General features: G+C 59.7%; 105 protein-coding genes and 1 pseudogene (2 of these 106 only partly in view). 54 read left to right on the forward strand and 52 right to left on the reverse strand.

The genetic code is table 11. The annotated features are described in order from the left end of the window. A protein-coding gene (locus QQF73_RS01075; RefSeq protein WP_219867260.1) for a HAMP domain-containing sensor histidine kinase crosses the window boundary here: on the forward strand, window positions 1-649 show its 3' portion. 833 nt of this gene lie to the left of the window's left edge; 649 of the gene's 1,482 nt are visible here — the last part of the coding sequence; the start codon falls outside the window, past its left edge; its stop codon occupies window positions 647-649. A gap of 2 nt (window positions 650-651) precedes the next feature. Here the strand turns inward: QQF73_RS01075 and QQF73_RS01080 are convergent, their stop codons facing one another. Continuing rightward, a complete protein-coding gene (locus QQF73_RS01080) occupies window positions 652-933 on the reverse strand; it encodes a hypothetical protein (RefSeq protein WP_219867259.1) in 282 nt (93 codons plus the stop codon). Between the two features lie 257 nt (window positions 934-1,190). After that, window positions 1,191-1,670, reverse strand: coding sequence for a transcription elongation factor GreB (gene greB, locus QQF73_RS01085; protein ID WP_219867258.1), 480 nt, complete (start codon window positions 1,668-1,670; stop codon window positions 1,191-1,193). A 314-nt stretch (window positions 1,671-1,984) separates the two neighbouring features. On the opposite strand from greB, the gene QQF73_RS01090 reads away from it, so the two are divergent. From QQF73_RS01090 to QQF73_RS01120, 7 genes are read left to right on the forward strand one after another with little or no spacing between them, the layout of a single operon-like run. After that, the gene (locus tag QQF73_RS01090; RefSeq protein WP_285366944.1) at window positions 1,985-2,497 is read left to right on the forward strand and encodes a YfiR family protein; all 513 of its coding nucleotides are present in this window, start codon (window positions 1,985-1,987) and stop codon (window positions 2,495-2,497) included. After that, the gene (locus tag QQF73_RS01095; RefSeq protein ID WP_219867256.1) at window positions 2,494-3,951 is read left to right on the forward strand and encodes an ATP-binding protein; all 1,458 of its coding nucleotides are present in this window, start codon (window positions 2,494-2,496) and stop codon (window positions 3,949-3,951) included. Before QQF73_RS01090 ends, QQF73_RS01095 begins: the two co-directional genes overlap by 4 nt. 56 nt (window positions 3,952-4,007) lie before the next feature. Further along, on the forward strand, window positions 4,008-4,484 hold the full coding sequence (locus tag QQF73_RS01100) for a response regulator (RefSeq protein ID WP_219867255.1): 477 nt from the start codon (window positions 4,008-4,010) through the stop codon (window positions 4,482-4,484). Then, window positions 4,477-6,171 (forward strand): putative bifunctional diguanylate cyclase/phosphodiesterase, encoded by a 1,695-nt coding sequence (locus tag QQF73_RS01105; protein ID WP_285366947.1) that lies wholly within the window; start codon window positions 4,477-4,479, stop codon window positions 6,169-6,171. Before QQF73_RS01100 ends, QQF73_RS01105 begins: the two co-directional genes overlap by 8 nt. A gap of 54 nt (window positions 6,172-6,225) precedes the next feature. Then, window positions 6,226-7,950: a thiamine pyrophosphate-binding protein gene (locus tag QQF73_RS01110; protein WP_285366949.1), complete on the forward strand. Its 1,725-nt coding sequence runs from the start codon at window positions 6,226-6,228 to the stop codon at window positions 7,948-7,950. 13 nt (window positions 7,951-7,963) lie between these two features. Continuing rightward, a complete protein-coding gene (locus QQF73_RS01115) occupies window positions 7,964-8,791 on the forward strand; it encodes a citryl-CoA lyase (protein ID WP_285366951.1) in 828 nt (275 codons plus the stop codon). Beyond that, window positions 8,788-9,585, forward strand: coding sequence for a citrate synthase family protein (locus QQF73_RS01120; RefSeq protein WP_219867252.1), 798 nt, complete (start codon window positions 8,788-8,790; stop codon window positions 9,583-9,585). Before QQF73_RS01115 ends, QQF73_RS01120 begins: the two co-directional genes overlap by 4 nt. Here the strand turns inward: QQF73_RS01120 and QQF73_RS01125 are convergent. Continuing rightward, on the reverse strand, window positions 9,582-11,681 hold the full coding sequence (locus QQF73_RS01125; RefSeq protein WP_228743353.1) for a TonB-dependent receptor plug domain-containing protein: 2,100 nt from the start codon (window positions 11,679-11,681) through the stop codon (window positions 9,582-9,584). The genes QQF73_RS01120 and QQF73_RS01125 overlap by 4 nt on opposite strands. 260 nt (window positions 11,682-11,941) lie before the next feature. Here QQF73_RS01125 and QQF73_RS01130 point away from each other — a divergent pair, with 260 nt between their 5' ends. Then, window positions 11,942-12,433 carry a hypothetical protein gene (locus QQF73_RS01130; protein WP_228743352.1) on the forward strand — a complete coding sequence of 164 codons (492 nt, stop codon included), beginning with the start codon at window positions 11,942-11,944 and terminating at the stop codon, window positions 12,431-12,433. Between the two features lie 16 nt (window positions 12,434-12,449). Here the strand turns inward: QQF73_RS01130 and QQF73_RS01135 are convergent, their stop codons facing one another. Then, complete coding sequence (locus QQF73_RS01135; protein WP_219867250.1) at window positions 12,450-12,761, reverse strand: site-specific integrase; 312 nt, start codon at window positions 12,759-12,761, stop codon at window positions 12,450-12,452. Window positions 12,762-12,891: 130 nt separating this feature from the next. After that, window positions 12,892-13,152 carry an acyl-CoA-binding protein gene (locus QQF73_RS01140; RefSeq protein ID WP_219867249.1) on the reverse strand — a complete coding sequence of 87 codons (261 nt, stop codon included), beginning with the start codon at window positions 13,150-13,152 and terminating at the stop codon, window positions 12,892-12,894. A gap of 152 nt (window positions 13,153-13,304) precedes the next feature. Between QQF73_RS01140 and QQF73_RS01145 the strand changes: the two genes are divergently transcribed. Then, entirely contained in the window at window positions 13,305-13,796 is a 492-nt protein-coding gene (locus tag QQF73_RS01145; protein WP_219867248.1) for a DUF4442 domain-containing protein, read from the forward strand. A gap of 105 nt (window positions 13,797-13,901) precedes the next feature. Here QQF73_RS01145 and QQF73_RS01150 read toward each other — a convergent pair whose 3' ends face one another. The 9 genes from QQF73_RS01150 to QQF73_RS01190 all read right to left on the reverse strand — a co-directional run bounded on the left by QQF73_RS01150 (window position 13,902) and on the right by QQF73_RS01190 (window position 21,229). Next, window positions 13,902-14,156 carry a sulfurtransferase TusA family protein gene (locus QQF73_RS01150; RefSeq protein WP_285366953.1) on the reverse strand — a complete coding sequence of 85 codons (255 nt, stop codon included), beginning with the start codon at window positions 14,154-14,156 and terminating at the stop codon, window positions 13,902-13,904. Continuing rightward, entirely contained in the window at window positions 14,134-14,259 is a 126-nt protein-coding gene (locus QQF73_RS01155; RefSeq protein ID WP_267460728.1) for a hypothetical protein, read from the reverse strand. The genes QQF73_RS01150 and QQF73_RS01155 overlap by 23 nt, the downstream gene beginning before the upstream one ends. Continuing rightward, window positions 14,256-15,428 (reverse strand): formate dehydrogenase subunit gamma, encoded by a 1,173-nt coding sequence (locus QQF73_RS01160; RefSeq protein WP_219867246.1) that lies wholly within the window; start codon window positions 15,426-15,428, stop codon window positions 14,256-14,258. Before QQF73_RS01160 ends, QQF73_RS01155 begins: the two co-directional genes overlap by 4 nt. Window positions 15,429-15,514: 86 nt before the next feature. Further along, window positions 15,515-16,123 carry a formate dehydrogenase FDH3 subunit beta gene (fdh3B, locus tag QQF73_RS01165; RefSeq protein WP_219867245.1) on the reverse strand — a complete coding sequence of 203 codons (609 nt, stop codon included), beginning with the start codon at window positions 16,121-16,123 and terminating at the stop codon, window positions 15,515-15,517. Between the two features lie 15 nt (window positions 16,124-16,138). Then, a complete protein-coding gene (locus QQF73_RS01170) occupies window positions 16,139-19,024 on the reverse strand; it encodes a formate dehydrogenase subunit alpha (RefSeq protein WP_285366956.1) in 2,886 nt (961 codons plus the stop codon). 86 nt (window positions 19,025-19,110) lie between these two features. Beyond that, window positions 19,111-19,299, reverse strand: coding sequence for a twin-arginine translocation signal domain-containing protein (locus QQF73_RS01175; RefSeq protein ID WP_219867244.1), 189 nt, complete (start codon window positions 19,297-19,299; stop codon window positions 19,111-19,113). A 41-nt stretch (window positions 19,300-19,340) separates the two neighbouring features. Continuing rightward, window positions 19,341-19,952 (reverse strand): TorD/DmsD family molecular chaperone, encoded by a 612-nt coding sequence (locus QQF73_RS01180; protein WP_219867243.1) that lies wholly within the window; start codon window positions 19,950-19,952, stop codon window positions 19,341-19,343. 84 nt (window positions 19,953-20,036) lie between these two features. Beyond that, complete coding sequence (locus tag QQF73_RS01185) at window positions 20,037-20,651, reverse strand: DUF3306 domain-containing protein (RefSeq protein ID WP_219867242.1); 615 nt, start codon at window positions 20,649-20,651, stop codon at window positions 20,037-20,039. After that, window positions 20,651-21,229, reverse strand: a complete 579-nt coding sequence (locus QQF73_RS01190; RefSeq protein WP_285366958.1) for a DUF3305 domain-containing protein — start codon at window positions 21,227-21,229, stop codon at window positions 20,651-20,653. The genes QQF73_RS01185 and QQF73_RS01190 overlap by 1 nt, the downstream gene beginning before the upstream one ends. A 137-nt stretch (window positions 21,230-21,366) precedes the next feature. On the opposite strand from QQF73_RS01190, the gene QQF73_RS01195 reads away from it, so the two are divergent. The 4 genes from QQF73_RS01195 to QQF73_RS01210 are packed head-to-tail and all read left to right on the forward strand — an operon-like array spanning window position 21,367 to window position 25,385. Then, the gene (locus tag QQF73_RS01195; protein WP_285366959.1) at window positions 21,367-23,346 is read left to right on the forward strand and encodes a 4Fe-4S binding protein; all 1,980 of its coding nucleotides are present in this window, start codon (window positions 21,367-21,369) and stop codon (window positions 23,344-23,346) included. A gap of 19 nt (window positions 23,347-23,365) precedes the next feature. Further along, a complete protein-coding gene (locus QQF73_RS01200; protein WP_219867239.1) occupies window positions 23,366-24,211 on the forward strand; it encodes an Mrp/NBP35 family ATP-binding protein in 846 nt (281 codons plus the stop codon). Continuing rightward, window positions 24,208-24,912 carry a biotin/lipoate--protein ligase family protein gene (locus QQF73_RS01205; protein ID WP_219867238.1) on the forward strand — a complete coding sequence of 235 codons (705 nt, stop codon included), beginning with the start codon at window positions 24,208-24,210 and terminating at the stop codon, window positions 24,910-24,912. The genes QQF73_RS01200 and QQF73_RS01205 overlap by 4 nt, the downstream gene beginning before the upstream one ends. After that, complete coding sequence (locus QQF73_RS01210; RefSeq protein WP_219867237.1) at window positions 24,909-25,385, forward strand: DUF6505 family protein; 477 nt, start codon at window positions 24,909-24,911, stop codon at window positions 25,383-25,385. The genes QQF73_RS01205 and QQF73_RS01210 overlap by 4 nt, the downstream gene beginning before the upstream one ends. Here the strand turns inward: QQF73_RS01210 and QQF73_RS01215 are convergent, their stop codons facing one another. From QQF73_RS01215 to QQF73_RS01245, 7 genes are all read right to left on the reverse strand, one after another. Then, window positions 25,386-26,633 (reverse strand): molybdopterin-binding protein, encoded by a 1,248-nt coding sequence (locus QQF73_RS01215; RefSeq protein ID WP_285366960.1) that lies wholly within the window; start codon window positions 26,631-26,633, stop codon window positions 25,386-25,388. Window positions 26,634-26,644: 11 nt separating this feature from the next. After that, window positions 26,645-27,136 carry a molybdopterin-guanine dinucleotide biosynthesis protein B gene (mobB, locus tag QQF73_RS01220; RefSeq protein ID WP_219867235.1) on the reverse strand — a complete coding sequence of 164 codons (492 nt, stop codon included), beginning with the start codon at window positions 27,134-27,136 and terminating at the stop codon, window positions 26,645-26,647. Then, the gene (gene mobA / locus QQF73_RS01225) at window positions 27,133-27,720 is read right to left on the reverse strand and encodes a molybdenum cofactor guanylyltransferase MobA (RefSeq protein ID WP_219867234.1); all 588 of its coding nucleotides are present in this window, start codon (window positions 27,718-27,720) and stop codon (window positions 27,133-27,135) included. The genes mobB and mobA overlap by 4 nt, the downstream gene beginning before the upstream one ends. A 12-nt stretch (window positions 27,721-27,732) precedes the next feature. Continuing rightward, entirely contained in the window at window positions 27,733-28,605 is an 873-nt protein-coding gene (locus QQF73_RS01230; RefSeq protein WP_228743350.1) for a formate dehydrogenase accessory sulfurtransferase FdhD, read from the reverse strand. An 82-nt stretch (window positions 28,606-28,687) separates the two neighbouring features. Then, complete coding sequence (locus QQF73_RS01235; protein ID WP_219867233.1) at window positions 28,688-29,485, reverse strand: ABC transporter substrate-binding protein; 798 nt, start codon at window positions 29,483-29,485, stop codon at window positions 28,688-28,690. Window positions 29,486-29,494: 9 nt separating this feature from the next. Then, window positions 29,495-30,229 carry an ATP-binding cassette domain-containing protein gene (locus tag QQF73_RS01240; protein WP_285366963.1) on the reverse strand — a complete coding sequence of 245 codons (735 nt, stop codon included), beginning with the start codon at window positions 30,227-30,229 and terminating at the stop codon, window positions 29,495-29,497. Beyond that, on the reverse strand, window positions 30,198-30,893 hold the full coding sequence (locus tag QQF73_RS01245; RefSeq protein WP_219867231.1) for an ABC transporter permease: 696 nt from the start codon (window positions 30,891-30,893) through the stop codon (window positions 30,198-30,200). The genes QQF73_RS01240 and QQF73_RS01245 overlap by 32 nt, the downstream gene beginning before the upstream one ends. A gap of 458 nt (window positions 30,894-31,351) precedes the next feature. Here QQF73_RS01245 and QQF73_RS01250 point away from each other — a divergent pair, with 458 nt between their 5' ends. The 4 genes from QQF73_RS01250 to QQF73_RS01265 all read left to right on the forward strand — a co-directional run bounded on the left by QQF73_RS01250 (window position 31,352) and on the right by QQF73_RS01265 (window position 34,289). After that, window positions 31,352-32,263 carry an esterase/lipase family protein gene (locus QQF73_RS01250; RefSeq protein ID WP_219867230.1) on the forward strand — a complete coding sequence of 304 codons (912 nt, stop codon included), beginning with the start codon at window positions 31,352-31,354 and terminating at the stop codon, window positions 32,261-32,263. Continuing rightward, window positions 32,260-32,574, forward strand: a complete 315-nt coding sequence (locus QQF73_RS01255) for a hypothetical protein (RefSeq protein ID WP_219867229.1) — start codon at window positions 32,260-32,262, stop codon at window positions 32,572-32,574. Before QQF73_RS01250 ends, QQF73_RS01255 begins: the two co-directional genes overlap by 4 nt. Before the next feature lie 61 nt (window positions 32,575-32,635). Beyond that, window positions 32,636-32,893, forward strand: a complete 258-nt coding sequence (locus tag QQF73_RS01260; RefSeq protein ID WP_219867228.1) for an HP1242/YdcH family protein — start codon at window positions 32,636-32,638, stop codon at window positions 32,891-32,893. A 100-nt stretch (window positions 32,894-32,993) separates the two neighbouring features. Continuing rightward, window positions 32,994-34,289, forward strand: coding sequence for a glycerophosphodiester phosphodiesterase family protein (locus QQF73_RS01265; RefSeq protein WP_285366965.1), 1,296 nt, complete (start codon window positions 32,994-32,996; stop codon window positions 34,287-34,289). A 102-nt stretch (window positions 34,290-34,391) separates the two neighbouring features. Here QQF73_RS01265 and cysK read toward each other — a convergent pair whose 3' ends face one another. The 4 genes from cysK to QQF73_RS01285 form a co-directional block, all read right to left on the reverse strand. Then, complete coding sequence (gene cysK, locus QQF73_RS01270) at window positions 34,392-35,363, reverse strand: cysteine synthase A (protein ID WP_285366967.1); 972 nt, start codon at window positions 35,361-35,363, stop codon at window positions 34,392-34,394. Window positions 35,364-35,402: 39 nt separating this feature from the next. Continuing rightward, a complete protein-coding gene (locus tag QQF73_RS01275) occupies window positions 35,403-38,327 on the reverse strand; it encodes a transporter substrate-binding domain-containing diguanylate cyclase (RefSeq protein ID WP_219867225.1) in 2,925 nt (974 codons plus the stop codon). 79 nt (window positions 38,328-38,406) lie between these two features. Next, entirely contained in the window at window positions 38,407-38,844 is a 438-nt protein-coding gene (trxC, locus tag QQF73_RS01280) for a thioredoxin TrxC (RefSeq protein ID WP_285366968.1), read from the reverse strand. 77 nt (window positions 38,845-38,921) lie between these two features. After that, window positions 38,922-39,365 (reverse strand): methylglyoxal synthase, encoded by a 444-nt coding sequence (locus QQF73_RS01285; RefSeq protein ID WP_219867223.1) that lies wholly within the window; start codon window positions 39,363-39,365, stop codon window positions 38,922-38,924. Window positions 39,366-39,450: 85 nt separating this feature from the next. Here QQF73_RS01285 and QQF73_RS01290 point away from each other — a divergent pair, with 85 nt between their 5' ends. Then, on the forward strand, window positions 39,451-40,239 hold the full coding sequence (locus tag QQF73_RS01290; RefSeq protein WP_285366969.1) for an ATP-binding protein: 789 nt from the start codon (window positions 39,451-39,453) through the stop codon (window positions 40,237-40,239). Window positions 40,240-40,241: 2 nt separating this feature from the next. Here QQF73_RS01290 and QQF73_RS01295 read toward each other — a convergent pair whose 3' ends face one another. The 3 genes from QQF73_RS01295 to pdsR are packed head-to-tail and all read right to left on the reverse strand — an operon-like array spanning window position 40,242 to window position 44,315. After that, window positions 40,242-41,549 carry a DUF3422 family protein gene (locus tag QQF73_RS01295; RefSeq protein WP_219867221.1) on the reverse strand — a complete coding sequence of 436 codons (1,308 nt, stop codon included), beginning with the start codon at window positions 41,547-41,549 and terminating at the stop codon, window positions 40,242-40,244. Between the two features lie 15 nt (window positions 41,550-41,564). Then, on the reverse strand, window positions 41,565-43,610 hold the full coding sequence (locus QQF73_RS01300) for an ATP-binding protein (protein WP_219867220.1): 2,046 nt from the start codon (window positions 43,608-43,610) through the stop codon (window positions 41,565-41,567). Between the two features lie 3 nt (window positions 43,611-43,613). Then, window positions 43,614-44,315 carry a proteobacterial dedicated sortase system response regulator gene (gene pdsR, locus QQF73_RS01305; RefSeq protein WP_219867219.1) on the reverse strand — a complete coding sequence of 234 codons (702 nt, stop codon included), beginning with the start codon at window positions 44,313-44,315 and terminating at the stop codon, window positions 43,614-43,616. Between the two features lie 191 nt (window positions 44,316-44,506). Between pdsR and QQF73_RS01310 the strand changes: the two genes are divergently transcribed. The 5 genes from QQF73_RS01310 (at window position 44,507) to QQF73_RS01330 (ending at window position 48,734) form a co-directional block, all read left to right on the forward strand. After that, window positions 44,507-46,633: a marine proteobacterial sortase target protein gene (locus QQF73_RS01310; protein WP_219867218.1), complete on the forward strand. Its 2,127-nt coding sequence runs from the start codon at window positions 44,507-44,509 to the stop codon at window positions 46,631-46,633. After that, window positions 46,630-47,232 carry a class GN sortase gene (locus QQF73_RS01315; RefSeq protein WP_219867217.1) on the forward strand — a complete coding sequence of 201 codons (603 nt, stop codon included), beginning with the start codon at window positions 46,630-46,632 and terminating at the stop codon, window positions 47,230-47,232. Before QQF73_RS01310 ends, QQF73_RS01315 begins: the two co-directional genes overlap by 4 nt. A gap of 48 nt (window positions 47,233-47,280) precedes the next feature. Further along, window positions 47,281-47,979 (forward strand): lysophospholipid acyltransferase family protein, encoded by a 699-nt coding sequence (locus QQF73_RS01320; RefSeq protein WP_219867216.1) that lies wholly within the window; start codon window positions 47,281-47,283, stop codon window positions 47,977-47,979. 105 nt (window positions 47,980-48,084) lie between these two features. Beyond that, window positions 48,085-48,327 (forward strand): GlsB/YeaQ/YmgE family stress response membrane protein, encoded by a 243-nt coding sequence (locus QQF73_RS01325; RefSeq protein ID WP_219867215.1) that lies wholly within the window; start codon window positions 48,085-48,087, stop codon window positions 48,325-48,327. 2 nt (window positions 48,328-48,329) lie between these two features. Next, window positions 48,330-48,734, forward strand: coding sequence for an MAPEG family protein (locus QQF73_RS01330; RefSeq protein WP_219867214.1), 405 nt, complete (start codon window positions 48,330-48,332; stop codon window positions 48,732-48,734). Between the two features lie 55 nt (window positions 48,735-48,789). Here the strand turns inward: QQF73_RS01330 and QQF73_RS01335 are convergent, their stop codons facing one another. Further along, a complete protein-coding gene (locus QQF73_RS01335) occupies window positions 48,790-49,236 on the reverse strand; it encodes an OmpA family protein (protein ID WP_219867213.1) in 447 nt (148 codons plus the stop codon). Window positions 49,237-49,539: 303 nt separating this feature from the next. On the opposite strand from QQF73_RS01335, the gene QQF73_RS01340 reads away from it, so the two are divergent. Further along, window positions 49,540-50,985, forward strand: coding sequence for a rhomboid family intramembrane serine protease (locus tag QQF73_RS01340; protein WP_285366975.1), 1,446 nt, complete (start codon window positions 49,540-49,542; stop codon window positions 50,983-50,985). On the opposite strand, the gene QQF73_RS01345 is transcribed toward QQF73_RS01340, so the two are convergent. Next, window positions 50,982-52,436 carry a hypothetical protein gene (locus QQF73_RS01345; protein WP_219867211.1) on the reverse strand — a complete coding sequence of 485 codons (1,455 nt, stop codon included), beginning with the start codon at window positions 52,434-52,436 and terminating at the stop codon, window positions 50,982-50,984. The two genes, QQF73_RS01340 and QQF73_RS01345, sit on opposite strands and share 4 nt — an antisense overlap. A gap of 176 nt (window positions 52,437-52,612) precedes the next feature. On the opposite strand from QQF73_RS01345, the gene QQF73_RS01350 reads away from it, so the two are divergent. Together QQF73_RS01350 and acnA are read left to right on the forward strand one after the other, a co-directional pair. After that, window positions 52,613-54,406 (forward strand): ABC transporter ATP-binding protein, encoded by a 1,794-nt coding sequence (locus QQF73_RS01350; protein ID WP_416383208.1) that lies wholly within the window; start codon window positions 52,613-52,615, stop codon window positions 54,404-54,406. Window positions 54,407-54,671: 265 nt separating this feature from the next. Further along, the gene (gene acnA / locus QQF73_RS01355; protein ID WP_219867210.1) at window positions 54,672-57,431 is read left to right on the forward strand and encodes an aconitate hydratase AcnA; all 2,760 of its coding nucleotides are present in this window, start codon (window positions 54,672-54,674) and stop codon (window positions 57,429-57,431) included. 44 nt (window positions 57,432-57,475) lie between these two features. Here the strand turns inward: acnA and QQF73_RS01360 are convergent, their stop codons facing one another. The 3 genes from QQF73_RS01360 to QQF73_RS01370 are packed head-to-tail and all read right to left on the reverse strand — an operon-like array spanning window position 57,476 to window position 64,051. Continuing rightward, window positions 57,476-59,419: a sensor histidine kinase gene (locus QQF73_RS01360; protein WP_285366978.1), complete on the reverse strand. Its 1,944-nt coding sequence runs from the start codon at window positions 59,417-59,419 to the stop codon at window positions 57,476-57,478. Window positions 59,420-59,439: 20 nt separating this feature from the next. Continuing rightward, the gene (locus QQF73_RS01365) at window positions 59,440-62,268 is read right to left on the reverse strand and encodes a PAS domain-containing protein (protein WP_219867208.1); all 2,829 of its coding nucleotides are present in this window, start codon (window positions 62,266-62,268) and stop codon (window positions 59,440-59,442) included. Between the two features lie 7 nt (window positions 62,269-62,275). After that, the gene (locus QQF73_RS01370; protein WP_219867207.1) at window positions 62,276-64,051 is read right to left on the reverse strand and encodes a sensor histidine kinase; all 1,776 of its coding nucleotides are present in this window, start codon (window positions 64,049-64,051) and stop codon (window positions 62,276-62,278) included. A gap of 95 nt (window positions 64,052-64,146) precedes the next feature. Here QQF73_RS01370 and QQF73_RS01375 point away from each other — a divergent pair, with 95 nt between their 5' ends. The 8 genes from QQF73_RS01375 to QQF73_RS01410 all read left to right on the forward strand — a co-directional run bounded on the left by QQF73_RS01375 (window position 64,147) and on the right by QQF73_RS01410 (window position 71,490). Beyond that, complete coding sequence (locus QQF73_RS01375) at window positions 64,147-65,835, forward strand: diguanylate cyclase (RefSeq protein WP_219867206.1); 1,689 nt, start codon at window positions 64,147-64,149, stop codon at window positions 65,833-65,835. A 3-nt stretch (window positions 65,836-65,838) separates the two neighbouring features. Then, a complete protein-coding gene (locus QQF73_RS01380) occupies window positions 65,839-66,006 on the forward strand; it encodes a hypothetical protein (RefSeq protein ID WP_219867205.1) in 168 nt (55 codons plus the stop codon). After that, window positions 65,993-66,421, forward strand: coding sequence for a response regulator (locus QQF73_RS01385; RefSeq protein WP_228743349.1), 429 nt, complete (start codon window positions 65,993-65,995; stop codon window positions 66,419-66,421). Before QQF73_RS01380 ends, QQF73_RS01385 begins: the two co-directional genes overlap by 14 nt. Window positions 66,422-66,508: 87 nt before the next feature. Next, window positions 66,509-66,829, forward strand: coding sequence for a DUF2288 domain-containing protein (locus QQF73_RS01390; protein ID WP_285366984.1), 321 nt, complete (start codon window positions 66,509-66,511; stop codon window positions 66,827-66,829). Between the two features lie 18 nt (window positions 66,830-66,847). After that, window positions 66,848-67,219: a PA4575 family protein gene (locus QQF73_RS01395; protein ID WP_219867203.1), complete on the forward strand. Its 372-nt coding sequence runs from the start codon at window positions 66,848-66,850 to the stop codon at window positions 67,217-67,219. 35 nt (window positions 67,220-67,254) lie between these two features. Beyond that, window positions 67,255-68,163 carry a LysO family transporter gene (locus QQF73_RS01400; protein WP_219867202.1) on the forward strand — a complete coding sequence of 303 codons (909 nt, stop codon included), beginning with the start codon at window positions 67,255-67,257 and terminating at the stop codon, window positions 68,161-68,163. A 91-nt stretch (window positions 68,164-68,254) separates the two neighbouring features. After that, complete coding sequence (locus tag QQF73_RS01405) at window positions 68,255-69,214, forward strand: ABC transporter substrate-binding protein (protein WP_219867201.1); 960 nt, start codon at window positions 68,255-68,257, stop codon at window positions 69,212-69,214. Between the two features lie 26 nt (window positions 69,215-69,240). Continuing rightward, window positions 69,241-71,490 (forward strand): diguanylate cyclase domain-containing protein, encoded by a 2,250-nt coding sequence (locus QQF73_RS01410; protein ID WP_219867200.1) that lies wholly within the window; start codon window positions 69,241-69,243, stop codon window positions 71,488-71,490. On the opposite strand, the gene QQF73_RS01415 is transcribed toward QQF73_RS01410, so the two are convergent. The 3 genes from QQF73_RS01415 to QQF73_RS01425 all read right to left on the reverse strand — a co-directional run bounded on the left by QQF73_RS01415 (window position 71,460) and on the right by QQF73_RS01425 (window position 75,159). After that, entirely contained in the window at window positions 71,460-73,076 is a 1,617-nt protein-coding gene (locus tag QQF73_RS01415) for a Na/Pi cotransporter family protein (RefSeq protein ID WP_285366986.1), read from the reverse strand. The genes QQF73_RS01410 and QQF73_RS01415 overlap by 31 nt on opposite strands. A gap of 68 nt (window positions 73,077-73,144) precedes the next feature. Beyond that, window positions 73,145-74,353 (reverse strand): cyclic di-GMP phosphodiesterase, encoded by a 1,209-nt coding sequence (locus tag QQF73_RS01420; RefSeq protein WP_219867198.1) that lies wholly within the window; start codon window positions 74,351-74,353, stop codon window positions 73,145-73,147. Beyond that, the gene (locus QQF73_RS01425; protein ID WP_219867197.1) at window positions 74,353-75,159 is read right to left on the reverse strand and encodes a TatD family hydrolase; all 807 of its coding nucleotides are present in this window, start codon (window positions 75,157-75,159) and stop codon (window positions 74,353-74,355) included. The genes QQF73_RS01420 and QQF73_RS01425 overlap by 1 nt, the downstream gene beginning before the upstream one ends. 120 nt (window positions 75,160-75,279) lie before the next feature. Between QQF73_RS01425 and QQF73_RS01430 the strand changes: the two genes are divergently transcribed. Both QQF73_RS01430 and QQF73_RS01435 read left to right on the forward strand, forming a co-directional pair. After that, the gene (locus QQF73_RS01430; RefSeq protein WP_285366987.1) at window positions 75,280-76,110 is read left to right on the forward strand and encodes a polyphosphate kinase 2 family protein; all 831 of its coding nucleotides are present in this window, start codon (window positions 75,280-75,282) and stop codon (window positions 76,108-76,110) included. A 17-nt stretch (window positions 76,111-76,127) separates the two neighbouring features. Continuing rightward, window positions 76,128-77,402 (forward strand): annotated as a pseudogene (locus QQF73_RS01435) (D-amino acid dehydrogenase); the annotation flags it as partial. A gap of 12 nt (window positions 77,403-77,414) precedes the next feature. Here the strand turns inward: QQF73_RS01435 and QQF73_RS01440 are convergent. After that, entirely contained in the window at window positions 77,415-78,101 is a 687-nt protein-coding gene (locus QQF73_RS01440; RefSeq protein WP_285366991.1) for a tRNA/rRNA methyltransferase, read from the reverse strand. On the opposite strand from QQF73_RS01440, the gene QQF73_RS01445 reads away from it, so the two are divergent. After that, window positions 78,100-79,374 (forward strand): methyltransferase, encoded by a 1,275-nt coding sequence (locus tag QQF73_RS01445; protein WP_285366992.1) that lies wholly within the window; start codon window positions 78,100-78,102, stop codon window positions 79,372-79,374. The two genes, QQF73_RS01440 and QQF73_RS01445, sit on opposite strands and share 2 nt — an antisense overlap. Here the strand turns inward: QQF73_RS01445 and QQF73_RS01450 are convergent. From QQF73_RS01450 to QQF73_RS01460, 3 genes are all read right to left on the reverse strand, one after another. Further along, entirely contained in the window at window positions 79,331-79,822 is a 492-nt protein-coding gene (locus QQF73_RS01450; RefSeq protein ID WP_219867192.1) for a hypothetical protein, read from the reverse strand. The genes QQF73_RS01445 and QQF73_RS01450 overlap by 44 nt on opposite strands. 68 nt (window positions 79,823-79,890) lie before the next feature. Further along, entirely contained in the window at window positions 79,891-81,081 is a 1,191-nt protein-coding gene (locus tag QQF73_RS01455) for an OmpA family protein (RefSeq protein WP_285366993.1), read from the reverse strand. Window positions 81,082-81,232: 151 nt separating this feature from the next. Then, complete coding sequence (locus QQF73_RS01460) at window positions 81,233-83,563, reverse strand: ATP-dependent helicase (protein WP_285368271.1); 2,331 nt, start codon at window positions 83,561-83,563, stop codon at window positions 81,233-81,235. Window positions 83,564-83,636: 73 nt separating this feature from the next. Here QQF73_RS01460 and QQF73_RS01465 point away from each other — a divergent pair, with 73 nt between their 5' ends. From QQF73_RS01465 to QQF73_RS01475, 3 genes are all read left to right on the forward strand, one after another. Beyond that, window positions 83,637-84,014 (forward strand): DUF2237 family protein, encoded by a 378-nt coding sequence (locus tag QQF73_RS01465; RefSeq protein ID WP_219867190.1) that lies wholly within the window; start codon window positions 83,637-83,639, stop codon window positions 84,012-84,014. Then, window positions 84,014-86,167, forward strand: coding sequence for a tRNA(Met) cytidine acetyltransferase TmcA (locus tag QQF73_RS01470; RefSeq protein ID WP_285366995.1), 2,154 nt, complete (start codon window positions 84,014-84,016; stop codon window positions 86,165-86,167). The genes QQF73_RS01465 and QQF73_RS01470 overlap by 1 nt, the downstream gene beginning before the upstream one ends. A gap of 71 nt (window positions 86,168-86,238) precedes the next feature. Then, window positions 86,239-86,934, forward strand: coding sequence for an ankyrin repeat domain-containing protein (locus QQF73_RS01475; RefSeq protein ID WP_285366996.1), 696 nt, complete (start codon window positions 86,239-86,241; stop codon window positions 86,932-86,934). A gap of 3 nt (window positions 86,935-86,937) precedes the next feature. Here QQF73_RS01475 and QQF73_RS01480 read toward each other — a convergent pair whose 3' ends face one another. Further along, window positions 86,938-88,041: an enoyl-CoA hydratase/isomerase family protein gene (locus QQF73_RS01480; protein ID WP_285366997.1), complete on the reverse strand. Its 1,104-nt coding sequence runs from the start codon at window positions 88,039-88,041 to the stop codon at window positions 86,938-86,940. Window positions 88,042-88,261: 220 nt separating this feature from the next. Here QQF73_RS01480 and QQF73_RS01485 point away from each other — a divergent pair, with 220 nt between their 5' ends. Beyond that, complete coding sequence (locus tag QQF73_RS01485) at window positions 88,262-88,597, forward strand: c-type cytochrome (protein WP_285366998.1); 336 nt, start codon at window positions 88,262-88,264, stop codon at window positions 88,595-88,597. Between the two features lie 31 nt (window positions 88,598-88,628). On the opposite strand, the gene ppnN is transcribed toward QQF73_RS01485, so the two are convergent. Beyond that, on the reverse strand, window positions 88,629-90,011 hold the full coding sequence (gene ppnN, locus QQF73_RS01490; protein WP_228743348.1) for a nucleotide 5'-monophosphate nucleosidase PpnN: 1,383 nt from the start codon (window positions 90,009-90,011) through the stop codon (window positions 88,629-88,631). A gap of 149 nt (window positions 90,012-90,160) precedes the next feature. Here ppnN and thiI point away from each other — a divergent pair, with 149 nt between their 5' ends. Further along, entirely contained in the window at window positions 90,161-91,615 is a 1,455-nt protein-coding gene (gene thiI, locus QQF73_RS01495) for a tRNA uracil 4-sulfurtransferase ThiI (protein ID WP_285366999.1), read from the forward strand. 4 nt (window positions 91,616-91,619) lie between these two features. Here the strand turns inward: thiI and QQF73_RS01500 are convergent, their stop codons facing one another. Further along, window positions 91,620-92,633 carry a histone deacetylase family protein gene (locus QQF73_RS01500; RefSeq protein WP_219867184.1) on the reverse strand — a complete coding sequence of 338 codons (1,014 nt, stop codon included), beginning with the start codon at window positions 92,631-92,633 and terminating at the stop codon, window positions 91,620-91,622. Window positions 92,634-92,808: 175 nt separating this feature from the next. On the opposite strand from QQF73_RS01500, the gene QQF73_RS01505 reads away from it, so the two are divergent. Continuing rightward, window positions 92,809-94,260: an NAD-dependent succinate-semialdehyde dehydrogenase gene (locus QQF73_RS01505; protein ID WP_285367000.1), complete on the forward strand. Its 1,452-nt coding sequence runs from the start codon at window positions 92,809-92,811 to the stop codon at window positions 94,258-94,260. A gap of 239 nt (window positions 94,261-94,499) precedes the next feature. Continuing rightward, window positions 94,500-96,665 (forward strand): DNA helicase II, encoded by a 2,166-nt coding sequence (gene uvrD / locus QQF73_RS01510; RefSeq protein WP_285367001.1) that lies wholly within the window; start codon window positions 94,500-94,502, stop codon window positions 96,663-96,665. A gap of 32 nt (window positions 96,666-96,697) precedes the next feature. Here the strand turns inward: uvrD and QQF73_RS01515 are convergent, their stop codons facing one another. Together QQF73_RS01515 and QQF73_RS01520 are read right to left on the reverse strand one after the other, a co-directional pair. Further along, window positions 96,698-97,495, reverse strand: a complete 798-nt coding sequence (locus QQF73_RS01515) for an undecaprenyl-diphosphate phosphatase (RefSeq protein WP_219867181.1) — start codon at window positions 97,493-97,495, stop codon at window positions 96,698-96,700. A 112-nt stretch (window positions 97,496-97,607) separates the two neighbouring features. Continuing rightward, on the reverse strand, window positions 97,608-98,234 hold the full coding sequence (locus tag QQF73_RS01520) for a porin family protein (RefSeq protein WP_219867180.1): 627 nt from the start codon (window positions 98,232-98,234) through the stop codon (window positions 97,608-97,610). Between the two features lie 177 nt (window positions 98,235-98,411). On the opposite strand from QQF73_RS01520, the gene QQF73_RS01525 reads away from it, so the two are divergent. Then, window positions 98,412-99,596 carry an MFS transporter gene (locus QQF73_RS01525; RefSeq protein ID WP_285367002.1) on the forward strand — a complete coding sequence of 395 codons (1,185 nt, stop codon included), beginning with the start codon at window positions 98,412-98,414 and terminating at the stop codon, window positions 99,594-99,596. Between the two features lie 39 nt (window positions 99,597-99,635). On the opposite strand, the gene QQF73_RS01530 is transcribed toward QQF73_RS01525, so the two are convergent. Then, a complete protein-coding gene (locus QQF73_RS01530; protein WP_219867178.1) occupies window positions 99,636-100,040 on the reverse strand; it encodes an acyl-CoA thioesterase in 405 nt (134 codons plus the stop codon). Window positions 100,041-100,234: 194 nt separating this feature from the next. On the opposite strand from QQF73_RS01530, the gene QQF73_RS01535 reads away from it, so the two are divergent. The 5 genes from QQF73_RS01535 (at window position 100,235) to phoU (ending at window position 105,730) form a co-directional block, all read left to right on the forward strand. Then, entirely contained in the window at window positions 100,235-101,278 is a 1,044-nt protein-coding gene (locus QQF73_RS01535; RefSeq protein WP_219867177.1) for a substrate-binding domain-containing protein, read from the forward strand. A gap of 141 nt (window positions 101,279-101,419) precedes the next feature. Further along, window positions 101,420-102,808: a phosphate ABC transporter permease subunit PstC gene (pstC, locus tag QQF73_RS01540; RefSeq protein WP_219867176.1), complete on the forward strand. Its 1,389-nt coding sequence runs from the start codon at window positions 101,420-101,422 to the stop codon at window positions 102,806-102,808. After that, on the forward strand, window positions 102,801-104,075 hold the full coding sequence (gene pstA, locus QQF73_RS01545) for a phosphate ABC transporter permease PstA (protein WP_219867175.1): 1,275 nt from the start codon (window positions 102,801-102,803) through the stop codon (window positions 104,073-104,075). Before pstC ends, pstA begins: the two co-directional genes overlap by 8 nt. Window positions 104,076-104,086: 11 nt before the next feature. Continuing rightward, entirely contained in the window at window positions 104,087-104,974 is an 888-nt protein-coding gene (gene pstB, locus QQF73_RS01550) for a phosphate ABC transporter ATP-binding protein PstB (RefSeq protein WP_219867174.1), read from the forward strand. A 33-nt stretch (window positions 104,975-105,007) separates the two neighbouring features. Then, entirely contained in the window at window positions 105,008-105,730 is a 723-nt protein-coding gene (phoU, locus tag QQF73_RS01555; protein ID WP_219867173.1) for a phosphate signaling complex protein PhoU, read from the forward strand. Between the two features lie 25 nt (window positions 105,731-105,755). Here phoU and QQF73_RS01560 read toward each other — a convergent pair whose 3' ends face one another. The 5 genes from QQF73_RS01560 to mnmH all read right to left on the reverse strand — a co-directional run bounded on the left by QQF73_RS01560 (window position 105,756) and on the right by mnmH (window position 110,346). Beyond that, window positions 105,756-106,121 (reverse strand): histidine triad nucleotide-binding protein, encoded by a 366-nt coding sequence (locus QQF73_RS01560; protein WP_219867172.1) that lies wholly within the window; start codon window positions 106,119-106,121, stop codon window positions 105,756-105,758. 48 nt (window positions 106,122-106,169) lie between these two features. Further along, window positions 106,170-107,465, reverse strand: a complete 1,296-nt coding sequence (locus QQF73_RS01565) for an FAD-dependent monooxygenase (RefSeq protein ID WP_285367003.1) — start codon at window positions 107,463-107,465, stop codon at window positions 106,170-106,172. A gap of 82 nt (window positions 107,466-107,547) precedes the next feature. After that, window positions 107,548-108,102: an aminoacyl-tRNA deacylase gene (locus QQF73_RS01570; RefSeq protein ID WP_285367004.1), complete on the reverse strand. Its 555-nt coding sequence runs from the start codon at window positions 108,100-108,102 to the stop codon at window positions 107,548-107,550. A gap of 169 nt (window positions 108,103-108,271) precedes the next feature. Next, a complete protein-coding gene (locus tag QQF73_RS01575) occupies window positions 108,272-109,105 on the reverse strand; it encodes a mechanosensitive ion channel family protein (protein ID WP_219867169.1) in 834 nt (277 codons plus the stop codon). 137 nt (window positions 109,106-109,242) lie between these two features. Next, entirely contained in the window at window positions 109,243-110,346 is a 1,104-nt protein-coding gene (gene mnmH, locus QQF73_RS01580; protein WP_285367005.1) for a tRNA 2-selenouridine(34) synthase MnmH, read from the reverse strand. A gap of 138 nt (window positions 110,347-110,484) precedes the next feature. On the opposite strand from mnmH, the gene QQF73_RS01585 reads away from it, so the two are divergent. After that, on the forward strand, window positions 110,485-111,141 hold the full coding sequence (locus tag QQF73_RS01585; protein ID WP_285367006.1) for a class I SAM-dependent methyltransferase: 657 nt from the start codon (window positions 110,485-110,487) through the stop codon (window positions 111,139-111,141). Between the two features lie 449 nt (window positions 111,142-111,590). Here the strand turns inward: QQF73_RS01585 and QQF73_RS01590 are convergent, their stop codons facing one another. Further along, entirely contained in the window at window positions 111,591-111,974 is a 384-nt protein-coding gene (locus tag QQF73_RS01590; protein ID WP_285367007.1) for a VanZ family protein, read from the reverse strand. 97 nt (window positions 111,975-112,071) lie between these two features. On the opposite strand from QQF73_RS01590, the gene cysZ reads away from it, so the two are divergent. Further along, entirely contained in the window at window positions 112,072-112,821 is a 750-nt protein-coding gene (gene cysZ, locus QQF73_RS01595; protein ID WP_219867165.1) for a sulfate transporter CysZ, read from the forward strand. A gap of 17 nt (window positions 112,822-112,838) precedes the next feature. Then, a protein-coding gene (gene rapA, locus QQF73_RS01600; RefSeq protein ID WP_285367008.1) for an RNA polymerase-associated protein RapA crosses the window boundary here: on the forward strand, window positions 112,839-114,397 show its 5' portion. 1,303 nt of this gene lie beyond the right edge of the window; the window shows 1,559 of its 2,862 coding nt (coding positions 1-1,559); it begins with the start codon at window positions 112,839-112,841; its stop codon lies beyond the right edge, outside the window.

The following is a 114,397-nucleotide window of genomic DNA, read 5'->3' on the forward strand; positions in this document are numbered from 1 at the left end:
TCGTGCCGTGGCAGAGGCGGATCAGTTGCTGGCAACCTTCAATGCCCTGTTGCGCATCGCCCGCCTGGAAACCCGTGGCAACACTGCCGACATGAAGCCCGTTTCCCTCGATGAACTGGTGACCGACGCCTGCGAATTGTATGAAGCGCTGGCCGAAGACAAGGAACAGACGTTCGAGCAGCGACTGAACAAGGACGTATTCATTGAGGGCGACCGGGACCTGCTGTTCCAGATGATCAGTAACCTGATCGACAACGCAATCAAGTACACACCGGAACATGGAAAAATTGGAGTCGCTGTCCGAAGGGACGGGGCAGATGCCATCTTCGAGGTGCGGGACAGTGGGATCGGTATTCCCGACGAAGAAAAAGATCAGGTGTTCCAGCGCTTCTACCGGGTTGGCAAGAGTCGGTCTTTGCCGGGTAATGGGCTGGGACTTAGTCTGGTGAGTGCGGTGGCCGAAATCCACCAGGGGCACATTGTGCTGAGCGACACTTACCCGGGCAGCACCCCGCCCGGGCTGACCGTATCAATTCATATGCCGGCCTTCTCGGGTGTGAGCAAACGCATCAAGGCCACCCAGGCTGAGTTGCCTTCCAGTTCAGGCGAGGAGGGCTCCCACAACCCACCCAAGACCAGCGACGTCTGAATTCACTGGCCGGTACGGAACCGGTTGACCCGTTCGCGCACCGGGGCAATCAGCGCGTCGGCACGTGTTTCCAGAGTATGGGTGATGTGTTCGAATTGGGACCGGCGGCGACCCACTCTGGCCTGGATGCTGTCCCATTCACCTTCCAGATACTTCTGTTCCGCCATCAGATAGGCCGCAATGTTGTGGCGGTTGACCTTGCCGGTAATGCCCATCTGATCAAGGCGATAACCAAGAGTATCGATGCCTTCAAGGGCAAAGTTCAGCAATTTCTGAGTGTTCATTTGCAAGCTCCGTGACTGGAAATCGTGGTGGAATTCTTTGCCCGAAAACTAGCGCCAGGCCCTAGAGTGTGCAACCTAATTTTGTCCAGGCCGGTGCGCCCCTGCCCTGTCCAAAAGGTAATTCGCTGGCCACTCTGCTGTAATCCCGGCTGTGCAGAATGGAAGATGAAGATGTTGAGGCAAGTCTCAACCATAGCTTGCTTCTCCCTCCAGCACAGCGCTAGCCTTAACCCCGTTTTTACGGGGTTTTTTTTGGTTCAGGCCTTGTCCGTTTCATACCAGATCTGATCGACGTACCAGGTTTTCTCGCCTACCGGTGTGCGGACAATTACTTCATCATCCGCTTCTTTTTTAAGGCATGCACGGGCAATCGGAGCATCGATCGAGACATAGTCCTTTCGCTCATAGATTTCATCCGGGCCGACAATTCGGAAAGTCAGGGAGGTCTCATCGTCGACCAGCCTGACCCAGGCGCCAAAAAACACGCGGCCCTCCTGAAGCTCGGAATAATCCACGATTCGAACACTTTCAAGCCGTTTCCTGATGTGCCTGACCCTGCGGTCTATCTCGCGCAGGCGCCGCTTGTTGTACTGGTAGTCGGCATTTTCCGAGCGGTCACCGAGGCTCGCCGCCCAGGTCACTTTCCGGGTCACCTCGGGCCGCTCTTTGCGCCAGAGAAAATCCAGCTCTTCCTGCAGCTTGTCGAAACCTTCGCGGGTGATCAGATTTGTTTTCATAAAGTGAGCGATTTACCAGAGAAGCAAGGGGACATGTTGTTATAGAATCGCAAATCGATGGAGATACTGCCACAAGCGTCTCATCCGTAAGGGGTTAATTGGGATCGGTTTATTGACGAGACGGAAACCGGTGCTAACCTTTCGGGGAATATCGGGGGTGTTTGCCAGGGTGTCATGCAAGAGCCTCCGATACGCCAAATCTGGATCGTGATCAATCTAAACACTCCGGGCTAGCTTATCGGTTGCACACGACGTGCGGCCTTCAGGGTAAGGGTTCGATGAAATGGATAGCCGGGGGTTGCCCTTAGGTGTTTTTGAAATTCCTTGTCGCATCGCTTTTGTGCGCCGTCGTCGGAGCCTCCAGTGCTTCCGTGCGCTCGGAGTACGAGGTCAAAGCAGCCTTCCTCTATAATTTCACACGCTTCATCACTTGGGCAGATCCACTGTCGGATGTGCCTGACCTGAAGATCTGTGTTCTGGGGCAGGACCCCTTTGGTGACGTGCTGCAGCAACTGGATGGCCGTGTCTCGCAGGGGCGGCCTCTGGCATTGGGTTATCCGGAATCGCTTTCCGACAGTGACGACTGTCAGGTCCTGTTTGTCGGCAGTGCCAGATCCAGGGATTTGCCGGCCATCATCGGTTATGCACATGACCGTCAAATGCTAACGATCAGTGAGATTCCCGACTTTGTGGAGGATGGCGGGATCATCGGATACGTGAAGGAAGGCAATGTTATCCGGTTCGAGATTAACCTGAAGGCTGCCCAGAGCGCGGGCCTCCATGTCAATTCCCGATTGCTGGAACTTGCCGTGAGGGTCATCCGATGATGGACCGCTGGCGCTGGCAGTACTGGCCACTTAAAACCAAACTGCTCTTGCTCACGCTGTCGATCAGTACGCTGGGTATCCTGCTCGTTTGTACCAGTCTTGTGGTGGTTGAAAACGAGAACTATCAGGAGCAGCTCGAGTCGGAACTGCACGTCATCGCGGACATTCTGGCGGAGCAGTCCGCGGCTGCGCTTCTGTTCGAGGATGATCAGCAACTCAGCACCATAATTTCGAGCCTGCGCCAGATCGGAACCATCGAACAGGTGTGCGTGTATAACGTTGCGGGGCGAGTGGTGAGCGCATTGGACGAGTCGGATGATGCCAGCTGCCCGGCCCTTTCCGTTCCGCCAGAGGTTGGTTTTGTTGGCGACTATTATCGTCTTCTGGAGCCGGTAATGCTCGACGGTGACATCGTCGGTCAATTCTATCTGATGTCCCGGCTGGAGGTGTTGCGTGAGCATATCAGGGCTTTCATCCTGGTGACTTTCAGCATCGGGATTGTGATCCAGATGATTTTGGCCTGGGTCGCGTTGCGTTTGCAGCGACTGGTATCTGAGCCGATCTTTCAGCTCTCGGATGCCGCCGAGCGGATTGCCCGGGACCACGATTATTCCATCCGGGTGCCGGTCTATGGAAAAGACGAACTCGGACGGCTGGGCAGTGCCTTCAACGAGATGATTGGAACCGTCCAGCAGCAGAACCTGAAGATACTTCAGAGTCGTGACGAACTGGAGCGGACCGTGGCTGATCGCACCTCGGAGCTGAGTCTTGCCAACAGGGAACTGGAAGCCTTCAGTTTTTCGGTCTCCCATGACCTTCGGCAGCCGCTGCGGGCGATTGAGGGTTTCGGTCAGGCCCTCGAAGAGGACTGTGGGGACCAGCTAAACGAGACTGGACGGGATTACCTGTCCAGGATACGAACGGCCACCGTAAGAATGGGGGGGCTGATTGACGGGCTTCTGGTACTCTCCCGGGTCAGCCGTCAGGCGATGGAGATCAAACAGCTCGATCTCAGCGCCATGCTTGAGGAAATTGTGGAAGAGCTGAGGGAAACCACTGACCCCCTCCCGACGTATGTCCGGATACAACCGGGTATTCGGGTAGTGGGCGATGGTAGAATGATCCGCGTTGCTTTTCAGAATCTGCTCGAGAATGCCTGGAAGTACACGTCCAAGAACGGCGAGCGCCGCATAGCTGTGACGGCTTGTGAAGCTTCTGACAGTATTACCGTTGCAATTCGGGACAATGGTGTCGGGTTCGACATGAAATACGTGGACAAGCTGTTTGTCGCGTTTAATCGCTTGCACACCCCCTCGGAGTTCGTAGGGACGGGGCTGGGGCTGGCCACGGTTGACCGGGTTGTGCGGCGACACTTCGGTGAAATTTACGCTGACTCCTCAGTCGACAAGGGCGCCTGCTTCTATGTAAGGTTCCCTTCGTCAATACAAAAGTAAGGCATTGTGTATAGCGATGCCTTTGATATTCCAATGGAAATGGAGCGTGTATGGGTATGGATGACTATTCGATTCTGGTCGTGGAGGACAACCCGGATGATCAGGTTCTCACGATGCGCGCGCTCAGGAATGCGAGTAGATACAACCCCATAATCATGCTCGAAGACGGACAGGAAGCGCTAGATTTCCTTTTCGGAACCGAAACCCGTGAGCGCTCCGAGCAAGTCGAATCGATAGGCGTTGTATTGCTCGACTTCAAACTGCCCAAGGTGAGTGGCCTGGAAGTGCTACGTCGAATTCGGTCCTCGCCCAAGACCGACTGGATTCCGGTGGTCATGGTCACCTCGTCGGATGAGCCCCAGGAACTTCGCGAAGCCTACCGGTTAGGGGCCAACAGCTTCGTAACAAAGCAGATCGACTACAGTAAGTTCAGCGAACAGATGAGTTTGCTGGCTCGATACTGGTTAACCGTTAACAGAGTTCCCGTGATGGGAGTAACCCGATCGTTCCAAAAAGGTGGCGATGGTGAGTGAATTCAATGATCGCCTGCGAGTGTTGCTGGTCGAGGATTCGGAGGATGATGCCTTCCTCCTTCTGCGAACTCTGAAGAAGGGTGGGATTGAGCCGGATTACCAGATGGTGGACACGGAGAGCGCGATGGAGGCTGCGCTCACGACGTCGGAATGGGACCTTGTGATTACAGACCACAGTCTGCCGGGGTTTACGTCATTTCGTGTGCTTGAGCTGGCACGTCAGTTTGCCGCCGACCTGCCGGTGATCATCGTTTCTGGCCTTATCGGTGAAGACGTTGCGGTGAAGGCCATGAAGGCCGGTGCGCAAGATTACATAATGAAGAACAATCTTGCCCGGTTAATACCGGCGATCCATCGCGAAATGCGGGAAGTGACCGTCCGCCTTGCCAAGAAGGAGGCCGAATCGACACTCCAGCATATGGCCTACCATGACAGCCTTACAGATCTGGTTAATCGCCGTGAATTCGAGCGCCAGCTGGACGAGGCTCTCCATGATTCCCGGAAATCTGCCCGCGACTGCGTCCTGCTGTACCTGGACCTTGATCAGTTCAAGATCATCAATGATACCTGTGGCCACAGGGCCGGCGATGAGTTGTTGAAACAGTTAGCGAAACTGCTTGGCCAGAATTTGCGTGCGAACGATACCCTGGCACGCCTGGGGGGGGATGAGTTCGGGGTACTGCTTCGCGGTTGTGACGCCATCGATGCTCGCAAGGTTGCCGAGTCCCTGTGCGAGGAAGTCCGGGAATACCGGTTTGTCTGGGAGGGTAAGCCGTTTGCGGTCTCCTTGAGCGTGGGCATGGTTATCATCGGCAGTCGTTACAAGACGGCAAGCGAATTGCTCAGTCACGCAGATCTGGCCTGCTACGCGGCCAAGGATCGGGGGCGAAACAACGTCCAGGTCTACGAATCCAGCGACAAGGACATGCAGCAGCGCCAGCGGGATATGCAATGGACCAGTCGGCTGCAGGGCGCTTTGCAGACCGACGATTTCTTCCTGTGTCACCAGGAAATGATCTCGTTGCAGGAAGCGAGTAACGATGGATTCCGTACCGAATTCCTTGTCCGCTTGCGACAGGGCAACGAGGTTGTTCCGCCCGGAGCGTTCATTCCGGCCGCTGAGCGCTTTGGCTTGATGCCAAGAATCGATCGACGAGTCATCGAACTGGCGTTCGGCTATCTCGACCGCACCGGCTTGGGTCGCGAACCGACTGGCACCTTCTTCATTAACCTGTCTGGCGGATCGTTAAGCGATGGCGAGCTTTTCAGTTTCATCCGCAACAAGGTCGAGGAGTATTCAATTCTGCCAAATCGCGTGTGTTTTGAGATCACCGAAACGTCAGCGATTGCGAATCTGAACGACACCATCGGCTTCATTGAGCGGGCTCGCCACGACGGATTCCAATTCGCCCTGGACGATTTTGGTTCGGGCATGAGTTCCTTCTCCTACCTCAAAGCCCTACCCATTGATTACCTGAAAGTGGATGGCGGCTTCATTCGCAACATGACCGCGGACCCGATCGACATGGGCATCGTTGATGCCTGCAACCGGATTGGACACGCGGCCGGCTTGAAAACCATTGCCGAGTTTGTCGAGACGGACGAGGTAAAAGAATGCCTGCGCCAGCTCGGGCTCGATTACGCCCAGGGATACGGGATAGCGAAGCCAGTTCCCCTGGATCAGTAAACCGGACAGGCGCTGCTTTCACCGTATGCGCCAGCCACCTGTGATGAGTATCCAATGCTTGAGTGTGGTGATCTAATTCTGCGTTACCTGGAACGTCTGGGTGTTGAGTACGTTTTCGGGGTGCCGGGTGGCAGCATCGAGCCTTTTTACAATGCCCTCGCCCGAAGTGAGCGTCGCGGTGGAATCCGCATTGTAACCGCGCGCCATGAAACCGGCGCCGCCTTCATGGCTGACGGTTACGCCCGGGAATCCGGTCGACTCGGAGTGTGTTGTGCCACGGCGGGTCCGGGCGCAACCAATCTTCTCACCGGTGTGGCCACCGCCTACGCCGATAACACGCCAATGCTGGTCATATCTGCTCAGACCTCGCTGAACCGTTTCGGCCAGGGTGCCCTGCAGGAATCCTCCTGCACCAGCGTCAACACCATTGATATGTTCTCCAGTTGCACCCGCTACAACACGCTGGTGTCGCACCCGGAACAGCTAGTTCCGAAACTGCTTCACGCCATAGGCCATGCCATGGGCCATCAGCCGGGCCCGGTGCATCTATCCATTCCTCTGGACGTCATGCGCCACTGTGTTTCAGATGAAGCGGCTTACACTTCCCTGAATGCCTTTTTGGCGAACGAAGTGCTGCCAGCGCCTGAAACCATGCAAAGCCTGATCGGTCATCTTGAGGGCATACGCCGGGCGACGATCGTCCTGGGGGAGGGTGCCATCTCCGCGATATCTCAGCTGACAAAGCTTGCGGAAATCAAAGGCTGGCAGCTGGTGACGACCCCGCGGGCAAAGGGTGTGATTGACAGTTTTCACCCCCTGTACCGGGGTGTCTTCGGCTTTGCCGGACATCGCAGTGCGTCGGACGCCCTGAAACCTGAAAATGCCGACAGGATCATTGTGGTGGGTGCGGCGCTGGACGAGGTGTCGACGGCAGGTTGGGATCCGGACGGCATCCTGTCGGGACGATTGATCCATATCTCCAGAAATCCCGGCCATCTGACACGAGCCACCATGGCGCGCCTCGCCATTCTTGGCGAACCCCGATTGATTTTTGATCGGCTTCTGGACGCGCTGGGACACGACGCCAGCGCGGCGAGTTCGGCACGCTTAACCACCAGCGATGGGCTGGCAGCGATCATTGACGAGCGATTTCGCGAGGGGTGTTACGCCAGTTCCGGGCCAGTCAAACCGCAGGCACTGATGACGTATTTCAGCCGGGTCTGCCCGGAAACGACCCGCGCCCTGTTTGATAGCGGCAACAGTTTCCTGTGGGGAATACACCACTGGAACGTGCGACGGCCCGAGGCACTGGCTCCGGAAAAGAATCTGTTCCACATCGGCATTGGATTTGCGCCGATGGGGTGGGCCATCGGGGCATCGGTTGGCGTCGCCATGGCCGCGAAGGGTGCTCCGGTGTTGTGCGTCACCGGTGATGGCAGCTACCTGATGTCCGGGCAGGAGCTGACGACCGCGGCACAGGAAAATCAGAACCTCCTGATGGTGGTGCTTAACGATGCCTCATTGGGAATGGTTCGCCATGGCCAGGCCCTCGGCGGCGCAGAACTGATCGCCAATACTCTGCCCCGTGTGAATTATGCAAAGCTAGCTGAAGCATTAGGCGTTAAATCGTATAGAATCAATAGCATGGAAGAGCTCTATGCGCTCGATCTCGGGGCCATTTTTGCGCGTCCTGGCCCTTGCCTGCTCGACGTGCTGATTGATGCCGAGGAGGTGCCGCCCATGGGCGCGAGAATGAAGGTACTCACCGGAACTGAATAAACAGGACAACCCAATGGCTACAGAGTATCAGTACCACTCCAACATCTGGCTGGAAGAGCCGGAAGCTGAAAACCCTTTTGCGGCAAGGGCCTGCTACTGCCGTGGGTACGATGTCTACGGCGAAGTCGTCCGGAAGGCCGGTTGGTTCGAGTACCTCTTGCTTATGTTCAAGGGCGAGCGACCGGGCACGGGAGAGCCGGAGTTACTCGAGAAGCTCGCCTTGGTTATCGCGAACCCGGGGCCCCGGGAGGCCAGCGTCCGGGCGGCAATGAATGCAGGAGTGGCTGGGACCAATCACAGCTCCGCCTTGATGGCGGCACTTGCAGTTGGCGCCGGCCAGTACGGTGGTTCACAGGAACTCTCGGTGTGTATCGGGTTATGGCAAGAATGCAGTTTTGATTTTGATCGATGGTGCGCCCGGCTACTGAACCCTAGTGACGACGAACGGGCAGACATCTGGCTGCCCATGGAACATGCACCCGGCTTCGATCCGAATGGCGACGTAACTCCCACGCCCATTCTCCAATCGCTGGACCTGCTCGTCGGATTAGCGCCAGCCAACGGTGCACTCGCCTGGCTGAAAGCCAATCGGCAGGCCCTGGAGCAGCACGTCGGCTACCCTCTGGCAATGAGCGGGCTTGCGGCAGCCGCGCTGGTGGATCTCGGTATGGATCCGGATCAGGGCAGCATGTTGTACCTGATGCTCCGGCTGCCGGGGGCGGCAGCACACGCCCTGGAGCAGAAACAGATGGGCTGGAAAAAGTTCCCTTACTACGGCCCCGCGATCGAGCTTGATGAGAGCGGCTCCAACACGGATTCTCCGGAGGCGACCCGAAAATGAGTCACAAACGGCTTTTGGATACCGAGAAACGTTGGGTAACCCGCAAGGGCAAAGCCTACCTTTCCGACCGGGTTATTGTGCATGGCAAAGATTTGCATAAGGAGCTCGGCGATTACGACTGGATTCATCTATATCTATACGCCATTTTAGGGCGCGATCCGGGTGAAAATGTTGCGAAATTGCTGAGTTCATTCTGGGTTTCCACCAGTTATCCGGACGCTTCGATATGGCCTAACCACGTAACGGCATTGGCAGGGACCGTTCGCGCAACAGCATCACTGTCGTTAATGGCCGGACTGAGCATTTCGGAAGCGTCGATATATGGTCGCCGTCCTGAAGTGCGGGCGCTCGATTTTTTCTATCGAGCCGGTAAGCATCTTGACGCTGGCGGTGATCTCGGCGAGTTCGTTGAAAACGAGAAGTCGGCGGGTCGGACTATCTATGGTTATGGTCGTCCGCTGTCCAGGACCGACGAGCGAATCCCATTCATGTTGGACAAAGCCAGGGAGTTTGAATTGGATGGCGGCCGCTACTTGCAGATCGCACTTAATGTGCACAGCTATCTATATGAAAAGTATGGCTACTCAATGAACGTTGCGGCGGTGCATGCGGGCCTCGCCGCTGACATCGGCCTGAGTTGTCAGGAGTACCAGATTTTCGGGAGTCCGGCTTTTGTCACGGGCTTGGCACCATGCTATCAAGATGCGCGAGATAGGCCTGAGGGAAGTTTCTTTCCTGTGCGATGCAGTAACATCGTTTATGAAGGGCCCGCCAAGCGGAATTGGAGTGCCTAGAACTGGTATTGCGCTTCGACGTAGGCAGATCTCCCCGGCATGGGGAAGTCACCGGGAATCGCCGGTCTCGGGTCCGAATAGGGGCTAGGATCGCGAACGTCGGCATTGAATGCGTTTCTGACCGAAACTGCAATATCAAACCCACGCCACAGGCCGTTGGTGCGGGCAGTAAAGTCAACCGTCGTGTAGTCCGCTACCGGCTCCCTTGAGTCGGTAGCTGCCCGCTTTTGTTCCCCAACCCAGTTGGCTTGAGTGTTCAGGGCCCACGTCTGCGCAACCTGCCATTCAACGCGGGCATAGACCTGATGATTGGGCGCCTGCCCGACTGATTCCTTATTTTCATCATCCTCGGCGGATTGGTAAGCGTAGTTTGCTGTCAGATTGAGATTGTCGAGCGCCTGATACGTCACCTCCAGTTCTCCGCCATGACCTTTTCGCTTCCCTGAATTTTGATACTGGCTGGAAACTGGTCCCGACGTGGGCTCCGCAGTTATCAGGTCATCAATTTCGTAGTAAAAAACATTAAATCCGTAAAAGAGGCGTGAACTGGCCTGGTAGGAAAGAGCCAGTTCCAGAGTATCAATCGTTTCCGGGTCAAGTTCATCATTACCCGCCGTGACCGGGTTGTTGTCAACATAGAGTTCATTCAAGGAGGGCGCTCGGAACGCACGGCCATAAAGAAACTTGGTAGTCAGATTGTTTGTGGTGGCCCAGACCAATGCTGCTCGCGGGTTAACCGTGTCCCCAAAGTCGGCGTAATAGTCGTAGCGAAGCCCGCTTACCAGTTGCCAGTTTTGGGCAAATTGCCATTCATCCTGTACGAACATGTAGTAATTCTTTCTATCTTCTTCCGGCATCCAGACCTGATCCGGATCGTCGGAAACGTCTTCCACTTGCCCCTTCGGGCTGAAGTCGGCATTGAAGTTTTTACGCTCGCTGACGTCGTATAAATCTGCCCAAAAGGCGCCAACGCCCGACAGAATGCGGTGGTTGTCAAAGCGACTGTAGATAGAGCTCAGATCGAGCCGTGCTTGCCGCTCTTTGTACCCCGGGCTACCAAGAAACCCATCAGGAAACGCACCACCAAAAGCCCCGGGCGGGTACAGAGCGATGTCGTTTTCAGGTTCTTGGGTAAGGTTGTAGTAGCTGATTCGCGACTCAATATCCAATCCATCGATTATTTCCAGCCAATGATAGCTGTAATCCAGGTTGATCCGCTGGGACTCGTAACGCCCTTCAGGGTCGAGTGCCTGTGCCAGGCCAGGACCCGTGGCAAGATTCCTTCGATCTTGCAAGCCGGCCCTCAACTGCCAGCGATCACCGCTGAAATCAATTCGAGCGTCGAAATGGTCTGCGGCCATATTTACCGGTCCAGGAGCCAGGGAGGCAGACGTACCGAATGCTTCGTCGAAGTTGGTTTGGGCATCGCGATCGATAGTTTTGCGCCAGCCATCGGTGCTTTGCTGTTCGAGCACCAGACTGATATCGGTGCCATTCCATGCGGTGGAGCCCTCAATCCACGCAGCGTGGGTGTCGAAGCTTCCTGTACGCGCGCCGGCCACCACACCATCTATATCCTGCGCGCTCTTGGTGATGATGTTGATGACACCGGCGTAGGCATCCGCACCGTAGAGGGCTGATCCGGGGCCGCGAATTACCTCTATCCGCTTGATGGCCTTAACCGGCATGCCGCTCCATGCATTACCTCGATTACCGAACATCATTGAGGTGACAGGAACACCGTTGATCAACAGCAGAGCTTGGGGATTGAAGCTGGAGGTAATGCCGCGGAAAATATACTTGGGCGTGAAGCCCTGGTCAGAATGGTTAACATGAAGACCGGGAACGGTCTCCAAAACCTGATCCAGGTCCGTTGCCCCAATTGCAGCTATATCGTCGGCGCTAATGACCGAGGTAATGGCTGCAGCTTTGTCCAGCGGAGTTGCGGTCCCGGATGCGATCGAAACCACCCGGATCTGACCCAGTTCCTCGAGAGGGGTATCCCAGAGTGTGTCATCACTGGATGCTGCGTTTGCCGCCACGGGAATTAACAGCCAAACGAGGACTGAGATCCAGAGTTGCTGGCGGACTTTCAATATGCGCATCCTGTGACCGAGTTGAAAGAGCGTACCTAAGCGCGAGAATTGCTTACCAAACCGGAGTTTAGACGTATTTCTTGCTTAAGCAAACTTGAAAAGGGGAATGAGGCTGTCCTGACAATTCACCGAGCCCATGCTGCTATGTTTTGTGTTCCCGTGTTAGTGAAAAGCGTCACAGAATCGTCGACCAACTGCGCAAACCGTCTTTTTTGACGATAGACTGATCAAAAATTGTCATGTGCGTTTGGCATGGATGAATGAGTCAGCACAGGTTTGTGGTCATGGATATGTTTTCGGGGATTGGGATAGTCGGACGTTTGGTCGGTCGCTCGGTGAGGGGCGCGGGCAGTGTTGTGTTATTTGCGCTGCCGGCATTGGTTTCCGCCCAGAGCGAGGCCCCTGGCGAAGACGATGCCTTTGAATACGAAGAACGTTCTACGATTCACAACATTCCACTGCGCTCGATAGAAGAAGACGTTCTCGCCAATACGGTGATCGAGGGTGGGTTGTCTGCGCCGGCGGTCGGTGTGCCGGTCAAGCCTGCTACAGACGACGATTTTTACCTGGACCCGCTGGCTTTACAGCCTCGGGATAGCCGAACGGACCTGGGGCGCTCCGAAATTCCGGTGGAATTCCGCTTCAGTAATCCCAAGTCCATTCCCGGGCAGACGCACAGCAACAACTACGTTATCCGTCCGCCTGAAAACCGCAATTACGACGCCCTGAACGTCAACATGACTGGGCGTTAAACCACTGCTGCGGCACTCAGGCTGCAGCAGTTTCGCCCATGCTGGCTTTTCCAAGAACATCCTCATAGAAAAACGTCAGGGCCTGGCTGGCCTGGTTCAGCCGTGCACGTGAAATCTCGACGCGGTCGCTCAGATAGCTGAGGAACAGTTGGCGATCCTCGCCGGCGAGGGTTTCCGGGTCTTTCATATCGTGGAACAACACGAAGCGGGTAATCCAGTGCAGGTAATTCTGTTCGGCACGCTGGTTCAGGTGCTGGGTGCGAATGGCGTTTTTTACACGACCAACAAGGCCGGGCTGGGATTGTTCCAGCGCTTGGGTGATATCCATGAATAACTCTTCCGATAGGGTTCTTCTTGTTATGTTGGGCGCATCTTATGACAAACGTTTGAACGTCGCAAAACTTTCTAGGGGAAGAGTGACCCCGATCAACCTGACCGGAGTCCACAGGGAGGAATGCTTATTTCAGGGCGTTGAGCTTGTCGATGTACTTTTGCATGGCCTCGTCGCTGGAAGTGCCCTTGAGCTTGTCCCAGGCGTCGTACTTGGCGCGGCCAACAAAGTCCATCATGCCCGGGCGCTTGCCGGAAACATCGCCCTCAGTGGCCTGTTTGTAAAGCGCATAGAACTCCAGCTTCATCTCGTTGGACGGCTGAAAATCGCCCTCGGCGTTCTGGATGTATTTTACGGCTTCATCGAACTGGGTTTTCAGATCGCTCATCTTGCTCTCCTTGTTGGTATTCGTTGGGTCCTGAGAGGGATTGGGCCGAGTATAGCCAGCACAGGGCCCGTCGTCATTGACCAAACGTTCCTTTCCTTCGACGAATGGGGTATTGTCCCGAGCCGAAAAATTCGATAAGCGGAGAGTTGCCCATGGCCAGCACCAACAAGTTGTCTGGAATCGTAAATAAAATCAACCGACTGCCTGATTTTGCCCGTTCCAGAGCCCTGACCCTGTTCTTCGGAAAGGTCGTGCCGTTTACCGGTACCACCGGCATCCGTATTGAATCACTGGATCAGGCGCGGTGTGTCATCAGTCTGGCCAACAAGCGCCGTGTTCAGAACCACATCGGTGGCGTGCATGCGGTTGCCTCCCTGGTGCTGGCTGAGTCGGCAACCGGCTTTCTGGTTGGCCTGAACGTGCCGGACGACAAGGTGCCGGTGATCAAGACTGCCAAAGCGGAATATACCCGTCGTGCCAAGGGTGACATGACCGTTGAAGCCCACCTGACGGAAGAGCAGCGCGAGCGAATGCGTTCGGAAGAAAAAGGCGACGTTTCCGTCCCGGTCACCATTCGCGACAGTGAGGGCAAGGAGCCCATCGAAATCGAGATGGTGTGGGCGTGGACGCCTAAGCGGGGGTAACTGCGTTTGGGGCTATTTCCACAGATTGACCAAACCAATACATTCAGCCCTTGAACGTAAAACCGAAGTTTTTAGCGGAGGGCTAATAACCTTCTCGAATGCCCGCTATGCCAGACAGATGCGATAACGGAGAACGCCGGCGTTCTCCTCCCGGATCCATTCAATCCGGTGACCGGTTATTTCGCACAGCGCCTGCAAATCCCGACGGCCACTGGGGTCGTCGGCCAGAAATTCGACTTCGGTCCCGCTGGGTAAACCCTGGGTGCGTTTTTTAAACCGTAAAATAGGGAGCGGGCACACTAAACCGACGGCGTCGATTTGGTGTACCCCGGTCTGATCATTCAAGGCGTACGCTCTCACTGCTGGCTTGTTCGGCTGAGGACCAGCCGAACTGGTCAAGAACGACCGGGGCGAGCGAGGCAATCACCAAGGCTGCGACAAATGCGGAAATCATGACCTTCATGATGACTCTCCTTTGCCTTCTTTGGCCTCGACCTCAGCCACCCAGAGATCGTGGTGCTGGCGCGCCCACTCTACGTCAACATGACCGTTGCCCATGGCATCGAATGCCCCTTCCATACCGACCGAGCCGATGTAGATGTGGGCAATGATGGCCAGCATCATCACGAAGGCCACAATCGAATGCCAAATGTTGGCGTATTGCATTTCTTCGTGGGGTGCCAGGTCGGTCGGGAAACTGGTGCCCAGGACGCTGTTGATAACCCCAAAGGTATCGGCAAACATCGGCAATTGAAACGGGAACAGCAGGGACAGGCCGGACAGAGAGACCGAAAAGCCCAGCACCATCACGGTCCAGAAAATTATTTTCTGACCTGCGTTGAACTTCCTGGCTGAAGGGTGGCTCTTGGTAAAGATGCCGCCGCCCGCTTTAAGCCATTGCCAGTCCAGCTTGTTTGGGATGTTGTGCGCCACCCACATGCAGAACGTCATTACCAGCCCCAGCATGAAGGCCCACGAAACATTGTTGTGAAGCCACTTGGAGCCGGCAGCGATCGGCGCAAAGGCGTCGATCCCGATCACCGGGATCAGAAAACTGCGCCCCATCAACGTGACCAGCCCGGTTATACCCAAAACGATAAACGAGCCGGCCAGCAACCAATGGCCAAATCGTTCTACGGCCTTGAATCGCTCGATCGTGGTGCCGGCAGGACCGCCATCAATCATGATTTTGCCGCGAACGAAGTAAAACACCACCAGCAATGCCACGAAGCCAAGGATTGCACCGCCGCCGTAGGTGATCACCGGTCCCTCGCGCAGCTTGTACCAGGGCATGCCTTCGTCCTGAATCATTACGCCATTGGCCGGTCCGGGTGACTGAACGGTGGGATCAATCTTGTTGTAGCGGATAGAGCGCCAGACATCGGCATCAGAGCGCCCTCCCAGCGTGCCCAGTTGGCCACTGGCCGGCGCCGCATTTTCGGGATTACCGAGGTTTTCAGATCGAAAGGACTCATCGATCTCCAACTGTTCCTGACGGCGCATGATGTCTTCGAGGGTTTGAGCTCCCCCCGTGGCAGTTCGATCAACGGTCGAACCATCTTGCGCCCAGGCAGGATTAAACAGCAGTGTCGCCAGCGCAAGGACGGCGGCACTAAATAGTTTTGATTTCATGAGAGCACTCCAGCGGAATCGAAAAGAAGCATTCGTTGCCTTTCTGAATACCGGGGCCCGACGGGCCCCGGAACACTCAGGCCGGTTTATGCACCCTTCTTCTCGTAGGCTGTGCCCCATCCCCAGGCGCCGGAACCAAAACCACGGTTCACCACGCGCTGGCGATAGATATCCGCCACCTCGTTGCCATCACCGGCCAACAGGGCTTTGGTTGAGCACATTTCCGCACAAAGTGGCAATTTTCCCTCCGCAATGCGGTTGCGTCCGTACTTTGAGAACTCCGCTGTCGAGTTGTCTTCTTCAGGACCGCCAGCACAGAACGTGCATTTGTCCATCTTGCCCCGGCTGCCAAAGTTGCCCGCCTGTGGGAACTGAGGTGCGCCGAAGGGGCAAGCGTAGAAGCAATACCCACAGCCGATACACAGATCCTTGGAGTGCAACACTATGCCGTCCTCGGTCTGGTAGAAGCAGTCCACCGGACAGACGGCCATACAAGGCGCGTCAGAACAGTGCATGCAGGCTACCGAGATCGAGCGCTCGCCAGGCTTACCATCTTCGATGGTCACCACGCGTCGGCGGTTGATGCCCCAGGGGACTTCATTCTCATTCTTACAGGCCGTTACGCAGGCATTGCATTCGATGCAGCGTTCGGCGTCGCAAAGGAATTTTGCGCGTGCTTGTCCTTCAAGTGCCATGATCTACACCTCTCATCATGCCGGCATAATCGAACACAGGGTGGCCTTGGTCTCTTGCATCTGCGTGACCGAGTCATACCCGTATGTTTGAACAACATTGGTGGATTCACCCAAGACAATCGGGTCGGCCCCTTCGGGGTATTTGTCCCTCAGAGACTTGCCCTCCAGTTCTCCGCCGAAGTGGAACGGCATGAAGGCGACGCCTTCGCCAACCCGTTCGGTCACCATCGCCTTGACCTTGATGCGTCCGCCTTCCGGACCGGAAACCCAGACGTCGTTGCCGTCACGAATGTTCAGGTTGTTCGCATCGCGGGGATTCACCTCGATGAACATTTCCTGCTGCAATTCCGCCAGCCAGGGGTTCGAGCGTGTCTCGTCACCGCCACCCTCATATTCGACCAGGCGGCCGGAGGTGAGAATGATGGGGAACTCCTTGCTGAAGTCATTCTTCTGAATGGACTCGTACAAGGTCGGAACCCGCCAGAAGGTCTTGTCCTCGTAGGTAGGGTAATCTTTGACCAGATCCCGGCGCGTGGTGTAAAGCGGTTCACGGTGAATCGGCACGGGATCCGGGAAGTTCCAGACCACGGCCCGCGCTTTGGCGTTACCAAAGGGTGCGCACTCGTGCTTGATGGCCACCCGCTGGATACCGCCTGACAGATCGGTCTTCCAGTTGGTCTCGGGACCGGCAACTGCTTCAATGCTGGCGCGCTCTTCATCCGTGAGGTCGCCGTCCCAGCCCAGATCCATCAGCATCTGCATGGTGAATTCCGGGTAGCCGTCCTTAATCTCGGAATTCTTGGAGTAGACGCCTTCTGCAAGCAGGTTCTCGCCGTCGCGTTCGACACCGAACCGGGCCCGGAAGGTGAGGCCGCCCTTGGAGACCGGCAACGACATGTCGTACAGGTTGGGTGTTCCGGGATGATTCATCTCCGCTGTACCCCAGGAAGGCCACGGCAGCCCATAGACGTCACCATCGCAGGGGCCTCCGTTCGCTCGCAGAGTGGTCTTGTCGAAGTGGTGCTGGTACTGCATGTGTTTCTTGAGACGCTCGGGTGATTGACCGGTGTAACCGATGGTCCACATACCGCGATTGAATTCGCGGGTAATGTCCTCGATCGACGGCTCGTCGCCCTCAATGGCAATGTTGCGGAACATACGATCGGTGAAACCGAACTTGTCCGAGAACAGCTTCATGATTTCGTGGTCGACCTTGGAGTCGAACAGTGGCTCAATCACCTTTTCACGCCACTGGAGCGAGCGGTTCGAAGCAGTAACGGAACCGTAGGTCTCGAACTGGGTGGTCGTTGGCAGCAGGTAAGCGCCGTCTTTGCGATCGTGCAAAACTGCCGACACGGTGGGGAAGGGATCCACGACGACCAACAGGTCCAGCTTCTCCATGGCTTCCTTCATTTCGAGCATACGGGTCTGGGAGTTGGGCGCGTGGCCCCACAGAACCATGGCCCGGGTATTGTCGGGCTGCTCCAGGTTTTCCTTGGCCTCCAGAACACCATCGATCCAACGGGAAACCGGAATGCCTTTCTCGTTCATCATGGCTCTGGATTTGCCGTTTTTGTCCCACACGGCAAACCGACCTTTCAGCCAGTCCAGGTCCTCCTCCCAGACGCGCGCCCAATGAGCCCAGGAGCCGGCGGCCAGGCCATAATAGCCGGGCAGGGTGTCGGCCAGGACGCCCAGATCGGTGGCACCCTGAACGTTATCGTGACCACGGAAGATGTTGGTGCCGCCGCCAGAAACGCCCATGTTGCCCAGTGCCAGTTGCAGAATGCAGTAGGCGCGTGTGTTGTTGTTTCCGTTGGTGTGCTGGGTACCACCCATGCACCAGATGACGGTGCCCGGGCGGTTATTCGCCAGAGTACGGGCAACGCGCTCAAGCTGGGCTCCCGGTGCACCGGTAACCCGCTCGACTTCTTCAGGGTTCCAGCGTTTCACCTCGTTTCGGATCTCGTCCATTCCCCACACCCGGGTGCGGAGAAACTCCTTGTCTTCCCAGCCGTTCTCAAAGATGTGCCAGAGAATGCCCCAGACCAAAGCCACGTCTGAACCCGGCCGGAAGCGTACAAACTCATCGGCATGGGCGGCGGTGCGCGTGAAACGCGGATCGCAAACAATGAGCGGCGCGTTGTTTTCTTCCTTGGCTTTCAGAATGTGAAGCAACGACACCGGGTGCGCTTCGGCGGGGTTACCCCCGATCAGGAAAATCGCCTGGGATTTGTGGATGTCGTTGTACGAGTTCGTCATCGCCCCGTAGCCCCAGGTGTTGGCTACGCCCGCGACCGTGGTTGAGTGACAGATCCGGGCCTGGTGATCGACGTTGTTGGTGCCCCAGTAGGCAGCAAATTTACGGAAGAGGTACGCCTGTTCGTTGTTGAACTTGGCGCTGCCGAGCCAGTAGACGGAGTCGGGACCGCTCTCTTCGCGGATCTGCAGCATCTTGTCGCCGATCTCGTTGATGGCGGTTTCCCAGGAGATCTTCTGCCATTGGCCATCGACCATTTTCATAGGGGTCTTGAGGCGACGTTCGCCGTGCGCATGCTCGCGCACAGAGGCTCCTTTCGCACAGTGAGCGCCGAGATTGAATGGGCTGTCCCATCCCGGCTCCTGGCCGGTCCAGACGCCATTTTGCACTTCGGCCTCGACCGTGCAGCCGACGGAGCAATGCGTACATACTGATTTCTTGAGAACGACTTCCCCGCCTTCCGCCGACGGCGTTTCGGCCCGAACCCGCGTGGACGTCAGCGATAGAGCCGCCAGACCACCCACGGTGACACCGGAGGCCGCCAGAAACCCACGTCGGTCCAGAGTTTTTGCGGCGAGGGATGAAAGTAAAGATCCCGCACGGGAGCCTTTCGCTACCCCGTTGGTTTTCTTCCTTAACATGTCAGTTACCTCTGTTTTTTGTTCTCGTTTTTCCGGAGGTGTGATCATTCAGGAGCATCACGCAATCCTGAACGACGCACGCTTCCTCAAAAGCGAGCCGATTCGAAGTATTTCCTTGTGTGCTCAGTGTCACGCAGACCGCGGCTTTTCGGGGCGTCGTTAGCGACCTCGGCTGCGGCGTTCGGTGCAACTGCCATGGCAACGGCAGCTGGTGCTGCGGTTGCTGCCAGCTGCAAGAAACGGCGACGGCTGTTTTCATGTTTGGGGTTGTCCATCGGACACCTCCACCTGAGTTAAGGGATCGGGCAGATCCCGGTTACTGAATTGCAAAAGCATCAGCTTCTACGGTCATGAAAGCCCGACCCAACGAGCCCACAGGAGCGAAGAAGACTGCGCTTTGCGCTTCTTCCAAATCGGTAAAAAATAACGCCGCCCACTTTGCCAGGTGGGCGTCAAAAAAGGCTTTCTGTGAAGGCAAATCGCTGTCGCACTCGAACTCGCCCGTGATGATGCCCGCCATGATTTCGCACAGCGTGCTGATGTGATCTTCGGGCTCTTTAACGTCATCCCTCGATTTGATGCCCCTGACCATCAGATCGCTACGCAATTTCGCGAGGGGCTTCTCATTCAGAAAACCGGTGAGGTAGTAACTGGCGTAAGGCAGCAGTTCACCACGGCCGACGCCCACGAAAAGGTTGTTGTACTCGCGTTCGGCGTCATAAGGAGTAGTGCGTTCGGCAAGAGCTGCGAGATTCTTTGAGGCAGCCCCCAGCGGAGTGTCATCACCCTTTAGCGATGCCAATCCGGTGAGCAGCTCTTTGGAAGGTGGCCCCCCCAGCAAGACGCCCAGCAACTGATACATTTGGGCTCGCGCACGATCTTCGTCGTTGATCGAACGGGGGCATGGAACTTCTACAGCGTTGGCCAAGTTTTATCTCTCTTGTTGTTGTTTAAATTTCCATCACTATTCTATAGACCCGATTTAGCGCGGGAGCAACTTCGGCTTCAGCCGCTAATGGTCAAAACGCATCCTGGGACGATAGCGAGGTGTCGTTTCCAGCTCAGGCTCGGGAGCCACAGGTTCAGAGTGGCGGCTAGCGGTAAGGGGTTCTGCACGCATTTCGGATTCTGAATGGTCGACGATTTCTTCGGCGTCCTCCGCAGAGGAAATCGTTTCCGAAGCGTTGGCCTGTTCCTTAACCGGGATCTCGACTTGCTCATCCACCCTTGCGGTTTTATCAATTAAGCCCTGCCCAACTTTGTACAGGGTCTGCACGACGTTGCCTGCAGTGGCGGCGTCCGAGAAATCTTCGTCGTAGTCATTGAGTCCGTCCAGCACTGCCAGAACGGGGTTTGATTTCCACAGCGCGCGCAGGGCCTTACGACGGAGGAATTCGGGAATTTCTTTTCGCATGAACCCGGTAATGTCGGTGCCCAGCACGATGGTATCCGGGGCGGGCAGGTTGTACTTCTCCAGGATCTCATGCTCGGGCAAGGTCTCATTGATGACGAGTTCTTGCGCTTCGGGTGATGGTTCGGATTCGGCTGGCGAGGGAGGGGCGAGCTCCGCCTCTTTGCGAGCTTCGGCTTTCTGACGCGACCAGCGCTGCAGGCGTGACTCACTCATCAGTGCACCCTGGGTTTTTTGAGGTGGGAGGGAGCACGGTAGACGTCGCTCTGCTGACGGATACGTGGATCGCCTTTGCCCTCCTCGACAGCGTCAACACGGACCTCATCGCGACGGCGTTTCTTGAACGGCTCCTCGATGTAATGCATGTCGATAAACTCTTTGATCCAGGCCGCCAGCGACTCGGGGATCGGAACGGCTTCGACAATGCTTTCGCCACTGTCCAGGGCATCCAACGCCTCGTGGGCACTGGCGGTAATGGTGCTGACCACCCACCCTGAGGGAGAGCGACTGGTCTGGTCTTTATCCATGATGATCCAGACGGAGGGAACGGTCATGTTAAGGGACACAAGGTAACCTTCCACATCGGCGCGAAACAGTTCCATGGGAACGGTGCCTGCGTGAAAATCGACCACCTCGCCCTCGCGAACCAGCTCTTTCCAGAACGCCTCCGGTGCGCCCGGTATGACGGCCACTGGCTTCCAGATATCACGCGCCCACCGGGTCACGCCAGGGGAACGGCGGACGACGGCACCCACTTGTATCTCGCGTTTCCAATGCTCTGTGCGACTGCTCATGACTACATCTCTTTTTTTTAAAAGCTAGCAGAGCCCAAACAATTATCCAGTTGTCTAAAAAGAAAGGGCTGTGCCATGCTCTAACGGAGGCATGATCACGTATACGTATAACAACAACGAAAAGAGTCAAATTCCTGATGACGGCACACAAGACCCTACTGTTATGCACCTGCGATAAATCACAGTCGCTTGATCACAAGGCACTGCAAACGGCAGCGGCAGCTGAGCAGGTGATCGTTGTGGATCAACTGTGCGGCAACGATATGAAAACTGCTGCAGAGCATCTGGGCGGCAGTAGCGAAGTGCTCATTGCCTGCGGCCAACAAGCTGCCTTGTTCGAGCGTTTGAGCGAGGACATATACAGTGAAATTCAGCACTCCGCTCCGCTGAGTTCCATCGATATCAGGGATCGCGCGGGCTGGAGCGCACCGAACGCAAGCCCGAAGCGCATACACGCCAAACAGGCAGCCTTGATTGCCGCCGCACAGTTACCGGCTCCTATGGCGCCGGTGAAAACCATTCAGTCCAGCGGGGTGTGTTGCATTGTCGGTCCTACCGAGCAGGCCATCAGGATGGCTGAACTGGTGCAGGACGAGCTGGGGGTTACGTGCATCGTCAATGATTCGGGGCCGATACAGCTACCCTCCGCTGGCTACGACGTGGCCAGAGGTCAATTGACGGCGGCCCAAGGCGCGCTGGGCAACTTCAAACTGGAGTTTGTCCAACTGCAAACGCTGAATCCCTCGGGTCGTGGCGCCCTCGGTTTTGGCGAGATCAAAGCCACTGCCCGCAGTGAGTGCGACATCTTTATTGACCTGCGCGGTATTGGCCCCGCGTTTCCCAGTCATGAAAAGCGCAACGGCTATTTCTGGGCTGACCCGGCGAAAACCGGAGAGTTGGAACGTATCGCCTTGACCGCCAGGGATCGGGTCGGTGAGTTTGAGAAGACCGTGTTTTTCAGGCTGGAAGAATCACTGTGTGCGCATTCCCGGGCGAACCAGACGGGCTGTACGCGTTGTCTGGACGTCTGTCCGACCGAAGCTATTTTTTCCGCTGGCGACCACATACAAATCGATTCGGATATTTGCGCCGGCTGCGGATCCTGTGCGGCGGTCTGTCCGACGTCGGCCGTGACCATGAATGAAACCCCCTTCGAGGCCATCACCCAGTACCTGGAAGTCATGGCCCGGGTCTACCGCGAGCATACCAGCGAAGCTCCGCGTCTGGTTTTTCACACGTTGAGCGCTGGTGCGGAGGCCATTGTCTATCTGGCTCGATATGACGATGGGCTGGCTGATGATCTGATCCCGCTGGGACTGGAACATGTAGACCGGATCGGTCATGCGGAAATCATGGCCGCGTTCGGGGCGGGTTATGCAGAAGTTCTGATCCTGGCAGATAACGAGATAGACCGCCGGGCGGTTACGGCGGAAGTTGAGTTGGCGCAGGCCATGCTCAAAGGCACCCATAATTCACCCAGCCGGGTCCGGGTTATCGAAGCCATCGAACTCTGCGCCGCTGGTGATAACGCCGGACGGGTCAGTGAGCCGGTTTTGCTGGTTGGCGGTCGCCGTGACATCACCCGGGTCACCGTTGCCGCGATGGCGGACAGGATCGAAGCGCCGATTCCTCTGCCCGTGGGCGCCCCCTACGGTGCGATAGAAATCGATTCTGATAAATGCACACTCTGTCTGGCTTGTGTATCACTGTGTCCGACCGGTGCCCTTGGCGACCACCCTGACAGGCCGGAAGTCCAGTTCACGGAAAACGCCTGCGTTCAATGTGGCGTCTGTGATAGCACCTGTCCGGAAACGGCCATCACTCTGAAACCCCAGTTGGATGTGTCGAAGGATGCGTTGAGTGCCCGGGCATTGCATGGCGAAGAACCGTTCGAATGCATCAGTTGTGGAACGCCCTTTGGTGTCGCCAGCACCATTAACCGGATCGTTGAAAAACTGGAAAACCAGCACTGGATGTACACTAACGCTGACAATGTCCAGCTCATAAAGATGTGCGACGACTGTCGAGTGAAAGCCCAGTACCACACGGATAACTCACCCATGGCAGGGGGCGAGCGTCCTCGGGTTCGCACCAGGGACGACTACCTGGACAGTTAAAAACAAAACAGGACACAACATGGTTCAATACGTTGACGCGGGACAAGCCAATCTGATCGGCACCGACGCGCCCCGGCCCCAGGACAAAAATCCTAAGGGGATTGATCGCATCATCGCCATCGCCTCGGGTAAGGGTGGTGTGGGCAAGTCGACAGTGGCGTCCAATCTGGCGGTTGCGCTGGCCTCGAAAGGTCTCAAGGTGGGTCTGTTAGATGCGGATGTCTACGGGCCCAGCCAGCCCCGTATGCTGGGTGTTTCAGGTCGTCCGTCCAGTCCTGACGGGCATACCATATTGCCCCTGCGCAATCATGGCGTGACCCTGATGTCCCTGGGGCTGATGGCCCCGGACGACGAAGCCATCGTCTGGCGCGGACCCATGCTGATGGGCGCCCTGCAACAGATGATGAATCAGGTGGATTGGGGCAGGCTGGATGTGCTGCTGGTGGATCTTCCCCCGGGAACGGGTGACGTCCAGATGACCCTGAGTCAGAAATTCTTTGTGGCCGGCGCCGTTGTGGTCTCGACACCCCAGGACATCGCTTTGATGGATGCGCGCAAAGGCATCGATATGTTCAACCGGATGGAGGTGCCGCTGTTTGGTCTGATCGAAAACATGGCATCCTTCGTCTGTGACGGTTGCGGGAAAGAACACCACCCGTTCGGATCCGGCGGCGCCAGGGCTGAAGCACAAAAGCTTGGCGCGCCGTTTCTGGGCGAGATCCCGCTCGATCTGGATATCCGTGTGGGCTCGGACGGCGGCGTTCCGATTGTGGTGTCAAAGCCGGATAGCCCGCAGGCAAAGGCTTTCCAGCGTATTGCCGATGAAATTGTTGCTTCTGATGTCTACGCCCGGGCTATGCGATGATCGAGTCACCCCAGTTCCCGCCGCTACTCTCGGGCGAAGTGGTGCCCAAGCACACGGATCCCTTTGACAAGGCCGTCAGCCGAGCCATCGCCGGGGTCGATTCCGGGACGATTTTTTACTCCGACGCGGTCGACACCTTGCGGGCAGCTCTGGTGCTGGCACCGGAAACGAGCCTGGAAGAGGCGATTCAAGCCGTTTACGTGGCCCAGATAGGTCTGGCCGAGAGTCTGGGGGCACTGGCCCCGCCCGAAGTGCCTGTGCACTTTCAATGGCCCGATCGTATCAAGGTCAATGGCGCCCTCTGCGGTGTTGTTCGCTTTGCCGCAGATGTGTCTGATCCCAAAGCGCAACCTAACTGGCTGGTCATCGGCATCAATGTACCCTTCATGCATTTGAGCAACGAGCCAGGCAAAAACCCGAATCAAACCTGTCTGCACGAGGAGGGTTGTGTCGAGATCACCCCCATGGGGCTGCTGGAAAGCTGGTCCAAGCACACCTTGCTGTGGTTGACCTACTTCATGGACAGTGGGTTCGAACGCGTACATAGCGAGTGGCGACCACGTTGTGACACTCTGGGTAAAATGATCGACCAGCCAAAACCCGGAGTCTTTGTTGGTCTGGATGAAAAGGGCCGGATGCTATTGCGTCAGGACGTCATGACCGAGACAGTGAGTTTGATTGAATTCGCGGAGCACCTATGAAACTGGCCAGAACCCTGCGTCTGGATGTATCCGATGAAAATGTCTACGAGGTGCCTGCCCCCAGCGGCGAATGGGCGATCTCAGGCGGATTCGAGTTTTCGAACTGGCGCGAAGCGGATCTGACGGGCAAGGCCCGTCAGGCCTTCAGCAACGGCTGGTACAGTGTAGAGTCGGGTGGCCGCGCCAGTTTTGTTGGGGTCTGTGACATTACTGAAGCGGAACTGGAGCAGTTGTGCAGGACCCTCGCGCAAACTTTCGTTGAGCGCTACGGTGCGCCGGATATCGACGCGGCTTACCCCGTCGCCTGCGAAGAAATTGAGCAGATGCGTAGCATGTGTGAGGACTTCGAAGACAACACCCTGCTGATGGTCAGCCGCACGCTGACCGAGCTGGGAGTTGAGGAAACCTACCGCTCCCGGGCTCCACAAGATGCCTCACTGGAGGCCTTTGCCGTGCACGGCAGCGTCGAGTGATTACAACCCGAAGCTGCCGTAGGGGATGAACTGCACGGGGGTCCCGGGCTCGATTTGCTGCGCAGTCTCATCCAGTTCCACCAGACCCTCAGACCAGGCCAGCCCCGTAACCCGGCCCGAGCCTTCAGAGCCGAACACCTCAACCTGACCGTTACGGACCCGAGCGCGCAACATCTCGCTGCGCCCCGGCTTTTTGTTCTTGGTAAAACTGGCGGGCACGAGATAGCCCTGAGGTTCGAACCACTCCCCCCCTGCCAGCAGCGCCATCGCGGGCGCGCCGAAACGCAGCGCGCAGACCCAGGCGGCCACCGGATTGCCCGGCAACCCCACCACAGGCGTGCCACGGAACATGGCCAGCGCCAGCGGCCGCCCGGGCTTGATCGCGATGCGCCAGTTGCTGATGTCACCGTGGGTTTTCAGCGTTTTCGACACATGATCCTCGTCCCCGGCAGATATCCCGCCGCTGGTCAGGATCAGGTCGCATTGCTCGGCGCCACGCTCTAACGCTGCTTTGACGTCCGCAGCCCGGTCCAGTACATGGCCCAGGTCGACCAACTCGTAGCCAAGCTGTGCCACCAGGGCACTCAGCATCGGGCGGTTCGCGTCGTAAATCTGCCAGTCGGTGACCGCTGAACCGACTGGCTTCACTTCATCGCCCGTGGACAGGACGCCAACGCGCAGTCGCTGATACACATCCACCGACGCCACACCCACGCTGGCGAGGACTGAAACCTGGGTCGGCGTCAGGCGGGTTGCCGCCTTGAGGATGCGATCCTGCGCTTTGATGTCCTCACCCGCTTTTCGCCGATTGGCGCCTGCTTTTAACGTACCGTTCAAATGCAACTGGCCATCGACGACCTCGCAATCCTCTTCCAGTGCCACCGTATCAGTGCCAGCCGGCATCACCGCGCCGGTCAGGATCCGGATCGCGTGGCCTTCGGGCACCTGCCCCATGTAAGGTTCACCGGCGGCACTGCGGCCATCCACCAGGGGCAGGGCGCAGGGTACCCGGGTTAAAGGTCCTGCAAACGCATAGCCGTCGACCGCAGAATTGCTGCTGGGGGGATGGGCGCGAGGCGCATAGACATCGCTCGCCAGTATCCGCCCACTCACCTGTGACAGCGGAACAGCGCGCTCCACGCCCACCACGGGATGCAAACGTGAACGCAAGCGCTCCAGTGCCTCGTCTACGGGTGTCCAGTTTACCCCGGGGGGCAGGGCAAAACAGTCGTTACGAAGCTCGTTCATGATTCTCCCGTTTACGGCCCTCTTGGGCTCAGAATAAAGTCGGCTATCCCGGATACATCGTTCAAATCAAAGCCGGGGCCCGAAAACTCCGAAGGATAATCCGTTGCCACTGCAATAATGCTGGCGTCTTCCAGATGAAGCGGCGCACGGGAACACTCCTGCCTGTGCACTTCGATCTTGGGGTGTTTATGGGACTTGAACCCCTCAACCACGACCCAGTCGCAGGGGCCCAGACGGGCCAGCAACTCATCCATGGTCGGCTCGTTGGCGTCCCGAAGCTCGTGCATGATGGCGAAGCGTTGTCCACCCGCCAGGATGACCTCCCGGGCGCCGGCCTCGCGATGCCGGTAGCTGTCGGTGCCGGGCTGGTCGACATCCACTTTATGGTGGGCATGTTTGATCGAATTGACCGTTAAACCTCGGCTGGAAAGCTCACGGATCAGTGCGCTGGCCAGGGTGGTTTTTCCGCAGTTTTTCCAGCCGACAATACCAATGACATTCACTTCAGATGCTGCTCCGCCCAGGCCAGATCTTCTGGCGTGTTGATGTTGAAAAAGTCATCCTCACCGAAAATCACCAGGGTCTCGCCCTGGGTTTGTGTCCACTGACGAATCTTGCGCACGCCGTCGTTCAGGGCATCTCTCAAATCGTGACGCAATGCAACCCGCCAGCGGCCAAAGGTCGGTTGGGGCACTCGGCCGCGCTCCGGGTCCGGCGTCGCCGCCAATACCACCGGAGTATCGTATTCGGACAAACGCCGTGCCAGGTCTAGAGGGAAGGATGGGGTATCGGCGGCGACACTGATCAGCCAATCGTGGCCCTGTTCCGCCGCCCAATCCATTCCTGCCAGCACACCCGCCAGCGGGCCCGCGTAGCCGGTGACAGAGTCGGCCACCACGGGCAACCCCAAATCGTCGAAACGACTCAGATCCCCATTGGCGTTCAACACCACGGCGTCGACCTGCGGCGTGATTCGATCAATGACACGCTGGATCAACGACCGATCGCCCAGCAACAATCGTCCCTTGTCACCGCCGCCCATGCGGTTTGCCTGGCCACCGGCCAGAATGACTGCGCACTCAGTCATGCTCCGCCTCCGTCAATCACGCTGAGCACCTTTACGGCGCATTTTCTTGTCCTCATCGGGAACCTGCGACAAGTCCTGATCGTAGACCAGACGGTGCTGGCCACTGAGGCAGGTGAATTTCTTGCCGCGCATCCGGCCAATCAGCGTCAACCCGACCTGCCGGGCAATATCGACGCCCCAGGCAGTGAAGCCGGACCGGCTGATGAGGGTAGGAATGCCCATCAGGGCGGTCTTGATCACCATCTCGGAGGTCAGGCGGCCTGTAGTGTAAAGAACTTTATCGGCCGCCTGGATGTCGTTCAAGTGCATCCAGCCAGCGATCTTGTCGACCGCATTGTGACGTCCGACATCCTCCATATAGGCCAGGACCTGAAGCCCCTGACACAGGGCCGTGCCGTGAATGGCGCCGGTTTCCATGTACAGGCTGGGCGTGTGATTAATCTGGTAGGAGAGGTCGTAGAAGGTGCTGGTATGAACCGGTGTGTCCGGTAAGGACAGCCCTTCAAGTCCCGCCATCATGTCTCCAAACACAGTGCCCACGGCGCAGCCTGAGGTCCGGGTTTTCTTTTCCAGCTTGTCTTCCACGTCTGTGACACCCGCGGTGCGAACCACAGCGACTTCCAGCTCTTCGTCAAAATCGATCTTCGTGACCCGGTCGGTCTCTTTCAGCATCCCCTGGTTCAGGAGAAAACCGAGCGCCAGGTACTCCGGGTGATCGCCGATGGTCATTGCCGTGACGATCTCCTGGCTGTTCAGATAGATGGTCAGGGGACGCTCTTCGATCACACTGATCGATTTGGCTTGACCGGTCTCGTCAACGCCTTCAACAGTGCGCGATAGCCGGGGGTCGGTGGGGTTGGGAAGAAGCTTTTCAATCGTCATCATTGTTCGAGCCATTCGGGGTGTTACGCGACATATGATGCCGGTGTCGGATTACGCTTGGCCAACCCGATCATATCCGGTCAACCTAGTTGGCATTCGGAAAAAATAACTGTTTACCATCAACCTGATAGGCGCCAATGGCGGCTTGTCCGGTTTCGGACACCAACCACTGTGCAAAGGTCTTCGCCGCCTCTTGATTCACGCTGGGACACTTGTCCGCGTTGACGGGAATAATACCGTACTGGTTAAACAGGGAGGCGTCTCCCTCGTAGAGAATGGTGGCATCCTGTTTGTTGGCAAATGTGATCCAGGTGGCTCTGTCGGTCAACACATAGGCGCTCAGGGTCACGCCCGTGTTGAGGGTTGCGCCCATGCCGCTGCCGGTTTCAAGGTACCATTGACCGGATCCGGTATCAGGGTCGATACCGGCCGCCTGCCACAGAGATCGTTCTTTCTTGTGTGTCCCCGAATCGTCCCCGCGTGACGCAAACTTAGCCCCTGATTGCTTGATCCGCTCCAGAGCCTCAATAACGTTCTGAGCTCCTCCTACATTGGCCGGATCAGTTTCAGGCCCGATGATGACGAAGTCGTTGTACATCAGGTCGCGGCGGTAATCGCCATAACCTTCGGTGACGAATTTTTCTTCCGCGGGCTTGGCGTGAACCAGGAGAACGTCCCCGTCACAATGCATGGCGTTTTTGATCGCCTGTCCCGTGCCCACTGCGACGACATGAACCTCAACACCGGTGTCCTTTTCCTGTATCGGTAACAGGTAGTCATACAGACCACTGTTCTGAGTTGAAGTGGTGGATTGGACGATGATCGTATCCGCCAGAGTTTGAGCGCTTAACATTAAAGCAATGCAGGTGATGAGATGTTTCATGGCAGCCCTCTAAAACAGGATTTCACCGGCCAGATAAGCTTTGGCCGCAGGGGTCTGGGGCGTGGTAAAGAATTGATCCGCCGGACTCTGCTCCGCTACCTTCCCATTAGACATAAATACGATTTCATCGGCCAGACGTCTAGCCTGACTTTGATCATGACTGACCAGGATCACCTTGGTTCCCTGGAGGCTTTGCGCTTTGACCAGGGATTCGATTAACAAAACCGATGCCGGATCAAGGTTAGCCGTCGCCTCATCCAGGAGCAACAATGCGGGCTCACTCAACAGCGCTCGGGCCAGGGACAGTCGTTGCTGTTCCCCACCTGACAGCATCCGGGCGGGTTGGTCGGCGCGGTTAGCCAGGTTGACCGACTCCAGGGCCTGAATCAAACGCTCGGGCGCGGTCTTGGCAATCTCGGGGGCCGCAAAGGCCAGATTCTGCAGCACGGTTCGGCGCAGCAGTACCGGGTGCTGAAAGACCATGGCCTGCTCATCGCGACTGTCCGCGACTGCCAGAGAACCCAGTTTGATGAATCCCTGATCCGGAGTGATCAGGCCATGCAGACAGCGCAAGAGCAGGGTTTTGCCTGCGCCGTTCGGGCCCATAATCACAGTGATACCAGGGTCATCAATCTTCAGGTTCACCCCTCCCAGCACGGGCCGATCGCTTCTGGTCAGGCGCAGATCGCGGATACTTATGGGCAATAGTGGATTAGGCATATTGGCGTTTCGCAGCGTATTCACGGACGCCTATCACCAGCGCGTTGACCAGCAATGACAGCGACAGCAGCACCGCTCCCAGGCCCAAGGCGAGGGTCAGGTTGCCCTTGGAGGTTTCCAGCGCGATGGCGGTGGTCATGACACGGGTCAGATGATCAATATTGCCGCCGACGATGATGACAGCACCAACCTCGGCGATGGCGCGACCGAAGCCCGCCAGAATGCAGGTGGTCAGGGCATAGCGTGCGTCCACCAGATAGGCCACCACAGCCCGGCGTCCGGTGATTCCCATGGAGTAAAAAGTATCGCGGTATTCCTGATGGAGATTCTCAATCACCTGATTCGACAGGGCCGCAATAATCGGGGTGATCAGGACTGCCTGCGCGATGATCATGGCAGAGGGTGTGTACAGAAGCCCCAGCCAACCCAGTGGCCCGGACCGAGACAGCAGCAGGTACACGATCAGCCCCACAACCACCGGGGGCATGCCCATCAGAGCATTGAGCAAAAGGATGCAGAATTTCCGCCCCGGAAATTTGGAGATCGCCAGCCAGCTCCCGAGGGGCAAACCGATGATGGCGGATATGGCCAAGGCAATCAGGCTGACCCGGATGGACAGCAAAAGGATTTCGAAGAGATCTGCATCCAGCGTGATAATCAGTCGAAAGGCTTCAGACAAAGCATCCATTTATAAGGATAGTCCTGCAGCAGTAAAACAAAGATTCAATCCTCTTTGCCTCAGGTTCGCAAGGGCTTTGAGCAGGTTCAACCCGAGTGGAAACGAAACAAAGGTGATTCTGCGAGTCCGGGTGCGTCGAGCGCCGAATGAATCATGGTAAGGCCCGATATAGACGACTTTTATTATTCTACGTAAAGGCTAAAGCTACAGATGTTGATGTTCGGAGGGAAGAGATACTTCGACGAAATCGGCATCGAGGGGGTTGAGCAGGGGCACTGACTATGGACCTCAGTCAGGCCGAGAAGCGGGCCGCCAAACAGGCTTAACTGTGCCAGAAGCTTCGCGCCCGTCTGAAGTACATGGAGAGAGCATTTCCGGCTTCTACAATCTGAACGATCAGGGCAAGCGCGTGTCTGAGCGGCAATGGGTGTAGACTGGGTCGAAATTTCACAGAAGGAAGCTGTTTCATGCCGTCTGCACCGATGCCTCGGTGGCAACGCCAGACCTCTGCTATTGCGAGTGGTTTCCTCGGTGACTGGCTGGAGTCACGCCGAAATCCGCTGGCGGTCTCTCTGGCGTTGCTGCACCAGAATTCCGAGCTGGACCCGGCATATCCCTGCATTGACGAGCCTTCCGGAACCCTGTGCCTTTCCATACATGGCCTGATGGAGCTGGAAACGGTCTGGCGCATGCCGGGTGCCTCGGGTGACAGCTACGGTGCATCGCTCTCGTCGGCCATTCGCGGGGGTGTTACCGATCTTGTGCTGCGTTACAACACTGGTCGGCCCATCTACCGCAATGGCCGGGATCTGGCACAGCTGTTGGAACAGGTTGTTACTTCCTGGCCCGTGCCCGTCACCCGCCTGATCCTGCTTGGGCACAGTATGGGGGGGCTGGTGATTCGCAGCGCCTGCCAGTCGGGGCAAGCAGCCGGGCACCGGTGGTTGAAGGCGCTCAGCGATTGCGTGTACATCGGATCGCCTCATGATGGATCCTGGTTGGCCAGGGGCGCGCGTTCGGTGGCGGGGATGCTTAATGACATGCCCCGCGACTACCTGAAGGTGATTGGTGAGGTGATTGATTTGCGTAGCTCGGGCATTCGTAATCTTTCCCGGGGCGACATTCTGGAACAGGGTGCGGGTGAGGCGCCATTGCTGCCCGGCGCCCGGCATTATGTGGTCTGTGGTTTGTTGTCCCGCTCCAGAACTCACCCCGTGAATGCGTTGTTCGGCGATGCCCTGGTGCATGAAGCCAGTGCGCAGGGGCTGGAACAACCGGGCTGGCAGCTGGCGGGCATGGCGACGTTTCCGGGGATTGACCACATTGGTCTGGCCCATCACCCGGATGTGGCAACTCAACTGCAGGAGTGGTTGGTATGAGTATCCAGATTGATCCGCACCAGCGCCGCTGGTGGCTCGGGATGGGGGACCTGCTCGCGCAGGGGGCGAGTCACAGCGCGTTGAAGCTCGAGCGCGTGCACCTTGCGATAGCTGACGAAACCTTCGGCCTTCTGGAGCGCGTTCCGGTTGCCCGTCCCTGGAGCCGGCTGGTTCGGGTGTCGCATCGTGGTATCTCAAGGGTGAGCTACAGAAGTGTGAGCTTGGCCGCTGCGGGCCTGGGCTTTGCAATTGCGGCATTATCGCCGGATCCGGATCCGGATCAGGCCGTTGATCGGGATCAAGAAGCATAGGGCAGCCGCACTCTAAACTGACGGGGAATAATCCCTAACTCAGCCATGGAGAGTGCTGGCGATGCCTTTGGAAAAACACGATCTTTTGCACGAATTGCCCGAGTCCAGAGAAGCGATACACCTGCTTAAAGCCAACAGTGGCCACTTTGCCCGGCTGTTCGATGAGTATCATGAGCTGGACCATGAGATTCACCGGATTGAGTCGGGCGCTGAAAACACCTCGGACGACTACCTGGAAAACCAGAAGAAGCAGCGTCTGAGCCTGAAGGACCAGCTGTACACGATGGTTCGGGAGTATGAGGCGGCTGCCGCCGGCTGACATAAAACGCCCACACAGTGGTCAACTAACGTTCACGCCATCGTAACGCTCCTTGTGAACACTGAATTGGCAGTATCATTCATTTCACAAGGAGCTGTTTATGATATTACGCACATTGCTGGGCATCGCGCTTTGCTCACCTCCCCTGGCTTGCACGCAGGCTGCGCCGAACACCCAGGCGGGGCAGAACCGGTTGCCGCCCGGACAGGTCGACTGGCAGGGAGCCTTGGAGCATGGTGCCAAAGGTCATGACACCATCGAGATCGGGCCGCGCCCGTTCTGGCTGGTCGACGACATGGATGAAGGCCCGCTGAAAGAGCGTCTGCAAGCCTGCCAAACCAAGCACCTGAAGCGAACCGATTTCTCGATTGGCCACCGGGGCGCGCCGCTCCAGTTTCCGGAACACACCCTGGAATCCTACGTTGCTGCCGCCAAGATGGGGGCCGGTATTGTCGAGTGTGATGTCGCATTCACCAAGGACCGGGAGCTGGTGTGCCGGCACGCCCAGAATGACCTGCATACCACCACCGACATCGTCACTATTCCCGAATTGAATGCCAGGTGTACCCAGCCCTTTGTGCCAGCAGACCCTGCCACGGGCATACCGGCCCGGGCGGAGTGTCGGACCAGCGACATCACCCTGGCCGAGTTCAAAACCCTGAAGGGCAAGATGGATGCCTTCAATCCTATGGCAACCACCCCGGAAGAGTATGTGCGTGGCACCGCAGACTGGCGGACCGATCTGTACACCGCCCGTGGCACCCTGATGACCCATCGCGAGAGCATCGACCTGTTTCAGGCCCTTGGTGTGAAATTCACGCCGGAGCTTAAATCACCGGTGGTCGAGATGCCCTTCGAGGGCGACTACAGCCAGCAGGATTACGCCCGCCAGATGATCGAAGACTACCGCAAGGCCGGGGTGTCTCCCGGGGATGTCTGGCCGCAGTCGTTCAATCTGGATGACGTACTGTTCTGGATTAACGAAACCCCGCGCTTTGGTGAGCAGGCGGTGTTTCTCGATCAGGCCAAACCCACGGATGGCAACACCTCTCTGGCCTATATGGAGAGTTTGAAAGCCCAGGGCGTGAACATTCTGGCGCCCGCGCTCTGGAAGTTGCTGGCGCTGAATGGGCACCAGGAGATCGTGCCATCCGGGTATGCCGAGAATGCCCGTCTGGCCGGGCTGGATTTGATTGCCTGGACGGTGGAGCGGAGTGGTCCATTGGCCAGCGGCGGTGGCTGGTACTACCAGAGCGTCACGGATGCCATCAACAACGACGGTGACGTGCTTACGGTGATCGACGCGCTCGCGAGGGACGTGGGCGTGATTGGCATCTTCTCTGATTGGCCGGCTACCACAACGTTTTATGCCAACTGCATGGGGCTGGCTGAATAGTTATTTCGTCGCTGATGGGGTGGAAGTGAGGCAACTTTAAAATATCAGTGCCTTAAGGAACCGTGGGCGCGGCCGGTGGCCGCGTCCCCGCTAAGCTCTTCGTTACTGCTTGTTCTCCAGATCCCCGAACTGGTCGGCAAACAGGGCCGATGACAGGTAACGTTCCGCCGAATCCGGCAGCACCACGACGATATTCTTGCCCTTGTGCTCCGGCTGCTTGCTGACGCGTACCGCCGCGACCACCGCTGCGCCACAGGAAATGCCGCACAGGATGCCTTCTTCCTGCATCAGCCGATGGGCCATCTCCATGGCCTCTTCGTTGGACACCGTTTCAACCTGGTCCACCATGTCCAGATCCAGGTTCTTGGGTACGAAGCCGGCCCCGATGCCCTGGATTTTGTGGGGTGAGGGCTTTGGCTCTTCGCCCCTGAGGGTCTGGGTGATCACCGGCGAATCCGTGGGCTCGACCGCCACGGTGGTGATCTGCTTGCCACGGGTTTCCTTGATATAGCGGGACACACCGGTGAGGGTGCCGCCGGTGCCAACGCCGGAGACAAAGATGTCGACCTCGCCATCGGTGTCGTGCCAGATCTCGGGGCCTGTGGTGTCTTCATGAATGCGCGGGTTGGCCGGATTCTGGAACTGTTGCGGCAGGAAATGGCTATCGGGATCGGAGGCGAAAATCTCCTCGGCTTTGGCAATGGCGCCGGGCATACCCTTGGCGGGCTCGGTCAGGACCAGTTCTGCGCCCAGCGCCTTGAGCACCTTGCGCCGTTCCAGACTCATGGACGAAGGCATGGTGAGTACCAGCTTGTAGCCGCGCGCTGCCGCCACGAACGCCAGGGCAATGCCGGTGTTGCCGCTGGTCGGTTCCACAATGGTCATGCCGGGCTTGAGGGTGCCCCGCTTTTCCGCATCCCAGATCATGGCCGAACCAATACGGCATTTCACGGAATAGGCCGGGTTTCGGCCTTCAATCTTGGCCCAGATAGTGGCCCCGTCGTTTACCCGGTTCAGCTGGATCAGCGGCGTGTTACCGATGGAAAGGGAATTGTCTTCATAGATGCGTGCCATGGGGTGCTCCTTGTCGTTATTCTGGAAGTCTAGCAGCTCTCACTGTTTGATGGCTCGAACCTCGAGCCGGTTCCGCCCGTTCTCTTTGGCGCAGTAGAGTGCCTGGTCGGCAAGCCGCAGGAACGCAGCCGGGGAATCGCTTGGTTCCGGTATGCCGGTGGCGAGCCCGATACTGACGGTGAGGTGAATCTCCTGGCCGGAAAAGACCGTTGGGGAATCGGCGATGGCGTTCCGGAACCGGTCCAGCCGTTCGATGATTTCCCTGCGGTCCTGATAGGTGGTGAAGATAACAAACTCTTCGCCGCCAAAGCGTGACAGACGGTCCGTCTCTCGCCGGAAATGGCGCTTCATCATCTCCGCCAGGGTCTTGAGGCAGTGGTCGCCGGCGTCATGGCCAAAGGTGTCGTTGATGGACTTGAACAGGTCTGCATCGACCATGGCCACCGCGAATCCGTCCCGGTTACGCTGACACCACTGGAAGCTTTTCCGGAACTCCCGGTCAAAGTAACTGCGGTTGCCAAGCTGGGTCAGATCGTCTGTCACGCTCAGGCGTGCAAGGGCGTCATTGGCGCTCGCCAGTTGGCGGTTCAGCCGATTGAGTTTGCGGTTCCAGTAAAACAGCAGGGCAGCGCCGATGATGGCTATGCCCACCAGCTGCCACACCAGCCGGTAATCCACCGACTGCTCGATTTTGATATTGCGCCAGTAGCTTTCCAGCCCGCTTCGTTCCTCCGGGGTCAGGCTGTCGACGAGTTTCTGCATGATGTCATGCAGAACCGGTTCGTCACTGCGGGAGGCAACGGACAGCGACCAGTCGGCCGGGATCCGGCCGATGACCTTGAGGTCCGCCAGGCCAAGCTCCTGCATGTGGTAGCTGGCGGTTGCGAGGGTCGTGACGTATCCGGCAAGTTCATTATCCTGCAACAGTTTCATGCCCTTGGTCTCGTTCTCCACCTCGACCAGTTGCATCCCCGGGTACCGGTATTTCAGGAGTTCGGAGAAGGCATAGTCTTTGACCACGCCGACCCGCTTGTTGCGAAGGTCGCCCACGTTCTCGATGAACGGCGCTTCGATCCGGCCCAGGATGATATTGGGAACTTGCAGATAGGGTGTGGTGAAGTTCAGGTATTGGGCCCGCTCCGGGGTTTTCATCGCCAGTGCCAGCATGTCGCAGCGCCGCTCTCTGACAGCTTCCAGGCTTTCGGGCCAGGAATCTGTTTTTACGAGCTGAAACTGAATGTTGCCCCTTTCACTGAAAAGCCGAAAGGTTTCCGCCGACAGGCCCTCGTGTTCGCCGGATGAATCCAGCCCTTCCAATGGCATCCAGTCGTTGTCGATACAGTAGGAGACGTTTCGGTCGCGTTCGTCCAGCCATGCCTGCTCATCGGGAGAGAGGCTTAGCTTGGCCGGGCCGAGGGATTCCTCGGCAGCCGACGCACCCAGCCAACGATCTTCGATGGTCCTCATTTCCGTCGGGCTGATGGCCGCCAGTGCCTGATCGAGAATCTCTGCCAGCGGCGCCAGGGAGGCGCGCACCCCGAAGCGCAGATCCTCTCCGGGGTGGTCTTCAAACACCAGTTCACCGGCAATCCGGACACCGGGTATCCGCAGTTCCTGAATCCAGAAGTTGCCATTGGGCAGAGCGGCGAGCACGACATCCACACGGTCGTGTTCCAGGGACTGGAACATGGCTTCCTGGGAATCAAACACCTTGGCGCTGTCGCCCAGTGCCTGAACCACTTCTGTCTCGTAGTAGATGTCCGAACTGATGCCAACGGTGTAGCCTGACAGGCTTTCCAAACCGTTGTATTCAAGGCCGCCATCACGAGTGAAAACCACGTTGGGAATGAGGTAGTAGGGTTCGGTAAACCGGGCAAACGTCTGTCGTTCTTCGGTCAGGGACATGTTTCCCAATACGTCGATGGTGCCATCCCGTAGCATGGGGACGAGTTCCGACCAGGCGCCGCTGACGGGGATCACTTGCAGCCCGGTGAGATCTGCCAGACGATTGAGAACATCGACGGACAGCCCCTGCAGTTTGCCGCCCGCCTTGAAACTGAAGGGGGCATAATCCGGCATCAGGCCAACCCGGACCGGCCCCAGCCTGGAGATGAACAGGCGCTCCTCGTCGGTCAGTTTGAAGTTCAGGGTTTCGTTGATGCTGGTGCCGCCGAACTCCCGCCATCGTTGCAGCAGTTCCATTTTCCTGGATTCCGGGATGGCCTTGAGCCCCAGTTGTATGCGCCGGAACAGTTCCGGGTTGTCTTTTCTCACGCCGATGCGAAGGTCTTCCTGGGCCTTGGGGCCCAGCGGTGCCGGACCGGCAATGCTCAGAAAGTACAGGCCTGCAATGTTGGCCTGGTACTTGAGGCTCAGTCGTGGCCCCATGATGACGTCCACCCATTGGAACGCCAGGGCACGGACCAGGCTGGGGATGGAATCGTAGGTCCTGACGTCAATGCCGTTTTCAACGAGCAGGTCCCGGTAATAGACGTCTTCCACAACACCCACGGTGAGATCCTTCAGGTCGGCAAGGGACTCGACGTCTCCAATCGGGTGGGTTCCGTCCTGCATGAGGAAGGTCTGGCGGATATGGTAGGGCTCGGTGAACAGGATCCGGTCGGTCTGATCCTCCCGGTAGGAAATGGCATCGATGACATCAAGCCGGCCGTCCAGGAAGGCCTCGTAGAGCTCGGGCCAGTTGCCGGCCCGATACTCAAACTTGATGCCGCTGTTGGCCTCGATCTCTTTCAGGATATCCGGTGAAAAACCGGACGTGGTGCGGCCTTCGAAAAACGAGTAGGGCTTGTTGTCGGCGACGATGCCAACGGAAACCGTGTCTTCAGAGGCGAGTTCCTCGGCGCTGAGCGTAGAGCGGGGAACGCACAGACCCAAGGCGGAGAGAATGGTAAGCCCCAGCCAGATAAAAATAATGTTTGAACGGGGGGCGAACCAGTCGCTCATTGCGTTGCCGGTGATAGTCAGTCCCTGATAGGGATTCAGTCTAGTCGGTGCAACCGGCTTTGCCCAACGAGCGTGAACGTCAGGTTACAAACTGCTTCAGCCAGGATGAAAGCTGGGATGCGGACATGGCGCCGCTTTTCCGGGCAATTTCCTGCCCGCCGCGGAAGAGAATCAGCGTCGGAATGCTGCGAATGCCGAACTGACCCGAGGCCTGTGGCGCTTCCTCGGTATTCAGCTTGGCAAACGCGACCTTGCCGGCCCATTGCCTGGCAGCTTGCTGGAATTCCGGCGCCATGGCCTTGCACGGGCCACACCAGCTGGCCCAGAAATCCACCAGCACCGGCAGGTCAGACTGCGCCACGACCTTTGTCAGGGTGGCGTCGTTCAGGGTTGCGACGTCACCCGCCAGCAGGGGGCGCTTGCAGGCTCCGCAGTTCGGATTGTCCGCCAGACGGGCGGCGGGTACGCGGTTGGTTCTCAGGCAGTGGGGACACGTGATCTGGCGGACATCGGTCATGAGGTTTCTCCTAAACGGTCTGCCTCTTCAAATGGAGCCCAATGCCGCCGAATTCAAGATGCGCGGGTGCTGGCCGATCAGTCGCTGACCTTTCGCCCGGTGTAATCGGAAAAGTCCGGCTTTTTCGGGTGGTGCTGGTCGTCGGTCATGTAGGCGGACGTCAGGATGAACTCGGCGGTTGCGCGATTGCACGCCACCGGAATGTTCCAGAGGGCCGCTATCCGCAGCAGGGCCTTGATGTCCGGGTCGTGGGGTTGGGGTTCCAGTGGGTCCCAGAAAAACACCAGTAGATCAATTTCACCTTCGGCGATCTTGGCGCCAATCTGCTGGTCACCGCCCAGGGGGCCGCTCAGCAGACACTGGATATCGTCCCGCTGCAGGTTCTCGCGCAACAGGCGGCCTGTCGTACCGGTTGCGTAAAGGGCCAGGGGGGCAAAGCGGGTGCGGTTCTCGGCAACCCAGTCGACCAGCTCCTTTTTCTTGTTGTCGTGTGCCACCAGAGCGACGGATTTCACGGCCATTTGAGGTAAAGTCTCCTTTTTACTGAACGAATCCGGTGGCCAGTGTTTCACAGCCGGCCACCGGACGGAATAGGACAGAAGGGTTATGTCGGTGACCGAAACCGTTGATTGGAGAACCATATCCGCCGCGCTCTGGCGCCGCCACCGGTCCGGTTTGCGGGCCATTCGCCGGCTCGATCCGGTGCAGTGGCAGGACCTGACAGGCATTGATCGCCAGCAGCAGGCACTGGCCCGGAACACCGAGCGGTTTCTGGCCGGCGAACCCTCCAACAACGCCTTGCTCTGGGGGTCCCGCGGGACGGGGAAATCCTCCCTGATCAAGGCCCTGCTGAACCGCTACAGCGATCGCGGGCTGCGGATGATTGAGGTGGACAAGGATGACCTGGTGAACCTGCCGGAAATCGTCGATGACATCTGCGACCTCAGCTTCCGGTTCGTGATCTTCTGCGACGACCTGTCGTTCGACGTGGGTGAATCCGGATACAAGGCACTCAAGAGTGTTCTCGAAGGCTCGCTGGAACTGCCGCCGGAAAATGTCCGGGTCTACGCCACCTCCAACCGCCGACACCTGATGCCGGAGTTCATGTCCGACAACCTCAAGAGCGAGATCCGGGACGGCGAACTGCATCCGGCCGAGGCCATTGAAGAACAGGTCTCCCTGGCCGACCGTTTTGGCCTCCAGCTATCGTTCTATCCGTTCTCCCAGGACGTCTACCTGCAGGCGGTGGACGCGCTGTTCCCGGAGGTGGCCGACCGGGACGCCCTGCACCGGCAGGCCATCCGGTTTGCCACAGGCAAAGGCGTACGTAATGGCCGGACTGCCCAGCAGTTCTATCGCCAGTTTGCCGGTGACGACCTCTCGGACCAGGGCTAGGGCTACTGCCGTTTGGCGAGTTTGATGAACCGGTTATGTATGGTGCGCACGCCAAAGAATACCAGCAGCAGAGTGGCCGGTATGGCAATGCCGAGTACCAGTGACTTGTTGAAATCGAAACCGGCGTCGTACAGGGCCTCAAGTCCCAGCTTGAGGAGCCCGACCAGGTAGTAGGAAATCGCCACCACGGAAAAGCCTTCCACGGTGTGCTGCATCATCAGCTGGATCTTGGAACGGCGATCCATGGAACTGAGCAACTGCTGGTTCTGGCTCTGGATCGCCAGTTCAACCCGGGTGCGCATCATGTCGGAAGCCCGGTCGACCCGCCGTGACAGATCCTCCAGCCGTTCGCTGACCGCTTCGCAGGTCTTGACCGCCGGGGTCAGCCGGCGGGTCATGAATTCGGTGATGGTGAGGTGGCCCGAGAGCTCGTCTTCCCGCAATTCCTCCAGCCTCGTGAGCACCAGGCGGTGGTAGGCGCGGGTCGCTGAGAACCGGAAGGTGGAGTGTGCCCGGAACGCTTCAATGCGGGAGGCGATGTTGGTCAGTTGCGCCAGCAGTTCCTGTTCGTCCACGTCCTGTTTGTCAGCCAGCGCTTGGGTGATGGTCGCCATCTGCTGGTCCATATCGTTCAGTGCGGGGGTGATTTCCCGCGCCACCGGCAGCGCCAGTAATGACATCAGCCGGTAGGTCTCGATTTCCATCAGCCGCTGGGTCAGTCGGCCGAGCTGACTGTCCGACATATGGTGATTCATAACCATGAACCGCCCGAAGCCATCGCTGTGCAGCTTGAAGGTGCCCCAGACCCTTGCTGCGCCCTCCTGTGGGCTGCTGCCAACCAGCCGCATTCCCTCGAAATGTTGTCGCACGTAGGCCAGGTCCCCATGGGCGTCTTCGGTGGCCGGGCGGATTTCCAGATGGAACGCTGCGACAATGGTGCCGGTCAGCTGCTCGAGCCAGCCCTCTGGCAGCAATGAGATGCCGGTTTCGAGAAAGGGGGATTCGTCGCCGCTGGCCAGGTTGGTGAAGGTGTAGGTTGCGAACTCCATGTGCATTTCCCGACGAACCCGGAGATTGCCAAAGGTCTGTTCGAAACAGCCTACCTCGTGCTCTGGCACCGGATAACCCAACTGACGGTGCAGTTGCTGCAGGTGCAGAAACTGTTGCCGGCGCTGCTCCGGGGAAGTCAGTACCGCCATCTGGGTAACCCGGGCCGGGGTAGGCAGTACCTGGAAGGGACGTGAGTGCAGTTCGTTGTACAGATCATCCCGTAGGGGATGGATGTCGAGGCAGTCCAGTCGTGCGCTCACGGCAAGGTCCTGTGGTCAAGAATTGGCTGACGGGATGATAACGCGGAATCGGACCCCGTCAATTCCACTTTGGACGCCATTGGCGGCTTCCACGCTCGCCCCGTGAAAGTCGGCAATGAGTCGGACTATCAGCAGGCCTTGGCCCAGGTGGCCCTCTTCCTGCCCTGCACGCAGGGACACAAAGGGACCGAAAATGTCGGTTCCGGTGTCGCCGGGCAGAGCCGATCCCTCGTTGAACACCGACAGCCAGAGGCCATCGGCATGGCTTTCGAGTTCCACCTGAATCAGTCCGCCCTCGGGGGTGAAGTCCCGGGCGTTGTCCGCCAGCTTGTCGAGCAACTGGACCATGAGTTCGGGGGAACCGATCATGGCGCAACCGTGCTCGGGGCCGACGTACCGGATCCGGTGATGTGGATCCAGTGTCTGATAGGCAGCGGTCGCCTGGGACGCCACTTCGGCGAGATCAAAGCGTTCCTTGTCAGCGTGGTCAAAGCTTTGCTCCAGTCGGGCCGCCTCGCTCATGCCATTGAGGATTTGACGCAGCCGGTCGGTCGCGGCTGAGGCCCGTTCCAGGTATTGCTGGCGCTCGCTTTCGGATTCGCTGTGGCTGAGGTTTTCCAGTGACGAACGGACCACGGCAACCGGCGTTTTCAGCTCATGGGACAGGCGCCGGGAAAAACTTTCCAGATAGCGGTTATACCCGTGCAGGCGATCCACCATCTGGCTGAAGTGGCGCTGGAGCTGCCCGAGTTCATCGTCGGATCTGGAAGCAGGCAGGGAGCCGGTAATCCGGCCGTCCTCATCCACGCTGGCACTGACTGCCCGCTGTAAGCGTGTGATGCGCCAGGACAGCCAGCTGGCGTAGCCCAGCAGGACCAGGGTCAGGCCGACAATGATCAGGGTGCTGCGGGCGATCACCGAACCCAGGGTGGAGCCCGAGAGCGTCAACAACTGGTCCAGGGATTGTTCGAGGATCAGGGTTCGGCCGCCGAAGACCGGTTCGGTGGTCAATAGCCAGATGCTGCCGTCATCGTGCTGGACCAGCCCTTCCGATGGCAGGGTGCCGGGTGCCAGGCGATTGCCACCGTTGACCGCATCCGCCGGCTCTGGCTGGTAAAACCGGATCAGCGCCCGCAGGGCATTGAGGCTGATCTGTTCGGTAACCTGGAGTGGGCTCAATTGGTCGAATTCCGGTGGGGCCTGACCGGGCGTGACCTCTTGCTGTGCCATCACCCAGCCAGCCGGTTCTATGACCCGCACGCTCTGGCCCGGATTCAAGCGGGGCTCCAGTTTCCGCTCCAGGCCATGATCCGGGCGGACAAGCACAGGCATGGGCTTAACCGGCGTGCTGACACCGGCAGCCGGGTTATCGTCTGCCCACCGGGCGGCAAAGCCGAGCCGGCTGCCGTTGGGCGGTTCGGGCATCTGGAACTCAAGCTGCCAGCCCGAACGTGTGGTCTGCCAACTGCCGGTCACGCGGTAGTCGGGGGTGTCGTTGTCGGACCCGTCGAGGGCGTAGAAGGTGCCGGGTGCTGTTGCCCTGATAAGCCAGGACCGGTCCTCAGCGGTTATACCCACGGTGTCGTCCGGCGGTTGCAGCCAGAGTAACAGGCGATCGTGGGGGGCGTCGGTGTTGCCGGGGTCATACAGCGTCGGCTGGCGATTGGTGATGCGAATCAGGAGGTAGAGGTGGCGGCCGTCGGAGGCGGCTTGCCATTGAAGCCCGGGTTGCCCCGAGGCCTTGTCGGCCCCGGTGTTGGCTTCCTGCCACGACTGAACCTGTTCACCTTCTTCGTAGCCGGGCCAGTCGTCCGGGTACCCGTCAAGGTTCAGGGAGCGGTCCAGTGCCTCGACGTAAATGGCCGGCTGCTCAGGCGTGACCGGCGTCTTGCCCACCAGTGCGTCGCCCGTGGTTTCGGCCAATCGCTTGGCCTGCATGCGAAGCTGCTCTCGAGCCTGTTGGCGCAGGGCGTCGTCCAGCTCCAGCACAAACTGCAGGCCCGCCCAGGGAATCAGCAGCATGAGCAGGCTGGCAATCAGGAGCTGACGTTTCAGGGTCAAGTTTCAGGCCTCATGCGCGTTCCAGCGGTACCCCATGCCATAGGCGGTCTGAATCCCGTCGAACTCGCCATCCAGCTGTGTGAATTTGCGGCGAATCCGCTTGATATGGGAGGTCACCGTGTTGTCGTCGAGAACGGTGCTGGCCGCCTCCATCAACTGATCGCGGCTGCGAACGTGCCCGGGATGCTGGACCAGGGAATGCAGCATCCAGAACTCCGTAACGGTCAGGTCCAGGGGGCGTCCGTCCCAGGCCACGGTCATCCGGTCCACATTAAGGGCGAGGCGTCCGCGCTCCAGAACCTCATCCGGCTTTTGCAGCGCTTCCGCCCACGCCTCGGCGCGGCGCAGGAGAGCGGTGACGCGCGCCAGCAGGTGTTCCATGCTCATGTCCTTGGTGACGTAATCGTCGGCACCAAGCCGTAATCCATGCACCGAATCTATGTCGCTGTCCCGAGCCGTCAGAAAGATGATGGGCAGGGTCTGGGACAGGCCCCGCAGGTCCTGGCACAGGGCGAAGCCCCCCTCCGGCTCATCGCCGAGGCCGACATCGATGATGGCGAGGTCGGGCAGTTCCTGCCGCAGCACCTGCCAGGCGGCTGGCCGGTCACCAAAGGCGGATACCCGATAGCCACGGCGCTCGAAGGCGACGCGGTAGTTATCGCGAATGGCGGGTTCGTCTTCGATCAGAACAATGTGTTTCTTCATGGTAAGGACAGTTCGGCTAACCAGTGAGCTTCTATTTAAACACGGCAACCGGCGAGAGCAAGGTTGTCGCCGAGGTTGCCACAATTGATCATTTTTTGCGGCCGGAATGCCCGGATTTGCCACCTCAGGCACTCATGGGATTGCTGAAATGACTGCATCTCGACCAATCATGCAGCAAAAAGGATCCCGACATGATGCTTTCTACCGGTTTACTCAAACTAGCACCCAGGCTCACGGACGGCCAGTTCCGCCGGGCGCGGCGCTGGGCCGAAGGCGTCAGCCTCTGGCTGGCGGTTCTGCTGATGCTGTTCGTGCATCCGCTCTATGCGGAGGCCAACCAGATGGAATTGGAGAACGCGGGCCTGCTGCATTTTGTGGATGCAGGGGGGCGCTGGCAGGAGCCGGCGATCATCCTCGACAGCGAGTTTGAGATCCGGGTTAGCGGTCTGATTGCGGACAGCCAACTGACCCGGCGTTTCCGGAATACCAGTGGCGAATGGCGCGAAGGCGTGTTTGTGTTCCCTTTGCCGGAAAACGCCAGCGTCTATGGCCTGACCATGAAGGTCGGGGAGCGCACCATTGTTGGCAAGGTGCAGCCGAAGGCCGAGGCCCGCAAAACCTATGAAAAGGCCAAGGCCTCGGGGCGTCATGCCGCCAATGTCGAACAGCAGCGCCCGAACCTGTTCACCGCACGCGTGGCAAATATCCCGCCGGGCGAAACCATCGCGGTGGAGCTCCGCTACCAGCAGCCGGTGGATTACCGGGCAGGTGAGTTCGAGTTGCGCCTGCCAACCACACTCACGCCCCGTTACATGCCGGGTCAGCACCTGGCAGAGCAGTCCGGGCAGTGGCAGGGAGGCTGGGCCGTGCCCACGACCGAGGTGCCGGACGCCGATGCCATCAGCCCGTACACCGTTCGGGCCAGCGACGTGGACGCCGGCAGCCACCGGGCGTCGGTCCGGATGACGATCGACGCGGGGCTCCCGCTGGCCCGGGTGATCAGCCCCACGCACCGGCTCGAAACCCGTCTCGATGGCCAGACCGTGCAGGTACAGCCAGAGCAAGGGCGACTGTTGATGAACCGGGATTTTGTGGTGCGCTGGCGCCCGCTGGCGGGGCAGGAGCCCACGGCTGCTGTGTTTCATCAGCGCTGGCAGGAAGAAGACTACCTGCTGACCATGATTGTGCCCGGCAGTGGCAACGCCCGGGTCTTGCCTCGGGAGCTGGTGTTCGTGATCGACACCTCCGGCTCCATGGCTGGCGAGTCCATTCGCCAGGCTCGATCTGCGCTCCAGCGCGGTCTCGACACCCTGAAGCCCGAAGACCGGTTCAACATCATCCAGTTCAACAACCAGACTCACGCCCTGTTCATGCAGCCGGTACCAGCGATCGGTAACAACCTGGCCCGTGCCCGTCGCTATGTCGACGCGCTGAATGCGGATGGCGGCACCGAAATGGCCCCTGCGCTCGAGTTGGCGCTGGCTACGCCAACCGACGGCGGTGGGGCCGAGGACCCAGCGGAACGGGTGCGTCAGGTCGTGTTCATCACGGATGGCGCGGTAGGCAACGAAGCGGCGCTGTTCAACCAGATTCGCCAGCAACTGGGGCGCCAGCGCCTGTTCACCGTGGGCATTGGTTCGGCGCCCAACCTGCATTTCATGCGTGAAGCGGCCCGCTGGGGCCGTGGCTTGTACACCGCCATCCAGGATCCGTCGGATGTCGGCGGCCCGCTTGAAACGCTGTTCAACGCCATGGAGGCGCCGGTACTGACCGACGTCCGGGTCGAATGGCCAGCCCAGACCGGTCAGGTCGAGAGCTTTCCGGCTCGCCCGGGGGACCTGTTTCAGGGGGAGCCGCTGATACAGGTGGTGCAGGGCAGCGCGCCGGAGGGGGTCCTGAAGGTGTCTGGCAAGCTGCCGGGGGGGCAGAAATGGGAGCGCTCGCTGGACCTGCAGCAGGCGGCCGAGGGCACCGGTGTGGCCCGCCACTGGGCGAGGCAGAAAATCGACAGCCTGCTCGATACGGCACGACTGGAGGGAACACAGCCGGACAAATCCCGTGTGACCCGCCTCGCCGTGGAGCACGGTCTGATGTCGCCCTACACCAGTTTTGTCGCCGTCGATGATACCCCCGTCCGGCCGTCCGGTGCGCCGCAGGGGACGGACCATCTTCCCACCTTGCTGCCGGCGGGCAGCAAGGCCGGTATGTTGCGCTACCCGCAGACGGCCACGGTGGCCCCATTGCTGACCGCCCTGGGCCTGACCGGCCTGATGTTTGCGGCGGCCATTGGCCTGTTGCAACGGAGGCAATCCGTATGAGTCGCTTCTTTCTTTTACTGGCCACCTCGTCAGCCACACTGCTGGTGTTCGGGCTCTGGATTCCGCTGAAAGCGGTGGTTGCCCAGGAATTGCTGGAACTGGCCTGGGCCGAGAGCCAGGCCAGACAAACCGACACCCGGCCCTGGCCCTGGGCTGACACCTGGCCGGTGGCCCGTCTGACCGTGCCCGAACTGGACCAGTCAATGATTGTGCTGGCGGGCGGGCACGGTGAGAGCCTGGCGTTCGGGCCGGGACAGGTGCTGGGCAGTGACGACGGCCGGGGCCCGAAGGTCATCGCGGGACATCGCGATACCCATTTCGACCAGCTACAGTACTTGAAGACGGGCAGTGAATTGCGGCTGCAGGATCGGGATGGCGATTGGCGGACCTACCGGGTGCTGGCTACACGCATCGTCGACAGCCGGTCTGAGCAGATCGATACCCGGCTGCTGTCCGAAGATTCCCTGCTCCTGGTGACCTGTTACCCGTTTGACAGCATGGATGCCGGTGGCCCCCTTCGTTACGTGGTGGAGGCCCGCGCAGGCAGGTCCGGCAACGGCAATGATATGGAACAAATTGGTACTGTTGCCGGAACCTGAGGTTGGCGTACACTTGTGCGCCAAAATTCGGCGACAGAGTTGTGTTACATGGGTGCACTGAGAAAACTGCTGGCGTGGGCGAGCGTACCGGTTATCTGCCTGTTTGCGCTGGTGCTTTACCTTGCCCGACCGTTCAATCCGGACAACAACCGTCTGCTGGCCCTGGCAGTAGCGCGGGTGGGGCGTGCCCTGTTGGGCATGGAACGCCCCCTTGAGGGCCTTGAAAACATGCCGACCGATCGCCCGACGGTGGTGATTGCCAATCATCAGCACAACGATGATCTGTTCGTGGTCGGTGACCTGCTGCCGCCGCGGACCGTGACGGTCGGCAAATCGTCGCTGGTCTGGATTCCCTTCTTCGGCCAGGTGTTCTGGCTCGGGGGTAACGTGATTCTGAATCGTGCCCGCTCCCACAAGGCCATCGCCACCATGCGGGCCACCAGTGAAGCCATCACGCGTGAGCGCAAGAGCCTCTGGGTCTTTCCCGAGGGTACCCGCAGCCGCGGTCGCGGACTGCAGAAGTTCAAGAAAGGTGCCTTTCATGCCGCCGTTGCCTCCGGCGCCCCGATCACCATGGTGTGTGCCCGCCAGTATGAGGACAAGACCCTGGGCTGGAGCGGTCGACGGGAACCGGTTCCCGTCCGTATTTTGCCGCCGATCGAAACCGCGGGTATGACCACTGAGGACATCCCCGAGCTGATGGTCCGCTGTTACAGCCAGATGGCCGAGGCCATCGCCGAGTTGTAGAGGAGCCACCGGGTTCTACGGGAAGTTCTTGAAGCACCTGCAGAAACAGGGCAGTCTTGGCGGGTCTGAACACGTTGTTGGATGACCCTCAGGGAGATGCAAGCAATGAATCTGATTCTGTTTCTGATAATCGGTGGTGTCGCCGGCTGGCTGGCCGGACTGATCATGAAAGGCCGTGGCTTTGGTGTGCTGGCCAATATCGGTATCGGTATTGTCGGCTCGTTCATCGGCGGGTTTCTCTTTCGCCTGCTCGGCCTCATGGCGCAGGGCGCAGTCGGTGAACTGGTCACGGCGACCGTTGGTGCGGTGCTTCTGCTTGCTATCGTCAGCAAGATCAAGAAGGGCTGAGCATGATCATACCCGTAACTGGAGTGTTTGCCGCGGTTATCGGCATTCTATTGCTGGTGTTGTCGGGCCAGGTGGTGAAGTTTCGCCTCAAGTACAGTAAGGGCATGGGAATCACTGATGACCGGGACTTCGAGGCGGCGGTCCGGGCCCATGCGAACCTGGTGGAATACGCTCCCATTGGCCTGTTGATGCTGGCGGTCGCTGAACTCAACGGTGTCCCGTCGGGTCTGGTGTACTGGAGTGGGATGACCCTGGTGGTGGGGCGGGTATTACACGCCTGGGGCATGATCAATGGCCGGGGCAAGCCCCACTGGGCTCGCATGATCGGCATTATCATGACCTGGCTGGCGATTCTTGCGACCGCCATTCTGCTGGTCTGGAATGTCTGGCAGGTGTACGCCGGCTAGAACCGGTCGCAGTAAAAAGGGGCCATCTGGCCCCTTTTTTGTGGCGATGTTGTGCTCAGCCCTGCATGGCGTGGGGCAGTTCCTGGGTCAGGTATTCCAGTTCGACCCGACGGTTTGCAGCGTGATCCTCCGGTGTGGCCAGCGGCCGGCTGGAACCCCATCCGGTCAGAACAAGTTGGGACTCCTGCACCCCTGCCTGTACCAGCAGGCGGGCTACGGCGTTGGCCCTGAGGCGGGACAGAAACTGGTTGTAATCCTCACCGCCAAAATTGTCGGAGTGACCGTGAATCCGAACCCTGACATCGGGGTGCTGCCTGAGATAGGCGGCGTGTTGCTGGAGCATGGCGTCATCGGCAGCATCCAGCGCGTGCTTGTTGAAGCCGAAATGAAATTTCAGACGGTGAGGGCGTTTGGCTTCGGTGGCCAGCGCGGCCGGGGCGAATCCGGACGCCAGGGCGAACTTGGCAATGAGATCCGGGTTGTCCAAAACGAGTACGGTCATTGGCAGTATCCTTGATTCCAGTATCCGGTTTTTCTTGTTATTCCCACTCAATATTGTCTTGGGCGGGAATAACGGCAATTGGCGAATGGTCGATAAGGCATGTCCGCTCCCTGATGGCCTGATTAAATGGCATTTCTGTGACCCTTCCGTGACAGGGGCAGCGAGAAACCATCGAACCGGACACATTTCCGGGCTTGCATCGGCTTTGCCTTGACGCCGGATACTATTTGAGCGCGAAAAGAAGGCCTTACTGTGGTAAAAAACAGGTTTTCAGGGACAGATTGTGATGAATTGTGACCGCCCATGCTGATTATTCCCGCCGAGAACGCCGTTAACTGGAAACGCCCGCCCTGGGTCACCCTTGGGTTGATGCTGACCTGCCTGCTGGTTTTCCTGTTTTACCAGGGCGGCGATAGCCAGAAGCTCGAGCAGGCCGTGTCTCAATACCTGGAGTCCGAGCTTCAGTCACTCGAGGCACCGGTGTATGAGGATTACCTCCAGCGCCAGATCCGATTTGAAGGCGCCCAGGACCGGGTGTATGAACTCCAGCAATTCCAGGAACTGCGGGACGACAACGAGCAGTTCTGGCTGGCGGTGAACCTGCTGATGGACCGGGAGTTCTACCAGTACCTTCAGGAAAACCAGTCGGTTATCTGGTCCGCCGGCGACCGGGCCCGCTGGAACGAGCAACGGACGCCGATCGAGGACCGATTCATCCAACGGCTGAGCTCCTTTGAACTCGGGCTGGTCCCGTCTGAGCTGTCCCTGTACACGTTGATCACCTATCAGTTCCTGCACGGTGGCTGGGGGCACATTATCGGCAACCTGGTGTTCCTGTTCCTGCTCGGATTCACCGTCGAAAAAGCCCTGGGACCGGCCCGCTACCTGGTCGCCTACCTGCTTTGTGGTGCCCTGTCCGGGCTGGTCTTCACTGCCTTCTCCTCGGGCAGCCCGGTGCCCCTGGTGGGCGCTTCCGGTTCCATCTCGGGGCTGATGGGGATGTATGTGGCCATCTACGGCCTGCAGAAAATCCGGTTTTTCTACTTTCTCGGAGTCTATTTCAACTATTTTCGGGCGCCGGCCCTGGCCATGCTGCCGGTCTGGCTGGGCAAGGAAATCTACGACTACTGGTTTGCCGGGGCCACTGGCATCGCCTACATGGCCCACGCCGGTGGCCTGATTGCCGGCGCGGGGCTGGTCTGGATGCTGGGGCGCAGCTGGTTGCAGGTTCGGGAAGAGTTCTTCGAGCCTGAGGCGGAGGAGCAGGATGCCCGTTTCACCAATGGTTATGCCCAGGCCATGGCCAGTCTCGGGCGTATGGAGTTCGATCTGGCGCGCCGGCAGTTCGAGGCGCTGCGTGAGCATTATCCGGACCGTCCGATACTGCTGGAGCATCTGTACCGGTTGGCGAAGCTTCGTCCCGATCTGCCGGAATATCGGGACCGCACCCGCGAGCTGATGAACGATGCGATGGCGCGACGGCAGCCGGAACAGATGATCGAGGTCTGGCAGGACTACCTGGGTAAAGGCGAATGCCACCAGCCGCTGAGCGCCGAGGATCACAACCGGGTGCTGTTCACCAGTCTCAAACAACAGGACCTGAAGGCTGCCGAGAAGGCGTTCGAGCGCCTGCGCAGCACCGGAGAAGAGGTGCTTACCGCAGAGGCCTGCCGGCTTCTGGTGGAAGAGTTCGAGAAACGCCAGATGGCGCCCAAGGCCCGGCATTACCGGCAGTTGCTTCAGGCCTAGTCGTTTACTGCGAAGGTTGCCTTCGGTCCTTTCAGGGGCTCGCGCTTTGCCGCCTGTTCCAGGTAAGTCGCCATCTGTTCGTGCAGCGGATGGTTCAAACAGCGTTTCTGGATGAACGTCAGGAACGCGGTCGCTTTCTCCCACTGATTCAGCCCGTTTGCGAGTGTCTGTGCCACCAGCAGGTAGGCCGGCGCCAGCTGGTCGCTGTCCGGGAAGCGCTTGTGGAAGTCCTGTAGCAGTTTCAGCGCTGGCCTGAACTGGCCGCGATGGTAGAGGGCTCGGGCGCAACGTACGGCCAACTCCGGATCCTCCAGGCGGAACTGGGGCTCGGCGGTTTGCAGGGATGCCAGCATGGCTGCCATGCCATCGCCGTCGTTGCGGTCGGCCAGCCAGCCAAGGATTCGCGGGTGGTAGCGATAGAGCTCGGTCAGGTCGTTGCGGGCGGTCAGCAGCTGGTACAGCTGGCTGATACGAAGGGCGTTGTCGCGGTCGCGTTTGAGCGCTTCTTTGAGCATGGACTGCACCCGGTCGTAGTTGCCGTCCTTCAGGTTCATGTCGATGTCGGCGTCGAAACGCGCGCTGCGATCACGCTCACGGTTGTCCTGGCCTGTGGGCCCGTCCTGCAGGTCGGAGGCGAATCCCAGCTCCTCCTGGTACTGGAACAACAGGTAACCGAGCATGTGGAACAGGATGAGGGTGAAGGTACTGTTCAGGAAACCGGCCAAGGGCTGGGAGACCCAGAACGGAAAATGATTGACGGCGAAATCCTGGGCAGCGCCCGAGGCCAGGGTCAGGAGGATCAGGTAGCCGTAGAGCAGGAAATAGGGGCTGCCGATCCGGGAAATGAGCATCGCCAGGTTCATCGGATTGACGGCCGCGCCCACCGAGCGTTCCATGGCCAGTACCATGATGCTCGCGGGCATGGCGAGCACCACGAAGGCGAGGGCGAGCATCATCAGGAGCGGCCCCCCCACCATGCCCGCCGCCGCCACCAGTCCGCCCATCAGGACAAACACCAGCAATTGCAGGATGACAATGTCGAAGCCGCTGCCGGTGAATGCGACGGAAACCGGGGGCGGTTTCAGGTGGCCTTCGGCAGTATGGTTGATCACCGCGTAGGTATACTTGAACAGGGCGAAGGCGAGCACCAGCCAGATCAGGATGCCAATCAGGTTGGCCGGAGCGACCACCGGAACCAGGGTGCAAACGGCGATGACGATCAGCGGATCGCTATGGAACGGGTAACGGAAAAACGCACCGACGCGGTTCCAGAACGGCACCACTTCGGTGGCAGCGCCCAGGTACCGCATGGCCTTGCTGCACTGGGGGCAGAGGGCCCGGCGGTTACGGGTGTCGGCATCCGGCATGCAGCGACTGCAGTAATGCATCTGGCACTCGCCGCAGTGCCATTTGGCGGGGGAGCCCGGGTGGTAATCGCAATCGTGTTTCACGGTTGGCCTTTGTCCTGGTCCGTCAGAAGAGATCGAGGGCCAATGATGACAGATGTTATTGGCAATCGCAGCAAACCGGTTAACAGGTAGACTATTGTCAGAACCCCGACGTATGGGTCAGGGCAGGCAGTCAAACCGGAGGAGTCTTGGACCAGCAACCACGCACCAGCCGTTCCATCGATATCGACAGCGCGCAGCGCCATTACCAATGGCGTGATGTCTTCGCGCTGGCGCTCAAGCATAAGCCGCGCCTGGTCAAGGCGAACCTGCTGGCGATCATGGCGACGGTGATGAGTGTGCCGGTGCCCCTGCTGTTGCCGGTGCTGGTGGACGAGGTGTTGCTGGAGGAAGCGGGGCCGGTGCTGCCGGTGATGAACCGATTGCTGCCGGAAGCCTGGCAGCAGCCCGTGGTCTACATTGGCCTGATGGTGCTGGCGGCGTTTGCTCTGAGGTTGGCGGCGCTTTCCTTCAATGTCTTGCAGTCCCGGGAATTCTCCAAGGTGTCGAAGGACGTGGTCTTCCGGATCCGGTCCCGGTTACTCGGTCGTTTGCAGCGGGTGGCCATGTCTGAATACGAAACCCGGGGGTCCGGTGGAATCAGCAGTCATTTCATTACCGACCTGGACACCATGGACCAGTTTCTGGGGACCACCATCAGTCGCTTCCTGGTGGCAAGCCTGACGGTAACCGGGACGGCGCTGGTCCTGTTGTGGGTGCATTGGCAGTTGGCCCTGCTCATTCTGTTGTTCAACCCGCTGGTGATCTTTGCCACCATCCTGATTGGCAAGCGGGTCAAGGAACTCAAGCGCCGGGAGAACGCGGCGTATGAGGCGTTCCAGGGCGATCTCACCGAAACCCTGGATGCCATCCACCAGCTCCGGGCGGCGAACCGGGAAAAACACTACCTGCGCCAGCTGATCGATCGGGCCCGCACGGTTCGGGACCATGCCATCCAGTTCGAGTGGCGCAGCGATGCGGCTTCCCGGGCCAGCTTCGCGCTGTTCCAGTTCGGGGTTGATGTGTTCCGGGGCGCGGCCATGGTGACGGTGTTATTCAGCGATCTGAGCATCGGCATGATGTTCGCCATATTTGGCTACCTCTGGTTCATGCTGACCCCGGTGCAGGAGATGCTGAACATGCAGTATGCCTGGTTCGCCGCCAACGCGGCCCTGAGCCGCATCAACCGTCTTCTGGAACTGGAAGAGGAGCCTCGTTATCCGGCGCTGGAAAACCCGTTCCGGGGTCGCCACACAGTGGGGCTGACCCTCAGGGATGTTCATTTCAGCTACGACGGCGAGCCCGTATTGAGGGGCATAAACCTCGACCTGAAACCGGGCGAAAAAGTGGCGGTGGTGGGGGCGAGCGGCGGTGGCAAATCCACACTGGTTCAGGTCATCCTCGGTATGTATACGCCCCAGCGGGGGGAGGTCCTGATCGACGGCGTGCCGGTCCAGCGCATCGGGCTGCCCTGCCTGCGGGAGCACGTAGCCACCGTGCTGCAGCACCCGGCACTGTTCAATGACACCGTGCGCCAGAACCTTACGTTGGGGCGTGACAAGCCCGAGTCCGAGCTCTGGGAGGCCCTGCGCATCGCCCAACTGGATAAAACCGTTGCGATGATGCCCGACCAGCTCAATACCATGATCGGGCGCCAGGGCGTTCGCCTGTCAGGCGGCCAGCGGCAACGATTGGCGATCGCCCGGATGATCCTGTCGGACCCGTCGGTGGTCATCCTCGACGAAGCCACGTCGGCCCTGGATGCCGAGACCGAGTTCCAGTTGCACCGGGACCTGGAAGCCTTCCTGCGCCAACGCACCACCCTGATCATCGCCCACCGCCTGAGTGCGGTGAAACGGGCCGATCGTGCTTGCGTGTTTGAAGATGGCCGGATTATCGAGGAAGGCCATCACGACGAGCTGATCCAGCGCGAAGGACTTTATGCCCAGCTCTACGGAGAACGGCAGATGTAGTCATCGACCTTGGTCGGACATTCACTGGACGAATGCCGAACATTCACCGGGCGCAGTTGAACTCTGGTCAATCGGTGCAATAGTTATAGGTGACTTCACATCTCCGAGTCCTTGCACCAGTCTGTCCCGTATTGTGTATGAACCAATGTCGCGCGCACACTGATGCAAGGGCTTGCGCATGGCTCCTTGGCGCCCGTATAGCGGGGTTTGCCATGCTCAATCAGCCTTCCGGTATGTTCGGATAACGACGAAAAGGAGGCACCACATGTCGAACGACAGTCCCAGCAAAGACAGCCTGAATACCTTGTCCAGCCTGGATGCGGGTGGCAAGACCTACCACTACTACAGCTTGCCAAAGGCGGCGGACACCCTGGGTGATCTCAACCGGCTGCCGTTTTCCCTTAAGGTCCTGATGGAGAACCTGCTCCGCAACGAGGACGATACCACGGTCGATCGCAGCCACATCGACGCCATGGTGCAATGGCTGAAGGACCGCCGTTCCGAGACTGAGATCCAGTTTCGTCCGGCCCGTGTGCTGATGCAGGACTTTACCGGTGTGCCGGGGGTGGTTGACCTCGCTGCCATGCGCGAGGCCGTGAAGGCTGCGGGCAAGGACCCCGCCCTGATTAATCCGCTGTCACCGGTGGATCTGGTGATCGACCACTCGGTGATGGTGGATCATTTTGGCGATCCGTCGTCGTTCAAGGACAACGTCGCGATCGAGATGGAGCGCAACGAGGAGCGTTACGAGTTCCTGCGCTGGGGCCAACAGGCCTTTGACAACTTCCGGGTGGTGCCGCCGGGCACGGGGATCTGTCACCAGGTCAACCTCGAGTACCTGGGCAAGACCGTGTGGTCGAAAGACCAGGACGGCAAGACCTTTGCGTACCCGGACACCCTGGTTGGCACGGATTCCCATACCACCATGATCAATGGTCTGGGTATTCTGGGCTGGGGCGTTGGTGGTATCGAGGCCGAAGCCGCGATGCTGGGCCAGCCGGTGTCCATGCTGATTCCCGAAGTGGTCGGCTTCAAGGTTACCGGCAAGCTTCGGGAAGGCATTACCGCCACCGATCTGGTGCTGACGGTGACGGAAATGCTGCGCAAGAAAGGGGTCGTGGGCAAGTTCGTGGAATTCTACGGCGACGGTCTCAAGGACATGCCGGTGGCGGATCGGGCCACCATTGCCAATATGGCCCCCGAGTACGGGGCGACCTGCGGCTTCTTCCCGGTCGATGAGCAGACCATCAAGTACATGCGCCTGACCGGCCGCGAGGACGATCAGCTCGAGCTGGTGGAGGCCTATGCCAAGGCCCAAGGCCTCTGGCGGGAGCCGGGCCATGAGCCGATCTATACCGACACCCTGGAACTGGACATGGGCGAAGTCGAGGCCAGCCTGGCAGGTCCGAAGCGTCCCCAGGACCGGGTGGCCCTGAAGAACATGAAGGCGTCGTTCGAGTTGCTGATGGAGACCGCCGAGGGGCCGGCAGACTCCCGGGAGAGCAATCTGGAATCGGAAGGGGGGCAAACCGCTGTGGGCGTGGAGGACAGTTATGAACACCACGCCAGTCAGGATGTCGAGATGAATGGCGAATCCTTCCGCCTGCATCCCGGGGCGGTGGTGATTGCGGCGATTACCTCGTGTACCAACACCTCGAATCCGAGCGTGATGATGGCCGCTGGCCTGATCGCCCAAAAAGCCGTCCAGAAAGGCCTGAAAACCAAACCCTGGGTAAAGACTTCGCTGGCGCCGGGCTCCAAGGTGGTGACCGACTACCTGAGAGTTGGCGGGTTCCAGGACGATCTCGACGAACTGGGCTTCAACCTGGTCGGCTATGGCTGCACCACCTGCATCGGTAACTCGGGTCCGTTGCCGGATGCCGTTGAGAAAGCAGTCAACGATGGTGATCTGACCGTGGCATCCGTGCTCTCCGGTAACCGTAACTTTGAGGGGCGGGTGCATCCCCAGGTGAAGACCAACTGGTTAGCATCGCCGCCCCTGGTCGTAGCGTACGCGCTGGCCGGTAACGTCCGTCTGGATCTGGTTAAAGACCCTCTTGGCGTCGACAAGGACGGTAACCCGGTTTTCCTGAAGGACCTGTGGCCGAGCCAGCAGGAAATCGCGGAGGCTGTCGAAAAGGTAAAAACCGACATGTTCCGCAAGGAATACGCCGAAGTATTCGATGGCGACGCCACCTGGAAGGCCCTCAAGGTGCCCGAGAGCAAGGTGTACGAGTGGTCCGACAAGTCCACCTACATCCAGCATCCACCGTTCTTTGAAGGCATGGGGGAAGAGCCGGAAGCCATCGAGGACATCCGGGACGCCAACATCCTGGCGCTGATGGGGGATTCGGTGACCACCGATCACATTTCGCCCGCCGGCTCCTTCAAGCCGGATACACCGGCCGGCAAGTATCTGCAGGCGCAGGGTGTCGATCCGAAAGACTTCAACTCCTACGGCTCACGCCGCGGCAACCACGAAGTCATGATGCGTGGCACCTTTGCCAACGTCCGCATCCGCAATGAAATGCTCGACGGCGTAGAGGGTGGCTTCACCCGGCATGTGCCTTCGGGCGAGCAAATGCCCATCTACGATGCGGCCATGAAATACCAGGAAGAGGGTACGCCGCTGGTGGTCATCGCCGGCAAGGAATACGGCACCGGGTCCAGTCGCGACTGGGCGGCCAAGGGAACCCGCTTGCTCGGTGTCCGGGCGGTGGTGGCGGAATCCTATGAGCGGATTCACCGGTCCAACCTCATCGGTATGGGCGTGATGCCGCTGCAGTTTCCGGAAGGCACGGACCGCAAGAGCCTGAAGCTCACGGGTGAGGAAACGATCAGCATCGAGGGTCTGTCTGGCGACATCGAGCCCGGGCAGACCCTGACGATGACCGTGACCTACAAAGACGGCTCTACCGACACCTGCAAGCTGAAGTCGCGTATCGATACGGCCAACGAGGCGGTCTACTTCAAGCACGGAGGCATCCTGCACTACGTGGTGCGGGAAATGCTCAAGTCCGCGTAAACCCGCGTGACAGTGTGGGGCCCGGCGGAATGTTCCGTCGGGCCTCAGTGCGCTTCCTGCCTGACTGCCTGCGAAATAACCGGTAATTCCAGCCAGAACAGGGCACCGGCTCCCGGTGTCGAATGGTAGTCAACCTTGCCATCCATATGGGCCATCAGTTCCCGCGTGATGGCGAGCCCGAGCCCGGTGCCGCCCTTGGCTCTCCGGTCTGACGCATCCGCCTGGGAGAACTTCTGGAAAATCTGTTCCCGGAATCCCGGGGCCACCCCTTCTCCATGGTCCCTTACGCACAGCCGGATCCGGTCACGGTAGTTTTCGGTAAAGACTTTGACTTTGGCGCCGTCGGGAGAAAACTTGATGGCGTTGGAAAGCAGGTTGGTAAAGGCCTGGTCAAACCTTTGCCGGTCGACGCGGACTCCCACCGGGGCGATGGTATCGACGACCAGTTTTATCCGGCGTTCCTGGGCCAGTGGGTCGATGTTTTCAGCGCATTCCTGAACGAGCTCTGGCAGCCGGTGATCGCTGAATTTGAAGGTCATTTTTCCGGCCGCAAGTTTCTCGATGTCCAGCAAATCGTTGATCAGCATCGCCAGTTGCCGGCTGTTGCGGTAAGCGATCTGCGCCAGCTTGGAGGCCCGTTCCGGGAGTTCGCCCGCGGCGTTGTTGGCAAGCAATCCCAATGAGCCCGAGATGGAGGTAAGCGGGGTTCGCAGTTCATGACTGACGGTGGAAATAAACTCGCTCTTCAGGCGATCCACTTTTTTCTGTTCCGAGATGTCTTCGGTTATGAGCCAGATGACGGATTCACTGTCGCGGGCATCGAGCCGGAGCCCATGGAGCATCATCGGCACCAACTGCTGTTCCGCATTGGGGAAAAAGCCCTCCAGTCCACTGAATCGGACTTTCTTTTTCAGGGTGTCCCGAATGCCCGGTCTGGCAGCCTGAGGCCTGCCGTGGTGATCGAGGGGGCTGTCGAAAAAGGTCAGCGATTGCGCTGCGATGCCAAAGCTGCGTTTGAAAGCCTGGTTGGCCTGAAGCAGCACCCCGCGATGGGCACTGTAGAGCGCTATGCCAATCGGCGCGAGCTCAAACAGCCCCTTGAACCGGCGCTGCATTTTCCGGTCTTTCAGCAACAGGTTGGTGAGCCAGAAAGTGCCGGCGGTCACCACCAGAACCGTCAGGGCCAGCAAACCACGCACGAGCCAGGGCGCTTCGGGATGACTGGGCCAGCCGCGGACCGGTTCGGCGAAGAGGGTCCAACGGGTGCCGGGCATGTTCAGACTGGTCGTTACCGGGCTTTCCCACCGGTTGGAGCCTGTCCCCAGGAAGAAAGCGTCGCGGTTATCGGGGTCATCGGACGTCGACAGTCCGAACTTGAGGTCGTCGTCAAACGGGACCACACCGGCGGCCCGATAGAGTCGCTTCAGGTCCAGGATGACCGAGACGACCCCCCAGAACTCACCGGTCTGACTGTCGAAAATGGGAATGCGGCCCGCCAGCCCCTGGCCGCCCTGAACCAGGTTGATGGGGCCACTGAAAACCGCCCGGCGGGAATCGAGCATCAATTTGATCTGGTCCGGCGGCATGCTCTGGTGTGTCAGATTGAGTCCCAGTGCGGCCTCATTTCCCTCCATCGGGTAGATATTGCGAATGACGAATTCGGGAGCGAGGCCGATATTCCTCAGTTCCGGTGCCAGGCTGAAGATCACCGCGGCCAGTTCGCGAAAACGCTCTTCGTCAATGTCGGGCTGCACGGACACGTTGGCCGCCAGCCCCCAGACGGTCTGGATGTTCTGCAGGATGGTGCCCTGAAGTTTGAGGCTGAGATCATCAAGCCGCGCCTGCCACTGGTGGCGTACATCGGTTTTATGACGGCTGGTCCAGGAAGCATCGAGCGACACGGCCACGGCGACCATCAACAACAGGACACTAAGCCGGGAAGCCCAGATCAGCGAATGAAACAGTTTGTCCCGATTTTTTGAAGGCATGGCGTTCGTCTCACTGTCCGTTAGCTGGTCGGGATCTCGAGCCAGAAGCTTGCGCCCCGACCCTCGGTCGACTCGAAACCAACCCCGCCGCCCATCTGGGTCATGATCTCCCGTGTGATCGCCAGGCCGAGACCGGTGCCGCCCCTGCCTCGGGTGTTCGAACTGTCGGCCTGGGCAAATTTCTGGAAAATCCGGTGCCGGAAATTGTTCGGTATGCCCGGCCCCTGGTCCGAAACCTGAATGCGGAACTCCCCCCGGTCCAATCGGGTTCCCACGATCACTTCGCTGTGTGCCGGGGAAAACTTGATGGCGTTGGACAGCAGATTGGCCAGGGCCTGGTCAAGGCGGTGGCTGTCAACGGGGAGTTCCTGGTCCGGATGATGGTCGTCAAAGCGGACGGTGATGACCCGGTCAACGGCATAGGTGCGCATGCGATCAATGCAGTCCTCAATCAGGGGACTGACGGTTTGACGTTGCAGGCGAATTTTCATTTTGCCGGAGACCAGTTTTTCCATGTCCAGCAGATCGTCAATCAGTTGCTTCAGCTGGTCGCTGTTACGGGCCGCGATGGCGATCATTCGATCCACCTGTTCCGGCAACGCTCCCAATGCGCCACCGGCAATGAGACCCAGGGAGCCGGCAATGGACGTCAGCGGTGTCCGCAACTCATGGCTGACGGTGGAAATGAACTCGTTCTTCATCTGTTCCACCTTCTTGCGTTCGGATATGTCCTCAATCAGCGACCAGACCAGCGTACGACCCGATGCGTTGGTAATCAGGAGGCCCTGGATAACCGCGGGATAGGTGGAGTTATCCTTGCGCACGATGTCCTGTTCAAAAGGACCGAAACGGCCGGATTCCTCAAGTTCCGATAAGGCGCGACCGCGTAATCCGGTGAATTCGCCCTCGGGCAACAGTTGCTGGAAATCGAGCACCATGAACTCTTCCCGGGTGTAGCCCGTGGGCTCAAGCAAGGCCTGATTCACATCCAGGAAACTGACCTGATGGAAGTCGTTCAGGGCAATGCCGATGGGCGATAACTCGAACAGTCGCCGCAGTTCGTCCTCACTCTCTTGCAGGGCGAGCTGGATTCGTTTTTTGTCATCAATATCAGCAATGTAGCCGTGCCACATAATGCTCTTGTCTGCCAGGAGTTCCGGAGTTGCACGGCCCTCGACCCAGCGCCACTCACCGTCGCCACGGCGCGTACGGTATTGCTGCTGCCACACGGAAAGCTGCTGGGCCGATGCGGTGATACTGGCGCCAACGGTTGCAAGATCGTCCGGGTGTATGCGGGAGAAGACCGGCGATGCATCGTCAGAAACCTCCTCACTCTCGACGCCGTAGATTTCCCGTATGCCCGGTCCTGAAAACGGAAACGCCGACGAGCCGTCTGGCCACAGCCGGTACTGGTAAAGCATGCCCGGCGTCTGCTCTACCAGTTTGGTCAGGGTCTGAACGCTGATACGCCGTTCGAGGACGCCGGCCACCCAGCGTGCCAGCAGGGTGACAAACGTGACTTCCGTTTCGGAGAATCCCTGTTCTCGAGGCTCCGGCGAGGAAAAGTTGAGCGTGCCGAACAGTCGGTCATGGAGGTAGATGGGCGCGGCGACGTAGCTTTCGAGACCGAACAGCTCGTAACAGGGATGATCCCGGTAAGGCGAGCGTGCCATGTGCTCAATAGCCAGGCTGTCGTCCTGCTCCACCATGATCGAGCAGTAGGTATCGGGAAGCGAAAAACTGAGCCCTTCCTCAAGCCCGGCGTCCTCCGGCGCATTGAACCACAGAACGGTGTAAACGCTGCTGGTGATCTCGCTGACAATGGCAAGGGGCATGTCCAGGTACTCGGCTCCGAGACGCAACGCCTTGCGGATGCGTGCGTCGTCGTCCGTTTCCGGGTCCAGTGCAAGGTCGTTCAGAATGCTCAGGGCGGTGTTCTGCTGCTGCATCTTCTGCAGATTGGCCATCTCCGCGGAGACATCTGCATGGGTGCCGTACATTCGCAAGGGTTGGCCATCTTCGGTCCATTCGAAGACCCGGCCCCGATCATGAACCCACACCCAGTGCCCATTCTTGTGCTGCATCCGGCAGCGGCAGTCGTATTCGTCGAGGTCGCCAGCGAAATGGGCCATCAACAGTCGCTCTGATTCCCGTAAGTCCTCGGGATGGGCAAGGTTGAGCCAGGTCTGGATGCTGACCGGTTCCAGTTCCTCGAGCCGATATCCGCAGATTTGAGCCCAGCGTTCATTAAAGACAGTTTCGCCCGTCTGGATGTTCCATTCCCAGGTTCCGACCCGGGTGCCATCAATCACCGCCCGGGCCCGCCGCTCGCTCTGCTTGAGATTCTGGTAGAACTCCGAGGCAGCCTGCAGATTGATTTCCCGCTCGACACAATCGGCAAGCTCCCGAAGCAGGATGCGGTCGTCTCCGGAAAGGCGGCGTGGAGCTTGATCGATGATGCACAGCGTACCCAAGCGGAAGCCGTCGGCGCTGTGCAGGGGCGCGCCCGCGTAGAAGCGAATATGAGGGACCTTGGTGACCAGCGGATTGTCGTGGAAACGCTCGTCGTTGAGGGCATCTTCAATGACCAGAAGGTCCGAATGCAGGATCGCGTGGCCACAGAACGAAATGTCACGAGGCGTCTGGGGAACGTCCAGGCCCTGGCAGGATTTGAACCATTGCCGGTTACGGTCAACCAGGGTGACCAGCGCAATGGGAACACCGAAGATCCTGCGGGCCATGCGAGTGAGGCGATCAAACCGTTCCTCGGGGCTGGTGTCCAGTAACCCGGAACGGACCAGGGCGGCCTGTCGCCCCAGTTCGTTGGATGTGAATTCCGGCGCTTTCATGGTGTTTTCAGGCCTTTTGTGCGGCAGTGGGGAGCTCTATCCAGAAACTGGCCCCCTGATCGTAGTAGTACCCGATTCGGCCGTGCATCAGTGCGATCAGTTCCCGGCAGATGGCCAGCCCAAGCCCGGTGCCGGTGTTTGATCTGGTGCTTCCGGCTTCCGCCTGGGAAAAACGCTCGAACAGGCGTTCTACGAAACTCTCCGGCACGCCGTCACCATTGTCCTGAACAACGATGCGCAGTGACTGGTCGCCGCCCGGTTGAACCCGGATTTTCACATTGCCACGGGCGGGTGAGAACTTGATGGCATTGCTGACGAAGTTGTCGAGGATCTGGCGTAAGCGGTGAGGATCGGCGACGACGGTATGTCCGGGGTCGCACTCGGCTGTCAGAGTCACCTGGTGGTCGTTTGCCATGGCCTGATTGCCCGACACTGCTGCTTCGATAATCGGGGTTAACGGTTCCTGCCCCAGGGTGACGGCCATCTGGCCCGCAGACAGTTTGCTGAAGTCCAGCAAATCCGAAATCAGAAGTTGCAGTCGCTCACCGTTTCGAAGCGCCAACGTGTTCATCTGTTGGGCCCGTTCAGGCAGGTCTCCGGCGGCACCCGACTGGATCAGTCGCAGCGCACCATTAATCGAGGTCAGGGGCGTGCGCAGTTCGTGGCTCACGTTGGAGACAAAGTGCTCCTTCATCTGAGCAATGGAATCCCGTTCATCCATCAGGCGATTGAACGCCAGGGCGAGGTTCCGGACTTCACCCGGGCCGACGGGGTCCAGCCGGGCTGCCTCCGACGTATTCCGGACCATGTTCTCGATCTTGCGGGTCATGCGATCCAGAGGGGTGGTGGCTGACCGGCTGAGCAGATAGCTGACCACAGCAATCATCATCGCGATGCCCAGGCTGATCCCCAAAAATCGGCCGAACGAGGCCTCCGCCGGTGCTGTGGCCCAGTCGAAGGGGACCGCACGAACAAACTGCCAGCCAAGTTTCTGCAGATGACTGGTGGCGTATATCAGGACCTCGCCATCTGGCCCCTGGGTCTGGCCAAAGCTGATGCCGGACAACGCGGCATCGATCAGAGGGTTTGTGCCGGGGGGCGGCAAGGACTGGATACCTTTTTCGGGTGTCGGTCCACCTTCAATGTAGAGAAAGTTGTTGGTATCGATGACCTTGAATCTGGCGTCGTCGTTGGAAATTTCGCTCAGCATTTCCGCAGGAATGATGCTGGTTTCGCCCAGATTGATGGTGCCGCCAAGGAACCCGAGAAGGTCGCCGTCGTCGGTTTCAATGGGGGCGACGAAGGAAATCAGCGGGACGCCGGTTGTGCGGCCCATGATGGGCCGGCTGATGACCGGTTGCCGGGTTTCTATAGCCTCTTTGATATGTTGCCGGTCGGCATAATTCGTTCCGATTCGGCCGGGCACAGAGATCGTCTCTGCAATGGCCGTGGCCTTGTCATCGAACACCAGGATTCCGTCCGGGAACAGGGACTGCAGCAGTCGCTGTCTCTCAAGTTGTTCGCCAATGTCCTCAAGGCTGTGCAACCGGTCGCCATGGCTCAGCATACTGGCGGATTCCGCCAGAACATCCAGTTTCAACTGCAACCGCTGGTCAACTTCTGCTGAAATCCGGCGGGTTTCATACAGCTGCTGTTCGGTCAGGATGGTCTCAAAATCATCAACCAGGGCACTGTAGGCAATCAGCAGCACGGACCCGACAGTCGCAATGGTTCCGACGAGAATAATCAGGGCAATACGGGTGCCCAGTGAAAATGAGCGCAAACCGACTTCCTTCTGGTACTTTGCTGGAATTACTGCTTTGATGTCTCTCGGAGTCTGGCACATTCGAATAGTGGAGCAGATTACACTGAAGAGCCATGTCTGAAGAGAAAAAATCTGAAGTTGCAAGGAAGCTGGAACTTCTGAAGCTGCGGTTCAAGGAAAAAGCAACGACAGAGATTGGTCTCCTGCAGGGAGCCGTGGAACGCTTTCGTGCAGGTGATTATTGCGCCAGTGACATCACTTCGGTCTACCATTCCCTCCATCGACTATCCGGGTCCGCGGGCACCTTTGGATTTGCAGCCCTTGGTGAGGAAGCCCGATCGCTGGAAAGGCTGGTAAAGCCGCTGGCCGATACCGATGATGGTCTGCCGGAGCGGGGCCTGACAACGGCGCAGGTCCGTGAGGTCGTCAATGAGGCCTTCGTATCCCGGGTTGCGAATCTGGCAAGCCTTGTGTCCCAGGAGCAGGGGGCGCCCAAGCCCCATGACCCTTCCTCCCCGCTTATCTTCGGCAATAAAACAGAAGATTCGGTCGTGCTTATCGTGGACCCGGAGCCGGATTCGGCCCGTGACCTGACCTGCGGACTGGAGCACTACGGTTTCCTGGTCAACGTCTTTTCCTCGATCGAGAGCGCGCTGGCAAACGGGGCGGCGGGCGTTTCCGCCCTGGTCGTCAGGGATGAACTTGTGATCCGCGAGAGTGGGATCCTCGATGCGTTGGCGGTCAAACCCCCGATCATCTGTATTGGCGCCGAGGATTCCTTTACCGGGCGGTATGCGCTGGCAGAGCGCGGTGTCGACGGCTTTGTCTGTGAGCCAGTGGATATCCCGGTGCTGGCGGACTACATGGAACGGCTCATTACAGAACGCGATGAGGGCCGGTCCGGCCGAGTCATGATCGTGGATGATGACCCTGAATTGCTGGAACATTATGGACTGGTACTGGAGAACGGCGGGATGGAAGTCCGACGGGTGAACAATCCGGCCCAGATTCTGAGTGTCCTGTCGGAGTTCAGGCCCGACATCATGCTGATGGATGTGCAAATGGGGCAGTTCAGTGGCCTCAACCTGGCCCGGATGCTTCGATTCGATCCGGAATGGCTGGGTCTCCCGATCATTTATCTTTCCTCCGAGGAAGACCGGGAATTCCAGGTTGAGGCCCTGTCCCAGGGCGGTGATGATTTTCTTACCAAGCCGGTATCCGATAGGTTCCTGCTGCGAGCCGTTGCAGTGCGCTGTTACCGCGCGAGGCAACGGGACAAATTGGCCTCAAGGGACAGTCTGACCGGGCTGCTCAAGCATTCGTTGGCCAAATCGGAAATCCACAAGGAGCATGCCCGGTGCACGCGCCTGGGGCAGACGTCTGTCGTCGCAATGCTCGACCTCGATCACTTCAAACAGGTCAATGACCGGTATGGGCACCGAACCGGTGACCTGGTCATCAAGGGGCTGGCAAACCTGCTGCGGCACAGGCTCAGGAAGTCGGACATGATTGGCCGATACGGCGGCGAGGAATTCGTGGTCGCGCTGCCGGACTGTTCTGTCGAAGACGCTCAACGAGTCCTTCAGTCCGTGTGCGACCACATGTCCGGGATCGTATTCAGTGGCGGTGGCCGGGAATTTTCCGTGACTCTGAGCGTCGGGATGGCGCCGCTCGGAGATTTCCGGACCAGTGATGACGCCCTGGAAGCTGCGGATCAGGCCCTTTACCGGCGCAAGCAGAGCGGTCGCAACGGCGTCACAGTCAGTGGTGACGAACCGGAAACGGTCGGGACGGTCAGCTGATTTATGGATGCTCTGGTCGTTGAAGATGACGATCTGATGGCACTGAATCAGGCGCTGGTGACCAGTGAAGCGGCGCCGGCCAAAGAACGCAGCAAGCTGCTGCGACAACTCGGACTGGAAGACTGGCAGTCAACAGGGGACGACGAGGGACAGGACTATGCAGGAGGATGAGATGGCGGGTGCAGGTATCGAGCTTGAGAAAATCATGCTGGTTGAGGACGAGGAAGACATCCGCGCGGTGGCGGAACTGGCGCTCGAAGCCGTTGGTGGGTTTACCCTGAAAACCTGTGCCTCCGGCCAAAGCGCACTGGCGACCATTGCGGCGTTCCAGCCACAACTGATTGTGCTGGATGTGATGATGCCCGGCATGGATGGTCCGACCACCCTGAACGCGATCCGCCAGCAGCCGGGATTTGCCCGGACCCCCGCCGTTTTCATGACCGCAAAGGTGCAGCCCGATGAGGTCAGTGGTTATCTCTCCCAGGGCGCTGCCGCAGTGATTCCCAAGCCTTTCGATCCAATGGCATTGTCGGACCGGATTCGCGAGATATGGGACAGCCTGGCCCCGGATACCCACCCCGATTGACTTCATCTGGCGGCTCGCACTGGTGTCGCGGCCGGCGATTCGGTTACCCTGTGGGAATGAATCCCTGGCATCACCGAGGCCCCTGTCATGTCGTCTGAACCCTCCCAGAATGAGCTGAAAGCCAAGCTGAATCTGGAAACTTCCCGCATTCACTGGCACGACCTGCAAACCTATTTTGCCCGGGGGCAGGTGGTTCGGGTTGCGCCGGAACTCGACCTGCTGGAGGTGGCGACCGAGCTGGCAGCCGACAACAAATCCCGGTTCCAGCAATGGATGTCCGATGGCCAGGTGGGGGATATCCCTCCGGACCTGGCCCAGGCCTGGTACGACAACAACACCGAGCTGTGGGCGGTGGTGATTGCCCCGTGGGTACTGGTTCAGGATCGGTCTGGCCATGTCCTGCACTGACTTCACCGTTATTTCCGTATGAAACTGCACTATTTCCACGGTCGTAGCCCCCTGAAGGCACTGGTGATGGTTCGGCGCGAACACCGTCTCGAACTGTTTATCAAGCCGGTCGGTGAAGGGGCCTGGGCCCTGGTTGCCCTGACCGGCCCCGACCGTGGGCAGCCGGAGCGTCAGCATTGCCAGGGCCCCTGGCGGACCTTGGCGCGGGCCGAGTCGGTCCTGCGCAGTACCGCCGGGGCCTTGATGGGAAACGGCTATGAGCCGTGCCCGTCGGATTATGTGGTGTGGTCGGTGACTGCCCAGCGCCTGGCCCGTAATATACGCACTGACCAGGGTGCCGGCGCTGCCCGGACGACACTGGATCCCGACCAGTTCGAACCCATTGCCTGACTGAAAATCCCTTCTTTACCCTGCTTGAGGACACCATGCTGACCGGTGCATTGCTGATTCTTGCTCCCCTGTTCCTGGGGTTTGCCCTGCCATTGACGAGCCGTCGTGCGATGACAGTGATTCACTACCTGGTGGAGACGCTGGTTTATTTTATCCTGGGTCTGCTGGGCGTGGGTTTAGGACAGATGGAGGGTCTTGCCACTCAGTTGGGCGGCATGGCGGTTCAGGTATTGGTGCTGGTGGTTGTCCTGTTCGTAGCTAACATGGCCGGGCTCTGGCTGTTTCATCGCTGGCAGCCAATGACACCGGTCCATGGCACCGAAGGCGAGGGCCCCGGGTACCGTCGACTCTTCATGGCGGGGCTCAAGCCTTTGTTGGCGGTGACAGTCGGACTGCTGGCCGGATTCTTCCTGTTGCCCAGGTTGCCGTTGATCGAGGACGTCGCCACCTGGTCTCTGATGCTACTGTTATTCCTGATCGGGCTACAGCTCCGGAATGCTGGCCTCTCACTGCGAAAGTTGCTGATGAACCGTCAGGGCCTGGGCATTGCCCTTGCACTGACCCTCAGTTCTCTGGTGGCAGGCGCCCTGCTGATCCCGGTGCTGGCATTGCCCTGGCATGATGTGCTGGCACTGGCTTCCGGGTTTGGCTGGTACTCACTGTCCGGGATTGTGGTCGGAGAGGCGTTGGGACCAGCCTGGGGCGGGGTCGCCTTCCTGAATGACGTGCTGCGGGAGATCATTGCGCTGGCCATCATTCCCCTGCTGATTTCGACCCGTCCGGCCATGGCCATCGGTTACGGCGGTGCCACGGCGATGGATTTTACCCTGCCTGTGATACGCAGCAGCGGCGGCCTGGCGTGTGTGCCCGTGGCGATTGCGTCGGGCTTCCTGTTGTCGTTTCTGTCACCGGTCCTGATGGGTATTTTCCTGTCCCTGGGCTAATTTGGCGCTCTGCAGGACCGGTAAGGGTTTTACCCGTAACTCCCACACAGTAAGATTAAAAGAAGTTAACTTCTTCTCCGTGGAATGACCCATGCACCGTCGCCACTTTCTAGGATTTTCCGTTGCCGCCGTCATGGCGGCAACGGGCATTTCCGGATGTGGCCGATCGCAGCCGCTCCGAATGGGTATTCATCCATGGATTGGCTATGAACCCCTGTATCTGGCCGAGGAGTTTGGCTGGCTGTCCGAGTCGGTAACCCTGTTCAAGGGTGAGGCTGCGGCGGATTCTATGGCCGGCCTGCTCTCCGGAGCGCTTGATGGCGCCGCCCTTACCCTGGATGAGATGCTTAGGGTGAAGGACCAGGGCGGTGATCCGGTGGTTGTCGGAGTGACGGATGTTTCCGCCGGTGCCGATGCGCTGATCGTGCAGCCGTCCATCAGGGAACTGCCTGAACTCAAGGGGAAACGGGTTGCAGCCGAACTTGCCGGTGTCTCCGGGATCCTGTTGATCAAGATCCTGGAACGGGCAGGGCTGAGCCGTGACGATATCGTTCAGGTCGATCTTCCGGTCAATGAGCATGTCGATGCCTGGCGGCGAGGACAAGTGGATGCTTCCGTGTGCTATGAACCTGTTGCCTCGATTCTCCAACGTCAGGGTGGCGTCCGGTTGTTTGACAGTGGCGATCTGCCAGAGACCATTTTCGATGTGCTGGTGGTGAACCGCGAAACAGCCGAGAACAACCCCAGGGCGGTCCGGGATCTTCTGAACGCGCATTTTGCCGGGCTGCGGCACCTGGTCCGCAACCTGCACGATTCGGTTTACCGCGTCGCCAGTCGTCAGAACACCTCACCGGCGGCAATCAGACAGGCGCTCGCGACCGTGATGCTGCCTGACCTGGCCGCGAACCAGCGGTATATGGCGTCGACCGGTCGGATTGAATATATTGCGCGTAGCCTGGGTCATATCATGACGAGCGAGGGCATGATCAGCCGGATGCCCGATTCGCGACGACTTTGTGATCCATCCTTCCTGCCCCGGAGTGTCATTTGAGGGCTCTGATTCTGGGTGTGTCACTTATGCTTCTGCAGGTCGCGGTTCTGCTGCCACCAGCAGCCTGGGCGACCGGCCCGACGCTGACATTCGGTGTGTTTGCCTCGCGGCCCGAGGCCATTCTGAGAGACCGGTATGAACCTCTGACCGGATACCTGTCGGAGGCTATCGGAAAACCCGTTGAGCTGAAACTGCTGAACCAGCGCCAGATAAATCGTGCACTGGCGTCCAACCGGCTGGATTTCATCGTAACCAATCCGAGTCATTTTCTGATGATTCGCAGTGAGCGCAGCCTGACAGGCGTGCTCGCCACCGTGATGCGAACCTGGCAGGGTACGTCCACGACGAGCCTCGGCGGTGTCATCATCACCAGTGCCCGCCGCACGGATATCAATAGCCTGACGGATATCCGGGGCAAAAGTATTGCCACGCCGGGTGAGCACTTCCTGGGTGGGTACCAGGCCCAGGTGCTGGAGCTGATGGAGGTCGGGCTGGATGTCCGTCGCGAAAACCGGATCAAGCTGGTCGATAGTCACGACCGGGTGATTCGTGCGGTCCTGGCGGGCGATGCCGATGTCGGCTTTGTCCGCTCCGGACTGCTGGAAGAACTGACCGTAAGCCAGCCAGCCCTGATGGACCAGTTGCAGGTGGTGAACGAGCAGCAGCTCACGGGATTTCCGTTCCGGGTATCCACCCGCCTGTATCCGGAATGGCCCCTGGTCGCGCTCCCCCATGTTGACAGCCGGATTATCCGCCGGACCGCCTCCGCCCTCTTTGCCCTGGAGGAGAATGCCCCGGTTGCCCGAGCGGCGGGTATTGCAGGTTTCTCGCCACCGGCGGATTACCAGTCAGTGGAATATCTGGCCCGTGAGCTTCGCATTGCGCCCTACGATCAGGTGCCCGAACTCACCTGGATCGATGCCCTGCACCAGTACCGGATCTGGGTGTTCACGGTCCTGATCCTGGTGATGCTGCTGGTTACCAGCACACTCTGGCTGGCCAAACGGACGCGCCAGCTGTCTGTCGAGCAGGGACGGCTGCGTCGGCTCATCGTAAGTTGGCCTCAACCCATGCTGATGATCCAGGACGGGCTGTTTGTGGATACCAACCGGTCCGCGGTGGAGTTGTTCGGGTATGCTTCCCGACAATCGCTGCTGGGCAAGGACATCGCCAGCTTCTCTCCCGAACTGCAGCCGGATGGCACATTATCCCGCCAGAAAATGAAGGTGCTTGTCACCCGGGTCAGCGAAGGCGAGGTGAGCCAGGGCGAATGGGTATTTCAGCGGGCCGACGGGACCCGTGTCTGGGTCGATATGACCATCGCCCCCGCCCACGACTCGGTTGAGAGGAAACCCTTGCTGCTATGCTCGCTGTACGACATTACCGGGCGTAAACAGGCAGAGCAAAAACAGCGGCTTGCGGCCAGTGTCTTTGATTACGCCCGGGAAGCCATTTTCATCACCGATCGCCACGGCATGGTGGTGGACGTGAACGATGCCTTCGTTTCGATCACCCGAAGCCCGCGCAGTTACGCCATAGGCGCGTCGCCGCCACTGCCCATCGATGAAGGCAGCAGCGTGTTCCAGAGTGCCCGAGCCCAGGGGTTCTGGCACGGTGAGTTCACCGCTAAGCGGGGAGACGGTGAACCCATGGCACTGGCGGTGACGATCAGTTCCGTTCGCGACGAAAATGGAAATATCACCCATTTTGTCGGTATTTTCAGTGACGTTACGCGCCTGAAAGAGCAGGAGCAAAAGTTGCTGACCCTGGCCCATTACGATGCCCTGACCGGCCTGCCGAACCGTGTGCTGTTTGCCGACCGGCTGCAACAGGCCATGGCCCAGGCCCGGCGGCAGGACTACCGGTTGGCGGTCGTCTACATTGATCTGGACGAGTTCAAGCCCATCAATGACGCCTTTGGCCACCAGGCCGGTGACAGGTTGTTGGTGCAGGTCGCCGAACGGATGCGTCTGGCCTTGCGCGAGGAAGATACACTGGCACGCCTGGGGGGCGACGAGTTCGCTGCGCTTGTCATCAACATGAGTGACGAAGGCAACCTTGAAGGCTTGCTGTCCCGGATACTGAGCGCAGTATCTGAACCGGTCTGGGTGTCCGGCCACCGTGTGGAGGTGTCCGCCAGTATCGGCTACACCTTGTTCCCCCAGTACCCTGATCTTGATGGCGACCAGTTACTTCGCCAGGCGGATCAGGCCATGTATCGTGCCAAGCAGAGGGGTAAAAACCGTTACTGCCGTTTTGTTCCGGACAGTTTCTGATCCGAGCTTGTTACGGTTTCCGTCGTCGGTGCCCAATTCAGGGACTTGCTCCATTGATCGGATAACCGGCGTACCGTGCTGAGGTTGTCCAGTGACTGCTCCCCGAGGCTGGTGGCCAGTTCCCGCCGGACGATCATTTCCAGCAGGGCCGATTTCAGCTCGTGGTAGGTCTGCTCCGCTTCGTTGACTCGGCCGGGCGATGGTTCATCCGCTGCAATCAAACCCCGGAGTTCTTCCAGATACCGCTCCAGTACCGGTTGCAGGGGCGCGAACTCCGGTTGGTCGCAGGCATCGCGCAGATGCAGCAGCCTTGGCGCCAGTGTGGTCGCCTCCGCCAGGTAGCGGCAGGTCCGGATGCTACGGGTGAGGGCGTCGACGTTGCTGGGATGCAGCTTTTCGGCGCGGAGTCTGGAAATGTACTCGTTGATGGCCGTGTTCAGGCTGAGCACGGCCTCGGATTTCGGTTGGATCTGCGCGGGTTTTAATGCCTCCCGGTCGATGCAGACCCGAAGCAGGCCGCGGGTCAGTTCGATCAGCCGCCTCATTTCCTGGTCAACAGCACCCATCGCCAGCTCCGGCGTCGATATCAGGGTGTCATCCAGATAACGGGGTTTGGCATTGTCCTCCTCTTTGCTCCGGAACAGGCGGCCCAGAAATCGGGCTAATCGCGCCGCGAACGGCAGCATGATGAGGGCGCCCAGAACGTTGAACCGCGTGTGAAACAGCGCCAGCAGAACCGCCGGATGAGCATCGTGCTCGAACCACCGGGCCAGGGCGACAACCAGCCACAGCATCGCAGGCAGGATGATCACCGCGATGCCGGCGGTAACCAGATTGAAGATGACGTGTCCGAGCGCAAGCCGCCGCGCACTGGCTGTGGCACCGAGGGCTGCAATGGCAGCGGTGGACGTGGTGCCGAGATTTGCGCCAATAACCGCCGCCGCAGCGTGCTCAAGCATCAGGAGCTGGCCCGCGGCAGCGCTCAGAATGATGGCAAGGGCAGCGCTCGACGATTGCGTCAGTAGTGTGGTCAGAAAGCCGATCAGCACGAACACCGGCAGTCCGTAGCCCTGGCCAGAGATGTCTGCGCCATGGAAGCCGTTGGTCAGCCCCCCGAGGGACTCTTTCAGCAGCGACAGCGCCAGGAAAAACAGCGCAAAGCCGGCGAGGGCCTGGCCCACGGCCTTGATGCGGTGCGCTGTTCCCAGCAGCCGAAGTGCCATGCCAATGGCGAGCAACGGCATGGCGAAGGCTTCGATGTTGATACCAAAGCCCACCAGACTGACCAGCCAGCCGGTTATCGTGGTGCCAACGTTGGCGCCGAAGACCACCCCCAGCGACTGCCCAAGGTTGAGCAGGCCGGCGTTGACGAAACCGATGGTGGCAACGGTGACAGCGCTGGACGATTGAACCAGACCGGTAATCAGTACGCCGGTGGCAAACCCCTTCAGCGGCGTCTTGGTCCAGGTCCCGAGCAGGTGGCGCAGCTGATGCCCTGCGGCCTGTTTCAGGCCATCCGTCATCATCTCCATGGCCAGCAGGAAAAGCGCCAGTCCGCCGAGAATCTCGAATATGGATGCGGTCATCGAGGTGTCGTGCTTTCCAATGGGAGGATTCTGGAAGCTTAGCAGACGAGAGGGTGGGCTCTACCGACTCAGATCAGGAACTTGCGGACATCAATCCGGTAATCATCCGGATCCACGGACTGGAGGATATGGTCCTGGGTGCCGGGTTTGGCCAGATCAATGGTGTCTACGGTAATCGGAATCCGGAACCTGGTGTGGTACATCACTCGCACCACCGGCAGGCGCTGATCGTGTTCATTGGCTTCCACCACCACGCCCAGACGGCCGCTGGCCAGAAGCACCAGGGCCCCAACCGGGTACAGGCCGATGCAGCGGATAAACTCCATGACCAGGGAAGGATCCAGGTGGTCGCCACTCCATTCCAGCAGCTTCTTCAGGCCCTGGGTTGGGGTCATGCCCTTGTGATAGACCCGGTCGGAGGTGATGGCATCATAGACGTCCGTGATCGCGACCATCCGGCCATAGATCGATATTTCCTCGCCCCTGAGGCCGTCCGGATAGCCGGTACCGTCCAGACGTTCGTGGTGCTGGGCGGCGGTAATTACGGACAGTTCGCCGATACCTTCCGTGGTTGCCAGGATATCCCGGGAATGTCGGGCGTGCAGCTTCATGACCTCGAACTCTTCCGCGGACAGGCGCCCGGGTTTGTTCAGGATTTCATCCGGTGTCAGGATCTTGCCCAGATCGTGGAGCAGGGCGCCAACGACGGTCTGGTGCAGCGTATCGGCGGGTAACGACCGGTAGTTGCCGAACAGCGACATCAGGACACTCAGATTGACGGAGTGCTCCAGCAGGTAGTTGTCCTTTTCCCGAATGCGTCCGAGACAGCTGAGCGCATTGGCGTTGCGCAGTACCGAGTACTGCAACTCGTCGGCGAGTTTGTGGATCGGGGCAATGTCGATGGCGCCGCCGATCTTCACGTTGTTCATGAAGTTGCCCACCAGCCCCTGGGCCTGGCGGTGAATCTTCTGGGCGATGACCAGCTCTTCGGCCACAGGCACCTGCGGTCGGAGCCCGGGGGATTGTTCCCCCGCGCTCTGCAGAGCGGCCTCATTGCGCCGATCCACCTCGGCGGCGGTTTCGGCATCCTGGGTGTCCAGTCCTTTCGAGGCATCGATGTAGACGAACGCGACCCCCATCTGGCGGATTTTCTCGATGGTTTCCTCTTTCTTGATGACGCCCCGCTTGCGCTGGCTGTTGTGAGGAATCCAGTCGTTGTTGAGGTCGGCGATGTACATGCCGACCTTCAGGGCCGAAATGGGAATGCGCTTGATCATTAACCGGGGAAGAACGTCCGCAGGCTATTCTGGTAGGTTTTGCGCAAGACCTCGTCCAGCGCCAGCCCCTTCACCTCGGCAATCTTTTCCGCCACGAACGGCAGGTAGAACGGGGCATTTTCGCGACCGCGATAGGGCACCGGTGTGAGAAAGGGGGCGTCAGTTTCCAGCAGGATCTGTTCAATGGGCGCCATCCGCACGATGTCGCGTACGTTTTCCGCCTTGTTAAACGTGGTGATGCCGTTGAAACCCAGGCACCAGCCCTGGTCCAGTGCGTATCTGGCCAGTCCCGGTCCCGAGGTGAAACTATGAATCACGCCCCGGCGGGTCAGGGTGTCCTCGAACTCCCGGAGAATCGCGATGGTGTCGTCGTCCGCCTCGCGGCTGTGGATGACCACCGGCTGGTCATGGTCGCAGGCGATCTGAAGCTGGCGGCGGAAAACCTCCCGCTGCACGTCCCGGTCAGCGTTGTCGTAGAAGTAATCCAGCCCGATCTCGCCCACCGCGACAATTTTGTTGTCGCTGGCGTGGGCCCGAATCTCCGCCTCGGCGGCGTCGGAATAGCTTTCCGCGTCGTGGGGATGGATCCCCTGGGTGCCGTAGACCCACGGTGCCACCTGGCTGAGCTCGCGGACCCGGGCCAGATTGTCCGGGGACACGGCAATGGTGATCACCTTCTCGATGTTGACTCGCTGGCTCTGATCCAGGGTCTCCTCCAGAGGGCGGTCCTTGAGGTAGTCCAGATGGCAGTGGGTTTCGATAATGGGATGATCGAAAACGGGAATCTCGCGACGTTTTTTGCTCATTGCCGTGCGTTCAACTCCATCGCAGTCTCGGTGAGACTGCTATCCTGAGAATTTGGTTGGCCCAAGTTTACCAGCTTGTACGATTGTTGACGCCCATTACAGCGATAGGGAGTTCCCGGCATGCGTGTTTCCAAGTTTGCAAAGAGCTGGTTTTACGACCCTGACAGACCCCGGTTCCATGACTACCCGTATCTGCTGGAGGATGACGACACGCTACCGGCACTGGAATCCAGCCTGGAGGAGATCGGGGAATACCAGCGCCGGCTGTGGGCCAACCGGAACCGGGCACTGCTGGTGGTGATTCACGGTCCGGACACCAGTGGTAAGGACAGCCTGATCCGTACACTTGCCACCTACGCAGACCCGGCAGGCTTTCATGCCTGGTCGTTCAGTCGTCCTCAAGGGGCGGAAACCCGCCATGATTTCCTGTGGCGCGTGGTGCCATTCCTGCCCGGGTTTGGCGAGATGGTTGCCTTTAACCGAAGTCATCATGAGGCGGTAATCAGTGAACGGATCTGGCCGGTTCATGCCCCCGAAAGTTATAACTGGCATAACCGGTACCACGCCATCCGGAACTTCGAATCGAATCTGGTGGAGGAGGGCACCACGGTCGTCAAAATCTGGCTGAACCTGTCGGAAGACGAGCATCGCCGTCGGCTGCTGCAGCGACTGGACAAACCCCGCAAGCGTTGGAAATTCGACCGGTCCGATATTGATGGCTGGGAAAAACGCGATCAGTATGAGGCCTTTGCTGAAGAAGCCATGGCCCAGACCCATTCCCGGGAGGCGCCCTGGTTTGTGGTGCCGGGCGATCGGAAGCCCCAGGCCCGGACGATTGTCGCGGCTATCCTGGCGGAACAGTTGCAGCGGCTGGCTCCGGACTACCCGAGCGAGGACAGGGAAGTACTGGATGAGTACCGTCGACTGCTGGCCAGCAAGGGCGTGAAGTAAACCGACACAGGGAGGCGCAGATGCGCATAGTTGTAGTGGGCGGGGGCGTTGTGGGGGTAACCACGGCGTACGAACTGAATCGCCGCGGTCATCAGGTAACGGTGCTGGAACGGCACGAGGTGGCGGGCAACGAGACTAGCAAGGGCAACGCCGCCCAGCGTTCGTACGGGGCGGTATATCCCTGGGCAGACCCTGGCATGGTGTTCAAGGCCGTACCCTGGCTGCTGAAACAGGACGGCCCGTTGAAAATGCGGATGCCGCCTTCCGTCGAGGCCATCAGATTCCTGTTTGCCACCCTGCGCTATGCCTGGTCGCCGGGCCTGTTCGGACTGAACCGCCGCGCCATGCTGCGCCTGGCTATGCACAGTCGCGAGCGGTTTCTGGCCCTGGAAAAGGAGCTCGACCTGGCCTTTGACGGCGACCACCGGGGTCTGCTGCACCTTGCCAGCACTCCGGAAGCCCTCGCCGGCTACCGTAACGTTCACACGCTGTTGAATGAACTGGGAATCCCGTCGCGTCTGCTGACGCCGGAACAGGTGCGCGAGGCCGAACCGGGGATGGTCGGCCCGGGACCGCTTTACGGCGCGTTGAGCTATGACAACGATGGCACTGGCGATTGCCATCTGTTCTCACAGGCCCTGGCGAAGGCCTGTGAAGCCAAGGGCGTCCGGTTCCGCTATCGGGTGGAGGCGGAAAACCTGGTTGGCGACGACCACAACGTGGAGGCCATTGCCATCACGACCGCGGGGGGCGAGCGGGAGCTCGTCCACGCCGACGCCTTTGTGATCAGTGCCGGTTGCTGGTCCGATCACCTGATCCGCCCCCTGGGCCTGGCCCTGCCATTATACCCGGTCAAGGGGTACAGCATCACGGTGCCATTAAGCGATCCCGACCGGGCTCCGGTGTCAACGGTTCATGACGACAACTACAAGGTGGTTTCCACTCGTCTGGGCAATCGTCTGCGGGCGACCGGTTTCGTGGAACTTGCTGACTTCAATCGCGATATTCCCGAGGCGCGCCTGGCGACGATCCGAAAGTCGGTCACCTCCCGCTTTCCCGGTTGTGCCGAACTGGAGGCGGCGGAAACCTGGACCGGCTTTCGCCCGATGACGCCTGACGGCCCTGCCATCATTGGTCGGGGCCCGAGGGATAACCTGTTCCTCAATACCGGACACGGCACCTTCGGCTGGACCCTGTCCGCCGGCAGTGCCGACGTGATTGCCCAGTTGGTGGACGGCGAGCCCCCGGCGGTGTGCCTGGACGCCTTCCGGCCCGGCCGCTTCAGCGAATAGCCAGCCGCAACGTCAGTCCCGTTTCAGGCGTCGTTCGATGTTGCCACACAGGGTATGAACGAACCCGATGTCGCGCTCCTGCAGCAGCGGCAGCCGTTGGAAAACCCACTGGGACAGCTTGCCCCCGGCAGGGGCATCCAGGGTTGGCAACAGTTGTTCGAGCCGGCTGCGGAGGGCGCCGAGGCGCCCGGGGTCTGAATTCACAGGGTCGGCGGCTGTGGACAGCCCGGACAGCTCCCATGCATACAGCATCACGGACTGGGCGAGGTTCAGGGAAGGGTAGGAAACTTTCATGGGAATGCCGGTCAGCAGATCGCACAGAGCCAGTTCCTCATTGGCCAGCCCGCGGTCTTCGCGGCCGAAGACCAGCGCCGCGTTGGCCACTGATTCGCCTTTGCCTGCCAGCACAACATCGCGCAGGTCTGAGGGCGCGAGCCAGTCCTGTCGATGGTGTCGCGGTTTGGCCGAGGTGCCCATCAGCAGGTCTACGGAGTTTCTAACCGAGGCCAGATCAGGGAAAATGCGCGCGTTATCGAGGATGTGATCGCTGCCATGGGCGAGCCAGTGCGCTTCAGGCCGGGTATGCAGATCGGAATTGACCAGCCACAGCTCGCCGAACCCCATGGTACAAAGGGCACGAGCGGCAGCGCCGACATTTTCAGGAACCTTGGGTTCAACGAGTACAAAGGCCAGTTGCATGACGATACCTCCGGCCGCGAGTTTACACGACCCCGCCGAATCTTTTTACAGCCGTTGGCAAGCCCTGAATGACTGGCTTGTCCGCCACCGCCCCCTTTGGCAGCAGGCGCCCTTCACGGAGCCGGTTCCCGAGTGGACCTTGCAGCATCCCGAACTGGCGGCCCGGGTCGCTGGGCTCGACGACGAGCGGTGCCGGGTGCTGGATGACGATCTCGCGAGGCTGGCGGGCCTGCTGTGTGACGCTTTGCCATCATTGGCCGCCTACCCGGACCTTGTCAGCCTGCCGGACCTCTCGCCGCCGGGCGGGAGGGTGCACCGGGCAACCCTGCCGGAGGTGAGGGCAGTCGACATGCCCGGGCGAAAGCGACTGCAGTCCGGGGCGTTCGCGGCGGCGCTCGAACCCCTTCGCGAACCGGTCATGGACTGGTGTTGTGGCAAGGGCCATCTGTCGCGAACCCTGGCGGCGGTCTGTCCGGAACCGGTCCGGGGCTATGAATGGAACGCGGAACTGGTGCGCGACGGCAACCGGTTGGCCGCACAGTTCGATGATGCGGTTGCGGTGCAGTGTCAGGACGTGATGGCGCCGGATTTTGTCTTTCCGACCGATGCTCACGGGGTCGCCCTACACGCGTGTGGTGACCTGCACCGGCAACTGATCCGGCGGGCCAGTGAGGTTCGCCTGCCCCGCCTGAGTTTTTCCCCCTGCTGCTACCACCTGACGGACGCCAGCCCTTATCGCCTGTTGTCCGCTCGTGCCAGGCGCCATGATGCTGCCCTGCAGTTGTCCCGGAACGAGATTCGTCTGGCCGTGCAGGAAACCGTGACCGCGCCGGCCCGGGTTCAGGAGCAGACCCGGAAGGTGAGCCAGTGGCGCCTGGGCTTCGACGCGCTCCAGCGTCAGCTCAGGAGCTGTGATGAGTATCTGCCGGTGCCTTCGCATCCGTCCCGTCTGATCCAGGAGGGGTTTGAGGCTTTCTGCCAGTGGGCGGCCCGGAAGAAAGGCCTGGTGTTACCGGCCACGACCGATTTTGAACACTGGTCCCGTGTTGGCGACCGGCGGTACAGTCAGGTTCGGCGTCACGAACTGGTACGGCACCTGTTCCGGCGACCGCTGGAACTCTGGATGGTGCTGGATTATGCGATTTTCCTGGAAGAACAGGGTTACCGGGTCAGGCTCGGAGCCTTCTGCGACCGGACACTGACCCCGCGCAACCTGTTGCTGGATGCGGTCAGGGTTTCCGGTACTCCACCCGTTGTACGCAGCCGTCCTTGAAGTACACATAGGTCAGTTCATAGAGCGCCCCGTAATAGCGGGTTTGATAGATCCAGACTTCCTGCGGGCTGGTGTAGGTTTCCGGTGGGTTGCCAAAGGCCCGGCGCACGTGGTCCCGGGTCATGCCCCGAACAATTTCCTCCCGGACGATATGGCGCCTCAGGTCGGTGGAATTGATGAAGCGGCAGGCTGTTGGTGCTTCGCGGGTCGTTTCGTCGTCGCTCCCGTCTGCCTCCTCAGCCCTCGGAGCGTCGGGCGCGGGCGGGGGCAGGTTGCTGTCCAGACGGCCGCCGATGCGGTTGTCCGGAATGGTGATCGCTTCCCCGTTGCCCTCGCAGGGCTCATCCGTATACATCACTCCGTTGGCGGTGTCACACCGGAACACCCCGGCAAGCGGGTGGTTGAGGTTGCACAACAGGAGAGCCAACGCGGAAACGGCTCTGATCATGGGGCCTCCGAGAAAAAAGGCGCCCATGTGGGCGCCTTGACTGCATCAGTCGGCCAGTACCGACGATTTCACCGTTCGACCTGAATCAGCGCCTCAACCCGACGGTTGGCGGCGCGGCCCTCGGCGGTATCGTTGCGGGCAATCGGCCTCTCCTCCCCATACCCGGAAGCTTTCACCCGACTCGGATCGACACCGAGGGAGTCGACCAGGCGCGCGGCCACGGCCTCGGCCCGACGCTGGGACAGGAACTGGTTGTAGTCCGCATCGCCAACGCTGTCGGTATGGCCGGCAACCTCCACAAAGGTTCTTGGGTTTTTCTCGAGGAAGTCCGCGACGCGTCGGAGGTCCTCATCGTAGGCCTTGTTGATCACCGAACTGTTGTTGGCGAACTGGACGTCCACTTCAAAGGTCTGGATGACTTCGGTGACCCCTTCGCAGCCCCGCTCGTCGACGGTGGCACCCGGAGTTGTGCTCGGACACTGATCGACACCGTCAATGACGCCATCGTTGTCGCTGTCCGGCTCGCAACCTCGGCTATCCACTTCGGCACCGAGTGTGGAGTCCGGGCAGGCATCCCGTGCGTCGGCGACGCCATCCCGGTCGCCGTCCGGCTCACACCCTGTGCTGTCGACGGTGGCGCCGGCCGGGGTGCCCGGGCACTCGTCTGACTCGTCGGGAACACCGTCGTTGTCGGAATCCGCAGGTGCTGCGACCGAGCGATAGAACGCGAAGCTCAGACCCAGGGACACCTGGGTGTCAAAGGTACTCTCGTCAATACCGTGGAACTCGCGCAGGTCGGCTCGCAGGGAGAAGGAATCGGTGAAGTTGTAGCGAATACCGGTACCCACGTTAACCCGGGTTTCGTCGTGATTGCTGCCAGACGTAAGAGGGGCGCTGGCATCCTCACCGAAATCGGCGTGACCGCCACCGAAAGACACGTAAGGGTTCACGGCCTCGGTCGGATTGGCAAAATAGTAGATGATGTCCATGCGAATTTCATCAAAATCGGATTCGCCGGGGGCGCCTTTGCGATCCACATTGGCGCGGGAGTACACAGGCTCCACCGCCCAGCGGTCCGTAAATCGGTACTCCAGGCCACCGCCATAGGTATCGGCTTCACTCAGGTCGCGTTTGTCGTCGAAATACTGGTACGCCGCGAAAGGATTGATGTAGACGGTGTCCTTCCGTTCGGCGGCAACCGCCGGGAATACCAGGGTAGATGCGATGGCAGCCATCGCGCACGAACGCAAAAAATTCATGCGGAACCTCCTGTTCATCATTCGTTTTTGAGAGTGCGTCAACGGGAAACTGCGGGAATACCCGGTGTCTATCGGCCGAGGGGCTGGGCAATAAAAATATAGACACGAACGACGTTTACAGCAATGTTACGCGCCGGGAATCGGTTTGGTTTCAGTCGTTTTGGGCCAGAGGGGTGAAATACAGGTGCGCGCTCTTTTTGCTGAAGTTCAGGGTGTCGCCATTGTCGAACCGGACCTCGAAGGAGCCCTCGTCTTCGGCCACGACCTGTCCCGCGCCGAAAATGGCGTGACTCAGGCGCTTGTGGTGCCAGAGTGCCTCTGTGGTATCGGACACGGTGGCCATGGTCCCTTCCAGCACAATGCCTTCGCGTTCGGCGTAGCGCCGGCCGACCGGCGTAATGGGTGCCTCCAGTGCCAGCGACTGCCCCGGTTCCTCGATGCGCTCGTCCAGCCAGGTGCCCAGTTCGCTGGACAGGTTGAAACTGCATTCACCGACAAAACGGCTGGGCCCCTGGTCACCGTCCAGGTGCGGCTGGGAACTGGCCGGGCGACTGATCAGATGGAGTTGCTGGCGGGTGCGGGTTATGGCCACGTACAACAGGCGCCGTTCGCTCTCGAGAAAGGCGCGGGCATCATCATGGGGCCGGGGGCTGTAGGGGAGATATTTTTCCTGCAGGCCGGGGATGATCACCCGGGGCCACTCGAGCCCCTTGGTGCGATGGATGGTCGACAGCAGCACGCCGCCCTGCCGTTTTTCCCCTGCCTGCTGCTTGAGGGTTTTCAGGTGGTCAACGGCGCCGTGGGCGTCGACATCCAGGCTTTTCAGGTACTGCCGGAAGCCCTGGATGGTGTCGATGCGTTCCTCGGCACTCTCGTGGGTCAGGGCCAGGCTCCGGATGCCCTCATGCAGGTCGGTGTGCTCGGCGTACACGCTGATCAGCCCGGCGACCGTGCCCTTGTAGCCGCGCAGCTGGCCCAGGACTTCGCCCAATTTGCGCAGTTTACGGCCGGCCATGGGCGACAGGGCGTCAAAATCCATCGCCAGCAGCCGCTCGTGCCAGTCGCCGGAGAAGCCCGCCAGGAAACGGGCCAGTTGCTCCAGTTCCGGCTCCTTCATACCCACATGAGGAAAGCGCAGCAGCTGGCGCGCCACTTCCAGCCTGTCTTCGTCCGGCAGGTTGGCCAAGCGGCCTGTAACCACCATCAGCAGCGAGACGATCGCCTGGACTTCGCGGCTGAACAGCGCACCCTTGCCGGCATCGATGCGATAGGGGATTTGCCGGGCCAGCAGTTTTAGTTCGATCGGCACGCTCTGGCTCCAGACCCGGAACAGGATGGCTGTGCCGGCCAGTGCTGTTCCGGAGCCTTGCTGCAAAATCTGGACGATGGTGTCGCTGTCATTATCGACCCGATGCAGGACGACCTCCGTGGCCGGTGTCGACGGGTGCGAATGGCACAGCACGTCCTTGCGCCCGGTGTTGTGGCAGATCAGGTGATTGGCCAGCAGAGCAACCCGATGGCCATAGCGGAAGGTGTAGCTGAGGGTCTGCTCCAGCGGGCTCTCGAACTCGTCGCTGAAGCGTTTGAGGATGAACTCGGGCTTGGCGCCCCGGAATTCGTAGATGGTCTGGTCCGGATCGCCCACCACGGTTACCCGGGCCCGGTCGCCGGCCACGTACCTCAGCAGCAGGTGCTGGATCTCGTTGGTGTCCTGGTACTCGTCCACCAGGATCAGATCCATCTTGTTGCCCACCAGCCGCTGCAGGGGCTGGTTCTGGTGAATCGCCATCACTGGCTCGTAGAGCATGTCGGCGTAACTGATCCGGCCCTGGCCCTTGCGCCACTGTTCAAAGCTGTGGAACAGGTCGATCAGGTAGCGGTGTTTGTCGGTGTAACCCAGTTCCTCGAAGACGATCTCCGCTGGCGACAGGGTGGTCTTGACCAGATCGATGAAGCCGGTGGCCGTCTCCACGAAATCCTTTTTGTTGCGCCGGATCTCGTCCGCCAGATCCTCCGGCGCCAACCGCCGGGTCAGCTGCCAGGCCTGAAAGCTGATCTCCTGCTCGGTCAGGATTTTGTCGGAAAATCCCGGCAGGTAGCCTTCCCGCACGAACCGTTTGTACAGCCGCAGGCCCATGGCGTGATAGGTCCGAATTTCCGGCAGTGCCAGCCCGCTCTGGTGGCAGACCTCCTGAAGCTTGCGCTCGAAATCCACCCGGGCGCTGCGGTTGAACATCAGCACCAGCATACGATCGGGGTCGTGCCCCTGTAGCAGCAGGTAGCGGATCCGCCAGGCCAGGGTGGAGGTCTTGCCACTGCCGGCCACGGCGGTGATCACCGAGTGTTCGTAACCGGCGGTGATGATGGCCCGCTGCTCATCGGTAAGAAAATCCGGCAGATCGAGGGGGGGAGACTGTTGGGGTTTGGTTGGCATAGCGCGTATTGTACTGGCCAACTGGCAGTGCGGGTACCGGTCCCGCATAATCGAAACCAGAAATTCAGAGCCATTTGACCAACTCAATGGCGGCTCAGCTCCGGAGTAAGAGGATGAACCTATGCAGATATCGGACCCCGTAAACGTACTGGGCGAACACCTGGAGACTTGTGGTACCGATCCAAAAACCGGGTTTTACCGCGATGGTTGCTGCAATACCGGTCCCGATGACCTCGGCTTCCACACCGTGTGCACGGTGGTCACCGACGAGTTTCTCGAATTCTCGAAAAGTCGCGGCAACGATCTGAGCACCCCGAGGCCGGATTTCGGATTCCCGGGCCTGAAAGCCGGCGACAGCTGGTGCCTGTGTGCGGCGCGCTGGCAAGAAGCTCTGGCTGCGGGGTCGGCCCCGAGGGTTCGCTTGCGGGCAACCCACCAGGCGACGCTGGAGATGTGTGACCTGAACGACCTCAAACGCCATTCGGTAGATCTCAGTTAATGCCACCGGGTCTGCTCGGGGGAGGGGAGCCTGATGCCTGGCGGCGGCTCCAGCGCCGGCTTCAGCAGCGAGGGGAGCGGCGCCTGGTGCTGCTCGAAGGCGAACGTTCAAAGGCTCTCCGCTGGTTGAAGGCATTGTTGCCGGCGCTGGCTCTGGAGCCCGGTGTCTGGACCGGACCCGAGGCAGAGAGCCCGAGTGGAACCCTGGCATCCCTGGCACCGAGGCACGCCCGGCAGTGGCTGGGCCGGGAACTGTCGGTGGTGGTCTGGGATGGCTGGCAGGGTAACCCGCCCGACAGCTTTGCCGCACTGTCAGGGACCCTGCGGGCGGGCGGCCTGCTGTTCTGGCTGATGCCGCCAATGGAGCAGTGGTCAGATTTTGAGGATCCGGATTACGCCAGGACCGGCCTGGACCAGTTGCCCCGGCATCCTTTTGCAGCCCGCATGGCGAACATCCTCGCGACCGAACCGTCGCTCATCCGCATCGACCTCGGCAGCACCGTGCCCACGTCGTTGCCGGATCTTGCGGAGCGGGACGCCGGATTCGTCGTCCAGACCACCGGCGATCAGCAGGAACTGATCGAACGGTTGGTGCAGTTCGGTCTGGGCCGACGGCGCCGCCCCGTTGTCGTTACCGCGGATCGTGGCCGGGGTAAGTCTGCGGCGCTGGGATTGGCGGCGGCCGAGTTGCTGCAGCGAGGCCGGCGACAGGTTCTGGTGTCGGCCCCCTCCCGCGACAACGTTGAGGCCCTGTTTCGTCACGCCCGGGAAGCGCTGGGCGATGACCTCCTCAAGGCCTCGGAATCCTCCCTGCAGACCCGCGCGGGCGGTTGCCTGCGGTTCGTCGCGATCCGGGAGCTTCTGGCGGAGCGACCCGAGGCTGAAGTGGTGCTGGTGGACGAGGCGGCGGCGATCCCGGCCCCGTTGCTCAAGCAGGTGCTGTTGGGCTGGCCCAGAGTCGGTTTCTCCTCTACCGTTCACGGCTATGAGGGCGCCGGACGGGGCTTCGCCATCCGCTTCCGGCAGATCCTGAATCGCGAGACACCGCATTGGCAATCGATCACGCTGGCTGCGCCGGTTCGCTGGTCCGCCAGCGATCCCCTCGAACCCCTGGTGTCGCGACTGTTCCTTCTGGCCGCGGAGAACCGGGAACCGGTCTCCGAACGCGTCAGTCCCGGTGACGTGACCATCGAGCCTTTTGATCCCGTTGACGCAACCGATTCCGAGTTGTCGGACGCGTTCGGCCTGCTGGTGGACGCCCACTACCGAACAACGCCTGCGGACCTCAGGCAGTGGATGGACGCGCCGTCGGCCAGGAGCTGGCGGGCGCGGACAGGTAACATCACCGTTGGCATACTCTGGGGGGCCGTGGAGGGCGGCTTGTCACCGGATTTGGCCGAGCAGGTGACCCTGGGGCAACGCCGCATCCGGGGACACCTGCTGCCGCAGTCGCTGGCCAGTCACAGCGGTTTTCCGGAAGCCGCATCCCAGGGTTGCTTGCGCGTGGTCCGGATTGCCGTATCGGATTCGGTCAGGCGACATGGCATCGGTCGCCTGCTGGTGGCAAAGGCGAGGGAGGCTGCCAGCCAAGAGGGTCTGGACACGCTGGGTACCAGCTTCGGCGGCAGTCCGGAACTGCTTGCCTTCTGGCGCTCCTGTGCATTGAGGGTGGTGCGCCTGGGCCTGAATCAGGAGGCCACCAGCGGCGAATACCCCCTGCAGATGCTATCTGGTATCAGCAAGGCGGGAGAACGCCTGGTGAGTCAGCTCAGCGAACGCCAGGCGGAGCATTGGCTGGCGCTGTTGCCGCTGGCCTGGCCGGCCCTGGAACCTGGCCTGCTGGCCGACATAGGCGCGGGTCTGCCGGCAACCGAACGGCTCGACGACCAGGACCGGCGGGATCTGCACAGCTTTGGTCATGGCCATCGCGGGTTCCTGCTCAGTCTGCCGGTGCTCCGGAAAACGAGCATGGTTCGCCACGTCGGAGCCTGGTTACGGACACAGGAGGATCTCGCGCTCTGGGTCGGCGCCGTCATGCAGCAGCGGGACTGGCCGGCTCTGCAGGCGGATGGTCTGTGTCTCGGGCAGCGGGAGGGAGAGGATCGGCTGCGCGCGCTGATCCGTCAACTTCTGCAAAAGGGGCCAGAGTTGTGACTCGCTCGATTTAATTCTCATTCCCCGCTGCCCAGAATAGGCCAAACATCATCTGATCGAGATCGTCTGTTATGGCCAAGGGAACCGGCTCCTCCCGTTATCTGTTGTTTGTCCTGATTGTGCTACTGCCCTGGTTGTCCGGGTGCGCGTCCCGTTCAGAACCGTCCAACCTGGAACACGAAACCGCCACCGGGGCAGCTACGCCCATGATTGAGGCGGCAGGGCAGGGAGACCTGGATCGGGTGATGGCGCTTTCGGAGGCAGGGGAATCGCTCAACACCCTGACCGAAAAGGGCTCTCCACTGATGGCCGCGGTGGCCGCCGGCGAGGACCGTGTGGCCTGGTTCCTGTTGTCTGAAGGCGCGTCTCCGGACCTGGCCAACGCCGATGGTGAGACACCGCTGATGGTGGCATCGGCTCAAGGCAGTCGCCGTCTGGTCCAATTGCTGTTGTCGGCGGGTGCGCGGGTGAATGCCCGGGATGCCGACGGCTACTCGCCGGTTATCCGGGCTGCCGAACAGGGTCACCTGTCGGTGGTCAAGGTGCTGCTGGCCGCCGGTGCCAACGTGAATGTCAGTCAGGGCGGCGAATCGCTGCTGATGAAGATTGTCGGTAGTGGCGATCTGCTGACGGCGGAGATGCTGCTGGCCGCCGGTGCTGACGTGAATTATCGCACCGCCGATGGGCGCACCGCACTGGACATGGCCCGGGCCAACAACAACCGCGATCTGGAGATGCTGCTGGTCCAGGCCGGCGCCGAGCTCTAGGGCTCAGCCGAGCTGCATGGGATCGCTTTCATCATCCCATTCGGGCTGGAAGTGGGCCTGAACCACGTCCGCTGGCACCTCAGCGACACTGTTGAACGACCAGGTCGGTCTCTGGTCCTTGTCCACCAGCCGGGCCCGGACGCCCTCCGGCAGGTCCGGACGGCGGGTACACTCCATGGCCATGGCCAGCTCCATGCGGAACACATCCTTGAGTGACATCTGCTGGGCCTTTTGCAGCTGGGTCCAGACCAGCCACGCCGATACCGGGCAGCCGCCCCTGAGGTTGCTCATGCAGGCATTCCACCATTCGCTGTCGATCTCGGCGGAGAGCAGTTGATCGACAATTTCTGGCAGCTCATCCCCGGCACTGAGCCGGGCGATGTCCTGTTCGTGCTGTTCGAGGTTACTGCGCTCAAGGGAGCGATAGTCGGGGGCGTGCATCTGGTTGAGCAGCCGGAACAGGCGGTTGTCGTCCGCCGCCGGCTCGCCTGTCCATCGCTGGTCCTGCAGCTGCCCGAGCAGGGGCTCCCGGTCCTCCGGCAGTAACACCATGTCGGCCAGGCCGATGCGAATGGTGTCGGTGATGTTCAGCCGGGCTCCGGTCAGACCCATGAACAGGCCAATTCGTCCGGGCAGACGGTTCAGGAACCAGCTGGCGCCCACATCCGGAAACAGCCCGATGGAGATTTCCGGCATCGCGACGGTAACGTCCGGCGTTGCCAGGCGGTAACGGCAAGCCGTGAGCAGCCCCAGGCCGCCGCCCATCACGACCCCGTGGGCGATACCGACCACGGGCTTGGGGAAACGGTGGAGGCTGTAGTCCAGCCGGTACTCCCGGGTGAAGAAGCGAGCGGCGGTGTCGTGTTCCGCCTCGTCCTTGATGGCGCTGTAGAGGTCGCGAATATTGCCGCCGGCACAGAAGGCCCGTTCGCCCTTGCCCTGAAGCACAACAAGACAGATGCGGTCATCCACGGCCCAGCGGTCCAGAGTGATCTGCAGTTCATCGATCATGGGCTCCGTAAGCGCGTTGAGCGTGCCCGGGGCATTCAGGGTAAGCAGGCCGATGTGGCCCTCCAGGCATTCAATTTCCTGAACCTCTATGGACATTGAGGGGGTCTCCGATCGTTAAAAATAATCTGGGCCACGTCACTCTCCGTACTGTCTTGTCAAAGCGCGGTTATGAAAAGAGGACCAATGTCGAACAAAGCCATTGATATAAGGCATTTGGCTACGGCAGGCTCTTTGGTATATAAAGTCAGACAGTTTACAGTCCGGTGCGGACTGCCAGTAGGCAAACACCAAAAACGATGATAAGAGGGTAAAGACAATGACACTGAAACACTACGCCGTTGCGGGAATTCTTGCGTTCAGCACCGCCATTCCGGCCGTCGCTTCTGCTGCCGACGTCGAAGCGGGTAAGGCAAAAGCGGCTGTTTGCGCCGCGTGCCATGGCCAGAACGGCCTGGCCCAGATCCCGACCTATCCGAATCTGGCGGGTCAGAACGAGCAATACCTGGTCTCCGCGATCAAGGCCTACAAAAACAAGCAGCGCACTGGCGGCCAGGCGGCCATCATGCAGGGCCAGGCCGCGGCGCTGAGCGATACCGATATCGCCAATCTGGCAGCCTATTTTGCCAGCCTGCCGGCTGACGGCGGCAAATAAGCGATTCGTTTTGGTTCGTCAGTGAGGCGGCTCAGGCCGCCCCGCTGACGATGCGATAGCTGGGCCGGTAAGCCGACGAGCCGGGCAACTTCATCCGGTTCTGGGCGACGAACTGTGCCAGCATCGCTTCCAACGGTTTGATTAGCGTCGGGTCTCCGGCGATCTCAAACGGTCCCTTCGACTGCACCTGGCGAATGCCATCCTCCTTTACATTTCCCGCGACTATGCCACTGAACGCCTTGCGCAGATTGGCCGCAAGCAGGTGCACCGGCTGGTCACGATGCAGTTCCAGCGCCCGCATGTTGTCGTGGTTCGGATGGAACGGAAGCTGGAACACCGGATCAATTTTCAGCATCCAGTTGAAGTAGTAAGCGTCCTGCATCGCCCGGCGGAACGTTTCCACTTCCTTCATCCCCTTCTTCATGGTCTGTGCCACTCGGACCGGGTCGTCGATGATGATTTCGTACTTGCTCGCCGCCTCGTCCCCCAGGGCGTTTCGGATGAACTTGTCGATCATCTCGAAATACTCGGCATTTTCCTTTTCCCCGGTAAAGACCACAGGGAAGGGCAGGTCAGCGTTGTCCGGGTGCAGCAGAATGCCCAGCAGGTAGAGTATCTCCTCCGCAGTCCCAACGCCGCCGGGAAACACGATGACGCCATGACCACAGCGAATAAAGGCTTCCAGCCGCTTTTCGATATCCGGCATGATGACCAGTTCGTTGACGATCGGGTTTGGCGCCTCGGCACCGATGATGCCTGGTTCGGTGATCCCGATATAGCGCCCGTTTTTCACTCGCTGTTTGGCATGGGCGATGGTTGCACCTTTCATCGGGCCCTTCATGGCGCCGGGGCCGCAGCCGGTGATGATGCTCAGGGAACGCAGGCCAAGCTGGTGCCCGACTTCCTTGCTGTACTGGTATTCGTCCTGGCTGATGGAATGGCCGCCCCAGCACACCACCAGATCCGGCTGCCGACCGGGCTCAAGCACCCGGGCATTGCGCAGCACGTGGAACACCAGGTTGGTGAGGTCTTCCGGATCGTCACGACGAAAACCAGCGGCGCTCTGGGGAATGGAATGGGAGTAGATAATATCCCGCAGCACGGAGAACAGGTGCTCCCGGATGCCGCGCAGCATCTCCCCGTCCACGAACGCGTGTGCGGGTGCGTTGATCAGTTCCAGTTTCAGTCCCCGGGGTTGCGGTACCAGCCGGACATCGAAATCGGCATGGCACTCCATCAGCGCTTTACAGTCGTCGGTCTCGACACCGGTGTTGAGGACCGCCAGGGCACATTGGCGAAAAAGCCGGTACAGGCCGCCCTGGCTTCGGTCCTTGAGTCGGCTTACCTCATGGTTGGAGAGGATTTCGAGACTGCCCTCCGGTGACACCAGGGCATTGATGGTGGGTTCTTGCATGAACGAAAAAACTCCTGAATGGTTCCGGCAACGAGGGCCGGTGACGGCACCCGGGCCGGTGTTTCGGCTATGCCTGATTTTGAGGCATGGCCCTAAAAAGGTAGACTAAGTGCTTTCCGCATTCTACGCCACTCGACAATACTCCGATTATGAAACTACTTATTCGTCCGGCTCCCGAAGTCGCCATCAAGAGCAAACCCGTCCGCCGCCAGCAAATGCGCCATCTGCGGCAGAATATCCGTAAGCTGCTGGCCAGGCTGGATCACGACATTGTCGTGGAAGGTAGCTGGGACCGGGTGGATGTGGCCGTTCCGGAAGGCCGTGGGCTCTCTGGGGCTGTTGTCGAGGAGTTGCTGCGCATTCCCGGTATTTCCACCATCCAGGAAATCGGTGTATTTCCGTTTACCGGTCTGGATGACGTTGCGGAGAAAGCCGTGGACGCCTTTGCGGCCCGACTGGCCGATAAAACCTTCGCCGTTCGCGCCCGCCGCCATGGCGAACATGGCTTCCGGTCGATTGATCTCGAGCGCACCGTGGGAGCGGCCCTGATGCAGGCTTCCAGTGCCACCGGCGTGAACCTCAAGTCCCCCGATGTTGAGGTGCGAATTGAAGTCCGGGACGACCAGTTTCACATTGCCCACCGCAAACATCGCGGGCTGGGCGGCTACCCGTTGGGCAGCGTCGAGAACGTGATGACGCTGATTTCCGGAGGGTACGATTCGTCGGTGGCGGCCTACCTTATGATGCGCCGCGGGCTCCGGAATCATTTCCTGTTCTTCAATCTTGGCGGAACCGCGCACGAGGTTGGCGTTCGCCAGGTGGTGCATTACCTGTGGGATCGCTACGGCGCTTCCCATAACGCCAAGTTTATTTCGGTGCCTTTCGATGGCGTCGTCGCCGAAATCATGCGCTCGGTCAACCACCGTCACTGGGGTGTGGTGCTGAAGCGCCAGATGCTCAGGGCCGGCGCGGAAATCGCCAAGAAAAACAACGCCGTGGGCCTGGTCACCGGCGACGCGGTGGCACAGGTGTCCAGCCAGACCCTGAGCAACCTTAATGTGGTGGATCGGGCCAGTGACGAAGTGGTTTTGCGCCCGCTCATTTCCATGGACAAGGAAACCATCATCAACATTGCCCGGGAGATCGGTACCGAATCCTATGCCCGTAACATGCCCGAGTACTGTGGCGTGATCTCCCAGAAACCAGCCACGCGCGCGAAATTGCATCGGGTCGAAGCGGACGAGGCCGAGATGGACCCGTCGGTGCTGGCCGGCGCGGTGGAAGCCCGCGAGGAAACCGCGATCAGCCGTTTGCTGGAAACGACCCGCACCCCCGAGGAGGTGGAGCTGGTTCAGACGCCGGGGGTGGATGATGTGATTATCGATGTCCGTCACCCCAGCGAGGGTGAACAGTCACCGCTGAGGCTGACCAACAACGAGGTGGTGCAGATCCCGTTCTACGAACTGAATCAGCAGATTGGCGAACTGCCGGGGGACCGGCAGTATCTGCTGTATTGCGATCGTGGGTCGATGAGCCGGATGCACGCCGGTCATCTCAAGGCAGAAGGGCACGACAACATCAAGGTATACGCGCCCGCTTCCTGATCGGTCAGCCGGCCAGACCTTTGAAAAACTGCTGGACGTTCTCGCTCAGGGTGTCCAGATCATACCCGCCCTCCTGGACCACCAGCGTTGGCAAGCCGAGTTGGCTAATGTGGGAGCTGAGCCGGCAGAATCCTTCCGATGTCACCGAAACCTTGGCCTGGGGATCGTTCTTGTAGATGTCGAAACCCAGGGCCAGGATCAGCGCATCGGGCTGGTACAGCTTGATGGCCGCCATTGATTCGTCCAGTTTCTCGAAGAAATCGTCTTCCGAGGCACCATGGGGCATCGGCATGTTGATGTTGTAGCCAAAGCCTTCGCCTTCGCCCCGCTCATTCTCGAAACCGGTTACCACCGGGTAGAAGTTGGTCGGGTCGCCGTGGATCGAAACGTACAGCACGTCACTGCGGTCGTAGAAAATCTCCTGGATGCCCTGGCCGTGATGCATGTCGGTATCCAGGATCGCAATGCGCGGAAACCGGCTCTTCATGTGTTCAGCGGCGATGGCGGCGTTATTCAGGTAACAGAAACCGCCAGCGGCGTCTTTCCGGGCGTGGTGGCCGGGTGGCCGGCACACCGCGTAGGACGTGCGATCACCGGCGATCAGGGCATCCGCCGCACCAAGGGCGCTTTGCGCGGACCAGTAGGCGGCGTGCCAGGTATTTTCACCAATCGGACAGCTGCCATCGGCCTGATAGCGGGCAGCCTCGGCCAGGATCCCGGTCAGGTGGTTGGGTGAGCGCACGAAGATATTGGAAATCACCTCGTCGCCCCAGTCATCCATCTTCACCCAGCGCCGGTGAGCCGACTCCAGAAAGCGGAGGTAGCCCAGATCATGAACCTTCGCTATGGCCGCTGCGCCCTGGTCGGAGGGCTGCAAAACCGGTACACCCATCTCTCTCAGGCCTTCCAGCATCTGACCGGTACGGTCCGGGACCTCCTGCGGCTGTCGCATCTGCCCACGGGTAAAGTAGGTCCTGGGAAGATGCTGGTCCTGAGCTGGATGGAAAAACGCTTTCATTATCCGACCTCCGTGGTTTCCGATTCTCCGAGTATAGGCACAGTCGGAGGGTGATCAAAAGCCTGGCTGTCGACTTTACAGCCAGTGGATCAGCATCCACTATGGAAGACATATCCAACCGACGCAACCGTGTCCCTCCGGGGGCATATCGACACCAAGAGATAGAGGAGCCGTGATGATCGAGTCACCACTGCTGGAAAAGATGACTGGCTACATTGGCGGTCGCTGGACTGACAATGCACAGGGTAAAACCTTCGACGTCTACAACCCGGCAACGGGCAAGGTGATCGCCCAGGCACCCTCAATGACCGAGGATGAGGTAAAGGCGGCGGTTGCCGCCGGTAAATCCGCGCTGCGGCTCACCAGTCCCTACTCCATTGAGACCCGCAGGAAGTGGCTGGAAGATATTCGCGACGCGCTCAAGGCCAACAAGGAGGAGGTCGGTCGTATCCTCTGCATGGAACACGGCAAGCCGCTCCAGGAGGCCCAGGGCGAGGTCGATTACGCCGCCGGTTTCTTCGATTACTGCTCCAAGCACATCCAGGCGCTGGATGCGCACACGATTCCGGAGAAGCCGAAGGACTGCACCTGGACCGTCCACTATCGGCCGATCGGCGTTACCGGTCTCATTACGCCCTGGAACTTTCCGATCGGCATGATCGCCAAGAAGCTGTCGGCCGCATTGGCTGCCGGCTGCCCGTCGGTGATCAAACCGGCCAGTGAAACACCGCTGACCATGATTGCCCTGTTCAGCCTGATGGACAAGCACACGGACATGCCCGACGGCATGGTCAACCTGGTGATGGGTAAGGCCAGCGTGATCGGCAAGGTGCTGTGCGAAAGCCCGGATGTACCCATGCTGAGTTTCACCGGTTCCACCGAAGTGGGCCGAAAGCTGATCCTCGATACGGCCGAGCAGGTCAAGAAGCTGGCCCTGGAACTGGGCGGCAACGCGCCCTTCATTGTCTTTGACGATGCCGATCTGGACGCTGCGGCGGATAACCTTATTGCCAACAAATTCCGGGGTGGCGGCCAGACCTGTGTCTGTGCCAACCGGATTTTCGTGCATGAGAAAGTCGCCGATGTCTTCGGCCAGAAGCTTGCCGAACGAGTGAACAGAATGACGGTGGGTGACGGCATCAACGGCGACGTGGATCTCGGTCCGCTGATCAATCAGGCCGGGTTCGATAAGGTCAAACGTCACCTCGAGGACGCGCTGGAAAAAGGTGCCGGACTCGTGGCCGGCAAAAAGCCGGAGGACCTCGGTGACAACCTGTTCTTCCCGCCCACCGTGATCACCGACGTCGACCGGGACATGTGCTGCTACCGGGAGGAAACCTTTGGCCCGCTGGTGCCGATGGCGCTGTTCCGGACTGAAGAGGAAGTCATCGAGGCCGGGAATGACACCGAATTCGGCCTGGCATCCTACGTCTTTACCGGCGATGCCGAGCGGGCCCAACGTGTTGCTGCTGGCTTGCGATTCGGTCATTGCGGCTGGAACACCGGCACCGGGCCCACGCCCGAAGCGCCGTTTGGCGGCATGAAAGCCTCCGGCATTGGCCGCGAGGGCGGTCTGGAAGGCCTGTTTGAGTTTGTTGAAGCCCAGACGGTGCCAAGAGGTTTTTAAAAGAAAAGCGTTTGCCCAAACCTGGAAAGCGCAAGGGTGGGGCTCTTTTCAGGACTGTGTGGGGCCAAGGACGGTCCCACCCAAGCGCACATGGATGTGCTTGTAGCGTGTCCTGAAAAGAGCCTCGCCCTTGTGCGACCTGCCTGAAGCAAGAGGGCTTATCCAAGCCCGCGGAAATCCCTTTTTTCTCCTGTTATACTTCCACTCCTGTTTATTTAACCAGTAGCGAACGATTCCCTATGGATGTCTCCCACATTATCGATCCTCTCAACGATGCCCAGCGCGAGGCCGTCACCGCCCAGAACGATCACCTGCTGGTGCTGGCGGGTGCCGGCAGTGGCAAGACGCGGGTGCTGGTGCATCGGATTGCGTGGTTGATGACGGTCGACCGGGTGCCACCTACGGGTATCCTGGCGGTAACCTTCACCAACAAGGCCGCCAAGGAAATGCGTTACCGGATCGAGCAGATGATGAACATTCCGGCCCGCGGGCTGTGGTTCGGCACCTTTCACGGTATTGCCCACCGCCTGTTGCGCTCGCACTGGCAGGATGCCGGCCTGCCGGAGAATTTTCAGGTGCTGGACAGCGACGACCAGCTTCGGCTGATCAAGCGGGTGATGCGGGAAAATCAGATTGACGAGAGCAAGTGGCCGCCCAAGCAGGCCCAGTGGTTTATCAACAGTCAGAAAGACGAGGGACTTCGCGCCGACCACATCCAGGAAAACCCGGGTGACCATTTCACCTCGATCATGCTGAAGATCTATCGCCAGTACGAGAAGCTCTGTCAGCAGGGTGGGCTGGTGGATTTCGGCGAATTGCTGCTGCGTTCCCACGAACTCTGGCTACACCGGCCCGAGCTGCTGGCTCATTATCAGCAGCGGTTCCAGCACATTCTGGTGGACGAGTTTCAGGACACCAACACGATCCAGTACGCCTGGCTGCAGGTACTGGCCAGCAATCGCGTGCCGCTGACCGTTGTGGGTGATGACGATCAGTCTATTTACGGCTGGCGCGGCGCCAAGATCGAGAACATACAGCAGTACCAGCGGGACTTTCCCAATGCCCGGCTGGTGCGGTTGGAACAGAATTATCGCTCCACCCAGATGATCCTGAAGGCGGCCAACGCTGTTATTGCCAATAACCAGGGGCGTCTGGGCAAGGAACTCTGGACCGACGGGCCGGACGGTGAGCCCATCAGCCTGTACGCCGCGTTCAACGAACAGGACGAGGCGAACTACATCGCCGACAGCATCTCGGCCTGGGTTCAGGACGGCAACCTGCGCAGTGAGTCCGCGATTCTTTACCGATCCAACGCCCAGTCGCGGGTGCTCGAGGAAGCGCTGATGCGCCAGGGTATTCCGTATCGGGTCTACGGGGGGTTGCGATTCTATGACCGGCAGGAGATCCGCAACGCCCTGGCGTACCTGAGGCTGGTCCAGTACCGCCGGGACGACGCCGCGTTTGAACGGGTGGTGAACGTGCCGCCCCGGGGCATTGGTGCCAAGAGCCTGGCGGAGCTGCGGGAATACGCCACCGAGCAGAGTATCTCGCTCTGGGAGTCGGCCGAGCGTCTGCTGGAAGCCGGCCAGGTAAAGGGCCGGGCCAAGACCGGCCTGCAGTCGTTCATTGCCATTATCGAGGGGCTGTCAGGCATGGTGGGTGATGCCTCGCTCCATGGCCTGATGAAACAGACCATCGAAGCCAGTGGTCTGAAGGATTACCACGCCAGTGAGAAAGGCGAGAAAGGCCAGGCCCGGGTCGAGAACCTCGAGGAACTGGTGAACGCGCTGTCCGATTTCGAGGTGGAAGAGGGTGTCGACCCGTTGGCCGAATTCATCGCCCAGGCCGCGCTGGATGCCGGCGAGTCCCAGGCCGAGGCCCACGAGGACAGCGTGCAGCTGATGACCCTGCACTCTGCCAAGGGGCTGGAATTCCCCCTGGTCTTCCTGGCCGGCGTGGAAGAGGGCTTGTTTCCACACGGCATGTCGCTGGAGGAGCCGGGGCGGATGGAAGAAGAGCGCCGGTTGGCCTACGTGGGTATCACCCGGGCAATGAAGAAGCTGGTGCTTACTTACGCCGAATCCCGCCGTTTGTATGGCCAGGAGAAGTTTAACGCCCTGTCGCGGTTTGTCCGGGAAATTCCCGGTGACTGCCTGCAGGAAGTGCGGTTACGCAATACGGTTACGCGTCCGGCGATGGTCGCCCGGCCTAACGAGAGCATGTTCAGCCAGGACTCGGCTCAGCAATCCGGGTTCAGTCTCGGGCAGCGGGTGCGGCATCCCAAGTTTGGCGAGGGCATCGTGATGAACTCTGAGGGGACCGGCCACCATACCCGGGTGCAGGTGAACTTCGACGACGGTGCCAAGTGGCTGGTACTCGCGTATGCGCCGTTGGACGCTTGCTAGTCTCCGCTGCCTCAAACCCTGTGCCGGCCCGATTACATCAGAACTGCGTAGATCACACCGGCCAGAACAATCCGATAGACCACATAGGGCCACATGCCCACGGTGTTCAGCCATTTCAGGAAGAAATGGATGGCGGTGATGGCCATGATAAACGAGGTGATGCCGCCCAGCAGGAAACCGCTCCAATCGACGATGACATCGGATGTCGCCACCTCCAGCAATTTTACCGCAGAGGCCAGCACGATGATGGGAATGGCCAGCAGGAAGGAAAACCGGGAGGCGGTTTCGCGGGTCATGCCCAGGAACAGGCCGGCGGTGATGGTGACGCCGGAGCGGGACGTGCCCGGTACCAGCGCCATGGCCTGGGCAATGCCGACCAGCGCCGCATCCTTCCAGTTCAGTTGGTCCAGGGTACGCTGGCGTTTCGGGAGCCAGTCGGCGATGCCGAGCAAGATGCCGAATGCCAGGGTGGTCGCGAAGATCACTTCCACCGCCCGCAGCTCGTTGTCGATCAGATCCAGCAAGGCCAGCCCTGCCAGTCCCGCCGGAATCGTGCCGATCACCAGATACAGGGCCAACGCGCCCTGGCCGACAATCCTGCGCCGGGCCATGGAAAATAGGCCGTCCCGGGCAATGCTGAAGACATCGTGCCGGAAGTAGAGCACCACGGCCAGCAGGGTGCCCAGATGCACAGACAGATCAAACCCCACACCCTGATCGGTCCAGCCAAAGAAGGCCGGGGTCAGAATCAGGTGGGCGGAGCTGGAAATGGGCAGGAACTCGGTCAGCCCCTGAAGAAGGCCAAGGAAAAGGGCCTGGAAAAAGTCCATTGCGTAGATTCCGTTAAATTCAATGGGTCAGAAACGTGGGCGCGATAGTAGCAGGGTGGCGATAGGCTGAACAGATGACGCGGTTAGTGCCGGTCGTGGGCAGGAGTCGGCGTCAGAAACGAATGACCAACCCGGCGCCAGCTTCCACCTGCAAGTAGCCGCTGCTGTCGAACCTGAGCTCGCATCCGCCGGAGCAGAACGCTGAGCCCCCCGAGTTTAGTGCGGTGTAAATACCGCGAAGATCAAGCCTCAGGCGAAGCTGTTCGGTCAGGAAAAACTGGTACCCACCACCGAGGGACAGCGCTGCCCGGTGGTGGGTTTCGTACCCGGAATCTTCCGGTTCGAGGCGGGTAACGCCCAGCACGCCGGAGACAAATCCGCCGTGGCTTTTGCCAGCCGGGAAATAAAGCCCACCGAACTGGAGCTGGTAAATTGTCAGGTCGATTGACGCGACGCCTGAGGCGAACAGGCCGTTGTCCAGCCTGGCCGAGGTGCTCTGCCGGCTGAAATACAGTTCACCCTGTTTGCCGGGTTCCGCCAGATCAAAATTGAGCGCCAGACCCTGGCTTACGGAATCCCGGAAGTCGATCTGATCCTCGGTGCTGGCACCGGCGGTCTGGATATTCACCGAACTGCTCATGCGAAACCCTGCGAACGGCGACAGGCCAATGTCAGCAACCACAGGTGGCGCAGTCAGGGTCAGGGCGAACAGGGCAGTTGTGAGAATGTGGCGATTCATACATGCATCCCCATCCCGGGCTTGGGTCGCTGGTGGTTGGAGGGATTCCGTGCAACGATATTACCATTGCAGATTCCGCGAGCCTTGCCAACGGTTTACCAGACACCAAAGTAGCATGGTCGAAGCAGGTCTCCCGAGGCTAGGCTTGCCCCATCGCTCGTTTAAAAGATAACAACAATGATCGACCTGCTAAGACGTTACCCCTTGCCTGTCATTGTGCTGGCTCAGCTCTTCGGCACGTCGCTCTGGTTCAGTATCAATGGCGTCTGGCTGTCGCTATCGGCGGAGTTGGGGCTGACGGAAACCGACTTGGGCCGGCTGACACTGGCGGTTCAGGCGGGTTTCATCGCCGGTACCCTGACCATCGCAGTGACTGGCCTGGCTGACCGGTTCGGCGCCAGCCGGATATTTGCGTTGTCGAGCTTGCTGGGCGCGCTGGTCAACGGCGGGTTTATTTTCGCCGCAGGTATGCCGCCGCTTGATTTCCTCCTTCGATTCGCTACCGGCCTGTGTCTGGCTGGCATCTACCCCCTGGGCATGAAAATGGTGATTGCCTGGACCCCGAAATACGCCGGTGCGGCGCTGGCCTGGCTGGTAGGCATGCTCACCCTGGGCACGGCCCTGCCGCATCTCATGCGGGGTGCCACCTTCGGAATGCCCTGGGAGTGGCCGCTTTTGGCGGCATCTTTGCTGGCTCTAGTGGGGGGCACCATGGTGTTTATGCTGGGTGACGGGCCGCACCTGCCCAAAAGCAGTGGCGCATTGCCTCTGAGCCAGGGCCTGGCGGCGCTGCGCATACCCAGATTCCGGGCGGTCGCCGGTGGCTATTTTGGCCATATGTGGGAACTCTACGCATTCTGGACACTCACGCCCTTGTTGATTGGTCGCGAACTGGCCCGAATGGGGGTGGGCGCTAGTCTGATTCCCTGGTTTGCGTTTGCTGTGATCGGAATTGGCGCGGCCGGTTGTATTGGTGGTGGTAGACTCAGCCGCACCAAAGGCAGTGAATGGGTAGCCTGGCGTGCTCTCATGCTGTCCGGGGGTGTCTGCTTGCTGTACCCGTGGCTGAGCGGGCTGTCGCCGGCAGTTCTGATGACACTTCTGTTTGTATGGGGGGTTGCGGTGATTGCCGATTCGCCGCAGTTTTCTGCACTGGCCGCTGCCACGGCACCGCGGGAATCCGTGGGGTCGTCTCTTGCTGTTATGAACGCGGTCGGATTTGGCTTGACCTTGCCGGCCATCTGGCTGACCAGTGGCCTGTGGGCCCAGCTTGGCGTCTGGGTCGTGCTGTTGCTGGTGCCCGGGCCGGTGTTTGGTTTGTGGTCCCTGGCCCGGGCGCGTCCGTCTTCCACCGGTTCATAAGCAGCCGGTCTGTGGATTCCGGCACCGCACTGCCTGAGTTCACCGGGTTTGTTCGGGAACCTCCCGGATACGCCCGTGTTCATCAATGGCCACGTACACGAACAGGCCTTCGGTCACCTTGCGCGGGTTTTTCGCGGTCCGGTCCAGCGTCCATACCTCGACACTGATCTTCATGGAACTGCGGCCAATGTCCACCAGCTCGCAGTAACAGCCGACCTGGGAGCCGACGCGCAGGGGTGACAGAAATTCCATCCGATCCATGGCGACCGTGGCATTGCGTCCCAGTGAAATCCGTCCGGCCATGGTGGCGGCCGCTATGTCCATCTGCTTGACCAGCCAGCCGGCGAAAACATCGCCATTGGGGTTGGTGTCGGAGGGAAGGGGAACGACCTGGAGCGTCAGCTCGCCCCGGGGGGTCGGTTTATCATCGTCTAGTGCCGTCATGGAGCCTGCCTTGTTCGAAAGTCTGGAATTGTTTTATCCCGCATGTTAACGGGCTTTGGCGTTGCTGCAAGCAGATTTACCCTATGACGGCTATATTTCAGAAGCTGTAACAAAGTTGTCACAGAGTCCGATTACTCTGCACTCATCGGTAAAACAGATCCACATAAAGTCCAACCGATTAATGGAGACTCAACGTGATTAAACTGAACAAAGCACTCGCAACTGTTGCACTGGCCGGCTCCGTCGCCGCCATGTCTGTACCGGCCATGGCCCGCGATACCATCAGCATCGTGGGCTCCTCCACCGTTTACCCGTTTGCAACCGTGGTGGCCGAACGCTTCGGCACCAAAACCGATTACAACACCCCGAAGCTCGAATCCACGGGTTCCGGCGGTGGTATGAAGCTGTTCTGTCAGGGAATCGGCACCCAGCACCCGGACATCACCAATGCTTCCCGTCGGATGAAGGCCTCTGAATACGAGCTGTGTCAGAAGAATGGCGTAACCGACATCACAGAATTCCGTATCGGTTCTGACGGCATTGTGATTGCCAGTTCCAAGGACGCTGAGAACCTGGACATCACTCTCAAGCAGCTGTTCCTGGCGCTGGGTTCCAAGGTGCCCGTCGATGGCGAATGGGTAGCCAACCCGAACAAGAACTGGAGCGATGTTGATTCCAGCCTGCCGAACAAGCCGATCCTCGTAATGGGGCCACCGCCGACCTCCGGCACCCGTGATTCCTTCAACGAGCTGGCCCTGGCCGCCGGTTGTGACGAGCTGCCGGAAGCGGCAAGCCTGGGCGAAGACGAGCACGGTGCAATCTGCGAAAGCGTGCGTGAAGACGGCGCCTTCATCGAAGCGGGCGAGAACGACAACCTTATCGTTCAGAAGCTGATCGGTGACAAGGATATGTACGGTGTGTTCGGTTACAGCTTCCTGGAAGAAAACTCGGATCGCCTGCAGGCCGCAACCCTGAATGGCATGGTTCCGACCGCCGAAGGCATCGCCGCGGATCAGTACCCGGTGGCACGTTCCCTGTTCTTCTATGTGAAGAAGGCACACGTTGGCGTGATTCCCGGGATCCAGGAGTACGTGGACGAGTTCACCAGCAACGCAGCCATGGGCCAGAACGGCTACCTGAAGAACGTTGGTCTGATCGTGCCGCCGCGCGAGCAGCTGATGAACCTGATGGACAAGGCTGAGAACATGCCGAACCTGGCTCTGGAAGAGCTGAAGTAACCCGAAGGAATCGGGACAAACAAGGGTGCGGGCCCTCACTGGGCCCGCACCCTTTCGCACGTTCAGGAGTCCCATCCGGTGCCATGGAATGTTTGAATCTGTAAACTGGGCGCCTACTTGAAGTCGTAGACAGGATTATTCATGCAACCGGCTAATTTGTTTTTGCTCACCCTGGTGCTCGCCGTATTGGCTTACGGCTTTGGGTATGCACGGTCCCGGTCCCTGGCCATGCCGCTGGGGGGCATCCGTCACCTCAAGTCCCTGCCATTCTACTACGGCGCCCGAGCGGCTCTGTGGAGCGGCATCCCGGCGCTCCTCGTGCTGGGGCTTTGGGCTGCCTTCCAGGGCAAGGTTATCCAGCTCATCGTGGTCGGGGGATTGCCTCCGGAGCTCGTACCCAACACTGAAGGACAGGCCAGCCTGTTGCTCAGTAAAATCAGTAATGTGGCCAGCGGTGCGTTACCGGTGGGATTCGTTGAAGCGCCTATCGCCGAAGCGGCCGAGCGTCTGCAGGCCCTTCGGGCCCAGAGTCGAATGTTGATGTCTGTGCTGGTGGTCGCCGTGGCCGTCCTCGCGGGCTTTCTCGGCTGGTTGCGGATACGGCCCCGGCTGAATGCCCGGTCACAGGTCGAGTCCATTCTGAAATGGCTGTTCTTCGCCTGTGCCGCCCTCGCCATCCTGACCACCGTCGGCATTATCTTCTCGGTCGCTTTCGAGACCGTCCGATTCTTTGGGAAGGTGCCGTTTACCGAATTTATCTTCGGTTCCCAGTGGAGTCCCCAGACAGCACTGCGCGCGGATCAGGTCGCTGCCGAGGGCGCCTTCGGTATGATCCCGCTGTTCACCGGTACCCTGCTGATCTCGGCCATTGCCATGATCGTGGCGGTGCCGGTCGGGCTGCTCTCCGCCATCTATCTGTCGGAGTACGCCAACCGGAAAGTGCGTGGGGTGGTAAAGCCATTGCTGGAAATGCTGGCCGGGATCCCGACCGTGGTTTACGGCTTCTTTGCGGCGCTGACCGTGGCGCCGTTCATCAGCGATGTGGCTGACTCACTGGGCATTAATGCCTCGTCGCAAAGTGCCCTGGCCGCCGGCGGTGTCATGGGCATCATGATCATTCCGTTTGTGTCCTCCCTTTCGGACGACGTGATCAACGCGGTTCCGCAGTCACTTCGCGATGGCTCGCTCGCCCTTGGGGCCACCCAGTCGGAGACCATGAAGAAGGTCATCTTCCCGGCTGCGTTGCCGGGCATCATGGGCGGCGTTCTGCTGGCGGTCTCCCGCGCGATCGGCGAAACCATGATTGTGGTCATGGCGGCCGGCCTGGCGGCGAATCTGACCGCCAACCCGCTGGAGACGGTCACCACCGTTACCGTGCAGATCGTGACCCTGTTGACCGGGGATCAGGAGTTTGACAGCGCCAAGACCCTGGCAGCCTTTGCCCTGGGCGCCATGCTCTTCCTGTCCACCCTGTTGCTCAACGTAATTGCCCTGAAAATTGTGCGTAAATATCGGGAACAGTATGACTGATCAACCTTCACAGGCGGAGCTTGTCCGCCAGTCGCTCAAACGCCGGTATCGCAAGGAGCGCCGCTTCCGGGCCTACGGGATCCTGGCCATCGCCATCGCGCTGTCAGCGTTGGTGATCCTGTTTGCCGATATCATCGGTAAGGGCTACACCGGGTTCATGAAGACGTCCATCACCATGGAGGTGAATCTGGACGGGGAGATGATGTATCTGGACGATCCCACCGACAAACGCCAGCTCAAGATGGCGGACTTTGTCGAGCCGTTGGTCCAGGCCCTGATTCGGGAAATCCCGGGGGCCACCGAGGAAGATCGTGACGAGATCCGTGGCCTGATCAATCCCTATGCGTCGGTCACTTTGCGTGACGCCCTGAAGGAAAACCCGGACTGGCTGAACACCACCCGGACGATGACCTTCCTGTCCCACACCGATGTGGATGTGTACGTGAAGCATGCCGGCGATGCCGGATACTCGATCAAGCTGGATGAACAGCAGAAAGCCTGGGTGGATGAATTGCTTGAACGGGGCGTGATTGAAACTTCGTTCAACGATGTGTTCTTTAGCGGTGGCGATTCCCGGGATCCCTCGAAAGCGGGGATCCTCGGTGCCATTGTTGGCTCGCTGTTGACGATGTTCGTCACCCTGATCCTGTCGTTCCCGATTGGCGTGGCGGCTGCGATCTATCTGGAGGAGTTTGCGCCCCAGAACAAGTTCACCGATTTCATTGAAGTGAACATCAACAACCTGGCAGCGGTGCCGTCGATTATCTTCGGTCTGCTGGGCCTGGCGGTTTTCATCAACCTGTTCGGCATGCCGCGCTCGGTGCCGGTCGTCGGTGGTCTGGTACTGACCCTGATGACCCTGCCGACCATCATCATTTCCAGCCGGGCCGCCATCAAGAGTGTGCCGCCGTCGATCCGGGAAGCGGCCGAGGGTATTGGCGCGTCCAAGATGCAGGTGGTGCTGCACCATGTGCTGCCCCTGGCCATGCCGGGCATGCTGACCGGTTCGATCATCGGTATGGCCCAGGCCCTGGGTGAGACTGCGCCGCTGCTGCTGATCGGTATGGTGGCGTTCATCGTCGATGTGCCGGATGGCTTCTTTGATTCGGCGACCGTGCTGCCGGTACAGGTCTTCCTGTGGGCGGGCAGCCCCGAGCTGGCCTTTATCGAACGTGCGTCAGCCGCCATTATGGTGCTGCTGGCCTTCCTGATCAGTATGAATGCATTGGCCATCTGGATGCGTAAACGCCTCGAGCGCCGGTGGTAAGGAGAATCAAGATGAATACCATGAATTCAAGCATTACCAGTGAAGCGTCCCCGCAGGATGAGGCGACCGTGCCGGTTCCGGAGAGTAAACCGACCGATACCGTTATCGAGGAAGGCAAGACTGTCGGCAAACCGTATTCCGACGACGCCAAGTTCAAGCTCCGTGACGTCGAGGTGTTCTACGGCGAGAGCCGGGCGATCAAGAAGATCAGTCTGGACATTGCCCGAAACGAGGTGATTGCCTTCATCGGTCCCTCCGGCTGCGGCAAGTCCACGTTTCTGCGCTGCCTGAACCGGATGAACGACAGCATCGACATCTGCCGGGTGAAGGGCTCCCTGCAGCTGGACGACCAGGACATCTACGACTCCAAGCGGGACGTGGTGGAGCTGCGTGCCCGGGTGGGTATGGTGTTCCAGAAGCCCAACCCGTTCCCGAAGTCGATCTACGACAACGTGGCCTACGGTCCGCGCATCCACGGCCTCGCCAACCGCAAGTCCGATCTGGATGAGATCGTCGAGAACAGCCTTCGCAAGGCCGGCTTGTGGGAAGAGGTGAAAGATCGCCTGGACGCCACAGCCACCGGCATGTCCGGTGGCCAGCAGCAGCGCCTGTGCATCGCCCGCGCCATTGCCGTGAGCCCGGAAGTGGTGCTGATGGATGAGCCCTGTTCAGCGCTGGACCCGATCGCCACCGCCAAGGTGGAAGAGCTGATTGCCGAGCTGTCCGAGAGCTACACTATCGTGATCGTGACCCACTCGATGCAGCAGGCGGCTCGGGTATCCCACCGCACGGCCTACTTCCACCTCGGGCACCTGGTGGAAGTCAACGAAACCAACAAAGTATTCACCTCGCCGGAACACGAATTGACCGAATCCTACATTACCGGTCGTTTCGGCTGATTCCGTTGCCGGGGAACATTGGAGAAGCAGAGTATGCCTACAAAGAAGGACGATGTTTACGGGGATCATATTTCCCACAAGTTCAATGATGAACTGATGGATCTCAAGACCGAGTTCCTGAAAATGGGCGGGATGGTTGAGGCCCAGGTAGAAAACGCGATCCAGGCGCTCATGGACGGTGATGGTCACCTGGCGGAGGAAACCCGGGCCAAGGACAAGCGCGTCGACCAGATGGAAATGGATATCGACGAGGAAGCGACACTGATCATCGCCCGTCGTCAGCCGACTGCGCGGGATCTGCGTCTGGTGATTTCCGTGATAAAAATGGTTGCCGACCTGGAGCGGGTGGGCGATGAGGCCAAGAAAATTGCCAAGCTGGCCATCAAGCTGGCGGAAGAGGGCCAGGCGCCGAGAGGTTACGTGGAGGTGCGACACATCGGTACCCACGTGTTGAGCATGCTGCACGATGCCCTCGACGCCTTTGCCCGGCTGGATTCCGAGCAGGCGCTGCGCATCATGAAGGAAGACAAACGGGTGGATGAGGAGTATCAGGCAGCCGCCCGAACCCTGCTCACCTTCATGATGGAAGATACCCGGAACATTTCACGGTGCATGTCCGTGATGTGGGTTCTGCGCGCCCTGGAGCGGGTCGGTGATCACGCCTGCAACATTGCCGAGAACGTGATCTTCATGGTGAAGGGTGAGGATGTGCGCCATACACCCGTTGAAGAAGCCGAACGCGTGGTGGGGCGCTAGACCCCACTCCGACAGGCCTGAATGCTCAGGCCTGTTTCATCCGGTCGGTGTACGGCGGCCAGCCGAAAGGCTTGCCGGCCAGCAGGTGCAGATGGATGTGAAACACCGTCTGCCCCGCATTTTCTCCGCAGTTCATCACGGTGCGATAGCCATCCTCGGCAAAGCCCATTTCCTTCGCCAGCTTGCTCGCCACCCAATACAGATGCCCGACCAGCTCCCGGTCGCCTTCCTCAATCTCGTTGATGCTGGCAATCTCTTTTTTCGGAATGACCAGCAGGTGCACCGGTGCCTGGGGATTGATGTCGCGAAACGCCAGGCTGACCTCGTCTTCGTAGACGATGTCCGCGGGGATTTCCCGGTTAATGATCTTGGTGAATATGGTTTCTGACATGGTGGCTCCTGGTTCGTGGTCGAAAAGTGTTGTTGTGTCCGGGCCCTGTTACAACTGCCTGAGTCCGGGAATCCGGTCGGTTAGCCGTGAGAGAACCGCGGGCAACTGGTCATCAATGCCCATAGCGTAGCGGGCCACCTGGTTTCGGGCGAAGGGCAAAGCCCGGGCGGCGCCCAGTCCGAGATTACGCAACAGGTGCAGCGGCGGCGTGCGGTTACTGAACAGATGATAGAACAGGTCCATGGTCATCATCATGCGCCGGTTGGCTGGGCGACGCTGATGTTCGTACTGGCTCAGCCACTGGGGATCGGCCAGATCGACGTTGGCGCGTCTGGCTTCCTTGAGCATGGCTTGCAGGCATTGGGCATCCTGAAACCCCAGATTGACACCCTGGCCGGCGAGCGGGTTGATGGTGTGGGCCGAGTCGCCGGCCAGAACCACGCGACCTGAAAAATAGTGCTTGGCATGCTGGTGGGCGATGGGGAAGCTGGCTCGTGCCTCGATGTGCGTGAGCTGGGGTAACTCGGACGGAAAGGCTTGCTGGATTTCCTGCATCAGCGCTTCGTCGGACAGACCCTTGAGTCGGGCCAGTTCGTCGGGGGCGTCATACCACACCAGCGACGCCCAGCTTTCGCCCGGATGGGCGGCCCCGGCGCTGTGCAGAGGCAGGAATGCCCGCGGACCGGTAGGATAGAATCCCTGCCAGGTAATGTCTTCCACCGGTCCCTGGTACCGCACCGAAATAACCATGGCTTGCTGATCGTACTGGTTGCGGTTGACGCCGATTCCGGCCATGTCGCGGACTCTGGATTGCGCCCCATCGGCACCGATTACCAGTTGCGCGTTCAGGGTGCGGCCATCGTCCAGGGTGACGGTGATCGAGTCGGGCTGCGGTTCCAGCGTGGCGACGCCGTGTCCGGCGAGCACGCGAACGCTAGGCTCGGCGTCGGCGGTCTGCCAGAGCGCCTGTTGCGTCACCGAGTTTTCAACAATGTGGCCCAGATGGGACGTTTTCAGGCTCGCGGCATCGAACTCCACTTCGGTCAGTGTCCGGGGGAGCAGGTGCGACAGCGGGTGGCGGGTTTCGTCCCAGACCGAGAGACGCTGATACGGAGTGGCGCGCATCGCCAGAATCGGGTGCCAGGCCCCCAGGCCTTGCAGATACCGCTCGCTACCGGCGCTGAGGGCGGACACGCGGATGTCCGGAGCCGAGTCCGGATCGAAGGCTGGTGCGGGCGAACGGTCAACCACGGCCACCTTGAAGCCATCCTGGCCCAGGCCCGTGGCGAGGGCGGCACCAACCATGCCGGCGCCGATCACAACAATATCAAATGCTTGTGTCATATCGGGTTCCTGTCTGATGCCCACAGTTTACGCGATGGCGCAGATCAGACAACCAACCCGGGTCAAGTGAAGCCGTACCAATTCAGTAACCGGCCGCGCCGGAAACCCTCGCTTTGGCGTCGTCTGGCTGACGTCGCCCTTTCGCCAGCCAGGCGGGTTTTTGCGCGCCCGGCTTGGTGAACCCCTGATTCAGCACCATGGGCTGCACCAGGGCCAGGAAATCGGCCGTCTTCATGTGCACCGATTCGGTGTGGCTGCCGGCTGCGAAGGCCAGTTCTGGCTGTTCCGTCAGCACCTCGCTGCAGTAGACGGACATGCCGAACAGGTTGCCAAACGGGGGCATGGCGCCCACCTCACAGTCCGGGAAACGGTCCTGAAATTCCTGTTCATCGGCGAGGTCAATAAAGTCGGTGTCGAGAATCCGGGAAAGCCTGTCCCAGCGGATACGCCAGGTCGCCGGCATGACCAGCATCGCCATTTTGCCGTCCAGTTCGATGATTACGGTTTTGACGACCCGGTCGCCGGCAATCTTTACGTGGTGGGCCAGTTCCTGGGCGGTGAAGGCAGGCGGGTGTGAGAGGCACATGTATTCCACAGCGGCCTCGTCGAGAAACTCTTTCAACTGCTGTACCGGCATAGTGACAACCTCCTACCAGTAATGACAGCGTTCCGGAGCCGCTCGTTGTTGGTGTGCTTGGCTCCGACGGCCGGCGAGGTCCGTGGGCCCCGCCTTTAACCGTCAGCTTAGTCGAGGTTACGCAGTTTGCGAGTAACCGGTTGTATCAATGCGAAACCGTTCGCGCCGATCATTCGGTTTGATACAGATGCACATCACGCTGCGGGAACGGAATCGTGATGCCCTCGGCGTCAAAGGCTTTCTTCACCTTCTCCTGCATCTCCCAGTAGTAGGGCCACAGGTCGTCGGTGGGCACCCATACCCGGAACATCAGGTTGACGGAACTGTCGCCCAGACCGGCGACGCAGATGCGTGGCGCGGGATCCACCAGGCTGCGTTCGTCCTCTTCCATCAACCGTTTCAGGATTGCCTTGGCCTTATCGATGTCGTCGCCGTAACCGATACCGAAGGTCATGTCGCAACGGCGCTTGTCGTAGATACTGACGTTGACCAGCGTGGCATTGGACAGGCTGCCGTTGGGGATCACGATTCGACGGTTGTCGAACGTGTTGACGATGGTATAGAGGATGCTGATTTCATCCACTGCACCGAGGAAGCCCTGCGCTTCGATGGTGTCGCCAACCTTGAACGGTTTGAAGATCAGGATCAGTACTCCACCCGCGAAGTTGGACAGGCTGCCCTGCAGGGCAAAACCGATGGCCAGGCCTGCGGCACCAATGATCGCTATGAAGGATGTGGTGGCAATGCCCACCATGGAAGCGACGGAAATGAGCAGCAGGATCTTGAGTACAACGCCAATCAGGCCGCACAGGAACTTGTTCAGGGTGGGGTCTTTCTTGCCAAGCTTGGCGTCGAGAACCCCGACAAGGCGATTGATCAGCCAAAGGCCAACGATCAATGTGATGATGGCCAACAAGACTTTCGGGGCGTAGGCCATGGTCAGCGAAATAGCCTGGTCCAGAAGTTCTGAAGCGTTCCCTTCAGCTCCAAAAAGATCTTCCATTAGAGGGACTCCTTGCTCGTTAGTTGTTTGATCAGTGTGGTGTTTCTAACCCGAGGGTGAACATCGGTCTGTACGCGATGGTTATAGCAGAGAAAAGAGTCGCGCGAATGATTCAGGCGCACCTCATCAGAGGTGATCTACGTAGTCGTGGTCTGTTTGGTCCAGTCCCGGATCACATCGGGGCCCCCTCGGACAAGGATCCTGCCCTCTTTCTGACCGAGCTGATAGTCGTACATCGGATCGTAATAGTCCTCCAGCAACGCCTGGATCCAGGCATCGTGGCCACTGAGGTCCTGTTGCCGTTCCTGACGTTCCAGCGCCGCTTCCATCAGACTTCTCAACTGCTTGTGGCGTTCCCCGCCCAGACGTTTACGGATGCGGTCGAGGGCGCTCAACAGATAATCCCGGAAATTGAGCCAGCCGGCTTCCTCACCATCCCGCCGCGAATAGTCGGCACACATGCCTTCAACATAGTCTTCCCGGATAATTGCAATGCGTTGCGCCAGCGGCTGCTCCAGCACCATCAGTGGGGCCGAGGCCATGCGTTCCCGGAGACTTTCCGGCAGGGCACACCGCCCGACCAGTCGGCTTTCATCCTCCAGATACACCGGCCCGCCCTTGTGGTGATGGGCCTTCAGCATGGCAACCGCCAGCCGGTTCTCGAAATCGATCTGTGATGGCTGGGGGCTGACCTGACGGCCAAAGCTGGAACCCCGGTGGTTGGCTAACCCTTCCAGATCCACCGGATTGGGCAACTGCTGCAGAACCCGGGTTTTACCGGTACCGGTCCGGCCGCTGAGAATCCGGAACTCGCTGTTCTTGATCCGGTCCTCGAGACTGTCGATCAGGAAACGCCGGAGCGCCTTGTACCCCCCCTTGACCAGCGGGTAGTCGATGCCGGACTCCCTGATCCATTGCTGGGTAAGGCGGGAGCGAAGACCGCCACGGAAACAGAACAGGTAGCCGTTGGGGTGTTGTGCGACGAACTGCTTCCAGGCCTCGATCCGCCGGGCCTTGATGTCGCCTGAAACCAGCAGGTGCCCCAGTTCGATGGCCCGATCCTGGCCTTGTTCCTTGTAACAGATACCCACCCGGTGCCGCTCGTCATCATTCATCAGCGGGGCGTTCTCTGCGCTCGGGAAGCTCCCTTTGTCGAATTCCACAGGCGCCCGTACATCCATCAGCGGGACGTCGTTGAGGAACAGTGCCAAGTAGTCGTCGGTGTCGGGTCTGGTTGCCATTTCAGCGAATAACCGGTCAGTAAAAGTAAGGCGGCAGTATAGCCGAATTGACGTTTTTCTGCGCGTAGGGCGCTGTTTTGGCGGGGTGAGGCCGCTACAATGTCGGCCTTCCGGAAACCGGTCCATTGAGGAGATCTGATGTCGACCAACCGTCTAGACCAGAATCTGCGCAGTACACTGAGTCAGGGCCGGGTCGCGGTTTCACGGCCGGCCGGCTGCCCGCAAATTGCCCTCCATCTGTTTGACCCGTCCGTGCTTGAGGGGCCACTGAGCCACGACGAAGCCCAGTCGGTGGTGGCGGAGCCAGCCTACTGGTCATTCTGCTGGGCCAGCGGTCAGGTCCTGGCGAGCTGGATTCTGGCCAACCCCCGTTGGGTGATGAACAAGCGAGTACTGGATTTTGGCTCAGGCTCGGGGGTGGTCGCCGTTGCCGCCGCCCTGGCGGGTGCCCGGGAGGTCATTGCCTGCGACATAGACCCTGCCGCACTGGATGCCGTGTCGGCCAATGCGGCCCTGAACGGCGTATCGTTAACTTTGTGTGACGACTGGGATGTACGCCCGGCGGGCATTGACGTCGTCACGGCGGCGGACGTCCTCTACGATCCGGAAAATCGGCCACTGCTGAAAGTGTTCCGTGAGTCGGCATCAAGGGTGCTGCTGGCGGATTCGCGAGTTCGGGAATTGGGTGATCCGGTTTACGACCTGCAGACGGTCATTGAGGCAAGAACCTGGCCTGACCTCCACGAATTCGAGGAGTTCAACCGGGTGCGGATCTACGTCGCGGCGGATATGTAACTGCTGACTGCATAAAAGAAAAGGGCAACCACTGGGGTTGCCCTTGTCGAAACAGGTCGGCGCGTCCTTGCGCATGGGGCAACAGCCTTGTTGCGAGTCCCTGAGCCGCTCCTTGGTGCCGGCATCCTAGCCGGCGTTCCGAATAATTATCCTTTAAGCGAGGCGTCCCTGTGTCCTTGCCTCTCCCTGCATTCCATGCCGGGGTGCGTCCGGTGCGTCGTCCTTTTCCCTGTCATCCTTGATGTAAACACTATAGCAACTGGCGCTTTACAATCGTGTGAACGGATTCCGTCGATGGGTGCGGATTTTCCCCGTCTCAACGGGGTTTCTATTCCGTAACAGTGTGTTAGCGGTCATCCAGTTTGAGTTGCACAATGTTACGTACGCAACATAGCTGCAAGATCTCACGCCCTTGTAGGAAATCTCTCACATGAAGTTGGGCGAATTTCTCAAATCTCTGCCTTCCGCAGGTTGCGGAGTCCCGGCCAGGGCATCATTCCGATGACAATGCCCGCGCCGTCGGCAGCCAGGTCGGCCATCGAGAAGTCCCGGTAGGGAAGGGTGGCCTGGATGGCTTCAATGGCAAAGCCGAAGGCGAGCAACAGCGGGAGATACCACAACGCTCTGACTTCGGGCCAGGACAGCCGGGTGAGGAGGGTCAGCTCCAGGAAGGCAATCAGGTGGTTGAACTTGTCGTTTGGTGAGGACGGTACCGGGTAGGGGGTACTGGTGGTTGCCAGGAATACAATGGCCAGCACGGAAATCAACAGGGCAATGCGCCAAAGCGGACGACAGTGCAGGAAGCGCAAAACGCAGTTTTTCAGTAGTGCCATGGGGGAATTTCCCTAGGAGGCCTCGGGCTGTGGGAATGATTCCAACATGATATGCTTTGCGCCCCGTCAATGTCATTGAAACGGAGGGCCGGCCGGAATGCTCAAGGGTAACTTTTTTCGTGGACTGGGCTACCTTGGGGAGGGCTTCCGTCTGATTCGGCAACCCGGCCTGCGGTTGTTCGTGGTAATCCCCCTGGTCATCAACATTCTGTTGTTCGGGCTTCTTTTCTATTTCCTTGCCGAGCTGTTCGCCGGGCTGATTGCCGCAGCCATGGGCTGGTTGCCGGATTGGGCCTGGCTGCAGGCGCTGGACTGGCTGTTCTGGATTCTCTATGGCGCGGTGATCCTGCTGATGCTCGCCTACGGTTTCGTGATTGTGGCCAACCTCATTGGCTCGCCCTTCTACGGTTACCTGTCGGAATTGACCGAAAAACACCTCACCGGTCAGGAAGTGAGCACGGAAGATAGCTGGAGTGCGATTATCAAGGATATCCCCCGGGCACTCTGGCGCGAGGTTCAGAAGATTCTCTATTACCTGCCCCGGGCCATCGGCCTGTTCGTGATTGGCCTGATTCCGGTGGTCAACCTGGTGGCGGCCGTGCTCTGGTTCCTGTTCAACAGCTGGATGATGGCCCTGCAGTATGTCGATTACCCCGCAGACAACCACAAGGTCAGTTTCAAATCCCTGCGTGGTTTGTTGGGTGACACCCGGCTTTCGGCATTCGGATTTGGCTTGCCGGTTGCGCTGGCAGCCATGGTCCCTGTTCTCAATCTTGTGGTTGTGCCCGCGGCGGTCTGCGGTGCCACGGCTTATTGGGTGCGTGAGAACGGCGCCACCCGAAATTAATTCTGTCTGGAGGTTACTTGGATAAATCGGAATTTGTCATTGGTCAGCGCTGGGTCAGCCACAGCGATACCGCACTGGGCCTGGGCATTGTCACGGACATCTCCGGTCGTCGCGTTACGCTGGGCTTTCCCGCGGCCGATGAAGAGCGCACCTACGCCATAGACAATGCGCCGCTTTCCCGGATCATTTACCAGTTGGGTGAGGAGATCCAGACCTTTGACGGAGCGCACTACGTGGTGCGTGCGGTGGAGGACAAGGGTGGTGTGCTGATGTACCACGCCGACGATGGCGAGGACATTCACCAGATTTCCGAAGTCAAACTCAGCGGCTCAGTGAACTTTTCTGCCCCGCACCAGCGCCTGTTCGCGGGTCAGTTTGACCGCAATGGTGCTTTTCGTCTGCGGGTGGCCACCCTGCAGCACCTGGACCGGTTACGGGCGTCCCCGGTCGGTGGCTTGATCGGTGCGCGCACCCAGCATTTGCCACATCAGATCTACATCGCCCATGAGGTTGCCAAGCGGCACGCGCCCCGGGTTCTGCTGGCCGATGAGGTGGGCCTTGGCAAAACCATTGAGGCGGGCCTGATCCTGCATTACCAGCTGCACACGGGTCGGGCCCGGCGTGCCCTGATTGTGGTGCCGGATTCCCTGATTCACCAGTGGCTGGTGGAGATGCTTCGTCGCTTCAATCTGCGGTTTTCCATCATTGACCAGGGGCGCTACGACGCCCTGAAAGAGGAAGAGAATGATGTGGATTCGCTGGTGAACCACATCTTTGGGGACGACGACGCGGTCAATCCATTTGAAACCGAACAGTTGGTGCTCTGTAGCCTGGATTTCCTGGCCAGCAGCGAACAGGCGCAGCAGGATGCCCTGGCAGCGGGCTGGGATTTGATGGTGGTGGATGAAGCCCACCATCTGGCCTGGAGCCCCGAAGCGGTCAGCACTGAATATCGGGTTGTTGAGGAATTGTCGGCAGCAAGTCGGGGGCTGCTCCTGCTGACGGCGACACCGGAACAGGTTGGAGTGGCCAGCCATTTCGCCCGCCTGAGGCTTCTGGATCCTGCGCGTTTTCACGACCTGGAAACCTTCCGCAAGGAGGAGCAGCAGTACGAAGCGATCAACGAGGTGGTGCGACGGCTGGAGAGCAACGATGCCGGCATCAGTAGCGATGATCGCAAGGCCCTCAAGGCCTGGCTCGGTGATGAACTGGATGAGCTGCTGACGGGGGAGGACCCGCATCAGGCCATTATTGATGCGTTACTGGATCGCCATGGCACCGGTCGGGTGCTATTCCGTAACACCCGGGCCGCCATTCAGGGCTTTCCTGAACGACGGCCGATGCCGGATGCGTTGCCCTGTCCGGCCATATACGAGGGCCATGCCTGGGGGCTGGCCGGGCTTTCGCCGGAACAATCGGTGGCGGAAGAGCAGTGGCTGGCAGATGATCCACGTGTTGCCTGGCTTGAGAAGAAGCTGGCCAGCTTGCGCCCGGCCAAGGTCGTGGTCATCTGCGCCCAGGCGCAAACCGCCATGGCGCTCGAGCATTACTTGCAGTTGCGGGCCGGTATTCGCAG

Source organism: Marinobacter albus (genome assembly GCF_030238305.1).
GTDB classification, from domain to species: Bacteria; Pseudomonadota; Gammaproteobacteria; order Pseudomonadales; family Oleiphilaceae; genus Marinobacter; species Marinobacter albus.

Bases quoted from the DNA above. Each gene is read 5' to 3' on its own strand.
- QQF73_RS01080 (WP_219867259.1), bottom strand. From the start codon at position 933: ATGAACACTCAGAAATTGCTGAACTTTGCCCTTGAAGGCATCGATACT.
- greB (WP_219867258.1), bottom strand. From the start codon at position 1,670: ATGAAAACAAATCTGATCACCCGCGAAGGTTTCGACAAGCTGCAGGAA.
- QQF73_RS01095 (WP_219867256.1), top strand. From the start codon at position 2,494: ATGATGGACCGCTGGCGCTGGCAGTACTGGCCACTTAAAACCAAACTG.
- QQF73_RS01100 (WP_219867255.1), top strand. From the start codon at position 4,008: ATGGATGACTATTCGATTCTGGTCGTGGAGGACAACCCGGATGATCAG.
- QQF73_RS01110 (WP_285366949.1), top strand. From the start codon at position 6,226: ATGCTTGAGTGTGGTGATCTAATTCTGCGTTACCTGGAACGTCTGGGT.
- QQF73_RS01115 (WP_285366951.1), top strand. From the start codon at position 7,964: ATGGCTACAGAGTATCAGTACCACTCCAACATCTGGCTGGAAGAGCCG.
- QQF73_RS01120 (WP_219867252.1), top strand. From the start codon at position 8,788: ATGAGTCACAAACGGCTTTTGGATACCGAGAAACGTTGGGTAACCCGC.
- QQF73_RS01130 (WP_228743352.1), top strand. From the start codon at position 11,942: ATGAGTCAGCACAGGTTTGTGGTCATGGATATGTTTTCGGGGATTGGG.
- QQF73_RS01135 (WP_219867250.1), bottom strand. From the start codon at position 12,761: ATGGATATCACCCAAGCGCTGGAACAATCCCAGCCCGGCCTTGTTGGT.
- QQF73_RS01140 (WP_219867249.1), bottom strand. From the start codon at position 13,152: ATGAGCGATCTGAAAACCCAGTTCGATGAAGCCGTAAAATACATCCAG.
- QQF73_RS01145 (WP_219867248.1), top strand. From the start codon at position 13,305: ATGGCCAGCACCAACAAGTTGTCTGGAATCGTAAATAAAATCAACCGA.
- QQF73_RS01155 (WP_267460728.1), bottom strand. From the start codon at position 14,259: ATGAAGGTCATGATTTCCGCATTTGTCGCAGCCTTGGTGATTGCCTCG.
- QQF73_RS01160 (WP_219867246.1), bottom strand. From the start codon at position 15,428: ATGAAATCAAAACTATTTAGTGCCGCCGTCCTTGCGCTGGCGACACTG.
- fdh3B (WP_219867245.1), bottom strand. From the start codon at position 16,123: ATGGCACTTGAAGGACAAGCACGCGCAAAATTCCTTTGCGACGCCGAA.
- QQF73_RS01170 (WP_285366956.1), bottom strand. From the start codon at position 19,024: ATGTTAAGGAAGAAAACCAACGGGGTAGCGAAAGGCTCCCGTGCGGGA.
- QQF73_RS01175 (WP_219867244.1), bottom strand. From the start codon at position 19,299: ATGGACAACCCCAAACATGAAAACAGCCGTCGCCGTTTCTTGCAGCTG.
- QQF73_RS01185 (WP_219867242.1), bottom strand. From the start codon at position 20,651: ATGAGTGAGTCACGCCTGCAGCGCTGGTCGCGTCAGAAAGCCGAAGCT.
- QQF73_RS01190 (WP_285366958.1), bottom strand. From the start codon at position 21,229: ATGAGCAGTCGCACAGAGCATTGGAAACGCGAGATACAAGTGGGTGCC.
- QQF73_RS01195 (WP_285366959.1), top strand. From the start codon at position 21,367: ATGACGGCACACAAGACCCTACTGTTATGCACCTGCGATAAATCACAG.
- QQF73_RS01200 (WP_219867239.1), top strand. From the start codon at position 23,366: ATGGTTCAATACGTTGACGCGGGACAAGCCAATCTGATCGGCACCGAC.
- QQF73_RS01205 (WP_219867238.1), top strand. From the start codon at position 24,208: ATGATCGAGTCACCCCAGTTCCCGCCGCTACTCTCGGGCGAAGTGGTG.
- QQF73_RS01210 (WP_219867237.1), top strand. From the start codon at position 24,909: ATGAAACTGGCCAGAACCCTGCGTCTGGATGTATCCGATGAAAATGTC.
- QQF73_RS01215 (WP_285366960.1), bottom strand. From the start codon at position 26,633: ATGAACGAGCTTCGTAACGACTGTTTTGCCCTGCCCCCCGGGGTAAAC.
- mobA (WP_219867234.1), bottom strand. From the start codon at position 27,720: ATGACTGAGTGCGCAGTCATTCTGGCCGGTGGCCAGGCAAACCGCATG.
- QQF73_RS01230 (WP_228743350.1), bottom strand. From the start codon at position 28,605: ATGATGACGATTGAAAAGCTTCTTCCCAACCCCACCGACCCCCGGCTA.
- QQF73_RS01235 (WP_219867233.1), bottom strand. From the start codon at position 29,485: ATGAAACATCTCATCACCTGCATTGCTTTAATGTTAAGCGCTCAAACT.
- QQF73_RS01245 (WP_219867231.1), bottom strand. From the start codon at position 30,893: ATGGATGCTTTGTCTGAAGCCTTTCGACTGATTATCACGCTGGATGCA.
- QQF73_RS01250 (WP_219867230.1), top strand. From the start codon at position 31,352: ATGCCGTCTGCACCGATGCCTCGGTGGCAACGCCAGACCTCTGCTATT.
- QQF73_RS01255 (WP_219867229.1), top strand. From the start codon at position 32,260: ATGAGTATCCAGATTGATCCGCACCAGCGCCGCTGGTGGCTCGGGATG.
- QQF73_RS01260 (WP_219867228.1), top strand. From the start codon at position 32,636: ATGCCTTTGGAAAAACACGATCTTTTGCACGAATTGCCCGAGTCCAGA.
- QQF73_RS01265 (WP_285366965.1), top strand. From the start codon at position 32,994: ATGATATTACGCACATTGCTGGGCATCGCGCTTTGCTCACCTCCCCTG.
- cysK (WP_285366967.1), bottom strand. From the start codon at position 35,363: ATGGCACGCATCTATGAAGACAATTCCCTTTCCATCGGTAACACGCCG.
- QQF73_RS01275 (WP_219867225.1), bottom strand. From the start codon at position 38,327: ATGAGCGACTGGTTCGCCCCCCGTTCAAACATTATTTTTATCTGGCTG.
- trxC (WP_285366968.1), bottom strand. From the start codon at position 38,844: ATGACCGATGTCCGCCAGATCACGTGTCCCCACTGCCTGAGAACCAAC.
- QQF73_RS01285 (WP_219867223.1), bottom strand. From the start codon at position 39,365: ATGGCCGTGAAATCCGTCGCTCTGGTGGCACACGACAACAAGAAAAAG.
- QQF73_RS01290 (WP_285366969.1), top strand. From the start codon at position 39,451: ATGTCGGTGACCGAAACCGTTGATTGGAGAACCATATCCGCCGCGCTC.
- pdsR (WP_219867219.1), bottom strand. From the start codon at position 44,315: ATGAAGAAACACATTGTTCTGATCGAAGACGAACCCGCCATTCGCGAT.
- QQF73_RS01310 (WP_219867218.1), top strand. From the start codon at position 44,507: ATGATGCTTTCTACCGGTTTACTCAAACTAGCACCCAGGCTCACGGAC.
- QQF73_RS01315 (WP_219867217.1), top strand. From the start codon at position 46,630: ATGAGTCGCTTCTTTCTTTTACTGGCCACCTCGTCAGCCACACTGCTG.
- QQF73_RS01320 (WP_219867216.1), top strand. From the start codon at position 47,281: ATGGGTGCACTGAGAAAACTGCTGGCGTGGGCGAGCGTACCGGTTATC.
- QQF73_RS01325 (WP_219867215.1), top strand. From the start codon at position 48,085: ATGAATCTGATTCTGTTTCTGATAATCGGTGGTGTCGCCGGCTGGCTG.
- QQF73_RS01330 (WP_219867214.1), top strand. From the start codon at position 48,330: ATGATCATACCCGTAACTGGAGTGTTTGCCGCGGTTATCGGCATTCTA.
- QQF73_RS01335 (WP_219867213.1), bottom strand. From the start codon at position 49,236: ATGACCGTACTCGTTTTGGACAACCCGGATCTCATTGCCAAGTTCGCC.
- QQF73_RS01340 (WP_285366975.1), top strand. From the start codon at position 49,540: ATGCTGATTATTCCCGCCGAGAACGCCGTTAACTGGAAACGCCCGCCC.
- acnA (WP_219867210.1), top strand. From the start codon at position 54,672: ATGTCGAACGACAGTCCCAGCAAAGACAGCCTGAATACCTTGTCCAGC.
- QQF73_RS01360 (WP_285366978.1), bottom strand. From the start codon at position 59,419: ATGCCTTCAAAAAATCGGGACAAACTGTTTCATTCGCTGATCTGGGCT.
- QQF73_RS01365 (WP_219867208.1), bottom strand. From the start codon at position 62,268: ATGAAAGCGCCGGAATTCACATCCAACGAACTGGGGCGACAGGCCGCC.
- QQF73_RS01375 (WP_219867206.1), top strand. From the start codon at position 64,147: ATGTCTGAAGAGAAAAAATCTGAAGTTGCAAGGAAGCTGGAACTTCTG.
- QQF73_RS01380 (WP_219867205.1), top strand. From the start codon at position 65,839: ATGGATGCTCTGGTCGTTGAAGATGACGATCTGATGGCACTGAATCAG.
- QQF73_RS01385 (WP_228743349.1), top strand. From the start codon at position 65,993: ATGCAGGAGGATGAGATGGCGGGTGCAGGTATCGAGCTTGAGAAAATC.
- QQF73_RS01390 (WP_285366984.1), top strand. From the start codon at position 66,509: ATGTCGTCTGAACCCTCCCAGAATGAGCTGAAAGCCAAGCTGAATCTG.
- QQF73_RS01395 (WP_219867203.1), top strand. From the start codon at position 66,848: ATGAAACTGCACTATTTCCACGGTCGTAGCCCCCTGAAGGCACTGGTG.
- QQF73_RS01400 (WP_219867202.1), top strand. From the start codon at position 67,255: ATGCTGACCGGTGCATTGCTGATTCTTGCTCCCCTGTTCCTGGGGTTT.
- QQF73_RS01405 (WP_219867201.1), top strand. From the start codon at position 68,255: ATGCACCGTCGCCACTTTCTAGGATTTTCCGTTGCCGCCGTCATGGCG.
- QQF73_RS01410 (WP_219867200.1), top strand. From the start codon at position 69,241: ATGCTTCTGCAGGTCGCGGTTCTGCTGCCACCAGCAGCCTGGGCGACC.
- QQF73_RS01415 (WP_285366986.1), bottom strand. From the start codon at position 73,076: ATGACCGCATCCATATTCGAGATTCTCGGCGGACTGGCGCTTTTCCTG.
- QQF73_RS01420 (WP_219867198.1), bottom strand. From the start codon at position 74,353: ATGATCAAGCGCATTCCCATTTCGGCCCTGAAGGTCGGCATGTACATC.
- QQF73_RS01425 (WP_219867197.1), bottom strand. From the start codon at position 75,159: ATGAGCAAAAAACGTCGCGAGATTCCCGTTTTCGATCATCCCATTATC.
- QQF73_RS01430 (WP_285366987.1), top strand. From the start codon at position 75,280: ATGCGTGTTTCCAAGTTTGCAAAGAGCTGGTTTTACGACCCTGACAGA.
- QQF73_RS01445 (WP_285366992.1), top strand. From the start codon at position 78,100: ATGACGATACCTCCGGCCGCGAGTTTACACGACCCCGCCGAATCTTTT.
- QQF73_RS01440 (WP_285366991.1), bottom strand. From the start codon at position 78,101: ATGCAACTGGCCTTTGTACTCGTTGAACCCAAGGTTCCTGAAAATGTC.
- QQF73_RS01450 (WP_219867192.1), bottom strand. From the start codon at position 79,822: ATGATCAGAGCCGTTTCCGCGTTGGCTCTCCTGTTGTGCAACCTCAAC.
- QQF73_RS01455 (WP_285366993.1), bottom strand. From the start codon at position 81,081: ATGAATTTTTTGCGTTCGTGCGCGATGGCTGCCATCGCATCTACCCTG.
- QQF73_RS01460 (WP_285368271.1), bottom strand. From the start codon at position 83,563: ATGCGGGACCGGTACCCGCACTGCCAGTTGGCCAGTACAATACGCGCT.
- QQF73_RS01465 (WP_219867190.1), top strand. From the start codon at position 83,637: ATGCAGATATCGGACCCCGTAAACGTACTGGGCGAACACCTGGAGACT.
- QQF73_RS01470 (WP_285366995.1), top strand. From the start codon at position 84,014: ATGCCACCGGGTCTGCTCGGGGGAGGGGAGCCTGATGCCTGGCGGCGG.
- QQF73_RS01475 (WP_285366996.1), top strand. From the start codon at position 86,239: ATGGCCAAGGGAACCGGCTCCTCCCGTTATCTGTTGTTTGTCCTGATT.
- QQF73_RS01480 (WP_285366997.1), bottom strand. From the start codon at position 88,041: ATGTCCATAGAGGTTCAGGAAATTGAATGCCTGGAGGGCCACATCGGC.
- QQF73_RS01485 (WP_285366998.1), top strand. From the start codon at position 88,262: ATGACACTGAAACACTACGCCGTTGCGGGAATTCTTGCGTTCAGCACC.
- ppnN (WP_228743348.1), bottom strand. From the start codon at position 90,011: ATGCAAGAACCCACCATCAATGCCCTGGTGTCACCGGAGGGCAGTCTC.
- thiI (WP_285366999.1), top strand. From the start codon at position 90,161: ATGAAACTACTTATTCGTCCGGCTCCCGAAGTCGCCATCAAGAGCAAA.
- QQF73_RS01500 (WP_219867184.1), bottom strand. From the start codon at position 92,633: ATGAAAGCGTTTTTCCATCCAGCTCAGGACCAGCATCTTCCCAGGACC.
- QQF73_RS01505 (WP_285367000.1), top strand. From the start codon at position 92,809: ATGATCGAGTCACCACTGCTGGAAAAGATGACTGGCTACATTGGCGGT.
- uvrD (WP_285367001.1), top strand. From the start codon at position 94,500: ATGGATGTCTCCCACATTATCGATCCTCTCAACGATGCCCAGCGCGAG.
- QQF73_RS01515 (WP_219867181.1), bottom strand. From the start codon at position 97,495: ATGGACTTTTTCCAGGCCCTTTTCCTTGGCCTTCTTCAGGGGCTGACC.
- QQF73_RS01520 (WP_219867180.1), bottom strand. From the start codon at position 98,234: ATGAATCGCCACATTCTCACAACTGCCCTGTTCGCCCTGACCCTGACT.
- QQF73_RS01525 (WP_285367002.1), top strand. From the start codon at position 98,412: ATGATCGACCTGCTAAGACGTTACCCCTTGCCTGTCATTGTGCTGGCT.
- QQF73_RS01530 (WP_219867178.1), bottom strand. From the start codon at position 100,040: ATGACGGCACTAGACGATGATAAACCGACCCCCCGGGGCGAGCTGACG.
- pstC (WP_219867176.1), top strand. From the start codon at position 101,420: ATGCAACCGGCTAATTTGTTTTTGCTCACCCTGGTGCTCGCCGTATTG.
- pstA (WP_219867175.1), top strand. From the start codon at position 102,801: ATGACTGATCAACCTTCACAGGCGGAGCTTGTCCGCCAGTCGCTCAAA.
- pstB (WP_219867174.1), top strand. From the start codon at position 104,087: ATGAATACCATGAATTCAAGCATTACCAGTGAAGCGTCCCCGCAGGAT.
- phoU (WP_219867173.1), top strand. From the start codon at position 105,008: ATGCCTACAAAGAAGGACGATGTTTACGGGGATCATATTTCCCACAAG.
- QQF73_RS01560 (WP_219867172.1), bottom strand. From the start codon at position 106,121: ATGTCAGAAACCATATTCACCAAGATCATTAACCGGGAAATCCCCGCG.
- QQF73_RS01565 (WP_285367003.1), bottom strand. From the start codon at position 107,465: ATGACACAAGCATTTGATATTGTTGTGATCGGCGCCGGCATGGTTGGT.
- QQF73_RS01570 (WP_285367004.1), bottom strand. From the start codon at position 108,102: ATGCCGGTACAGCAGTTGAAAGAGTTTCTCGACGAGGCCGCTGTGGAA.
- QQF73_RS01575 (WP_219867169.1), bottom strand. From the start codon at position 109,105: ATGGAAGATCTTTTTGGAGCTGAAGGGAACGCTTCAGAACTTCTGGAC.
- mnmH (WP_285367005.1), bottom strand. From the start codon at position 110,346: ATGGCAACCAGACCCGACACCGACGACTACTTGGCACTGTTCCTCAAC.
- QQF73_RS01585 (WP_285367006.1), top strand. From the start codon at position 110,485: ATGTCGACCAACCGTCTAGACCAGAATCTGCGCAGTACACTGAGTCAG.
- QQF73_RS01590 (WP_285367007.1), bottom strand. From the start codon at position 111,974: ATGGCACTACTGAAAAACTGCGTTTTGCGCTTCCTGCACTGTCGTCCG.
- cysZ (WP_219867165.1), top strand. From the start codon at position 112,072: ATGCTCAAGGGTAACTTTTTTCGTGGACTGGGCTACCTTGGGGAGGGC.